Source organism: Kribbella sp. NPDC048837 (genome assembly GCF_055586945.1).
The window spans coordinates 1,480,735-1,588,129 of sequence record NZ_JBVJHF010000002.1 but is presented as its reverse complement, the minus strand read 5'-3'; the positions used below and the strand labels follow the sequence as shown (position 1 = coordinate 1,588,129).

Sequence of the window (107,395 nt, the reverse complement as noted above, 5' to 3'; positions counted from 1 at the left end):
TCGTCGTGATCGCGGAAGGGGCCGGCCGCACCCATCACGCCCTCCTTGCGCAGCCGGTCGAGGAAGTCCAGGTGCGCCGCCTGGACCCGGTCCTGCTCGTCGTCCGGCAGGACCGGCGGCTCGGCGGGGCGGCGGAGCAGGACGATCGTCAGACTCTCCATCCCCGGCCGCGGTGGCGTACTCACGACTCCCGGGCCGTCGGCCGGGCCTGCTCGACGAGCCGCTGCGCGAGCATGAACGTGTTGCCGTCCGGGTCGTAGAACGTCGCGAGGCGCACCTCGTCCGCGATCTGCCGGGTCGGCCCGTCGAAGCGTGTCCCGAGCGACTCGAGGTGCGTGCGGGCCTTGTCGATGTCCTGCACCCCGAAGGTGACCACCACCCCGCCGTCGGTCTTCGGCTTCTCGACCTGGCCGATCCCGACCGAGATCCCGGGCAGCGGCGTACTCAGCTCGGCCCAGCCCCAGGACTCCAGCCGGTGCACGACCTCGAATCCGAGCGCCTGCTCGTACCACCGGAGCGACTGCTCCAGATCGGCGACCTCGAGCGCGCAGACCGCGCGCCCGTCGTACTCGATGCTACTCATGGTCCTGTTTTTATACTAAGCTTACTTTCGTGTCAACGCTGGCGACCCTGGTCCACCTCCGCTGGGCCGTGCCGGTGCTCGCCGAACTGCATCGCGGCTACGGCGGCCGCTTCGTGAACCTCACCCACACCCTCGGCGTCGGCCGCGAGTCCCTCAGCCGGACGCTCACCTTCCTGACCGAGGCCGGCCTGATCCGGCGCAACCCGGGACACGGCCACCCGCTGCGACCGGAGTACCTGCTGACCGACGCCGGCGCGCGCCTCGCCGAGCCGGCCGCCGCGCTGACGGACCTGCTGCGCGAGCTCGACGCCACCGACGTCGGCCTGAAGAAGTGGTCCCTGCCGATCCTCGCGCTGCTCGCGGACGGCGAACGCCGCTTCTCCGAGCTTCGCAGTGCCCTGCCCGATACCTCGAACCGCGCGCTGACGCTGGCCCTGAAGGACCTCGAAGCCGCCGAGCTGATCACTCGGACCGTGACCACGGGCTACCCGCCGACGACGTCGTACGGCGTGACGCCGCCCGGACTGCGGTTGGCCCGCGCGGCCGAGCGGCTCCAGCTCAGAACGCCGGAATGATGTCCTTGCCGTAGGCGGCCAGCGTCTCTTCCTTGGCGTCGTGCTGGAGGTACACCGCGAACTGGTCGACGCCGAGCGCCTTCAGCTCCTCCAGCCGCGCCAGGTGATTCTCGACCGGGCCGAGGATGCAGAACCGGTCGACGACCTCGTCCGGCACGAAGTCCGTGTGGATGTTGCCCGCCCGGCCGTGCTGGGAGTAGTCGTAGCCCTTGCGCCCCTCGATGTAGTCCGTGAGCGCCTTCGGCACCGCGCCGGACGTCCCGTAACGCTCGACGATGTCGGCCACGTGGTTGCCGACCATCCCGCCGAACCACCGGGTCTGCTCACGCTGGTGGGCCAGGTCGTCCCCGACGTACGCCGGTGCCGCGACGCAGAACTTGATCGCGGCCGGATCCCGGCCCGCCTGCTCGGCGGAACGGCGAACCGCGGTGATCATCCACTCGGCGATGTCGGGGTCGGCCAGCTGCAGGATGTACCCGTCGCCGACCTCACCGGTCGCCGCCAGCGCCTTCGGTCCGTACGCCGCGACCCAGACGTCCAGCGCACCATGGTCGACCCAGGCGAACTTGAGCTGCTGACCGCGGTACTCGACCGTTTCGCCGCGGGCCATCGAGCGGACGATCTCGACACACTGCTTCATCTCGTCGATCGTGCCGGGCTTGGCGCCGAGCGTCCGTAGCGCGGAGTCGCCGCGGCCGATGCCGCAGATCGTCCGATTGCCGAACATCTCGTTCAAGGTGGCGAACTGGGACGCGATCACGGTCCAGTCCCGGGTGCCCGGGTTCGTCACCATCGGGCCGACGATCACCCGCCGGGTCGCGGCCAGGATCTGGCTGTAGATGACGAACGGCTCCTGCCAGAGCAGGTGCGAGTCGAACGTCCAGACGTAGCCGAACCCGGCCTCCTCGGCCTTCCGCGCCAGGTCCACGACCGTGGACGCGGGCGGATCGCACTGGAACACCACACCGAAGTCCACGGTCGCTCTCCCCCTTACATCAGATACGACGACAGGCCGCGCTTCAGGAACTTCCCCCGGCCCTTCCGGCCATGGTAGTTGCCATCAGCCACAATCACCTCGCCGCGCGAGATCACGGTGCCCACCCGGCCCTGGATCTCGACCCCTTCGTACGCCGAGTAGTCCATGTTCATGTGATGCGTCTCGACACCGATCCGCGTCGTACCGGCCGGGTCGTAGACGACCAGGTCGGCGTCCGAGCCGGGCTGGACGATCCCCTTCTGCGGGTACAGCCCGAACATCCGGGCCGGCGTGGTCGAGATCGTCTCGACCCAGCGCTCCAGCGAGAGCTTGCCGTCCACCACGCCCTGGTAGATCAGGTCGACGCGGTGCTCGACGCCGCCGATGCCGTTCGGGATCTTGGAGAAGTCACCGACGCCGAGCTCCTTCTGGTCCTTCATGCAGAACGGGCAGTGGTCGGTCGAGACGATCGCGAGATCGTTGCTCCTGAGGCCCTTCCACAGGTCGCGCGCGTGCGACTCGTGCTTGCTCCGCAGCGGGGTCGAGCAGACCCACTTCGCGCCTTCGAAGCCCGGCGCGCCGAGCTGGTCCTCCAGCGTCAGGTAGAGGTACTGCGGGCAGGTCTCGGCGAACACGTTCCGGCCGGCGTCGCGGGCGTGCGCGACGGCCTCCAGCGCGCCGCTCGCGGACAGGTGGACGATGTAGAGCGGGCAGTCCCGGGCGACCTCGGCCAGCGCGATCGCCCGGCTGGTCGCCTCGGTCTCCAGCGCCGCGGGCCGGGTGATGCCGTGGTAGATCGGGTCGGTCTCGCCACGGGCCAGCGCCTGCTGCACGAGGACGTCGATCGCGATGCCGTTCTCCGCGTGCATCATGATCATCGCGCCGTTCTCCCGCGCGGTCTGCATCGCCCGCAGGATCTGGCCGTCGTCGGAGTAGAAGACCCCCGGATAGGCCATGAACAGCTTGAAACTGGTGATGCCCTCGTCGGCGACCAACTGGTCCATCGCCTTCAGGGCGTCGGTGTCGACGCCGCCGAGGATCATGTGGAACGCGTAGTCGATGTGACAGTTGCCGTCGGCCTTGGCGTGCCAGGCGGCGAGGCCGTCCTGCACGACTTCGCCGGTCCGCTGGACGGCGAAGTCGATGATGGTCGTCGTACCGCCCCAGGCCGCGGCCCGGGTCCCGGTGTCGAAGGTGTCACTGGCCGCGGTGCCGCCGAACGGCAGCTCCATGTGCGTGTGCGCGTCGATCCCGCCCGGGATCACATACTTGCCGGCGGCATCGATCACCTCGTCGGCGGTGACCGCCGGGGTGTACGACGGATCGAGGACCGCGACGATCCTCTCGCCCTCCACGAGGACGTCCGCGACGCGGGTCCCGGTCGGTCCTACGACAGTTCCACCTTTGACCAGCAAAGACATCTGAAGCCACTCCCCTTTGAGCGCTTGTGTTCTAAGGCTTCGTCAGGTCCCCGTAGGCGTCCGGTCGGCGGTCGCGGTAGAACTGCCAGCGGTCCCGGACCGTGTCCAGGAGACTGAGGTCCAGGTCGCGGACGATCAGTTCCGGATCGTGGTCGGGGCCGACGTCCCCGACGAACTTCCCCTCCGGGTCGACGAAGTACGACGTACCGTAGAAGTCGTTCTCACCGAAGTCGGACTCGATGCCGACCCGGTTGATCGCCCCGATGAAGTACTCATTGGCCACCGCACTGGCCGGCTGCTCCAGCTTCCACAGGTACGCCGAGAGCCCGCGGCTGGTCGCCGACGGGTTGAACACGATCTTCGCGCCGGCCAGGCCGAGCGCGCGCCATCCCTCCGGGAAGTGCCGGTCGTAGCAGATGTACACGCCGATCCGGCCGACCGCGGTGTCGAACACCGGGTAGCCGAGGTTCCCCGGGCGGAAGTAGAACTTCTCCCAGAACCCCTTCACCTGCGGGATGTGGTTCTTCCGGTACTTGCCCAGGTACTTGCCGTCGGCATCGATGACGGCGGCCGTGTTGTAGAGCACGCCCGGCTGCTCCTGCTCGTACACCGGGAGCACCATCACCATCCCGAGCTCCTTGGCCAGCGCGGCGAACCGCTCGACGGTCGGCCCCGGCACGGCTTCGGCGTACTCGTAGAACTTCGGATCCTGCAACTGGCAGAAGTACGGCCCGTAGAACAGCTCCTGGAAGCACAACACCCGCACCCCGGCCGAAGCCGCCTGCCGCGCATACTCCTCATGCGCCTTGATCATGGACTCCTTGTCCCCGGTCCACGATGTCTGCACCAACCCAGCCCTGACAACCTCCGCCACCAGAACCTCCCCTATAGCCGAGCCCCCATGCTCCATCCGCTCCCCACCACCCGTCAACGGACACCGAAATCCGGGCGGGTCAGAACGTGAGGGTGCGCGGGGCCGCCGGGTGGACGTGGCCGCCGACTGTGGCGTGGGTGGGTGGGTTCCAGGTGGTGTGGAGCTGGGAGCCGAGGCCTTGGGTTATGTGGAGGGGGCGGGCCAGGCGGGCGGTTAGCTGGGTGGCGGCTGAGCCGGTGGCTTCGTCTTCGGGGACGCTCATGGCGGGGGCGAAGGCCCGGGCTCGGATGGTTCCGAGGGGCTCGTCGATCCAGGACCAGAGGTAGGTGTGGCCGGCCGTGTACGTCGTGGGGTCGGCGGCGAGGACGGCCTCCGGGGAGTCGAGCTGGTGCCATTCCCAGGTGCTGCCCCAGGTGGTGTCGGCCTCGACGGAGAAGAGGTCTGCCTGGCGGGTGACCGGGATGGGGCCGGCGGGGACGTGGAGGGTGTCGACGGGGTGGCCGTGGTGGTGGAGCCACCAGGCGGCGCCGACGGTGGGGTGGCCGGCGAAGGCCATCTCACCCGTGGCTGTGTAGATACGGAGCGTGCCGGTGGCCGGGTCGTCGACGTACACGGTCTCGCTGTAGCCGAGCTCGGCGGCCAGGCGCCGGCGGTCGGCGGGTGGGACGAGGTGGCCGGCGACGATGCCGAGGGGGTTGCCGAACCGGCCGTCGGGGTCGGTGAAGACCCTGACGACCTCGACGTGCAGGGTGGTCAACCGGTCAGAAGACGGCGATCGCGGCGATGACGGCGATCAGGACCACCGCGGCGCCGACGACGGCCAGGACACGGCCGTTCAGCTTCGGATCGGTGGTGGCCTCGGTCTGGCCCTCGTTCACGAAGGCGCGGAACATCTGCGTGTTCGCGCCCGGGTCCTGCTCGTTCTCCACGTTCTGCGGGACGTTCTGCTCAGCCATGGCCACAGACCCTACCTGGCACTCCCGCGGGCCCGGCGGACGCCCGCCGAACCCTGACACAGTGCTGACCTTTCTCTTGACCTGATGTACCATATGGTACATGCGCTTCGATCATTCCAGCACGATTCAGGCCCCGCCCGAGCGGGTGTGGCAGGTGTTCAGCGACGTCGAGCGGTGGCCCGAGTGGACGCCGACCGTCGAATCCGTCGAGCGGCTCGACGCGGGCCGCATCCACATCGGCGCCAAGACCCGGATCCGCCAGCCGAAGCTGCCGGTCGCGATCTGGGAGGTGACAGAGCTCAAGGAGGGCGAGTACTTCGAGTGGGTCTCCCGAGGTCCCGGGATCAAGACCACCGGCGGTCACCGCGTCGTCAGTACGCCGGAAGGCACGGTGGCGACCGCGACGATCATCCAGGAGGGTCCGCTCGGCTGGCTGTTCGGCAAGCTGTACGCCGGTCTCACCAAGCGCTACATCGCGACCGAGACGGAGAAGCTGAAGCAGATCAGTGAGTCGTGAGTCCCTGCTCTCCGATGCCGTCGAGCATTTCGCGAAGAACGGCATCGGGGACGCCAGCCTGCGCAGCATCGCCGCCTCCATCGGCACCAGCCACCGGATGCTGATCTACCACTTCGGCTCCCGCGAGGGACTGCTCGCCGAAGTGGTACGCACGGTCGAGCAGCAGCAGCGCGACCTGCTGGCCGAAGTGATGTCGACCGACCTCCCCCTGGCCGAGCAGAACGAACTGTTCTGGCGGCGCGTCACCGAGGCCACGCTGATCTACGGGCCGCTGTTCTTCGAGCTGAGCGCCCACGCGATGCAGGATCTCCCGCACACGGAGGCCCTCAAGGCGGATCTGATCAACGTGTGGCTGCCGCCGGTGATCGAGCTGTGCATCCGGGCGGGCATCCCGCCGGAGGAAGCACCGGCGTACGCGCGGCTCGGTCTGGCGGCGTCCCGTGGGTTGTTGTTCGACCTGCTGCTCACCGGTGACCAGGCCGGCGTCGACGAGGCGTCCGCGCTGCTGAACCGCCTGTTCAGTCTCCCGGCTCAGTAGGCGTCGCGACCCAGCCGGCGACGATCGGCAGCCGCGACTCCCGCAGTACGGCCGCGAACGCGAACGGCCGGTCCAGCGCGACGTCGAGCCGGCGGGCCTGGCGGGTCGGCATCGAGGCACGCATCAGAGCCATCGACGTGACGGCCGCGGCCTCGAACCCGGTCGCGAAGAACCGCGCGAGGACCTTCTGCTTGGCCTGCCCGACGGCGAGCGGCGTCGGGCTGATCGCGCTGAAGTGACCGCGCTCGCCCGGATCCGTGGTGACCGCGCTCAGCCCGAAGAGCTCCCGCAACGCCAGCAGATCGTGCTCCGCCTCCACGTTGAACGACGGCAACGTCAGCTTCAGGTCCGGTCGCGGCGCCGTGGTCTGCCCGACCTTCACCCCCGGCGCGATCTCCTCACCAGGCTGTCCCTGGTCGACCAGCCGGTTTCCGGGTACGCCGTCGCCCGGCCGGGCCGCGGCGTCGAGCAGCCCCACGAGTACGTCGGCCTGCCCGCCCGGCCCCACTCCGAGCAGTACGTCGACATCCGCGTCACCGCGCACCGTGATCACGGTCAGCTCGTCGTACCGGCGTACCGCATCGAGGTCGTCGTCGACACGGTCGAGCCAGTGCCAGGAGCCCGCCCACGGCCCGTCGTGGATCCGCCGGATCTGCTCGGTGAACGGCCGCACCCAGGTCGTCCGCAACGACAGCGCCGAGGCAAGCACGAGCATCACGTCCGGCGTGATCTCGAGCGGCATCTCCCGGATCAGGTCGTTGGTGTGCTGAGCCGCCCACGCGTCGAGCTTCGGCTTGTCGACGGCCGCCTGCCCGGTGAGCATGCCGACGAGCGGGGCCGGCATCACACTGTCGAAGGACTCCGCGAGCTTCAGGTGCTCGCTCACCCAGACCCCCAGCGCCGCGTGCAGATCGGCCGATCCGTCGATCGCCTGGATCAGCGCCAGCGCATCCCGCGAGCCCGTCGCCGCGTCGACCCCGGCGGCCGCGGCCAGCTCGGCGCGCCCGGGTTCGTCGGCGGCTGTCGCCAGGATCGCGAGCAGCGGCCAGAGGCCGAGCCCGGACACGACGGTGTTCCCCGCCGGGAGTTCACGGGCCCAGCGGGTGGTGAGGTCGTTGACTGCGCGCACCACGTCGGCATCCATACCACCACCCTGCCACACCGGCCCCGACCGGGATGACGCTGATTTTCATTTGCAAATGCTTTGTGTCAGGATGCCGCCCATGACGACGCCGACCGGCACCGTGAAGGAGTCCTCCGGGTCCTCGATCGTCTTCACCGCGACGTTGATCCTGCTGGTCGGGTCGGCGCTGTTCGGGCGCCGGATCTTCAGCGGGCTGTTCACCGACGACGGGGTCCGGACCTGGGCGACGATGTTCGTCGGTGTGACGGTGCAGGCGCTGCCGTTCCTGGTGCTCGGGGTCCTGCTGTCGGCGGCGCTGACCGCGTTCGTCCCGGCGTCGTTCTTCGCGAAGGCGCTGCCCAAGCACCCGGCCCTCGCCGTACCGGTCGCGAGCGCGTCCGGCGTCGTCCTGCCCGGCTGCGAATGCGCGTCGGTCCCGGTGTCGGCGGCGTTGATGAACCGTGGCGTGACCCCGGCCGCGGCGATCGCGTTCCTGCTGTCGGCGCCGGCGATCAACCCCGTCGTCCTCGCGTCGACCGCGGTCGCGTTCCCCGGTCAACCGAAGGTGGTGGTCGCCCGCGCGGTGACCTCTCTCGCGGTCTCGATGATCCTGGGCTGGCTGTGGCTGCTCAGCGGCAAGGGCGGGTCCTGGCTGAAGCTGCCGAAGAACCGGCACGCGGACGGCACCGGCAAGTTCGATGTGTTCCGGTCGGCGATGCTGCACGACTTCTTGCACGCCGGTGGGTTCCTGGTCGTCGGCGCCGCGGCGGCGGCCACGCTCAATGTGGTGGTCCCCCGCGCTTGGCTCGACCACGTTGCCGGGAACCTCTTGCTGTCCGTGCTGATCCTCGGGCTGCTCGCCGTACTGCTGGCGATCTGCTCCGAGGCGGACGCGTTCGTGGCGGCGAGCCTGACGCAGTTCTCACTGACCGCGCGGCTCGCGTTCATGGTGGTGGGGCCGATCGTGGACGTGAAGCTGATCGCGTTGCAGACCGGCACGTTCGGCCCGAAGTTCGCCGTACGGTTCGCGCCGGCCACCTTCGTGGTCGCGGTCCTCGCCAGTCTCGTCGTCGGGTGGTGGTTGCTGTGAAGCGCAACGTCGCAGGATTGGTGATCGTGTTCGTCGGGGCCGCGGTGGTGCAGCTCGCGACGTCGGGGACCTATCTGCGGTACGTGAAACCCGGGATGCGGTGGATGCTGCTGGCGGCCGGTCTGACCCTCATCGTGCTTGCGGTGGCCGACGTACTCGCGGAAACACGCACGCAGGACGACGGGCATGGGCATCACGGTCTGCCCAGAGCGGCCTGGTTGCTGCTGATCCCGATCTTCGCGCTGCTTGTCGTCGACCCGCCGGCCCTCGGGGCGGACGCGGCCCAGCGCCAGTCACCGGTCGCCTCGAAACCCGTGGCTCCCAAGGACAATGCCTGGCTCGCGAGCCGGGGCAACGCTCCCGTGGCACTCGCCGTACGGGACTACTCCGTCTGGGCGGTCTGGGAGAAGGACAGCATGCAGGGCCGCGCTTTCCAGCTGACCGGCTTCGTGACCCCGGCCAAGAACGGCACCTGGTACGTGACCCGCATCGGCCTGACCTGCTGCGTCGCCGACGGTACGGCGTTCATGGTCGAGGCTCGCGGCCAGGCGGCGCCACCGAAGAACCAGTGGGTCACCGTGACCGGTCAATGGGCCGAGCCGACCAAACGTGTCGACGGCGACGTCGCCGCCCTCACAGTCGAGACGGTCACCCCGGTCGCTGCACCAGTCAACCCCTACGAGTAGTTCACCCAGCCCGCCACCACGGGTACGCCGGTCGCCCGGTGGACGGCGATGAACCCGAACGGATGCTCCAGCGACACCAGCAGCGCCTTCCCGCCCGGCATCGGCGCGGACCCGGCGGCCATCGGCATCGCGGTGACAGCGGCCGCCTCGAACCCGGTGGCCGAGAAGCGGGCCATCACCGCCTGCTTGGCCTGGTCGATCGCGAGCGGCTGCGGACTCAGCCCCGGGAAGTGCCCGCGGCTGTGGTCCATCGCCGTCCGCAGCCCGAACACGTCGGGACGCTCGAGCAGATCGTGTTCCGCGTCGACCTCGAAGTACGGCATCGACAGGATCACGCTCGGCGTCGGCGACATCGACTCGATCACCTGGAGCGCCGGCGCCGACGCCTCCCGGGCCAGCAGTTCCGAACCACTCACCCCGTCCCCGTCCACCTCGAGCGCAGCCACGAGTACGGCGCCTCGCCCGGCCTCACCCGCCACCAGACGTACGTCGAACTCGCCGGTGCCGACGACCGTCACCACGGTCAGCGGACCCGCCTCCGACTCGTGGACGCGCACGCTGGAGAGGTCGTAGTCCGTCCGCCCCAGCCAGCGACGATCTCCGCGCGGGTACTCGGTGAACGGCAAGGCCCACTTGGTCTGCAACGCCAGCGCGGATGCGAGCACCAGCAGCACGGCCGGGGTCAGCTGGATCGGCATCCGCCGCAACAGCCCGTCGGTCCGCTCGACCACCCACGCATCCAGCGCGGCCTGATCGGTCAACGTGCCCTGGACCTCCGGCGGCAGGAACCGATCGACCCCCGGCTGCAGCTCGATCTCCGGCCGGGTCCACAGTCCCAAGGCCATCCGGAGCTCGGTTGTCTGCAGGAGACCGTCGTACCGCCCGCCGGCGGCTTCGGCGAGCTCACTGCGCGCCGGGTCGTTGGCGAGCTCGGCGAGGATCGCGAGCAGCGGCTGGACGCCGAGGCCGGAGACGACGGTGCTCTCCTCGCCGGGGAGGCTCTCGATCCAGCGAGCGGTCAGCCGGCCGACGTTGTCGCCAGCCATGCGCTCAGACGTCCGTGAAGTGCTCGACGTGCGGCGGGTTGGCGAAGTGCGGGCCGATCAGGCCGCGCCAGACGCCGAACGCGTCACTCGCGCGGAACGCCTCGTGCGCCGCGACCGACTCCCACTCGACCTGCAGAACGAAGCGGGTGGAGGTCTCGATCCCGCGGACCATCCGGATCTCTCCGCTGCCCTCCGCGTTCTCGAGCTGCTTGCGGGCTTCCAGATAGGCGGCCGCGAACGCGTCCTCCTGGCCGGCGATCACATCGAACAACGCGACTTCGAGCACCATGCCGCCAACCCTATCGGGGCTAGGCGGCAGTCTCGGTCAGAATCTGTTCCCCGGACCGCGTCGGGCGCGGCGGCCGCCGCCGGATCACGGTGCAGGCCATGCCGCCGATCACCAGGACCGCCGCGATCGCCTGCTGGAGTCCGACCGCCTCGCCACGGACGAGCCAGGCGGTGGCCATCGCGACGATCGGCACCAAGAGGGAGAACGGCGCTACCGTGCTGGCGTCGTACTGGCGCAGCAGATAGCCCCAGGTGCCGAAGCCGAACAGGGTGGCGACGAAGGCGAGGTAGCCGATCGCGCCGACGCCGGTGAGCTGGATCCCGCGCAGTGCGTCCAGATCCGCCCGCGGTCCCTCGGTGACCAGGGAAAGAAGCGTCAGCGGTACGACGGCCACCGCGCTGACCCAGATCATGAAGCGCAGCGTGTCCTGCGGCTTGGCGTGCCGGGTGATCGTGTTGGAGACACCCCAGCACGCGCCGGCCGCGATCACCAGGACGAGCCCGCCGAGCGGCGCGGAGAGCCCGTGGTCGAGCATGATCAGCACCATCCCGGCGCACGCGATCACGATGCCGGCCACCTGCGCCCGCCGCGGACGCTCGCGCAGTACGACGATCGCGAACACGACCGTGAAGATCACCTGGCTCTGCAGCACCAGCGACGCCAGGCCGGCCGGGACACCGCCCTTCATCGCGATGAACAGCAGGCCGAACTTCGCCACCCCGAGCGCGAGACCGACGCCGATCACGTACCGCCAGGCAACCCGCGGCTTGCCGAGCAGGAAGATCGCGGGCACCGCGGCGAAGAAGAACCGCAACGCCGAGAACAGCAGCGGCGGGAAGTCCTCGAGCCCGACCTCGATGACGACGAAGTTCACTCCCCAGACGAGGACGACGGCCAGGGCGAGCAGCAGGTCACGGGGTTTCATGCCGTCCAGTGTCGGCGGGACTACACTTAAGGACCAGCACCGATTGCTACCTCCTTCGATGTAGGAGTGCTACATGATGGATCTTGGCCGGCTCCGCGCCCTGCAAGCCGTCGCGCAGTACGGCTCGGTCAACCGCGCCGCCGAGGTGCTCGGATACACGCCGTCGGCGGTGTCGCAGCAGCTGGCCAAGCTGGAGCGGGAGACGCGGACCACGCTGGTCGAGCGGCAGGGGCGCGGGATCGTGCTGACCGACGCGGCCCGGCAGCTGGCGGCGACCGCGTCGCGGATTCTCGAGCTGGTCGAGGACGCCGAGCTGACGCTGGAAGAGCAACGCGGACAGGCGATCGGGACGCTGAGCATCGCCGCGTTCCCGACCGCCGCCCGGGGATTGTTGCCGCACGCGCTGGGTCGTCTGATGGACGAGAATCCGGGCCTCGATATCCGTCTCACCGAGACCGATCCGTTCGAGGCGGTTGCCGCGGTCAACCGTGGCGAGGTCCACGTCGCGGTCGTGCACGACTGGCACAACGCCCCACTGAGCCTGCCGGAGGGCCTGTCCCGCGTGAAGCTCGGGTCGGATCCGGCGGATGTGCTGGTCCCGGCGACGCATCGCCTGGCCGGCAAGGAGTTCGTCCGCGCCGAGGACCTGGTCGGCGAGCGCTGGATCTGCCAGCCGGCCGGATCGGTCTGCTACGAGTGGCTGATCCGGACGATGCGCCGCGCGGGAGTCGAGCCGAATGTCGTCTACTCAGTCGCGGAGTACCAGACCCAGCTGGCCATGCTTGCCCGCGGCATCGGTATCGGCCTGCTCCCGCGGCTCGGCCGCGGCACGCTCCCCGACGGCGTGGTGGTGATCCCGCTGCAGCCCGCCCCGAGCCGCCGCCTGTACGCCGTCTGGCGTACGACGACCTCCCGCCGCCCGGCGATCTCGGTCACCCTGCAGACGCTGAAAGCCGCCTGGCCCGACCGCGACACCGCCTGATCGAATCTGATCACCTTGCGCGACCGGTTGACAGCGTTCCGCAGTGACCGTTAGGTTCACGTGAACTATTAGGAAACCTTCCTAACCACCCTTTCATCCCGGCCCCGACGCAGTAGGAGGCCGGCTGACCGCCCCTCAGCCGGCCCGTCAGCGGCCAGCCAACCCGCCCCCAAGTTGGGCTCGTCACCCCGGCCTTTCAGCTGGAGGGGACGAGGATTCGGAGTTTGGCTTCGGTGGCTTCGTCTGCGGCGGTGTAGATGTTGGCGCGGAGTTGGCCGGCGCGGGTCAGCCACATGATCGCCGGCTCGATCCGCAGGAGGCCGACCTTCGCGTTCTCCAGCACCTTGATCCGGGTGCTCGGCGCGGCGACGTCGTACCGCTCCCACAACTCCGCGAACACCGGGGAACTGGCCAGCAGCCGCTGGGTCAGGTCCTGCCACAACGGCTCGCCCAGATGATCGGCCAGCGCGGCGCGGTAGGCGGCGACCATGTGGTGCTGCATCGACTCCGACTCCGTGAAGCTGCAGCGCCATTCCTTCGACACGAAGGTCAGCCAGAGGATGTTGCGCTCCTCGACCGGGATCGCGCGCAGGTCGAGGATGACGTCGCAGTACGCGTCGTTGAACGCGAGGATGTCGTAGCGGGCGTTCAGTACGAGCGCCGGGTACGGCGAGACCGTGTCGAGCATCTTCTGGATCGACGCGGGCAGCACCGTGCACTCGCCGTGGACAGGGCCGAGTGGGAGACCGGCCAGGGTGTAGAGGTGGTCGCGCTCCAGCCGGTCGAGCCGCAGTGTGTTCGCCACCGACTCCAGGACCTGCGCCGACACGTTGATGTTGCGCCCCTGCTCGAGCCAGGTGTACCAAGTGACGCCCACCCCCGCGAGCAACGCCACCTCTTCCCGCCGCAGCCCCGGCGTCCGCCGCCGCCCACCCGGCGCGAACCCAACCTCCTCCGGCTGAATCCGCTCCCGCCGACTCCGCAAAAACACCCCCAACTCCCGCCGCCGCTCCCCCTTCCCGCGCCACCGCCCGGGACCGCCGCGGCAGGGGCAGTGGGTGGAGCAGCTGCGGTGATGGTGATGCGCTCCTCCTCGGCACCCGCGCGGCGCGAAGCGTCGTGGGCTGGAGTGTCGGTGGGGGCTGGGAGGGTGGTCATGGGTCCATCATGGGGGGTGGTGGAGCCTGGTTCCAGGTGGTGGGAATACCTGGATAAGTAGGCTCTCACCACCAGGCTGGGAGTGCGCGCAGGGTGGAGGTATGACTGACCAGCTCCAAGCTGCCACCGCCCGTGATACTCCTGCTGCCACCGCCCGTGACACCCCCGCCGCGCACCCGCGGGGCGCCGGCTCGCCGTTGGGGACGGTGGCTTTGACTACCTTGTTGTTCGGTGCGTTCCTGCCGATGCTTTCCTTCTTCATCATCAACGTCGCGCTGCCCGCGATCGGATCCGACCTGCAGGCGAGCTCCGGTGAGCTTCAGCTCGTCGTCGGCAGCTACGGGATCGCCAACGCGACCCTGCTCGTGGTCGGCGGCCGGCTCGGCGACGGCTTCGGGCGCAAGCGCCTGTTCCTGATCGGCCTCACCGGCTTCACCGTGATGTCGCTGATCTGCGCCATCGCACCGACCATCGGCGTACTCCTGGCCGCCCGCGTCGTCCAGGGCGCCGCGGCCGCCGCGATGACCCCGCAGGTCCTCGCGTCGATCTCCAGCCTGCTCACCGGCGAACACCGCGCCCGCGCGATGGCGATGTTCGGTGTGGCCGGCGGTGCCGCGGCCGCGCTCGGCCAGATCCTGGGCGGCGTACTGGTCGAGGCCAACGTCTTCGACCTCGGCTGGCGGGCCGTGTTCCTGGTCAACGTCCCAGTCGGCGTCCTGGCCGTAGCGGCCGCCATCCGGCTGCTCCCGGAGACCAAGGCCGACAAGGCCCAGCGCGTGGACCTCATCGGCGCCGCCCTGCTCGCACTGACCCTGGTGCTCCTGCTTCTGCCGCTCACCGAGGGACGCCCACTCGGCTGGCCGCTGTGGACCTGGCTCTGCCTCGCCGCCACCATCCCGGCCGTAGCGGTGCTCGGCGTGCATCAGCACCGCTCCGAGCGGTCCGGCCAGGCCCCGCTGATCCCACCGACCGTCCTGCGGCTCAAAGCGATGCGGATCGGCCTCCTGCTCGCGGTGGCGTTCTTCACCACATTCGGCGGCTTCATGTTCGTCTTCGCGCTCGCCACGCAGGGCGAGGCGCACATGTCCCCACTGGAAGGCGGTCTGAGCCTGCTGCCGATGGCGGTCGGGTTCCTCATCACCTCGATCTACGGCCCCCGCCTGCAGGTGCGGTACGGCGCCGGCCTGATCCTGCGCGGCTGGATCATCCAGGCCGTCGGCTACGCCCTGCTCGCGGTCGTCGCCCTCACCCTGTGGCCGGACGTGGACCCGTGGAAGCTCGCCGTACCGATGCTGGTCGCGGGCTTCGGCTCCGGTCTCGTCATGGTGCCGCTGATCGGAGTGGTGCTCAGTCAGGTCCCGCCCACCCAGGCCGGCCTGGGCAGTGGCATCCTGCTCACCAGCCAGCAGACCTGTCTCGCACTCGGCGCGGCCACGGTCGGTACGGCGTACCTCGCGCTGGCGGGCACGTCGTGGGGCCAGGGCAAGGCACTCGCCGCGGTAGCGCTGGCCATCACCGCAGTGTCACTGCTGATGACTCCGGTCACGCATCAACTGCGCTCGCGCTCCAGTGTGATGGGCGGCTAACAGCGTCCGGCAGCTTGGTGAACCGGTCACCACGCGCGGCGTTGACCTGGGACTGGGTGAGGAACAACGCGCCCGTCAGGTCGGCGCCGCGCAGATCCGCGTCGCGGAGGTCCGCGCCGATCAGATCCGCCTGGCGGAGGTCGGCGTCGCGAAGGTCGGCCGCGATCAGGTAAGCGCCACGCAGGTTGGCCTTCGCGAGGTCCGCGCCGCGGAGGCGGGCGCCGATCAGGTCCGCGCCGCGGCGCTCCTTCTTCTTACTCTGCTTGCCGCGGACGAGCCCACTGATCTTCAGCAGCAACTCGTTCACCGCGGCCCGCTCCGCGATCACGTCGACGGTCGTGAGATCCGCCGTACGGCTCACGCTCTCGACCCGGTCGATCGCCGCACGCAGCTCGGGCTCGAACGCCTGGTAATCAAGGGCTTCCGTGAGATACCAGAGCAGCTCGTGCAGCTGACGCAGGATCGGCAGGGCCGCGAACATCTGCTGTCCCGGCTGCTCCCGCCAGCTCGTGCCGGCCCGCCGGGAGATCTCCTGGCCGGCGCCGAAGCAGTCGTAGACCGTGCACCCGGGGAAGCCCGCCATACGCAGCTTGCTGTGAATCGTGCAGCGGAAGTCCTGGCTGAGATTCGGGCAGGCCTCACCCGCGGGCTTGTCCAGAGCGAAGTCCGCCGACTTCGCGAACGTCAGCGCGACACAGCAGAGGCCGAAGCAGCTACCGCAGTCGGCGCGGAGGTCAGTTCTGTTCGGCAACCGTCTGGCCGGTGCGGCGCCAGCGGATGCCGGCCTCGATGAAGTCGTCGATCTCGCCGTCGAAGACACCGGACGTGTTCCCGGACTCGTACTGCGTCCGCAGGTCCTTCACCATCTGGTACGGGTGCAGGACGTACGACCGCATCTGGTCGCCCCACGAGCCCTGCACGTCCCCGCGCAGCGCGTCGATCTGGGCCCGTTCCTCGGCCTTCTTCAGCGCCAGCAGCTTCGCCTTCAGGATGACCATCGCGCTGGCCTTGTTCTGCAGCTGGGACTTCTCGTTCTGGCAGGAGACCACGGTGCCGGTCGGGATGTGCGTGATCCGGACGGCGGAGTCGGTGGTGTTGACGCTCTGACCACCCGGGCCGGACGAGCGGTACACGTCGATCCGCAGCTCTTCCTCCGGTACGTCGATCTCGTCGGTCTGCTCGAGCACCGGGACCACCTCGACCGCGGCGAACGAGGTCTGCCGGCGGCCCTGGTTGTCGAACGGCGAGATCCGGACCAGCCGGTGCGTGCCCGACTCCACACTCAACGTGCCGTACGCGTACGGCGCCTTGACCCCGAAGGTGGTCGACTTGATCCCGGCCTCTTCGGCGTACGACGTGTCGTAGACCTCGGTCGGATAGCCGTGCCGCTCGGCCCAGCGCAGGTACATCCGCTGCAGCATCTCGGCGAAGTCGGCCGCGTCCACGCCGCCCGCGCCGGAACGGATCGTGACGAGGGCCTCGCGCTCGTCGTACTCACCCGAGAGCAGCGTGCGGACCTCGAGGGACTGGATCGCCTTGGCCAGCGAGCCGAGCTCCTTCTCCGCCTCGGCCATGCTGTCCGCGTCGTTCTCCTCGCGGCCGAGCTCGACCAGGACGCCGAGGTCGTCGACCCGGCTGCGCAGCGCGGTCACCCGCTCGACGTCGGCCTGCAGGCTGGACAGCCGCGATGTCACCTTCTGCGCGTTCGCCTGGTCGTCCCACAGGTCCGGCGCCGCCACCTGCTCCCCGAGGTCGGCGATCTCACGGCGCAGAGCATCGAGATCGAGCACCTTCTCGATCGAGGTCAGCGTCGCGTCGAGCTGCTTGAGCTCCGCGTCAAAATCCAGTCCAGCCACAACCAAGCAGCGTACCCGCTACGCGGTCGTTGCCGGTAAACCGAGACCTTTGCGCAGTACGCCGAAGACGTAGGTGGCGGCTTTCCCGAGCTCGGTGTGCACGTGTTCGAGCTCGGCCGCGGTCGGTTCGCCGGGCAGCAGGCGCAGCAGTTCTTCCTCCAGCACCTTCAACGCGGCCGCGAACTGGGCGGCGATCAACCGGTTCCGCAGGTGCTCGGGGTGGCGTTCGTCGAGCGCGGCGGTGAGCAGCGTCTCCATCTCCGCCACGTTCAGCCGGCGACGGGCCCGCAGCGCGGCGCTGTCCTCGATCGTCCGGGTGAACTGCTTCCAGGTCGCCAGATGGCCGGCTTCGAGCCGCTCCCGGATCCCGGCCAGGTAGCTCGCCGCCAGCACTTCCACCGGATCCGCCCCGGCCGGCGCCTCCCGGATCGCCCGCGCCGGGCCCCGCCACCACCCCTGCTCGTCGAAGAACAGGTCTTCCTTGGCCGGGAAGTGGTTGAACACCGTCTGGACGGCGACATCGGCGGCGCGCGCGACCTCCGCCACGGTCACCGCGTCGAAGCCGCGCTCGAGGAACAGCGTCGTCGCGACATCCGAGATCGCCTGCCGGGTCTGCCGCTTCTTCCGCTCCCGCCGCCCGCTCTCCATTGGACAGAGCGTAGGGCATCTGCTGTACTTCATCCAATCTTGTAGTCACTACATCTTTGGAGTCTATCCAATGACGATCCTCGTCACCGGCGGCCGCGGCACGATCGCCCGCGCCGTCACCACCGGCCTGACCGTCGCCGGCCACGACGTCCGCGTCGCCTCCCGCGAACCCTCCGCCGTCCCCGCCGCCCCCGGCATCACCGTCGTCGGGTACGACGCAGCCGACCCGGCACCCGCCCTGGACGGCGTCAGCCAGGTCTTCCTCTACTCCGACCCGGCGTCGGCACCCGTGTTCGTCGCGGCCGCCGAAGCCGCCGGGGTGAAGCAGGTCGTGCTGCTCTCCTCGCTGTCCTCGCTCGGCGGTCTCGACGACCCGCACGCGAAGACCGAGCACGTCATCGCCAGCGGCTCCTATGCGACCACCCGGCTGCAGCCCGGCGCCTTCATGAGTAACGCGACGTTCTGGGCCTACCAGGTCCGCGCGACCGGCCAGATCCGGCTGCCGTACCTCGACGCCGAAGAAGCTCCCATCCACGAGCAGGACATCGCCGACGCCGCGCTCCGGGTGCTCCTCGACGGTCCGGGCAACGGCCACGACGGTCGCGGCTATCCACTGACCGGCCCGGAGTCCATGACCCGGCGCCACCAGATCGAGCTCGTCACCCGGGTGACCGGCGTACCGATCGAGGCCGTCGATCTCACCGCCGACCAGGCCCGGGCCGAGCTACAGATGCGCGACGCCGGCCAGCGCGAGACGCTGCTCGCCTACTGGGCCTCTCGCGTCGGCCTCCCGCAGCCCGTCGAGCCCGGTGTCGAGCTCCTCACCGGCCACTCGGCCCGCACCTTCACCACCTGGCTGACCGACAACCCGGGCCTCTTCAGCTGATCTCACCGGATCGGCACGACGGCCGCGGCCTCCGAGGCGATGTCCGCCGAGCCCTGCCAACCGGGCGGCTCGAACGGAAGGTCGACGGTCGACGTGAGGCGCACGGTCACCGTCGTACCGGCGACGTCCGCGGACCAGTCCAGCCCGTCGAATCTGTTGCTCGCGGCAACTTGGTCCAGGTACTCCGCGGTCAGCCGGCGCGCCTCGTCCGGGTCGAGCGCCGCGTTCCCGTCCGCGGCCGGTTGCGCGTAGATCGCCGCCAGCCCGTTCGCCGCGGCCAGGACGGCGCCATCCGCGGTCGCATCCAGATCCCGGCGGACCAGGAACACCTTCGAGATATCGGTGACCACCACGATCATCAGCAGGATGATCGCGGTGAACCCGATGATCAGGACGGTCATCTGACCCTGCTCGTCCCGGCGCCTCATCCGTTGCCCTTGGCTTCGCGATAGTCGCCGTACGGCTCGGTGTGGGAGGCGCTGACGTGGATCGCGGGCGGCTCGCCACCGAGGGCGTCCGGGATCAACGGCAGGCGTACTTCGGTGTCGAGGGTGACCGTCACGGTCGAGCCGGGCTCGAGGCACGCGGGGCTGCAGGTGATCGTGAGCTGGTCAGGGCTCAGCTCCAATCCCTGGTCCTTCATCGCCAGCCGCGCGGCTTCGAACGCCCGCGCCCGCGCCTCGTCCTCCGACAACCCGGCCGGCACGATCACGAACGCGCGTCCCGCCGCCCGGGTCGCCGCGGTCGCGCCGTACGAGGCCGCCTGGACGTCGAACACCGCGAGCATCACGTACACCAGCGGGACCATCAGCAGGATCGCCAGCCAGGAGAACTCCACCACCGCACTCCCGCGCTCATCACGCCGGCGGCTCATTCCCCCGTCTCCTTCACCGCGTGGCCTTCGACGCTGAAGGAGATTCCAGGACCCCACAAGCCGAGTGGCGGCATGTGGGCCTTGACGACGACCTCCACCCCCGGCTGCCCGTCGACGTCGGTCTCCGCGGCCGACACCGAGTCGATCAACCGGTCCTTCACCACGCCGTCCACCAGTTCCCGCGTGCGCGCTTCCCCGTCGGCCGGCTCCCGGTTCAGCACGGCCGCGTAGTGCGCGCCCTCCGATGCCGCGGCCGTCACCGTGTTGCGCACGTACAGATACAGGCCCACCTGCAGGATCCCCAGAAACAACGGCACGACGAGCGTCGACACCAGGACGAAGTCGACGACCGCCGAACCACGCTCCCCCCGCAGCCGGGGTGCCAGGAGCTTCACTTGTTGCCGACGGAGTCCAGGGCGTCTTGGAGCATCTGCTTGAGCTGGGTGCCGGCCAGTTGCCAGATCGCGACGACCAAGCCGGCGGTCATCACGGTGATCAGCACCCAGCCGGGCACGTCGCCGCGTTCCCGCCGCGCCGGGCGCGGCTTCAGCAGCACCGCCAGGAACACTCTCGTCAGTAGCAGGGACATGACCTCTCCTAGGTTCATCCGGCGATCAGCCGGATTCCAACAGCGCCCGGATAGAAGGCGAAGGCGATGGTCACCGGCAACACCAGAAAGATCACCGGGATCATCATGGCGACCTCGCGGCGCGCGCCGGACTCGATCAGCTCGCGCCGCCCCGCCTCACGGATGTCACCGGCCTGCGCCCGCAGCACGTCGGCCAGCGGGGTGCCGCGTTCCAGCGCCACCGCTAGCCCGTCCGCGAACCGCGACAGCGCCAGCAACCCCGTGCGGTCCGCGAGCGCGTCCAGCGCGCGGACCAGTGTCTCCCCCGCCCTGGTCTCACCCAGGACACGTTTCAGCTCCTCGGCCAGCTCACCCCGGCACGACCGCGCCACCCGGTCGAGGGCCGCGGCCGGGCCCTCACCGGCCGCCACCGACAACGCCAGCAACTCGGCCACGGTCGGCAGCTCGATCAGCAGCCGGCGCTCGCGACTGCGCACCTGCGAGCTCAGATAGGTGTCCCGGGCAAGCACTCCGAGGACCCCGAGCAGACTGCAGAACACCAGCATCCCGAACGGGTTGCCCTTGCCGAGCGAGAGCGCCACCGCCGAGGCGAACAGACCGGCGCCGAAGGCAACGGTCCCCCACAGCAACTGCTCGATCCGGAACTCCTCCATCGTCCGCTCCAGCCCCGCCCGCGCCAGCCGCCGCCGGATCGAGGCCGACCCGCCGAGCAGCCGCTCCAACCGTCGGGCCCCCGCCCGCAGCGACGGCCCGAACATCCGCAGGATCGCGTAGAACGGCGAACTCGAGTCCACCACGCCGACGAACACCTCGGGCCCACCGAGATCGCGCAGGTACGGCGAGATCCGCTCGTCGGCCGTCGGCTTCCGCAGGAACGGCAAGCGCCGTACGACGATCAGCAGGCCGGCGCCGAACACCGCGCCGACCAGACCGCCCATCAGCAGCGGGCTCATCGCAACACCCGCTCGGGCTCGGGCAACCGTCCGATCCGCAGCATCAACCGGTACGCGATCACGCAGACGACCGCACCCGCACCGATGATGAGCGCGCCCAGCGCTGGATCACATCGCCCTGGAAGGACAGCAACGCCAGCACCAGCCAGGGCGCGGCCACGGCGACGCGGGCACCGTTGACCGACCACGACTGCCGCGACTCGAGCTCGGACCTGGTCCGGGCGTCGTCGCGCAGGAACGTCGACAACGAGCGCAGCAGCCGGCCGAGGTCGCCACCACCGACCTCGCGGGCGATCCGCAACGCCTCGACCACCCGATCGCCGACCGGATCCGCGAGCCGCGCCTTCAACCGGTCCAGCGACTCCGCGAACCGTCCCGTCGACGCGTAGTCCGAGCCGAACCGGCGGAACGGCTCCCGCAACGGCAGCGGTCCGCGCTCACCCACCTGCGCCAGCGCCTCGGACAGCGACAGCCCGGCCCGGACCGCCGACGCGATGTTGTCGACCACGTCCGGCCACAACTCCCGGAACTCCGCCAGCCGCTTCCGCGCCCGGCTGCGCAGCACCGCGATCGGCAACCCACCGGCCATCAGGCCGAACACCACACCCACCGGCCACGCCCCGGACACCAGAAACATCGCCACGAACCCGACGAGACCGGTCAGCACGCAGGCCCCGATGAACCCGCCCGGTGTCACACCTTCGATCCCCGCGCTCGCGAGCAGCTCGCGGCTTCGGGTGATCAGCCGGCCCTCCGTGACCGCCTCGTCGTCGGGCGCCACGAACGTCGCAATGATCAGCAGCAACCCGATCCCGAAGAACAGCCCGAGCAGGAGTCCCATCAGCCCACCCCGCGCGGCAGCTCGGTGAGCAGCCCGGCCACGTTGTACCCGGCCTGGAGGAACCGCTCGGGATGTGGCAGGTGGCCCTCGGCCCGGCGCAGCGTCCCGTCGATCGTGGTGAACAGCGTCTCGGTCTCGATCGTCTGCTCCTCGATCCGCCCGCTGACCCCGACGATCTCGCGCACCCGCCGCTGCCCGTCCGGCCCGATCCCGAGGTGGACGACGACGTCCACGCAACCGGCCACCGTCGGCAGCACGAACCGGGAGCCGATGTTCTCCCCGGCGAGCAGTGGCAGGGTGCACATCTTCGTCAGCGCCTCACGCGCCGAGTTCGCATGGATGGTGCACATGCCCGGGAGTCCACTGTTCAGCGCCAGCAGGAGATCCAGGCACTCCTCACCACGCACCTCGCCGACGATCAGCCGTGACGGACGCATCCGCAGCGACTCCTTGACCAGGTCGCGCAGCCGCACCTCGCCGGTGCCCTCGAGACCCGCCTGCCGCGTCTGCATCGACACCCAGTCGGGGATCGGCAGCTTGATCTCGAAGACCTCCTCGCAGCTGATCACCCGCTCGCTGCCCGGGATCGAGCCGGCCAGCGCGTTCAGCATCGTGGTCTTGCCCGCCTGGGTGCCGCCGGAGACCAGGATGTTCAGCCCGACCGCGACCGCTGCCTCCAGCACCGCGCCCGCGTGCGGCGTCAGCGAGCCGAGCGCGACCAGGTCGGTCAGCCGGGTCGCGCGCACGGTGAACTTGCGGATGTTGATCGCCGCGTACCGCTGGGTGATGCCGCCGAGCACGATGTGCACCCGGCTCCCGTCCGGCAGCCGCGCGTCGGTGAAGGGCTGGGACACGTCGATCCGCCGGCCGGTCGTCTTCAGCATCCGCTCGACCAGGTCGCTGACCTCTTCCTCGGTCAGCACCGTCGTGGTCAGCTCGTGCCGGCCCTCGCGGGCGATGAACACCCGGCTCGGCTCGTTGATCCAGATCTCCTCGACCGCCGGGTCGTCCAGATACCGCTGGAGGGGGCCGAAGCCGGCGACCCGGTCGTGGACCTCCCGGCTGACCGCCTCCAGGTCACCGATCGGCGGGACGACGCCCGTCAGGCTGCGCTCGTCGTACTCCCGGACCACGGTGGCGACGATCGCGTTCACCGCGCCCGGGTCACGGAGCGGATCGATGCCCTCCCGGCGGACCACATCGCGCACCTGCGCGTCGATCAGCTCGACCGCGCCGTCCCAGCCCGACCGGCGCGCGGCAAGTCTGTCGGCTGTCATCGGTCTCCCCGTGTGTGTCCCGTCTGGCGACCACGCGGTCACCATGCGCGACCATCCTTTCAACCGTGGGGCACCCGGCGCCACTCGCATCCGGCGCCCTGTGGACAACGGTGGCATGCGAAAGGCTCACCGAGCGTATCCGCCGGCTCACGGCGAGGTCCACGAAATTGCAGCTTGTTGCAAGATCAGCGATGGACGAGTGTGTGCTCGAACGAGTAGCGGCTCGCGCGGTAGAGGTGGGAGCCGTACTCGACCGGCTGGCCGTGGTCGTCGTACGTGATCCGGGTGGTCGCCAGGAGAGGTGAGCCCGGCTCCTCCGACAGCAGGCGAGCCTGCTCGAGTGAGGCGGGGATGGCGGAGATCGTCTGGTGCGCCACCTTCAGCCGCACGCCCTCGGCCCGCAGCAGCTGGTAGAGCCCGCGCTCGGCCAGCGTGGCCGGGTCGGTCTCCAGAAGGTCCGGCGGGAGCCAGTTCCGCATCAGGGCCAGCGGCTCGCCGTCCGCCCGGCGCAGGCGCTCCAGCCGGAGCACTCGGTCGCCCAGCTCACACTGCAACGCGGTCGCGACCTCCGCGGTCGCCGGAGCGATGCCGAAGCGCAGTACTTCGGTCTCCGGCTTGCGATGCGCCGCGGCCAGGTCGTCGTACAGGCTGGTGAGCTCGAGAGAGCGCCGCACCTGTCCGGAGTTCCCGACGACCTGGGTGCCGACGCCGCGCTTGCGCACCAGCAGGCCCTGGTCGACCAGGCGTGCGATCGCCTGCCGCACCGTCGGCCGGCTCAGCCCGTACGCCTCGGCGAGGTCGACCTCGTTGCTGAGCCGGGACCCGACCGGCAGCTCACCGCCCTGGATCGCCGCTTCGAGCTGCTGCGCCAACTGCACGTGCAACGGCGTACGGCTGTTCCGGTCGACCCGGACCTGGACGGTGCTCATGCGCACATCCTGCGGCCTCGGCCCGATTCCGTCGAGCCACCACCCGGATTTGATCAGATCCCTCCGTTTGTGAACGCCTCGCGGAAACGGCGCAGCGCGAGCTCACTGTCGGTGGCGGCGAACGCTTCCAGCCCAACCGTGCCGTCATACCCCAACTCACGCAGGGCCGCCGCGATCGCGGGGTAGTTGATCTCGCCGGTCCCCGGCTCACACCGGCCCGGTACGTCGGCCACCTGGATCTCACCGAGCTGCGGGAACGCCTTGCGGAGCAGCTCGATCAGATTCCCTTCGCCGATCTGCGCGTGGTACAGGTCCAGCATCAACTTCAGGTTCGGGTGATCGACGGCCTCGACCAGCGCGAGCGTGTCGGCGGCCTTCCCGAACGGCACACCGGGATGGTCGACCTCGGCGTTGAGGTTCTCCAGCACGAACATCACGCCGTACCGCTCGCCGAGCTTCGCCAACCGCTCCAGCGTCCGCGCTGCCGTCAGCCACATCTCGCCGGTCACCTGGTACGCCGGTACGACGGGCAGCCCTCGATCGTTGAGCTCCGTCCCGTGCAGGTTGAGCCGTGGACACCCGAGCTCCAGGGCGACGTGGACGGACTGCTCCGCGGTCTCCAGCAGCCGGTCCTGCTCGTGGGTCAGCGAGCCACCGACGTACCCGGTCATCGACGAGAAGACCGCACCGGTCTTCTTCAGCTCGGCCAGGTCCTTGGTGGTCCAGTTCCACAGCTCGACGTCGAAGCCGGCCGCGTGGATCCGCTCCACACGCTCGGCGAAGGGCAGCTCGGTGAACACCATCTCGGCACAGACGGCCAGCCTCATCCGAGCTCCTCGATCCGCACCGGACGGTTCTCCTCGTACGACCGCATCGCCGCCAGCGCGACCTGCAACGCGTTCCGCGCATCGTGTCCGGTGACCGGAGGTACGCCGTTCCCGCGCACGACGTCGGCGAAGTCGGAGAGCTCCTGCACGTACGCGTCGTGGAACATCTCCTCGTCACTGCGCAACGTCTGCTGATGCAAGCCAGTCGCGTCGTAATGCACCATCGGGCTGCTCGGCAGCCCGCCGGCGACGACCATGCCCTTGCTGCCGAACACCTCGCCCCGGACGTCGTAGCCGTAGAGCGCGGAGAAGTTCGCCTCCGCGGTCGCGATCGCGCCGTTGTCGAACGTGATCAGCACGACCGCGGTGTCGAGCAGCCCGTCGGCCTTGTACTGCGGGGCCACCAGCGCATCCGCCTTCGTGAACACCTCGACCGGCCGGGCGCCGGGATTGAGCCAGAGCAGGGTGTCGAAGTCGTGGATGAGCGTCTCGCGGAAGATCGTCCACAACGGGACGCCGGCCCGCAGAGCAGCCGGCCCGGGGTCGCGGGTGATCGACCGCATCAGCTGCGGCGTACCGATCCCGCCACCTTCGATGGTCCGGCGCGCCGCGGCGAAGTCCTTGGCGAACCGCCGGTTGAAGCCGACCTGGAAGGCGACGCCGGCGGCCTCGGTCGCGCCGATCGCCTGGTCGATCTCCTCGAGCGTCAACGAGGCGGGCTTCTCGCACCAGACCGGCTTGCCGGCAGCGGCAGCACGCTGGATGAGGTCCACGTGGGCGGCGGCGATCGAGGTGATCACCACGCCGTCGACGTCCTTCAGCAGGCTCTCCACGTCCTGGACCGCGGTGCCGTACCGCGCCGCGAGCTTCTCCGCCGCCTCGGGCCGGGCGTCGGCGATCGCGGCCAACTCGGCACCGGGCACGTGCCGGGCGATGTTGCCCGCATGCATGGTGCCGATCCGCCCGGCCCCGATCAGCCCGAGCCGCACCAGCGGCAGTCCGTGGTCAGTGCGCATCCTCAACCCCTTCGCCGGCAAGGACTAGAGCGCTCTAGTCATCGCTAGCGAACACTGCTTTGATGGTCCTGGTCAAGACCCTGGGAGAATCGCCGAGATGAACCACCGACCGACGATGGAGGACGTGGCCGCGCGTGCCGGTGTGTCCCGGGCGCTCGTCTCGATCGTCTATCGCGACGTGCCGGGGGCGAGCGACGAGACGCGGGCCCGCGTGTTCGCGGCCGGCGACGAGCTCGGGTACCGCCCGGACCACCGGGCCCGGCTGCTCGGGCGTCAGCACACGCGGCTGATCGGCGTGGCGTTCGACGTTCGTCATCCCTTCCACGGCGACCTGGTCGAGGCGCTCTACCCGGCGGCCGAGACGCTCGGCTACGACCTGACGTTGAGCGCGGTCACCGGTTCTCGGGGTGAGGCGGTCGCGGTCCAGTCCCTGCTGGATTACCGCTGCGAGTCGCTCGTACTTCTCGGTCCGACCTCATCGCCGTCCGCGTTGGCCGCTCTCGCCGAGGCGCAGCCGACGGTCGTCGTCGCTCGCAAAGTCCGGTCCGCCGGCGTTCACGTCGTACGCACGGACGACGCGGCCGGCTCGCGTCTGGCCGTGGAGCATTTGTTGTCGCTGGGCCACACCCGGATCGCTCATGTCGACGGAGCCCGGGCGCCCGGCGCGGCCGAACGTCGTACCTCCTACGTCCGGACGATGCGCCGCGCCGGCCTCGAGCCACTCGTCGTCCCCGGCGGCCTGACCGAGTCGGCCGGGGCAACAGCCGCTCGCGAGCTACCACTCGACGTCACGGCCGTTGCCGCCTTCAACGATGCGTGTGGAATCGGCCTCCTGCATGCGCGCCGCTCTCCGGAGCTCTCGATCATCGGGTACGACGACTCCACGCCGTCGCGCCTGGATCACATCCGGCTGACGACCATCGCCCAGAACGCCGACCGGCTCGCGTCGGCCGCACTCGGCCTCGCGATCTGCGAGGACCGCGATCCGCCGCAGGAGATCATCACCGACCCGGACCTGGTGGTGCGCGCAACCACCAGGCCCGTCTAGACGCGGCTGGACCGGCGGTACGCCGAGGGCGATTGGCCGGTGTGGTTGGTGAAGACGCGGCTGAGGTAGAAGGCGCTCCGGTATCCGCTGCGTTCGGCGATGGCCTGCAACGTCTCGTCGGTCGCGGTCAGTAGCTCGCGGGCCTTCTGCAGCCGGACGCCTCTGAGGTAGGCGATCGGTGTGACGCCGTGGACGGCCTGGAAGCGGCGGGTGAGCTGTGACGGGCTGATGCCGAGGGCCGCCGCCAGTTCGCCGAGCGAGAAGTCCGGCGAGATGAAGTGGTCGAGGATGAACGTCGTCGCACTCCGCACCACCTTGTCCCCGGGGACAGTCTGGCGCTGCATCATCAGGATGAGGTCCGTGACGACGTGCGCGACCACCAGGTCGCTATGACTGTCGAGCATCGAGAGATTGGTGCGGAGGCGCGCGAGATCCTGCACCCGGCTGCATCCGGCCGGCGGTTCGAGGTCGGTGCTGAAGCGCGCATGGAAGAACGAGGTCGGGGACTTCATCCGGCGGTGCAGCGTTCCGCCCGGCGGGCAGACGACGATGTCGCCGAACCTCGCGACTCCGCGCTCGCCGCGGATCTCGAAGCTGAAGGAGCCGCTCCGCGGCAGCAACAGGCACCAGGTGTCGTAGGTGTCGAAGCTCAGACTGAACCGCGGCCGGCGCGAGGCGAGCAGATAGCCGTCCAGCGTGAGCATGGCAAGAAAGTATATGCCCATGCTGGGAATCTCCATGTCTACAGAGCTATGTCTCGGGATTAAGTACATGAGTGATCGACATCTGTGTCTACGGAGGAACGCCCGCGGGCTGCGTCGCCGCCCTGACCGCGCATCAGGAAGGCGCGTCGGTGGTTCTGATCGAGCCCAGCCGGTGGCTCGGTGGGATGCTCGGCGCGGGGATCAAACCGGCGCAGGACTGCCCTGACCCCACGGCCGTCGGCGGTCTGACCCGCGACGTCGTCTTCGGCTTCGGCGACCACCCGCACGGAGTTATGCGCGCCTTTCACGAGTGGATCGCCAGTGCCGGTATCGAGGTGATCTTCGAGCGCCGCGTGCGTACGGTGACGCGAGAGGGCAACCGCATCACCGCGATCCATCTCGAGACCTCTCCGCCGGACCGGTGGGGCGTCCCACTGCCGGCCGCGGAGTCGGTGGCCGACGGTGAGGTACGGGCGAAGGTCTTCATCGACGCGTCCTACGAGGGCGACCTGATGGAGCGTGCCGCTGTCCCCTACCGCACCGGACGCGAGTCACGCGACGCCTTCGGCGAGGAGGTCGCCGGGGTCTGCCCGGTGACCAACTGGACGCCGATCGACCCGTACGTCGTCCCCGGTGACAGCACCAGCGGACTGCTTCCACTGGTCGAGCGAGACCACGGTCTGCCCGTCGGTGCGGCCGACGACTACACGCAGGCCTACAACTACCGCTTCTACGTGACCACCGACCCGGAGCGCCGCGCTGAGCTGACGCCTCCCGACCGCTACTCACCGGCCGACTACGAACTGGTCCGGCGGTACGTCGAGCATCTGGACCTCGACGGTCTCCGAGGGATCTTCCCCGGCTGGCTCAACTCCGGTGAGTACAACTACCAGCGCGCGTCCCTGGTCACCAACGCTCCGCTCGGTGTGAGCCGTGAGTACCAGGACGGCGATTGGGACGATCGCTCGCGGATCTGGCGGCACCACCTCGACTACCTCCGCGGTCTCCACCACTTCCTCTCGACGGATCCCGCCGTACCGGCGGAGTTCCGGGCCGAGACGGCGGCGTACGGACTGGACGCGAGTGTCTTCCCGGAGACCGATGGCTGGCCGCCGCAGTTGTACGTGCGGGTGGCGCGACGGCTCGACGGGCGCTACACCGTCACGCACGCGGACGTGATCAACCAGACCGACCCCGCCGACAGCATCGGCCTCGCACTCTTCGGTGTGGACATCTATCCGGTACGCCGGATCACGCATCGCAACGCGGATACGGGTCAGCTGGGCGTGGCGACCGAAGGCGACATGTTCATCGGCGGGCACCTGGGCACCGGCGAGCCGTATCCCGTTCCCTACCGGGCGATCACTCCGCACCAGGCCGACTGCGGCAACCTTCTCGTGCCTGTGTGTCTGTCCGCGACGCACGTCGGCTACGCGGCCACCCGGATGGAGCCCGTGTTCTGCGTGCTCGCCGAATCGGCCACTGTCGCCGCAGTGCAGTCGCTGCGCTCGCAGACCGACGTACAAGACGTGGATGTGGATGAGCTGCAGCGTCGCATCGTGGAGCGCGGTCAGATCATCCGGGCAGGTTGTACGGCGTGATCGGGTGCAGGTTGCTGGGCGTGGTCCGGACTGTCGGGAGCAACCGGTGAGCGTGCAGGAGGTGCTGGCAGGCGTGGTGCACGTCGGTCGGAAGGTCGTGGTGCAGGACCACGGACAGGGCGCCGGACCGCAGTAGCGCGAGGTTGTCGGCGTCGAGGTCGTGGGCGACGAAGCAGCGGTGCGGGCGATGCAAATCGGCGAACGCTTGGACGATGGCGCTGTTGCCGCCGCCGATGGAGTAGACCGCATTGATGGCTGGGTCCGTGGTCAGTGCGGCCAGGGCTTGCCCGTGCATGGTGGTGTCGAGGCCGTCCGTCTCGGCCAGTTCGACGACCGACCGGTCCGGTGCCAGTCGGCGCAGGGTGGAGCGGAAGCCCATCTCGCGTTCCTCCTCACCACGGAACGAACCACGGCTCAACGTGACGAGCACGTTGCCGGGCTCGGTACCCAGCCACTGCGTGAGGAAGTACGCCGCGGTCGCGCCGGCGGACCGGTTGTCGATGCCGACGTACGCGAGCCGCCGGCTGGTCGGGAGATCGGTGACCAGAGTGACGACGGGGATGCCGGCGGCGACGAGCCAGTCGACGGCCTCGACCACTTCGGGTTCGTCCGGCGCTTTCAGGATGACGCCCTGCGACCCGCGCTTGCGCAGCTTCTCCAGGGTCGCGGTGACGTCGGCGGCCGAGGCGGTCTCGCTCAGGTCGAAGCGAGCTCGGATCACTGCCGGACGCAGACCGGGCAGGGCCGCCTCAAGGGCACTGCGGACCGCCTGGGAGAAGCGGCTGGGGGCCTGCATGACCAGGTCGATCACCAGCGTGCGCCCTCCGAGGCGGATCTGGGTGGTCTGCCGGTCGAGGTCCTGCATCGCCTGCTCGACCTGACGGCGGGCGCGGGCGCTCACCCCGGCCCGGGCGTTCAGCACCCGGTCCACGGTCGTCTCGCTCAGCCCGGCCTGGACCGCGATGTCGCGGACCCGATGCTCGCGTGCCATCGCTCTCCCTCCCCGAAATGACGGGTTTTTGGTGGATTCAGGGGATTCCGAACCCATCAGGAAACCACCACGCTAGAACAACCAGGCAGAGAGGAGCCACCCCATGTGGTTGACACCGTCCGACGCTCGGCTCGAGGACCTGCTGACCGTGCTGAAGCAGCAGACCGACCCCGCGGACTATCCCCACGCCGAGCGGATCGAGCAACAGGTCCCCGTGTACGACGCTGTCCGCCTCCGGAGCGCGGATCCCCGGACCGTGCAGGTCGAGTTCGTCACCGCGTTCACCGACGGACCCGGGATCGTCGTCCTGAAAGGGGCCTTCGGCAACGACGTGGTCGATGCGACGACGACCGAGTTCAACCGGCTGATCGACGAGCAGCACCGGTCCGGGACCGCGGCCGGTGACCACTTCGCCAAGCCGGGGGCCAACGACCGGGTCTGGAACGCGCTCGAGAAGCTGGCGGTCGGTGCGCCCGAGGTGTTCGCGGCGTACTACGGCAACGACCTGCTCGCTCTGGTCGCGTCCGCTTGGCTGGGTCCGGCGTACCAGGTGACGTCGCAGGTGAACGTGGTGAACCCGGGCGGCGAGGGCCAGACGGTGCACCGTGACTATCACCTCGGATTCCAGTCCGACGAGGTGGCGGCGCAGTACCCGGCGCACGTGCACCGACTGTCGTCCGTACTGACGTTGCAGGGGGCGGTCGCGCACTGTGACATGCCGGTCGCGTCGGGGCCGACGCTGTACCTGCCGCACTCGCAGAAGTACGAGCTCGGGTACCTGGCGTACCGGCGGCCCGAGTTCGCGACGTACTTCGTGGAGAACCACGTGCAACTGCCGTTGGAGAAGGGCGATGCGGTGTTCTTCAACCCGGCCCTGTTCCATGCGGCCGGGAGCAACCACTCGGCCGGGATCAAGCGGATGGCCAACCTGCTGCAGATCTCGTCGGCCTTCGGGCGTGCGATGGAGAGTGTCGACCGGGCCCGGATGATCGACGCCGTCTATCCCGTTCTGCTCCGGCTGCCGGATCCCGCGGCCGTGGAGAACGTCATCGCCGCGACGGCGGAGGGCTACGCCTTCCCGACCAACCTCGACCGCGACCAGCCGATCGGCGGTCTCGCACCCCGGTCCCAGGCCGACCTCCTGCGTACGGCGGTCGCCGAAACCTGGCCCGCCGACCGGTTGCGGGAGGCACTCACCGCGCACACCGTCCGTCGCGAGACCCACTGAAGGCCGACGGCAAGAACGTGAACGCCGGGTGAACCCGGTCCGGATCCCGGGCAGGTGCTGTCGGGCCGGGGTGCTCGTCAGGCAGGATGGCGCGTTCGTCGTCCGTCCCTAGGGCTACCCTTACCTGCGCGCCACCCGGACGACCCGCTGTACGCGACCCGTGCGGCCGATCATCGAAGGAGAAGGCATGGAACCGCTGCGTATCGGGATTCTCGGGGCTGCCCGGATCGCCGACCGGGCGATCGTCGCGCCGGCCCGGTCGACCGGCGCCCGGCTGGTCGCGGTGGCGGCCCGGGACTCCGGCCGGGCCGAGGCCTTCGCGGCGGAACACCAGGTCGACCGCGTGCACGCGTCGTACCAGGACGTGCTGGACGATCCCGAGGTCGAGGCGGTCTACAACCCGCTGGCCAACGGCCTGCACGGGCCGTGGAACCTGCGGGCGATTGCCGCGGGCAAGCATGTGCTGACCGAGAAGCCGTCGGCCAGCAACTCCGCCGAGGCACTGCAGGTCCGCGACGCCGCCCGCGAGCGCGGCGTGGTGTTCATGGAGGCCTTCCACTACGCGTACCACCCGGTGATGCGCCGCCTGCAGGAGCTGCTCGCCAAGGGCGAGCTCGGCGACCTGCAGCACGTCGAGGCCACCATGGTGATGCCGCCGCCCCCGGACCAGGACCCGCGCTGGTCGCTGCCGCTGGCCGGCGGAGCCGTCATGGACGTCGGCTGTTACGCCATCCACGCCCAGCGGATGCTCGCGCCGTACGCCGGTGGCGCACCGAAGCTCACCAGCGCCCGCGCCGGCGAACGCAAGCGGCTGCCCGGCGTCGACGAGTGGCTCAACGCCGACTTCGAGTTCCCGTCCGGCGCGACCGGCGCCGTCCGCACCAGCATGGCCGCGGAGAGCGTCGAGTTCAGCCTCAAGGTGGTCGGCACCCGCGGCGAGGCCTTCGCCCCCTTCTACGTCCTCCCGCACAACGACGACCGCGTCATCGTCACCACCAAGGAGGACACCTGGGTCGAGCACCTGGGCACCCGGACCTCCTACACCTACCAACTGGAAGCGTTCACGGCCGCGGTCCGCAACGGTGCGCCCGTACTCACCGACGCCGACGACGCGCTCGCGACCATGGAGCTCATCGACGCCTGCTACCAGGCCGCCGGGCTCCAGCCCCGACCAGTCTCCGAGATCTAGGCGGGCCACGCCGGGCAGCGCCAGGTGTGGCCGTCCCACTCGACCAGGAAGGGCTCGGCGTGCGGCAGCGGTGATCCCCAGACGGCCGCACCGAGATCGCAGAGCTGGTCGAGCGCGAGGGTGAGGCTGGCGACATGGCCGACGACCACCACCGTCTCGTCCGGGTGCCGCTCGGTGAGCTGCTGAAAGGCGGCCGCCATGCGCTTCAGGACCTCGTGCCCGCTTTCGCCGTCCGCGACCCGCTGATCGAGGTCGCGGTCGACGATCCAGGCGCGGAGCACCTCGGCGGCGCGCTGCCGGACAGCGGGATCGCTGCTTCCTTCATGCCTGCCGACGCCGCCCTCGACCAATTCGGGCACGGCCTGGACCTCGACCCCGCGCGCGGCGGCGAACGGCTGCGCGGTCTGTCGCGCGCGGACGGCGGTGCTCGCGTAGACCCGGCTGATCGGCTCGCCGGCCAGGCTCCGGGCTGCCGCCAGGGCTTGCTGGTGGCCGCGTTCGGTCAAGGGCTCGCTCGGCACTGCCCCGGCCATGGCTTTGATGACGTTCTCCGACTCGCCGTGCCGCAGGCACCACACTCGAACACTCACGCGCCCAAGCATCGCTTAGGAAGCATTGCCCGCGGCCAACGCCCCTGCCGACCGGCTGCGCGGGCGAAGGCTTGGATCAAGGGGTGAGGGCGGGTGCCGTCGCCGGCGAGTTCCGGCTGGAAGAGAGTGGCCAGGTAGAACGGGTGGTCGGGGAGTTCGGCGATGCGGGGGTCGCCGGCGTCGTCGTACCCGCTGAAGACCATGCCGTGGTCGCGCAGCAGGTCCATCCGGTTGCTGTCCAGCCCGTAGGAGCAGTGGTACCGCTCCAGTGACCGCTCGACGCCCAGCAACTCGGCGGCGCGGGTCCCGGGGGCCACCTGGATCGCGGCCTCGTGATCGACCAGCGAGCACGCCAGCGGGACGATCAGCAGGTCGTCCGCGTCCGGATGTCTCTCGCCGTGCTGCACGTCGGCCGCGCCACACACCGTGCGGGCGAACTCGAGCATCGCGTGCTGGAAGCCGGCGCAGGTGCCGAGGAACGGGATCCCGTTCTCCCGCGCGATCCGGACCGCGGTGAGCGCGCCGTCCTCGTCCTGGTACGGGCTGCCCGGCAGCAGCCAGATCCCGTCGAACTCCTTGAGCGCCTGGTCCACCTCACTGGTCGGCACCCAGTACACGTCGAGGTCGAGGTGGTCGCGCTCCCGTAGCCGGTCGAGCAGACCGGGCACCCGGGTGTGCGAGCGAACGTGCGGCGAGCGGTCACCGACCAGGGCGATGCGTCCGGAGTATGCGTTCATGGCACTCATCCTGGGTGCCGGACCGGCATCAGCGCCAACGATGATCTCTGCACAGTCGATAAGCGATACTGATCGGCGTGGATCCTCACCTGCTGCGGACCTTCGTCGCGGTCGCCGAGTGCGGCTCGTTCTCGGCCGCCGCGGCCCGCCTCGGCTACACCCAGTCCGCCGTCTCCCAGCACATCGCCGCACTCGAGCACGACCTGGGTACGCCGCTCCTCCACCGTCGTCCGGTCGCCCCGACCCCGTCCGGCGAGCGCCTCCTCGAACACGCCGGCCCGATCCTCCTCCGGCTGGACGCCGCCCGGGCCGACGTCCGCCGTACCGTCGCCGACCCGCCCGGCGCCCTCACCATCGCCGCCTCTCCCCTGGCTGCCGGGCACCTCGCCATCGCCTTGCGCGAGGTACGCCGATCCCGTCCGGGCACCGAGGTCGCGCTGACTGTCTGCGGCCGTGGGGCGGTCACCGAAGGCGTGGCGGCCGGCGAGTTCGACCTCGGCCTGATCGACGGCATCGCGGCCCCGAGCGATCCGCTCCGGTTGGCCGACGCCGGATCGCTCCGCACCACCGCGGTGGCCCACGAGCAACTCGTACTGGCGCTGCCCGCAGACCACCCGCTGGCCGGCCGACGCGGCCTCGCCCTCCACGACCTGGCCGACGCCCGCTGGATCGACGCCCCCGACCTCGCCGCGCCGCTGTCCACCCTGCGCGCCGCCACCGGGTCCGACGCCTTCCGGCCGGCCCTCACCTACAAAGGCACCGACCTCCACAGCCTCCTCACCTTGGTTGCCGCCGGCCACGGCCTGGCCGTGCTCCCCCAGTCAGCCGACGCGTGCCGGTCGGCACGCCCGAGCCGCGCCGCGGAGCTCTCCGCCGTACCGGTGACCACGCCGCGGCTCGTCCATCGGATCGAGCTTCTGCACGGCCACCTCACCGAACCGGCCGCCGCCGCGCTGGCCGCCGTACTCTCGAGCGACTCAGGCCCCGAGTAGTTGCTCGAGGCCACCACGGGTCAACGGGCGATCAAGAAGTCCGACCGCCTCGCGCTCGGCGAACTCGGCACGCTCCGGACTCTCCGGATCGATCGCCTCGCAGATCGCGTTGTGGGTCCAGTTGAGCCAAGCGGTCACGGCCACGCCGAACGAGCTCAGATCGAGCTTCGGCCACTCCGCGACGTCGAGATAGCCCTCGCGGAACGCCGCAACCACCTTCGGGTTGATCGACGGGCGCAGAGTCCAATGCGTCAGCGCGATCCCGACTTCCAGCTCGGCGGTCAGCGACCCGGCGAAATCCCACTCCATCACGACGAGCTCGCCGTTCCGGCCCAGCCGGACGTGCGACGGGATGCAGTTCTGGTTGCAGAGGATGAGCTTGGCACTGGCGACGTCCGCCTCGATCCCATACAGATCGAGCAGAACCGGAAGCAAGGCATCGAACTGCTCGGCCCACGGTTTGCCGGCCGCGCGAGCTCTGTCGCGCAGCTGGTACCAATCGGCTTCGGGACGGCGCCAGATCACGTACGGACTGATCGGCGTCTCGCTCGGGATGGCCAACGCGTGCAGAGTCCCGTACGTCGCACCGATCCGTCGCGCCAACGCGGTCGAGACCGGCAACGTCGGCGACGGTCCCACCTCGATCCACTCGTGCACGCGCCAGCTCTCGTCACGCACCCGCTCGATCAGCCGCCCTTGCGGACTCCGGACCGCGACCGGCGCCGTCACGCCGGCCGCCACCGCGGCCTCCCGGAGCCGCGCACCGATGGCGGCCTGCTCCTCGGTGATCCAGTCGTAGACCGTGACCGCGAGCCAGTCACGCTCCCCGTACTCGGCCGCCAGCGCCCGCTGCGCATCGGCCAGTGACGCTCCGGGCTCGGATTCGCGCAGTACGCCCAACAGATCCTTGGCCTCTTTGCGCAGGTACTCGATACTCGGTCGATCCGGCAGCAGTCTCACAACGCGTCCTCTCGCACCCGGACTCGCACGGGCCACAAGAGAGCGTCGTCATCCGCGCTCGACCGATGAACCGTGAGGTGGCTTCCAGCCTTCCGGCGAGTCTCGGCGCGTCCTCACAACGCCTTCCAGAAGCTACCCCACGGCGCGGTCAGACGGAAGCGGCCGCCGTGAGCAGCGTCTTGGCGGCGTACTCGATGCCTTCCAGCTGGCCGAGCTCCTGGTCCTCGTGCTCGATGTTGACCGCCATGTCCGGGTCGATCCGCTTGATCGCGGCGAGGAAGTCCGTCCAGAACGCCACGTCGTGACCGCGGCCGACGGCGACGAAGTCCCACGACGAGTTCTCCGGCCAGCGGCTGAGCGTGTCCGTGCCACCCAGGCCGATCGCACCGGGATCGGTCGGCAGCACCCGCCCGAACCGATCGTCGAGTACGCCGTTGATCTTGGCGGCCTCGTTGATCCGGGTGTCCTTCGCGGCCGCGTTGTAGACCAGTCCACCGAGGCTGTCCAGGGCCGCGACCGGGTCGATGCCCTGCCAGAACAGGTGACTCGGGTCCATCTCCGCACCGACGTGGGTGGCGTTGATCTCCTCGGCCAGCCGCACCATCGTGGCCGGGTTGTAGACCAGGTTGTGCGGGTGCATCTCGATCGCGATCTTCACGTCGGCGTCGGCGGCGCGGGCCTGGATGTCCTTCCAGTACGGGATCGCCACCTCGTTCCACTGGTAGTCGCGGGCGTCCAGGTAGACGCTGACCCAGGGCAGGACCGTCCACGACGGCGCCGTACCACCGGCGTGGGCCTCTGGTAGGCCGGACATCGTGACGACTCGGTTGACGCCGAGCAGGGCGGCCAGCTCGATGGCGTCGATGACGTCCTGGCTGTGCTTGCGCCGTACTTCGGGGTCGGGGTGCAGCGGGTTGCCGTTGCAGTTCAGTGCGGTGAGCGCGATGCCGGCGGCGTCGAACTGGGCCAGATACTCGTCGCGCGCATCCTGGCTGGCGCGGATGTCGTCGATCGGCAGGTGCGGCGCGGGCAGGAAGCCGCCCGAGTTGATCTCCGCGCTGTCCAGGCCGAGGCCGCCCAGCGTCTTCAGCGCGTCGGCAAGGGGTACGTCGTGCAGGCAGGCGGTGTAGGCACCGAGCTTCATGGTGATGGTCCTTCCGGATCAGTCGATGGTGACGGCGGCGCCGCCGGATTGGGACGAGGAGACGACTGCGCCGAGCAGCCGCAGGTTGCGCAGACCGTCCTCGAAGGTCGGGCACGGCGGCAGTCCGCCGACGCCGGCCACCTGGCCGAGGAAAGCCCTGGCCTGGAAGGCGAACAGGTCGTTCTGCCCGTGGCCGACACCGGGGAAGTCCATCGGCAGACCGCCGGTGATGTACGGGTGCTCCGGACCCACCAGCACCTGGCGGTACCCGCTGGTGGCCTGCGGCGCCTTGCCGTCGACGAAGCCGAACTCCGACGCCCGGGCGAGGTCGAACGTGGCCGCGCCCTGCTCGGCGAAGATCTCGAACCCGAGCCCGTTCGGATGTCCGTACGACGTCCGCGAGGCCGACAACGTCGCGGTCGCACCGGACGCGAACCGCGCGGTGAAGCTGACCAGGTCCTCGTTCTCGACCGGCTCGGTCTCCTCGCTGACCTCCGCCAGCGCGTGCCCGACCACTGCCCCCACGGGCAGGTGCCGCTCGGTGATGTACGTCGCCAGCACGGCACCGCTCACCGACTCGATCGGCCCACACAGGAACTCGGCCAGATCGACGAGGTGCGCACCGATGTCGGCGAGCGCGCCCGATCCCGGACCGCCCTTGTACCGCCAGCTCATCGGCCCCTGCGGGTCACAGCCGTAGTCGCACCAGTAGTGCCCGTCGAGATGCACCGGCCGGCCGATCGTCCCGGACTCGAGTTGTGCGCGGATCGCGTTGATCGCCGGCGACCGGCGGAAGGTGAACCCGGTCGCCGTCTGCCGGCCCGAGGCCCCGGCCGCGGCCACCATCGCGGCCGCGTCCTCGACACTCGGCGCCAGCGGCTTCTCACACAGCACGTGTTTGCCCGCGGCGAGCAGCCCTTCGACGATCTCGCGGTGCAGCGTGTTGGCGACCACCACGCTGACCACGTCGATGTCGGGGGCGTCGGCGATCGCCTGCCAGCTGGTCTCGGCCCGCTGGTACCCGAACCGGTCGGCGGACTCCTTGGCGACCGCGGCGTTCACGTCACCGACGGCGACGAACCGCACCTCGGGCAGCCCGGCCCCGTGGATCGCGGTCGCGGACCGGTACCCGGCCAGGTGGGCACGACCGGCCATCCCCGCACCGATCACCGCCACCCCGATGCTCGAAGACGACATGGCTACTCCTCGATTTCCCTGCAATAGTTGGACTTCAAGCGCTTTAAGACTCTTGTACTATGATTGTCCTGACAAACCGCTGTCAAGGGCTCGAAACCGGGAGATTCCGTGCGTGATCGAGGGACGACGAGCAGACGGCCGCGGCTCGAGGACGTGGCGGCGGCGATCGGGATGTCGCCGTCGTCGGTCTCGCTGGCACTGTCCGACCGGCCCGGACCGAGTGAGGAGACCCGGCGCCGGGTGCGTGAGGCCGCGGACCGGCTCGGCTACCGCCCGGACCGGACCGCGAGTCTCCTCGCACGTCGCCGTACCCGGTTGCTCGGCGTCCTGCTCGACATCCGGAACCCGTTCCACGCCGAGCTGGTCGAGGATCTGCACCACGCGAGTGCGGGCCGCGGCTACGAGTTGGTGCTCAGCACCGTCACCGCGGACCGGGACGAGCGACGCGCGGTCGAGACGCTGCTCGACTTCCGCTGCGAGGCCCTGGTCCTGCTCGGCCCGACCGGACCGATCCCCGAGCACAACCTGCCGGTCGTGGCGATCGGTAAGCACACCGGCCCCGACATCGACGTGGTCCGGGCCGCGGACGATCTGGGCGTCGCACAGGCGGTCGAGCACCTGGTGGAGCTCGGCCACCGCGACATCACCTTCATCGATGGTGGCAAGGGACCGATCGCGACCCTCCGGCGGCGCGGCTACCGGACGGCGATGCGCGACCAGGACCTGGTCGGCTCGCTGCGGATCGTGCCCGGCGGACATGACGAGCTCGCCGGCGCGCAGGCCGGTCGTGCGCTGCTCGACTCCGCGCGGCTACCGACCGCCGTGGTCGCGTCCAACGACATGTGCGCTGTCGGCCTGCAGGACGCGTTCACGCGCGCCGGCGTCCGCGTGCCGGACGACGTCTCGCTCGCCGGGTACGACAACAGCACGCTCGCGCGGCTGGCGCACATCGACCTGACCTCGGTCGATCAGGACGCCACCCAGCTGGCCAAGCACGCGGTCGAGGCAGCGGCCGACCGTCTGGAGAACGGCCGGACCACCGCCGAGGAGTTCGTCCTCACGCCACACCTCGTCATCCGAGGCAGCACAGCGCCGGTCAACTGACGGGTACGCCGCGGAGTTCGCGGCGTACCCGGTTACTTCCGCGCCTGCTTGGTCGGCGGGATGATCCCGCTGTCGGCAGGGTTGGCCTTCGGCTGTTTGGGTTGCTTGGGTTTGCGGACTTCGCGTCCGCCTTTGTTCTTCGCCATCACGCACTCCCGGGCTGATGTTCGCTGGGTTCGGACGGGCCGACCGGCCCTTCGTACGCCGCGGTACTCCTGATGCCCCGGGGGTTGCCTTCGACGCTACACCCAAGCAGCCCCTTTCAGTCGTGGGTCGGGAAGCCGAGGTTGATCCCGCCGTGGGACGGGTCCAGCCAGCGTGACGTGACGACCTTGCCGCGGGTGAAGAAGTGCACGCCCTCGGTGCCGTGCGCGTGGGTGTCACCGAACAGCGAGTTCTTCCAGCCGCCGAACGAGTAGTACGCCATCGGGACCGGGATCGGCACGTTGATCCCGACCATCCCGACCTCGACCTCGTTCTGGAACCGCCGGGCCGCGCCGCCGTCGTTGGTGAAGATCGCCGTCCCGTTGCCGTACGGGTTGGAGTTCACCAGGTCGAGGGCAGCGTCGTACGACGGCTCCCGCAGGACCGACAGCACCGGGCCGAAGATCTCGTCGGTGTAGATCGACATCTCCGGCGTCACCTTGTCGAACAGGGTCGGACCGAGCCAGAACCCGTCGGCCCCGCCGTCGAAGTCGCCCGCGCGACCGTCGACGACGAGCTCGGCGCCCTCCTCGATGCCGGCGGCGACGTACCCGGCGACCTTGTCGCGGTGCGGGCCGGTGACCAGGGGACCCATGTCGCACCCCCGGGTCCCGTCGCCGGTCTTGAGCTTCGCCATCCGGTCCTTGATCTTGCTGATCAGCTCGTCGGCGATCGGCTCGACCGCGACCAGCGCGGAGATCGCCATGCAGCGCTCACCGGCCGAGCCGAAGCCGGCGTTCACCGCGGCGTCCGCGGCCAGATCCAGATCCGCGTCGGGCAGCACGATCATGTGGTTCTTCGCGCCGCCGAGCGCCTGGACCCGCTTGCCGTTCCTGGTCCCGGTCTCGTAGACGTAGCGAGCGATCGGCGTCGAGCCGACGAACGAGACCGACTTGATGTCCGGGTGCTCGAGCAGCCGGTCGACGGCCTCCTTGTCGCCGTGCACGACGTTCACCACGCCGTCCGGCAGGCCGGCCTCCTTCCAGAGCTCGGCCATCGCGTTCGCCGCCGACGGGTCCTTCTCCGACGGCTTGATCACCACACTGTTGCCACAGGCAACGGCGATCGGGACGAACCACATCGGCACCATGGCCGGGAAGTTGAACGGCGAGATCACCGCGCAGACGCCGAGCGGCTGGCGGATCGAGTACACGTCGACCTTCGTCGACACACCCTCGCTGAACCCGCCCTTGAGCAGGTGCGGGATGCCGCAGGCGAACTCGATCACCTCCAGGCCGCGGGTCACCTCACCGAGCGCGTCGGACAGCACCTTGCCGTGCTCGGCGGTGATGATCGCGGCGATCCGTTCCTTGTCCCGGTTCACCAGCTCCCGGTAGGCGAACAGGACCTGCGCGCGCTTGGTCAGCGACGTCTGCGCCCAGCTCCGCGACGCCTCGTGGGCGACCTTGACCACCTCGTCGACGGTGGCCGCCGAGGCGAGGTCGAGCTCGCCGGTGACCGCGCCCGTGGCCGGGTTGTAGACCTTGCTGGTCCGCTCCGACACCCCGGTCCACGGGGTGCCGGCGACCAGATGGGTGATTCGCTCGGTACTCACAGCTGCATCCCTTGTTTCGTCATCAGTTCGGTGATCTTGTCCCGCATGAACGTGCTCGACTCGCGGGCTCGTTCCTCCCACGCGAAGACACAGGTCGTCACGGTGCCATTGAAACCCGCCGTGGCCAGGCAGGCGAACAGTTCGTCGAAGTCGACCTCGCCCTGGCCGATGTCCAGGTGCTGGTGCACCCGGACGGTCGAGCCGGGCGGGTTGACGATGTAGCGCAGCCCCGACGACCCGGTGTGGTCGAACGAGTCGGCCACGTGGATGTTGGTCAACAGGTCCCCGGCGTAGCCGATGATGCCGGCCGCGTCGTTGCCCATGTGGAAGGTGTGCGGCGCGCAGTACAGGAAGGTCACCAGCGGGCTGTTGATGCCGCGGATGAGGTCGATCGCGGCCTTCCCGTCCTCCTCGAAATCGTCCGGGTGCGGCTCCAGCGCGAGCTTGATGCCCTCGCGCTCGAACACCGGCAGCAGCTCCTCCAGCGAGCGCCAGAACTGCGCCTCGCTACGCGCTGCGAGCTCCGGCCGGCCGTTGAACTCCGAGTTCATCGTGTCGACCCCGAGGGCCGCGGTGATCTCGATGGCACGCTTCCAGTACCGCACCGCGGCCTGCCGGTCGTCCTCGTCCGGACCGGACCACTTGAACAGCGGCAGGACGGACGCGACGCCGACACCGGCCGCGGCCAGTTCCTTCTTGAAGGCGGCCACGGTCGCGTCGTTCACCCTGGGGTGGTTGAAGAACGGGATGAAGTCGTCCCGCGGCGACAGCTCGATCCACTCGTAGCCGAGCTCGGCGACCAGGCGCGGCAGCTCGAGCAGCGGCGTACTACGGAACATGTAGGGGTCGAGGGCGAGTTTCATGGGTCAGCCCTTCGTGTAGAAGTCGGGGCGCTCGTGCGAGGCGACTTCGACTCGCTGACCGGTCCGCAAGGCCTCCAGGCAGGTGTCCGACACCACCGCCGCCAGGTGACCGTCCCACGCGCTCGGACCGGTGAACCCACCGGACGCGACCGCGTCGATCCAGTCCTGCAGTTCGATGTCGTACGCGCGGATGAACCGCTCCCGCCAGTCCGCCGGCACGCGTCCGGCGTACCGGCCGTCGTTCTTGACGACCGCGCCGGAGGTCTCCGCGAGGGCGGCCGTACCGAGTTCGCCGACGACCTCGCCGCGGATGTCGTACCCGAAGCGGATGTTCAGCGACAGCTCGACGTCCACGAGGATCCCGCTGGCCATCTCCAGCAGCAGGAGCAGCGGGTCGTGCAGGTCGTCGGCCGCGTTGCTGTTCCGCCGCGGCTTCAGCACCCTGGCGGCCACGATGTCCTCGTCGAACATCCACCGGACCAGGTCGATCTCGTGGATCGCCGAGTCGGTGATGATCATCTCGGTGGTGAAGCCGTACGGCGGGACCGACGGGTTCCGGTGCGCACAGTGCATCAGCAGCGGCGCACCGATCGAGCCGTCGTCGACGGCCGCCTTCACCGCCTGGTACGCCGTGTCGTACCGGCGCATGAACCCCACCATCACCAGCCGCCGGCCGCTCGCCACCTCGGCGTCGACGATCCGCCGGCAGGCCTCCTGCGTGGTGGCGAGCGGCTTCTCGCAGAACACCGGCTTCCCGGCCTCGATCGACGCCAGCACGTACTCCTCGTGCGTCGGTCCCCAGGACGTCACCATCACGGCGTCGACCGTCTCGTCCTTGATCAGCTCCTGCCCGGTCGCGTGCACCGCGCAGCCGGGCAGCCCGTCCGCGATCTGCCGCGCCCGGGCCGGGTCCACATCGGTCACCGCGACCACCTGCGCACCGGACAGCACGTGGGTGAGCCGCCGGATGTGGTCCTGCCCGATCATGCCCACGCCGATCACTCCGACCCGGACCGTCATCACTGGTCACCTCCGATTCCCACGCTGCGCAGATAGTCGTACGTCCGCCGTGCGATCGGCTCGGGTACGTCGAAGTCGCACGGGTACAGATCCTGCTCGACGATCACGAAGACCTCGTCCCGGTCGAGCCCCCGGAGTGCCTCGGCGATCGGCTCGACCTTCGGCTCCGCGTTCGGCGGCTCGGCCATCACCCCGCGCTTGACCGCCTCGCCGAACGACAGGTCCTCGGCGTCGACCACCTTCAGCACCTCGGGGTCGACGCCCTTGATGTGCACGAACCCCAGCCGCTCCGGGTACTTCTCGATGATCCCGACGTTGTCACCGTGCCGGTAGGCGAAGTGCCCGGTGTCGAGGCAGAGCGAGACGTACCGCGGGTCGGTGTCGTGCAGGAGACGCTCCACCTGGGCCTGCGTCTCCACGTGACTGTCCGCGTGCGGGTGGAACGCCACGGTGAGGCCGTACTCCTCACCGATGATCCGGCCGAGCTCGTCGTTGTTCCGGATCAGCGTGTTCCAGCCCTCGGCGTCGAGCTCCCGGACGGCCTTCGACGCGCCGGTCTTCTCGTCTCGGTACGCGCCCGGCAGGATCACCATGAACTTCCCGCCGACCGCGGTGACCAGCTCCGCGACCCGCCGGGCCTCGGCCAGCGTCGGCTCCCACTGACTGCTGTCGTGCAGCGGTGCGCCGACGGCCTGGCCGGAGACCCGGAGACCACGCCGGCCGAGCTCGTCGGTGAGCCGCGCGGGATCGGTCGGCAGGTACCCGTACGGGCCGAGCTCGATCCACTGGTAGCCGACACCGGACAGCTCGTCCAGGAACCGGCCCCACGGTGTCTGCCGCGGGTCGTCCGCGAACCAGACCCCCCAGGAGTCCGGGCAGCTGCCCAGGTGCAGACGAGGGCCGCCGGCGGGGTCGATCGTCGTCATGAATCAGTGGTCCTTTCCGGAGACGGGCGTTTCGGCGATGCCGAGCTCCTGCACCTCGGCCTGCAGTTCCTGTGCCACCTCGGCGGCCGCTGCCCCACCGCGCTGGAGCTCGTGGTGCAGCTCCTCGAGCTCCGAGCCGCCGGCCATCAGCGCGGTCAGCTCCTCGCGGGTGATCTCGTCCTTCGCGTAGTACCCGAGGACCCGGCCGCGCTTCAGCAGCAGGAAGCGGTCGCCGACCGGGTAGGCGTGGTGAGGGTTGTGGGTGATGAAGATGACGCCCAGGCCGCGTTCGCGGGCCTGGATGATGTACTTCAGCACGACACCGGACTGCTTGACGCCGAGCGCCGCGGTCGGCTCGTCCAGGATCAGCACCTTCGCACCGAAGTACACCGCCCGGGAGATCGCGACACACTGCCGCTCACCACCGGACAGCTGGCCGATCGGCTGGTCGACGTCGCGCAGGTCGATGCCCATGTCGAGCAGTTCCTTCTTGGTGGTCTTGCGCATGAAGTCGATGTCCAGCCGGCTGATCGGCCCGAACTTGCGCCGTACCTCGTTGCCGAGGAAGAAGTTCCGCCAGACCGGCATCAGCGGGACCACGGCCAGGTCCTGGTACACGGTGGCGATCCCGCGCTCCAGGGCTTCCCGCGGCGAGCCGAACGTGACCGCCTCGCCCTCGACCTCGTAGGTGCCGTGGGTGGGCTTGTGCAGGCCGGCGATGATCTTGATCAGCGTCGACTTGCCCGCCCCGTTGTCGCCGAGGACGCAGGTCACCTCACCCGCGTCCACCTCCAGCGAGACGCCGCCGAGCGCGATGATGTTGCCGTAGTTCTTGTCGCAGCCGGTCAGCCGGACAAGGGGCGCCTTGGCCGGCGCGTCCACCGTTGCAGTCATCGTGAAGCCTCCGCACGTCGACGGATGTAGGTGTTGAGCAGGATCGCGCCGAGCAGCAGGACGCCGACGAAGAAGTAGAACCAGTCCGGGTTCCAGCCGGCCAGCGTGATGCCCTGGTTGGACATGCCGAAGATCAGCGCACCGATCGCCGCACCGACCGCGGAGCCGTAGCCACCGGTCAGCAGGCAGCCGCCGACGACCGCCGCGATGATGTAGTAGAACTCGTTGCCGACGCCGTTGCCGGACTGCACGGTGTTGAACGCGAACAGGTTGTGCATGCCCATGAACCAGGCCGTGAACCCGACCGCCATGAACAGCCCGATCTTCACCTTCTTGACCGGTACGCCGACCGCGCGCGAGCTGTCCGCCGAACCGCCGACCGCGAAGATCCAGTTCCCGACCCGGGTCCGCAGCAGGATCCAGGTCGCCACCAGGACGAAGACGAGCCACCACAGCAGCGTGACCTTCAGCTCCGCGCCGCCGACCGTCACCGTGGAGGCGAAGACCTTCCGGGCCGAGGCGAAGCCGTCCATGTTCGACACGTCGTCGGTCGCGACGTTGCCGGTGATCACCTTGGTCATACCGAGGTTCAGGCCGCGCAGCATGAAGAACGTCCCGAGCGTGACCAGGAAGCTCGGGATGCCGGTCCGCACCACCAGCCAGCCGTTGGCGAAGCCGACCGCCAGCGAGAAGACCAGGGCCAGCACGACGGCCACCCAGACGTTCGTGCTGAGCTGGAACGCGAACATCGCCGCGAACAACGCCGAGCTGATCACCGCGACACCCGCGGACAGGTCGAACTCGCCGCCGATCATCAGCAGCGCCACCGCGACCGCGGGGATGCCCCAGGTCGAGCTGACGTAGAGCACGGTCGCCAGTGCGCCGGCGCCGCGGAACGGCGGGGCCACGATGTAGAAGAAGACGAAGATGAGGATCGCACCCGCGAGCGCGCCGACCTCCGGACGTCCCATCAGACGCTGCATCAGCGACTTCTGCTTGACCCGCTCGTCCGGCGCTGTCGGCGCCGGTGCCGGAGCGGCCACTGTCTTACTCATCCGATACCTCCGATTCCCGGGGTTCCGGGCCCGCCCGCACGTGGCGGGCAAGGCCCGGAGCCGCACCTAGCGGGTGCCGCCCGACGCGAACTTGGCGAACGCATCGACGTTGGACTTGTCGACGAAGTACGGACCCGTGGGAACCGGCAGACCGCCACCGATGACGTTGCCATTGGCCTTGTACAACCAGAGTGAATCGACCCCGAGGTAACCCTGCAGGTACGGCTGCTGGTCGATGACGAACTGCACCTGACCGTTCTTCACCGGGTCGATGATCTGCGGGTTGCTGTCGAACGTCCCCAGCTTGGCCGAGCTGCCGGCCGCCTTGATCGACTGGATCGCGGTGAGTGCGATCGGCGCGCCCAGGGTGATCACGTAGTCGATCGTCTTGTCCTGGGTCAGCTTCGCCGTGATGGTCGACTGCACGGACGGCATGTCGAGCTGGTTCACGTACAGCTTGGTGTACTTGCCGCCTGCCCCGGTGAAGCCCTTCTCGACACCGTTGCAGCGGGTCTCCAGCGCGAGCGAGCCCTGGGCCTGCGGCACACAGAGGATGTGCTTGGCGCCGGCCTCCGCCGCCCGCTTGCCGGCCTGTTCACCGGCTTCCTGCTCGTTCGATCCGAAGTACGACAGCGCACCGCTTTCCTGCCAGGCCTGGAAGCCCTGGTTGAAGACGACGACCGGGATCCCCGCGTCGGTTGCCTTCTTCACCATCGGGCTGATCGCGGCCGGGTCGGACAGCGTCAGCGCGATCCCGTCCACCTTGCTGTCGATCGCGCTCTGGATCAGACTCGCCTGCTTGGTCGAGTCCGGGTCGGACGAGTACTTCAGGTCGACGTTGTCCTTCGCCGACGCCGCGTTCGCACCCTTGCGGATGATGTCCCAGAACGTGTCGCCCTGGGCCGCGTGGGTGATCATCGCAATCGTGATCTTCGGGGTGTCCGCCTTGCCGGCCGCCGCGTTGTTCGCGGCGTCCTCCTCGGCCTGCTTCCCCCCGCTGCTGCTGCAGCCTGCCGCTGTGACCACCAGACTCACAGCGAGGGCGGCAGTCAGCCACCGCCTCCTTGATCCGAACATCTTCCTCTTCCCCTTCGTGGAGGAGCCTTCTGCATGAGGAGCCGGACGATTCCCGGCCCGTGATTCGCGTGCCCCCGTGGAGTGCGTGCCACCGTCAGTCGTCCACCTCCCGCGTGTACGTGACCGGCGCCACGTAGGGGCGCTGTCCCGCCTTGGATTCTTCGTACGCCGTCCGCGCCGTCGAGGTCGACGCGAGCGTCGACACCTCGCTGACCGGGACGTCCCACCAGGACTCGCTGTCCGGCGCACCGACCAGTGGGTCGGTCCGGACGTGGATCACGATCGGTCCGGTCGCGGCCTTCGCGAGGCCGATCGCCTTCTCCAGTTCGGCGCGGCTGTCCACCTCGACCACCTCGACGCCGAGACTGCGGGCGTTCGCGGCCAGGTCGACCGGCAGGTAGTCGCCGTCCAGCCGGCCGTCCCCGGAGCGGTAGCGGTACGACGTACCGAAGCGCTGGGAACCCAGCGACTCCGACAGTGCGCCGATCGAGGCGAAGCCGTGGTTCTGGACCAGGACCACGATCACCTTGACGTTCTCCTGGACGGCGGTGACCAGCTCGGTCGACATCATCAGGTACGATCCGTCGCCGACCATCACGAACACGTCCCGGTCCGGGGCGCCGAGGCGGACGCCGATCCCGCCGGCGATCTCGTAGCCCATGCAGGAGTAGCCGTACTCGACGTGGTAGCCCTTGCCGTCGCGGGTCCGCCACAGCTTGTGCAGGTCACCCGGCATCGAGCCGGCCGCGCAGACGACGACGTCGCGCGGGTCGGACAGCTCGTTCACACAGCCGAGCACCTCGCCCTGGGTCAGCAGGCCCGCGGCCAGCTTCCCGGTCACCTCGGCCGGCGGGTTGTACGCCCGCTCGACGATCGCGTCCCACTCACTCGCGAGCTGCCGGGTCTCGGCCCGGTACTCGTCGTCGACCGACCAGCCGTCCAGCGTGGTGCCCAGCGCGGCGAGCGCCTCGCGGGCGTCGGCCACCACCGGAAGGCCGGCGTGCTTGCCGCCGTCGAAGCCGGCCACGTTGATGTTCACGAACCGTACGTCGGGATTCTGGAAGGCGGTGCGCGACGCCGTGGTGAAGTCGGCGTACCGGGTGCCGACACCGATCACCAGGTCGGCGGACTCGGCCAGCGCGTTCGCGGCCGTGGTCCCGGTCGAGCCGATCGCGCCGACGGACTGTGGGTGGTCGTAGGCCAGCGATCCCTTACCTGCTTGGGATTCCCCGACCGGGATGCCGGTCGACTCCGCGAACGTCCGGAGTACGTCGTTCGCCCCGGAGTACGCGACTCCGCCACCGGCCACGATCAGCGGGCGCCGGGAGCTGCGGATCAGCTCGGCCGCGCGGTCCAGGATGCTTGTCTCGGGCAACGGCCGGGCGACGTGCCACTCGCGCTCGGCGAACAGCTCCTCCGGCCAGTCGAAGGCCTCGGCCTGCACGTCCTGCGGCAGGGCCAGGGTGACCGCGCCGGTCTCGGCCGGATCGGTGAGGACCCGCATCGCGTTCAGCAGGGCGGACGGCAGTTGCTCCGGGCGGCTGACGCGGTCGAAGTACCGCGAGACCGGACGGAACGCGTCGTTCACGCTGATGTCGCCGGCACCGAAGTTCTCCAGCTCCTGGAGCACCGGTGCCGCGACCCGGGTGGCGAAGGTGTCCGACGGCAGCAGCAGGACGGGCAGGCGGTTGACCGTGGCGAGCGCGGCGCCGGTGATCATGTTGGTCGAGCCGGGGCCGATACTCGCCGTACACGCGTAGGTCTGCAGGCGGTTGGTGGTGCGGGCGAACGCCGCCGCGGTGTGCACCATGGCCTGCTCGTTGCGGGCCAGGATGTACGGCAGCGCGTCCGGATCGGCGAGCTCGGACTGCAGCAGCGCCTGGCCGACGCCGGCCACGTTGCCGTGACCGAAGATGCCGAGGCAGCCGGCGAAGAGCTTCTGCCGGCGGCCGTCGCGCTCGGAGTACTGCACGCTCAGGAAGCGCACCAGCGCCTGGGCGACCGTGAGGCGCACCTTCATGACTCTTCTCCTCCTGCTCCGAAGGGCAGCCGGGGATCGACGGGCTGTGTGTTCCACAGCTCCCGGACCCAGGCGTGCTGTGGGTCGTCGGTGATCAGCCATTGCCGCTCGGTGCCCGGCCCGGCCATCACGTTCAGGTAGTACATGTCGTAGCCGGGCGGCGCCATCGCCGGCCCGTGCCAGCCGTGCGGCACGAGCACCAGGTCGCCGCTGCGGACCTCGGCCAGGACGTCGATCGGCCGGTCCTCGGTGCCGTAGACGCGCTGGTAGCCGATCGGATCGTTGCCCTTGACACCTTCCGGCACGTCGTCGGACAGCTGCAGCTCGAAGTAGTAGATCTCCTCGAGCTCGCTCTCCTTGCCCGGCTTGTGCTCGTCGTGCTTGTGCGGCGGGTACGACGACCAGTTGCCGGCCGGCGTGATCACCTCACAGGCGATGATCGAGTCCGCATCGAGGACACCCGGCGTACCGAAGTTCCGGACCTGCCGGGAGGCGACGCCGGCACCGCGCAGCTCGGTCTCCACCTGCTCGGCACCGATCCGCCGGAACGGGTAGGCGTTGGCCGCCTTCGCGTGCGGGAAGGCGATGCGTGCACCCCCTGCGCTGACCACGGCGAACGTCGTACCGCGGGGAATGTAGGCGAGGTCGGTCGGGCCGGCGAAGACATCTGCCCGGCCGCCGAGTGGGACGGCCTCCCCCTCGACGATCACCTCGGCCGAGCCGCTCAACGGCAGCACGAGGTACTCGCAGTCGCCGGTGTCGAGCTCGACCGACTGCCCCGGGAGCAAGGTGCGAATCGAGAGACCGGTGTGATGCCAGTCGGCCTCGCCCGGGCGCACCGTCAGTTCGAAGCCGTCGCGCGCGGTGGAGCCCGCGGGCCGGAACCACTCGGTCATGCGGCACCTCCGTGGACGAGAGTCGCGGCGTGGTCGACCGCGGCCGCCACGTCGCCGTCGGGTGGGAAGAGCAGCGCCCGGCCGACGACGAGGCCGCGGACCGAGGGAAGGCTGAGCGCCTTGCCCCAGGCGGCGTACGTCTCCTCGGGCGCACCGGTCGGGTCGCCGCCGAGCAGCAGCGTCGGCAGTGTCGTCGCCTCCATCACCCGGGCGAGGTCGTCGACGACCGGCAGCTTGAGCCAGGTGTACGCGCTCGTCGCGCCGAGCCCCGCGGCGATGTGGATCGACTTGATCACCGAGTCCGGGTCGAGCAGGTTCGTCACCCGCCCGTCCGTGCGCGTCGACCAGAACGGCTCGACCATCGCCATCAGCTTGTGCTCGGCCAGCCCGGTCACCGCGGCGGCACTGCTCTCCAGCGTCGCCACCGTGCCCGGGTCACCCAGGTCGATCCGGGTCAGCATCTTGCCGCCGTCGAGCCGGCGGGCGGCGATCTCGTCCGCCGAGCGGTACGCGGTGAAGCGGTCGTCCAGCTCGAACGCCGCGCCCTGCAGGCCACCGCGGTTCATCGAGCCGATGACCACCTTGCCCTCGAGCGCACCGAGCAGCAGCAGGTCTTCCAGTACGTCGGGAGTCGCGAGCACACCGTCGACCCCGGGCCGCTCGAGGGCCGTCGCCAGCCGGGCGATCAGCCCGGGCCGACTGGCCATCGCCTGCCGGTTGTCGCGAACACCGAGCGCACCACGCGCCGGGTGATCGGCAGCCACGATCAGCAGCCGTCCGTCGTCGCCGACGAGCGGCCGGGTCCGCCGCTGCTGCCAGGCCTCGGCGATCCGCTCCGGATGCCGCACCCGAATCTCGGTCAGCTCCGCCAGCCGGGCGTCGTACCCCTGCCCGTTCAGCCCCGACTGCACGGCCATCGTCGGCTCGTCGTACCCGGCAGGTGCCGGGTAGGCGCTCACGGTCGTGTCGTCGGCATAAGCCGGCGCCGCGGGACGCCGCGCAACGACGGTGGGGTCGTTGGGGGTTCCCGGGCGGGCTATGACGGTGGGTTCGTCGTCGGGGCTCTGGGCGGGGTGGTGGATGGGGATCGGGCGGCGGGCGTCGGGGTTCGGGTCGCGGGTGGTCATGCTTCCTCCCCCATGGCAGTCAGGACTTCCCGGGTAGTCGGCATGGCCGTGGAGCACTCGAGACGGGAGGCGACGATCGCGCCTGCGGTGTTCGCGAAGCGGATGATCTTCTCCAGCGGCCAGCCGGACAGCAGTCCGTGGCACAGCGCGCCGCCGAAGCCGTCACCGGCGCCGAGCCCGTTGACGACCTCGACCGGGAACGGTGGCACCTCGACGCGCTCGTCCCGGGTGCGGGCGAGCGTACCCTTCGGCCCCTGCTTCACGACGGCGAGATCGAGGCCGCGGTCCAGCAGCGCCTGCGCCGCCTTGTCCGGGTCCGTCTCGCCGACCGCGACCTCGCACTCCTCACGGTTGCCGACGGCAACGGTGCAGTGGTCGAGCGCGCGGCTGACCTGCTCGTGCGCCTCGCTCGGATCGGCCCAGAACATCGGCCGGTAGTCGAGGTCGAGCACGGTGATCGCCTTGCGGCCACGGGCCTCCCAGGCGGCGAAATGCGCCGACCGCGACGGCTCGGCCGACAGCCCGGTCACCGTGGACCAGTAGATCCGGGCGTCCCGGATCGCCCGCAGATCCAGCTCGTCGGGGTTGATGACGAGATCCGGCGCCTTCGGGAACCGGTAGAAATACAAGGGGAAGTTGTCCGGCGGGAAGATCTCGCAGAACGTGATCGGCGTCGGCAGGCCGTCGACCGGAGCCACGAACCGGTCGTCGACCCCGAGCTCGCCGAGCGTCCGGTGGATGAACGTGCCGAACGGATCGTTCCCGGTCCGGCTGATCACGGCCGACTTCCGTCCGTGCCGGGCCGCGGCCACCGCCACGTTCGTCGCGCTGCCACCGAGGAACTTCCCGAACGACTCGACATCCTCCAGGTGCGTGCCGACCTGCAACGGATACAGGTCCACCCCGATCCGTCCGATCGTCAGTACGTCGTCCGTCATCACAGACTCCCCGCGATCTCGTGCAGATGGGCGATGCTCGCCCGGACGTCGACCACCGGGCCCTCGTCGGCCGGACGGTCCGGGAGGATCGTGTCCTGCTCGAGGACGTACCAGCCGTTGTAGCCGGCCTTCTCCAGCGTGCGCACGATCGTGGCGAGGTCGATGTCTCCGGCACCGAGCGGCCGGTACATCCCCTGCCGGACGGCGTCGGTGTAGGTGACCTCGCCGGACTGGACCTTCGCGGCCCACTGCGCGTCGACGTCCTTGAGGTGGATGTGCTTGATCCGGGGCGTGCTCCGAACCGTCAGCGCGACCGGGTCGACGCCGCCGATCAGCAGGTGGCCGGTGTCCAGCGTCAGACCGATCGAGGAGCCGGCCAGGACGCGGTCGACGTCGTCGGCGTTCTCGACCATGGTGCCGACGTGCGGGTGGATCGTGGCCAGCACTCCGCGGTCGGCGGCCAGTGCGGACAGCTTGTCCAGGTTGCCGAACAGCGTGCTCCAGCCGGTCTCGTCCAGCACCGGGCGGCCGTCGTACCCGTCGTGGCCGGTCGCGGCGGCGAGGACCAGCGTGGTCGCACCGGCAGCGACGAACCCCTCGAGCGCCGTGGCCACCTCCGGTGCCGGGTCGTGCGACGGGTCGTGCAGGACGACCGGGACGAAGCCGCCGACGGCGCGCAGGCCCAGGTCGGACAGCGTCTTCGCCTTCTCGGCCGGGTCGTCGGGCAGGAAACCGTCCGGGCCGAACTCGGTCGCCGCGATGCCGACGTCGCGCATCTCGGTGAGCACCGTCCGCGGGTCGTACTGCCAGCCCCACCCCGGGACCTCGCACACGCCCCACGAGATGGGGGCGCCGGCGATCCGGAGAGCAAGGTCAGTCATCGAGCGATCTCCTCTGGTGTCATTGCTGGGTGGGAACCTTGGTGGGTCATGCGATCTCGTCGAGAGCGACGACGCGCTGCTCCCGGCGGGAGAGCTCGCAGGCGTCGGCGGTGCGGAAGGCCTGGTAGGCGTCGCGAACCGTGCACGGCACGCCGCGGGTGCCGGCGACGACCTCTGTGAACGCGGTCAGCTCGGCGACGTACGCGGGGCGGAAGCGGTCCATGAACGTCGCGTGCGGCTCCCCACCGGGGAAACTGACGCCGGCTTCGGCCGAGCGCAGCGCGGTGTGCTCGTCCAGCCCGACCGCGACCGAGCCGAGGCTGCCGAGAACCTCCATCCGGACGTCGTGACCGGCGGCGTTGTACCGGGTGCCACTGACCGAGACGAAGGTGTTGTCGTCGAGCGTGAGCAGGGCGGCGGCCGCGTCGACGTCGCCGTACTCGCCGAAGAAGGACTCACCGCGGTTCGCGCCGGTGGCGAAGACGCTGACGACCTCGCGGCCGGTGACGTACCGGATGATGTCGAAGTCGTGCACGGTGCAGTCGCGGAAGAATCCGCCACTGGTCGGGATGTACTCCCGCGGCGGCGGGAACGCGTCGTTCGTGTTCGCCCGGATGTGGTGGATGAACCCGAGCTCGCCCGACCGCACCTGCGCGGCGACCGCCTGGTACCCGGCGTCGAAGCGGCGCTGGAACCCGATGTGCACCGGTACGTCGGAACCCTCGACCAGCTCGACCACCCGCAGGGTCTCGGCGAGGTCGATCGCGACCGGCTTCTCGCAGAACGTCGGGATGCCCGCGGCGACACCGGCGGCGATCAGGTCCGCGTGCGCCGACGTCGCGGCCGCGATCACGAACCCGTCCAGCCCGCTCGCCAGCAAGGCCGGCATGTCCGGGGCGAACTCCACCCCCTGCTCCTTCGCGACCAGCTCGGCGCGGCTCGGATCGGCGTCCGCGACCACCACCTGGTCCACCGCCGGCAGCCCCTTCAGCGTCGCGGTGTGGAACGCCCCGATCCGCCCGACCCCGACCAACCCGATCCGCATACGTCGACCTCTCTGCTCGTCCCCGCGCACGACGGCCCGGTGCTCACTGCCCGCCAGCTTCCCGGCCCCCGGAAGAGGTGTCAATAGTTTGTTAACACATTTTCACGTAGAGACATACATACTGCACTGTTGTAACATCCCGCTCATGACCGTGCTGTTGGCCTCGCTACCGCTCGGCGGGTCATGGGGCTTGTACTCCCGCCCTTCCCTCGTCGCTCCGGTCGCTTCGCTCCCTGCGCTCCTCAGTCCAGGGCGGGAGGCCCCATGACCGCCGCGTTGCCGATTCAGCTGGATCGGACGAGTCCGGTGCCGCTGTACCACCAGCTCGCCGAGCAGCTGACCGCTGCCATCACCGACGGCCGGCTGCGCCCCGGCGACCCGTTCGAGAACGAGATCGGCATGTCCGACCGGCTCAGCCTGTCCCGCCCGACGGTCCGCCGGGCCATCTCCGAGCTGGTCAACCAGGGCCTGCTGGTCCGCCGCCGCGGCATCGGCACCACGGTCGCGAACCAGATGGTGCACCGCAAGGCCGAGCTGACCAGCCTCTACGAGGACCTGCAGCGCGAGGGCCGGACCCCTCGCACCGAGGTCCTGTCGCTGGACTGCGAGGCCCAGGACGACCAGGCCGCCGCGGTGCTGGAGCTGCCGCCCGGCACCCCGCTGGTCTCGATCGTCCGGCTCCGGTACGCCGACGACCTCCCGCTCGCGATCATGCGCAACTGGCTGCCCCCGGCACTCAACGACCTGACGATGGAGCAACTCACCACCTCCGGCCTGTACGCCGTGCTCCGCGCCCGCGGGATCCGGCCTACGGTCGCCCGCCAGCGGATCGGCGCCCGCAACGCCACCGCCGAAGAACGCCGGACCCTGCACATGTCCAAGGCCGAGCCGCTCGTCACCATGACCCGCTCCGCCTACGCCGCCGACGGCTCCCCGGTCGAATACGGCAACCACTGCTACCGAGCCGACCAGTACTCGGTCGACGTCATCGTCTCCGAACGCTGATCGATCAGCGGAGCAGGGCGGCCGCGAACGACGGAGCGTCGAGCGGCACCACGAAGAGAGCGACCCGCAACTCCGCACCGAGCCGGTCCCAGACCAGATCCGCCACGGACGTCCAGGAGGTGTCGGCGGAGACGATCTCCGGGATGCCGGAGGTGACCACGTCAGCGGCGGTCCCGGCGTACGTGCTGATGGTGACGGCCGTGGCCGGCGGCAGGTCGGCGACGTACAACGACGGGTGCTGCACCAACTCCTCGGCGCCGGGCAAGGAGCGCGCCGAGCCGATGGTGATGCCGGTGCCGTCGGTCGACGCGGTCGCGAAGATCCGCGGGGTCCGGATCGGCGGATCCGGCTCGTAGGCGTGCTCGCGCAACGCCACCTGCAGATCCCGCCCGGCCCGGCGCGCCTCCGCCAGCTCGGCGACCTGCGTCCCGTTGCCGACGACGATCCAGCCGTCGGCACGCACCGCGGCGGTGTAGTGCCGCAGGTCGTCGGTGGACCCGCCCGAGACGTCCTGGACGACGATCTCGTCGTCGGACACGACCAGCTGGCGCTGCTTCGACGCCGGACTACGCCCGGTCAGCCAGTAGGCGGCGAACCCGGCGCCGTCCCGGTCCCGACCCAGGGCCAGCCCGCGCCCTGGGTACTCGACCCCACCAACAACGTCCTCGAGTGCTCGCACACCCCGCAGTCTTCCAGGTCAGGCCTGGTTGGCGATCAGCGTCCGCACGAGTCGCAGGCCGACGGACAGGTGCGCGAGCTCCGGTCCTTCGGTGTCGACGATCTCCTCGAGCATCGACGCGGCCCTCGACAGGGCGGCCGCGTTCTGGTCCTGCCAGGCGATGACCCGCTCCTCCGGCTCGGCCGAGACGTCGGTGGTCGCCAGCACCTGACGGGTCAGCCGGGCGTGCACCGCGTGCAGGTCGTCGCGCAGCGCGGCGCGCGCCATCGTCTGCCACCGGTCGGTGCGCGGCAGGCCGATGATGCGCTCGAGGAAGCGGCCGAGCTGCAGCCGCTCGCCGAGGGCGAAGTGCACCTTGGCGACCTCGAAGATGTCGATGTCGTCACGCGACGCGGTCTCGAGCACGCCCAGACCCGCGTACGCCGGCGGCAGGACGGCGATCCTGGTCGCGAAGTCGGCCGGAACTCCCTTCTCCACCAGGGATTGACGCCGCTGCTCGAACAACGCCAGCTCACGGCCGCGCAGCAGCTCGGGCAGCGCCTCGGTGAGCTTCGCGATCCCGGGACCGAAGAACTCGATCAGCTCCGCGATGTCCAGCGGTGGCCGCCGGTTGCTGACCAGCCACCGGGTGGCGCGCTCGACCAGCGTGCGGGTCTCCAGCCGCATGTGCGTCTGCGTCGCCGCGTCGACGACGTTGTCCAGCTCGGCGTTGCGGGACAGCAGCTCCGGCTGGGCGAAGATCCGCGACGCCGCGAGGTTCCCGCGGACCACGTCCTCCACCGTCCCGCCGGTCTCCAGCGAGAGCCGGTGGTACGCCGTGATGCCAGAGGTGTTCACGAACTCGTTCACCACCTGGGTGGTGATGATCTCGCGCCGCAACTGGTGACGCTGCACCTGCTCGGGGAACCGCTCGTGGATCGCCTTCGGGAAGTAGCTGGCCAGCTTGTGCGCCAGGTACGGGTCGTCCGGCAGCGACGTCTGCAGCAGCTCGGCCTCCATCACGATCTTGGTGTAGGCGATCAGCACCGACAGCTCCGGCGAGGTCAGGCCCTTGCCCTCGGCCTTGCGCCGCTTGAACTCGCTGACACTGGGCAGGAACTCCAGCTCGCGGTCTAGCAGTCCTAGCTTCTCGAGCCGCCGGACCCAGTCCTGGTGGACGTGCATCAGGGCCGGCGCCTGCGCGGTCGCGTTGGCCAGCGCGATGTTCTGCCGGTAGTTGCTCTTCAGCACCAGCGCGCCGACCTCGTCGGTCATCGACGCGATGATGTCGTTGCGCTGCTTCTCGGTCAGGTCCCCGTCGGCGACCACCTTGTCCAGCAGGATCTTGATGTTCACCTCGTGGTCGGAAGTGTCCACGCCGGCCACGTTGTCGATGAAGTCGGTGTTGATCCGGCCGCCGCCGGCGGCGTACTCGATCCGGCCGAGCTGGGTGAAGCCCAGGTTGCCGCCCTCGCCGACCGCGCGGGCGCGCAGGTCGGAGCCGTTGACCCGGATCGGGTCGTTGGCCTTGTCGCCGACGTCGGCGTTGGTCTCACCGGACGACTTCACGTAGGTGCCGATGCCGCCGTTCCAGAACAGGTCGACCGGCGCCTTCAGGATCGCGTTCATCAGCTCGGCCGGCGTCAGCGTCGCCGGGCTGCCCTCGAGCCCGAGCACCTCGCGCACCTCGGCCGAGATCGGGATCGCCTTGTCGGTGCGCGGGTAGATCCCGCCGCCGGCGGAGACCAGCGACGCGTCGTAGTCCGCCCACGACGACCGCGGCAGGTCGAACAACCGCCGGCGCTCGGCGAACGAGGCCGCCGCGTCCGGCGACGGGTCGAGGAAGATGTGCCGGTGGTCGAACGCCGCGACCAGCCGGATGTGCTCCGACAGCAGCATCCCGTTGCCGAACACGTCACCGGACATGTCGCCGACGCCGACGACGGTGAAGTCCTCGTTCTGGCAGTCGTGGCCCAGCTCGCGGAAGTGCCGCTTGACCGACTCCCACGCGCCGCGGGCGGTGATGCCCATCGCCTTGTGGTCGTAGCCGACCGAGCCGCCGGACGCGAAGGCGTCACCCAGCCAGAAGCCGTACTCCTTCGCGACCCCGTTGGCGATGTCGGAGAACGTCGCCGTGCCCTTGTCCGCGGCAACGACCAGGTAGGCGTCGTCGCCGTCGTAGCGGACCACGTCGCGCGGCGGAACGATGCCCCCGGCAACGATGTTGTCGGTGATGTCGAGCAGCCCGGAGATGAACGTCTTGTACGACGAGATGCCTTCGGCCAGCCAGGCGTCCCGATCGACCGCCGGGTCCGGCAGCTGCTTGGCGTAGAACCCGCCCTTCGCGCCGACCGGCACGATCACCGAGTTCTTCACCATCTGCGCCTTCACCAGGCCGAGCACCTCGGTCCGGAAGTCCTCCCGCCGGTCCGACCAGCGCAGGCCACCGCGGGCGACCGCGCCGAAGCGCAGGTGCACACCCTCGACCTGCGGTGAGTACACGAAGATCTCGTACGCCGGCCGCGGCTGCGGCAGGTCCGGGATCGCCTTCGGCTCCAGCTTCAGCGAGATGTACGAGCGCGGCCGGCCGTCCGGGCCGGGCTGGAAGAAGTTCGTCCGCAGCGTCGCCTTCATCACGGTCAGGTAGGACCGCAGGATCCTGTCCTCGTCCAGGCTCTTCACCGTGTCCAGCGCGGCCAGGATCTCCTTCTCCAGCTGGGCCATCCGGCTGGTCCGGTCCGGGTCGTCCGCGGCACCGCGCGCCGGGTCGAAGCTGACCTCGAACAGCTGGACCAGCAGGCTCGCGATGTCCACGTGGGTCAGGAACGCATTCTCGATGTAGCTCTGGCTGAACGGCGTACCGCCCTGCCGGATGTACTTCCGGTACGCGCGCAGGATCGACACCTGGCGCCAGCTCAGGCTGCCGCGCAGCACCAGAGCGTTCAGCGCGTCCGACTCGGCCTGGCCCTCCCAGACCGCCTGGAACGTGTCGGAGAACAGCCTCCGCAGATCCTCGCGCTCCTCGGTGTCCTCCGGCGCCTTGAGCCCGAAGTCGTAGATGTACGCCGTGCTGCTGTCGTCGCAGCGGATCTCGTACGGGCGCTCGTCGATCACCTCGACACCCATGTGGGTCAGGTGTGGCAGCACCTGGGACAGGGACAGCGCCGTACCGGTCCGGAAGACCTTGAAGCGGCGTTCGCCCTCCCACTCCTCGTCGATCGGGCTGTACAGCGACATGGCCAGGCCGTCGTCGGCCGGGAGGCTCTCCAGCACGCCGACGTCGTTCACGGCGACGCGGGCATCGAAGTCCTCCTTGTACGCCTCGGGGAAGGCGTTCGCATACCGCCGGGCCAGCTTGGCGACGGCACCGTCACCGCCCTGCAGGTGCAGCGCCGCGGTGAAGTCGTCCGCCCATGCCCGGGTCGCGTCGATCACCTTCTGCTCGAGCAGCTCGGAGTCGTACTCCCCGACCGTCTCGCCCTGCTTCATCCGGACCACGAAGTGGACCCGGGCGAGCACGGACTCGGTCACGTAGGCGGCGTAGGTCACGCTCTCGGCGCCGATCGCGTCCTTGAGGATCTGCTGCATCTTCAGCCGGACCGCGGTGGTGTAGCGGTCACGCGGCAGGTAGACCAGGCAGGACAGGTACCTGTTGTAGACGTCACGCCGGACGAACAGCTTGACCGCGCGCCGCTCCTGCAGGTGCAGCACGGACTGCACGATCGGCAGCAGGTCCTCCACCGGCGCCTGCAGCAGCTCGTCGCGCGGGTAGGTCTCGAGCACGTCGAGCAGGCCCTTGCCGCTGTGGCTGTTCGGATCGAAGCCGGTCATCCGGAACAGCTCCAGCGCCTTGCGCCGCAGCACCGGCACCTGCATGACGCTCTCGGTGTACGCCGTCGACGACAGCAGACCGATGAAGCGGCACTCCCGGACCGGCTCGCCCGTCTCGTCGAACTGCTTGATCCCGACGTAGTCCAGGAACGTCGACCGGTGCACGGTGGACCGGGAGTTCGCCTTGGTCAGGATCAGCAGCTTGCGCTCCTGCGCCTTCGCGCTCACCTCGGGCGGCAGCTTGCCCGAGCCCGGCTTCGGGTCCGGCCGGAGGATGCCGAGCCCGGTCCCGGGACGGCCGCGGAGGATGCCCTGCTCGCCCTCCATGGTGAAGTCGTACTCGCGGTAGCCGAGGAAGGTGAAGTGCTCGTCGGCGAGCCACTCCAGCAGCTCGCGCGCCTCCGCCACCTCGTGCTCGCCGACCGGGAGGTCGGCCGCGTTCAGCCCGGCGGCGATGGAGACCGCTTTCTCGTGCATCTTCGGCCAGTCCTCGACCGCCTCGCGCACGTCGTGCAGCACCTTCTGCAGGGCCTGCTCCAGCGCCCGGTGCTCGGCGACGTCCGCGATCCGGTCGATCTCCAGGTGCATCCAGCTCTCGCGGACCAGGTCGTGCCCGTCGGCGGACTCGGTGTCGTCCAGGACCTCCTGCAGGGTGCCGGCGATGTCACGGCGGACCACGAACTGCGGGTGGATCAGCAGCTGCAGCTCGAGGCTGTGCTCGGTGATGGCCATCGAGGCGCTGTCGACCAGGAACGGCATGTCGTCGATGACGATCTCGACCACGGTCCGGCCGTTCGCGGACCAGCCGTGCTCCTCCAGGGTGGGCGTGAAGACGTGCACCTTCGCCGTCCCCTGCGGGCGGGACATGGCGGTCTTGTAGTGGTGCCGGGCCGCCCCGAGGCAGTCGTTCGGCTCGCGCTCGGCCACGTCCTCCGCGGCGACGTGACGGTAGTACCGCTCGAGGAAGGTTTTCAGCTTCGCCGGATCCACCGACTTGTCGTGCCCATGTGTTCCCGCGGCCACCGCCTTGGCGAGCACATCCGCCTTCTGGACGTCCAGCTTGCTCTGCATTCCCCACCGTCTCCACACGTGATCTCGGCGCCGTCACGCCGTACCGCACGACATTGTGCGATCACTCAGAGACTAGTCCACCTTTGTCACTGGTGTGATGTCGGGACGAGGCTGTCATCGATTGTTGAGACGTAGTGCGAGAGCGGGACAGGCAAGGACTGCGCGACGTGCATCCGGGAGCTCACCGGCGGTGATTTCACGACCTCTCAAGACCGGGAAACCCCACTCGTCGAGGACGACGTCATCCGGCAGCAGGGTGGCGCAGAGGCCGTGCCCGTCGCAGCGGGTCCAGTCGATCTCCACCTTGTTCACCACGCACCTCCGGGAACGGGCAGGACACCCTGGACCGGCCTTCCGCAGCCACCGCCGGCGAGGTGCCGACGTACGTCCTCGCCGAAGACCTCGAGCGCCGACGCGAGGAAGCGCGCCGAGCCGTCCGGGTGCGCACAGGCTCCGCGGCCGGGGACGAGACCCAGGTGCCGCTGGGCGTCATGCCAGCCGGCCGGGTCGCCCTTGACCAGCCTGGCGAAGTCATCGACGAGTGCGGCCAGGCCGAACACACACGGACCGCACTGGCCGGCCGACTGGCCTGCGAGCCACTGCGCGACCCGATGCACCTCGCCGAGCGCGCAGGTGTCGGAGCCGAGCGCCAGGATGATGCCCGCGGACGCCTCAGGTCGCTGCAGCGTCAGGCCCTCGGTCCGCGGCAGCCAACGGCCGTGGTACCCGCCGAGCAGCACCGGCCCGGGCTCCGCGCCGGCGAACTGCAGGACCGTGTCGAGCGGCACACCGGTCGGTGTCTCGATCACACCGGGCCACCGCACAGCCCCATCGATGGTCAGCAACTGCGTCCCCGGCTCACTGATCAGTCCGGTACTGCCGAACCCCTTGGACCCGAGCCGCGCGAGTACGGCGAGCTGGGCGAACGTCTCCACGTTCGACAGGAAGGTGGGCCGCCGGTGATAGCCCTTGCGCGTCGGCAGCACCCTCCGACCGGGCGGTACGGCGGCACCACCTTCCAGCGCACTCAGCACCGCACGGGCCTCGCCTGCGACGAACCGACCTGGAGTGTCGCTCACCTCGATCGCCAGTCCGTCCTGGCGCTCCATGAGTGCCTCACGGACGGAGGTGGCGGCAGCACCATCGTGTACGGCGATCAGCACATGAGGTGCACCGAGTGCGCGGGCCAGACCGACGGCACCGTCCAGAACGAGGTGCGGTGACAGAGTGAGGAGCAGACGGTCCTTCCGGCTGACCGGCTCGCTCTCGGAACCGTTCACGACGACGGCCTCGATGCCTTTCGCAGGGAGGTCGGCGAGTTTGAGTGCGACCGGGAAGGCGGCACCACCGCGACCCCTGAGGCCGACCGCTTCGGAGAGCCGGAGGTAGTCCGCTCGGGTGAGCTCCGGCTGCGGACCGTGGGTCCAGAGGTGCCGCTGCCGGTCCAGCCGGCCCTGGTCGAGTCCGGCCAGCAGTCGGGCGTCACCGATCACTCTGGTGTGCTGCATGGTCGTCGTCATCGGATCCTCCCGGCCCGTGCGAGGTTGAGGGGTGTCGTGGCGCGGGAGCGGTAGGCACCTGCCGCGCCGACCGCGGCCAGGCAGCCGAGGGCGAGGGCGAGCATCCACGGCGTACCGCGGTCGGTGCCGGCCAGGAGTGCGTGCCCGATGGACAGCAGCCAGCCGACCGATGCGGCGATGTGGATCTTGCGCCAGTGCTTCGTGAAGGACTCGGAAGCGGCCAGCCGGCCGCGGGCGGCCCCGACGACGGACGCGAGCACCAATCCGTAGAGAGCGAGCACGCCGACGACCATCGCGAACGGCCGGTAGCCGGAACCGAACGGCCAGACCAGCACGGTCGGACTGATGTCGACGTAGCCGTCCGCGATCACCGCGATCACGTGAGCGGTCAGCACGACCAGTCCGGTCGCAGCGGCCGAGCGGTGCACGTACTGCAGCCAGAACCGGCGCTCCGGCCGGCGATTGCCGGACATCACGATGCCGAGCGTGGCCGACAGCGTGAACATGATCATCGCGACCACTCCGGCCGCGCGGGCCAGGTACCACAGCGTCATCACGCGGCCCTGCTCGCGGCCGGCCAGCCCAGCAACTCGGTGACCTCACCATCGTCGGCCACCAGCCGGGCCGGGTGACCCGCAAGCTTCAGTCGGCCGAGGGCACCTTCCCCTGTCGCCACCAACGCCGTGCTGAAGGTGTTCGCGCGTACGGCGGTCGGAGCCCAGACGGATGCGGTTCGGTAAGGGCCATCGGCCGGGCGTCCGGTGCGCGGGTCGATGACGTGGTGGCCGTAGCCGGTCGGCGTCTGCCAGCGCCGTACCGTCCGCGTCGACGTCGTCAGGCCGCCGTGCGAGAGGGTGACCAGGACTCCGGTGTCGCCGGCGCGTTCGGCGACCGTGATGACCCACGGCTCGGCCGGCTGTCCGGCGGCGCGCAGGTCCCCACCGATCTCGACGAGTACGGCGCAGCCGTAGCGCTTGCTGATGACGTTCGCGGCGCGGTCGGCGGTCCAGGCCTTCGCGGTGGCGCCGAGATCGAGGGCCGAATCCTTCGGTATGCCGAGCAGCGCGAGCTTGCGGTTCAGCTTGACCTCCTGCCAGCCGGCGACCGGCTGCGGGTCGTGCGCCGGCTGCGGGAAGCGCCGTCGTACCGCCTCGATGTCGTCGTCGTACCCGGCGGCGATCACCGCGGAGCCGACGGTCGGGTCCACCGCGCCGCCGCTCATCGAGGCCGCGACCAGGCTGACGTCGACCAGGTCGACCAGCAGCCGCGACACCGGCACGAGGGCGCCGGCCCGATTGTTGACGATCGACAACTCGGAGTCCGGGCGGAACCGGCTGGCCGCCTTGTCGACGCGATCCATCAGGGCCTTCAGCTCACCGCAGGCCGCCCCGAGTACGGCGGGGTCGTCGACGGTCAGGCGGACCGTGCAGCTCCACGCGGTCCAGGTCCGGGACGCGCTCATGATCCGTTGCTCCCGCCCTGCGACGTCGAACCCGAGCTCGACGACCCGAGCCCACTGCTCGAACTGCTCGAGTCGTCGGAGCTGGATCCGGAGCTGCTGGAGCTGGATCCGCTGGACTCGCTGCTCGAGGTGGACCCGGAGCTGCTCGAGCCCGAGTCGTCGGAGCTCGTCGAGCTGGCCGTCGTACCGGTGCTGCCCGCGTCGGACTGCTTCGCGGACAGGACGGCGACCGACAGGCCGGTGCCGCCGATCCCGAGGACGGCGGTCGCGATCGCGGCGGCCGAGGCCCGGCGCAACCAGCGCCGCCTGGAGGAATGGGGTGCGTCGAAGGCATCTGTGGTGACCATGCCGTCAGCCTCGCCGGAGGCTCCTCAGCCGCACTCCAAGAGAAGGTCAAGCGACCGTCAAGTTCTCCTGAAAGCTCTCTGAGAGCGGTCCTCAGGGAGCGGCCGGGTCACGGCTCCAGGCCGCTGACCGCCGGGGGGCAATCGGTGTGGCAGTGCTTGCCGATCGTCTCTACGATGTCGTCCGACACCTCGCCGAGCACGGCCAGCCGGTCCGGGCCGAAGACGTCGACGAAGAACTGCCGGACCCGGGCCGCATGCGCCGGCGCACACGCCTCGATCGCGGCCCGCCCTTCCTCGGTGATGGCGATCTCCGGGTAGCGGGAGTCGCAGGACTCCTTGCGGATCAGCCCGCGCTTCTCCATCCGGGTCAGGTGGTGCGACATCCGGCTCTTCTCCCACTGGGTCGCCCTGCCCAGCTCGAAGGCCCGCATCCGGCCGGACTCGGACTCGGACAGGTTGACCAGGATCTCGAAGTCGGACTTGGACAGGCCGAACTCCCGCTGGAGGTGACGCTCCAGGTGCGTCTCCAGCGTCCGGTTCATCAGCAGGTAGCTGCGCCAGGCCTGCTGCTCGTCGTCGTCCAACCACGGTCCCTTGCCCACGACCCCATCCTACCGGGTCGGGTTGACACATCAACCAAACGAGCTACGATCGGTTGAGTTGACACATCAACCCAACGTTTTCACAGCCGAGGAGCTGCTGGATATGACCGAGAAGAAGCTGATCGCCGTCGTCGGTGCCACCGGATCGCAGGGTGGCGGACTGGTCCGGGCGATCCTCGAGGACCCGGCCGCGGAGTTCGCCGTACGGGCGTTGACGCGGAACCCGGAGTCGGCCAAGGCGAAGGCACTCGCGGACGCCGGTGCCGAGGTGGTCGCCGCCGACCTGGACGACGAGGCGAGCGTGCGCGCCGCGTTCGAGGGCGCGCACGGCGCGTTCGTGGTGACGAACTACTGGGCCGAGCGGACCCCGGAGCAGGACGCGGCCCAGACCCGCGCCGAGATGGAGCTGGCCCAGGCCGAGACCGCCGCCCGGGCCGCCAAGGAGGCCGGCATCGCGCACCTGATCTGGTCCACCCTCGAGGACACCCGGCCGTTCTTCGCCGGCCGCGACGACGTACCGAGCCTGGACGACGGGCGCTACAAGGTGCCGCACTTCGACGCCAAGGGCGAGGCAGACGCGCTGTTCCCGAAGTACGGCGTACCGACGACCTTCCTGCGGACCACGTTCTACTTCGACTCGCTGATCGCCGGGATGGAGCCGGCCCGGAACGCCGAGGGCAAGCTCGTCCTCAACATGCCGATGGCCGACCAGCCGCTGTCCGGCATCGCGTCGGAGGACATCGGCCGGACCGCACTCGGCATCTTCAAGCGCGGCGCCGACCTGCTCGGCAAAACCGTGAGCATCGCCGGCGACCACCTCACCGGTGATCAGTACGCCGCGGCCCTGACCGCCGCCCTGCGCGACACGCTCGGCGAGGACATCACCTACCAGCCCCTGACCTGGGACGAGTTCCGCGCCCTCCAGTTCCCGCTGGCCGTCGAGATCGCCAACATGTTCCAGTTCTACGCCGAAGACTCCACCCGCTTCACCGGCGACCGCGACCTGGCCACGGTCCGCGAACTCAACCCCGCCCTCCAGTCCCTCGAGGAGTGGCTCGCCAAGCGCAAGACCGACTTCAAACTCGAGCCGACGCTGTAGGACGTAGATCTGAGGGCAGCTCGGGGAGCTGCCCTCAGGTCGTTCGGCCGTGCGGCCCCTGTGTGTTCAGCGTCGCGCGGAGGTGTTCCGGCCGGTCATTGAGGATGCGATGACGACCAGGATGGCCGAGATCGCGATCGCGACGAGCCAGCGCACCCAGTCGATGCCCGGGCTGCCGTTGCCGCCGAACGCGGTGTAGACGAACCATCCGATGATCACTCCGCCGATTCCGCACAGGATCGTGAGCCAGATCGGGATGTTGTCCTTGTCGCCCGGCGCGACGAACTTTCCGAGCACGCCGATGATGATGCCGGCGACGATGACTCCGATGATCTCCATGGTTCCGTTCCTCTGGTCTCTCCGAATCGCCGAGGTCAGGTGACCGCGGCGATCGACCAGTGCCCACGCAACAAACCCGGACTGCGTATCCCTGCCGCGGCTCGGGCACCGGGAAGCCATGAATCAGCGCCTCGCCCTCGTCACCGGAGTCACGGGCTACATCGGTGGCCGCCTCGTGCCGGAGCTGCTCGAGGCCGGCTTCCGGGTCCGTGCGATGGCACGGAACCCCCGCCGGCTCCGCGATCGGACCTGGTACGACGACGTCGAGGTCGTCGAGGCGGATGCCGGGGACCCGCGGCAACTGCGGGCGGCGATGGACGGCGTGGACATCGCCTACTACCTGATCCACTCCCTCGGCACCGGCCCGCGGTTCGAAGCGCGCGACCGGAACAACGCCTTGACTTTCGGGACGGCCGCCCGGGCGGCCGGCGTACCCCGCATCGTCTACCTCGGCGGCCTCTACCCCGAGGGTGAGGAACTCTCGCCGCATCTGGATTCCCGGCGCGAGGTCGGCGAGATCCTGCTGGCATCCGGTGTACCGGTCACCGTGCTGCGCGCGGCGGTGATTCTCGGCTCCGGCTCGGCGTCGTTCGAGATGCTGCGGCACCTGACCGACCGCCTGCCGGTGATGGTCACCCCGCGCTGGCTGAGCACCCGGATCCAGCCGATCGCGGTGCGCGACGTCCTGCACTACCTGGTCGGCAGCGCATCGATGCCGGCCGACGTGAGCCGCGGGTTCGACATCGGCGGACCCGACGTCCTCACCTACCGCGACATGATGCAGCGCTACGCGAAAGTTGCCCACCTCAACCAACGGCGCATCCTCCTGCTCCCCCTGCTCACGCCGTCGCTGTCCAGTCACTGGGTCGGTCTGGTCACACCCGTACCGAGCAGCATCGCCAGACCGCTGGTCGACAGCCTGATCCACGAGGTCGTCTGCAAGGAGCACGACATCGCCCAGTACGTCCCCGATCCGGAGCCGGGGCTGACCGGGTTCGACCGGGCGGTCGAGCTCGCGCTCAAGCGGGTCCGCGACCTGGACGTGACGACCACCTGGGCCTCCGCGTCGACACCCGGCGCGCCGAGCGATCCGCTGCCGGGCGACCCGGACTGGTCCGGCGGCTCCTTGTACGTCGACGAGCGCGAAAGCGTCGTACCTGCGAGCCCCGAACGGCTGTGGACGGTGATCGAGGGCATCGGCGGCGGCAACGGCTGGTACTCCTGGCGCCTCGGTTGGTGGGCGCGAGGCCTGCTGGACCGGCTGTTCGGCGGCCCGGGTCTGCGCCGCGGCCGCCGCAATCCACGCGACCTGTCCGTGGGCGACCCGCTCGACTGGTGGCGCGTCGAAGAGATCGAGGACCGCAAGCTCCTCCGGCTCCGCGCCGAGATGCGGCTCCCCGGCCTCGCCTGGCTCGAACTCGTGATCGACCACGACGACGCGGGCAACACCGTCTTCCGACAACGCGCGCTGTTCCACCCCCACGGCCTGCCCGGCCACCTGTACTGGTGGGCGATCAAGCCCTTCCACGGCCTCGTCTTCGGCGGTATGCAACGCAACATCGCCTCCGCCGCCGAGGGCGCAACACCCCCGCGCATAACTTTTGCCTAAGTTTTATGCCGGTGACCGCGTCCGCGGAGGCACCTCGGACAGAAGACAGGAGAGAAAGCCCAATCCGTAGGAGGGTCTCCATGTCTGTCCGTCGAGTCACTGCCCTGGTCGCCACCGGCCTGCTGGCGGCCGGCCTGCCCGCGGCGACCGCGCACGCACAGCCGACTGCCACCGCGACTGTCTCGGTGCTACACGCGGTCCCGGGTCCGACCGTGGACGTCTACGCCAACGGCAAGGCGTTGCTGACCAACTTCAAGCCCGGCACGCTCACCGACCCGGTCGAGCTGCCCGAGGGCTCGTACGATCTCAAGGTCACCGCGGCCGGCGCCGGCGCGAACGGCGCTGCGGTGATGCAGGCGAACGACCTCAAGGTGCCCGGTGGCGCCAATGTCACGGTCGTCGCCCACCTGAGCGCTGCCGGCAAGCCGGAACTGACGCCGTACGTCAACGACACTTCCAAGCTCAGCGCCGGCCAGGCCCGGCTCACGGTCCGGCATGACGCCGCGGCACCCGCGGTCGACGTCCGGGCCGGAGGCAAGCCCGTCTTCAAGTCGCTGACCAACCCCAAGGAGGCCAAGGCCGACCTGCCGGCGGGCACGGTCACGGCGGACGTCGTACTCGCCGGGACCTCCACCGTCGCGATCGGTCCCGCCGAGGTGAACCTGAAAGAAGGCACGAACACGATCGTCTACGCGTGGGGCAGCGCGACCGACAAGAACCTCAAGCTGGCGGTGCAGACGATCTCAGGGCTGCACGGCAATCCCTCCGGAGTTCCTGGCGGTACCGGTGGTCAGGCCGCAGGATCAGACACTCCGCTGTGGTTGATCGCCGTACTCGGCTTCACGGCCTTGGGCGTGGTGGCGTTCGGAACGGTGGCTGTCCGGGCGCGTGCTCGGGCGTGATCCGGCGTCGCGGTGCGGCCATCCGCGTGATGGCCGCACTCACCGTCTTCGGCCTGCTGGCTGGTTGCGGACGACAGTCCGCAACCTCGGACGGGCGGACGGAGGCGCCCGGACGAACGGCCGGCCCCACCCCCACTGCGGCCAAGTCGGGCGCCCCGTCCGCTCCCGGTCCGGGGATCCGCACGCGGGCGGCTGATCCGCCGGTCGAGGTGCAAGGTCCCCGTCCCGACAGGCTGCGGGTCGATGCCGCGAATCTCGACGTTCCGGTAGTTGCCGTCGGTGTCGCCGCGGACGGGCAGATGGCATTGCCGCCCGATCCAGCCACCATCGGCTGGTATCAGTTCGGGCCCGGCCCCGCGGACGACCGAGGCTCCGTCGTCCTTGGAGGTCACCTGGACAGCAAGGAGTTCGGCACCGGTCCGCTGGTGCGATTGCGAAAGCTTCGTCCCGGAGCCCAGATCGTCCTGCGTTCGACCGACGGCTCGGTCGCGACGTACCGGGTGCGGAGCGTCGAGGATGTGCGCAAGTCGGGCTTGGCGATCGACAAGGTGTTCGATCGTGACGGTGCTCGGCTGTTGCGGATCATCACGTGCGGCGGGCCCTACGACCGCAACGGTGGTGGTTATCGTGACAATCTCGTCGTCACCGCGACGCCGGCGTGATGGCCCATCGGCGCCCGCGGGAAGAGCCGCAGGTCAAGGCCCCGAGTTCGCTAGAGTGCGAATCGTGACCAGCACCGAGGCCGGTCTCCCATCGCCGGCCGATATCGCGAAAGGCTTCGCGGAGGGCCGCGAGGACAGTCTCGCGGACGCCTATCGGCACTGGTCCGGTCTCGTGTTCACCTTGGCGCTGCGATCACTGGGCGATCGGGCCGACGCCGAGGATGTCACCCAGCAGGTCTTCGTGTCCGCCTGGCGTGGACGTACCACGTTCGACCCTGCCAGCGGCCAGCTGGGATCATGGCTGACCGGCATCACCCGGCATCGGATCGCCGACCGGCTCACCGCACGCAGCCGCGAGCATCGCAACGCCGAGGCGGTCGCAGGACTCGCGCAGACGACCACCGCGCCGGAACGGCTGGACGAAAACACGGTCGATCGGGTCCTGCTGGCCAGTGAACTGGCGAAACTCGACGACCCGAGGCGAACGATCCTCCGGCTGGCCTTCTACGAAGACCAGACCTATCCGGAGATCGCGGAACAATTGGCATTGCCGCTCGGCACGGTGAAGAGCCACGTACGGCGAGGCCTGATGTATCTGCGCGATCAACTCAAGGAGGTGACAGGTGACGACGCATCTCGATGAGGAGCTGCTGGCCCAGTGGGCTCTCGACGGCGACGGTCCCGACGCGGCTGCCGCCGATCACCTCCAGCGTTGTACGCGGTGCCGCGACAGCCTGACCGAACTGCGGGCGATCGCCGGAGTCAGAGGCCAGCTGCCCCGACTGGAGCGTCCACCAGCGGACCTCTGGCAACGGATCGGTGCCGAGCTCGACCTCGAAGCCGAGCCGCCTGGCGCCGCCGTCACTCCACTGCGACCGAAGCCGGCGAGGTGGCGGCACCGGGGACTTGCTGTCGCCGCGAGCGTCGCGGCGGTCGTCGGAGTCGGCGCAGGGATCATCGGCACCTTGCTGGTCACCTCGGACGACAACAAGCCACCGCCGGCCGAGGCCGTCATCCAGCTCCAGCCGCTCGCCGGCAAGTCCGGTGACGGCAGCGCCGACCTGATTCGCGGCGACGCGGGCAGCGAACTCAAGGTCGCAGCCGCCGGCTTGGACAACAACGAGGGCTTCTACGAAGTGTGGCTGATCAATGTCGACGGCAAGCGCATGGTCTCGCTCGGCGTCCTCAACCCCCGGACGGGCGGGACGTTCCAGATCCCGGCCGACATCACGGCGCAGGGCTACCGGATCGTCGACGTGTCCCTGGAGCCCGACGACGGAAATCCCGAGCACTCGCACGACAGCATCATCCGCGGAACCCTGCCCAGCTGAGGCTCAGCCGCCCGGGTCGGCGCTCTCTGCATCCGGTGACGCCCGTACATCGGAAGTAAGGGTGACAGCGGCCGCGACAGCGCGGCCGATCCCGCCCGAAAGGAAGTTCCGATGCGCAAGATCTCAGCACGGCTGACCCGTCGCTTGGCCTCGGCAACGATCGCACTGGGCATCCTCGTCACCAGTGCGGTCGCGACATCAACCCAGGCCAGCGCGCACGCACACCTCGGAACCCGCAGCCTGGCCAGCGTGCTCGCCGCCGACGGTGACACCTTCGACCGCAACTGGAACGACTACGACCTACTGACGCAGGCCGTCGGAGCTGTGCTCGCAGCCAAGCCGAACAGCCCGGTGAAGGTCCTTGCCGACGGCAACGTCCCCTTGACGGCCTTCCTTCCGAGCGATCGCGCTTTCCGGGTCCTGGCGAAGGACCTGACCGGCAAGTGGTACCGCTCGGAGAGCGCCTTGTTCAGCGGTCTCGCCGGACTGCTCGGCGTGAACACGATCGAGGCAGTCTTGCTCTACCACGTGATCCCGGGCGTCACCATCAACAGCCGGACCGCGCTCAAGTCCGACGGAGCGAAGCTCGCCACCGCTCTGCCGGGCGGAACGATCACGGTGGACGTGCTCAGCAAGCGGTGCCGCCTGATCCGCCTGATCGATGCCGACCGCAACGACGCGAACCCGATGCTCAACCCGCGGGCGCTCGACATCAACAAGGGCAACCAGCAGATCGCCCACGGCATCCGGCTCGTCCTGCGCCCGCTGGACATCTGAAAGGCTCGAAGTCCGCGATCGACGTCGGATCGTGCCAGTCTTGGATCCATGGCGTCGAAGAAGGCTCAGCGGGAGGATGTCCCGCGGGTCGCAACCGTGCTGCCGGTGGGGCAGGTGTCGGCACTGCTCGGGATTCCGGCTGTCACTCTTCGCACCTGGGATGCCAGGTACGGCGTGAGCCCATCAGGCCGTACGGCCGGACTGCATCGCCGCTACACCGAAGCCGACGTCCAACGGATCCGCCGTATGCAGCGCCTGATCGCACGTGGGGTCGCGGCCCAGGACGCGGCCCGGCTGAGCGTCCGAGGTGGCCGCACGGCGTCGGCGCGACTCGCCGACACCGCGGCCGCCGCGGACGGACTGATCGCCGCGACCGAGGCGCTGCGGACCGCCGAGATCGGCGACCTGCTGGACAGTTGCTTGGACCAACGAGGAGCCGGGCCTACCTGGACCGAGATCGTGGCACCTGCGTTTCGGGAACTCGGACTGCGCTTCACCACCGCCGGCGACTGCACCGACATCGAACTCTTGCTCGCGAACGCGTTCACCGCTGCACTTGATCGCCATCTCTACCGACGGCAACTCCGGCCGGACACCATGCACCCGACCTTGCTGGTGCAATGCCCTGAAGATCGACACACGCTACCGCTCAGGGTGCTGCACGCGGTGCTACTCGAACGAAGCCAGCCCGTTGTGCTGCTCGGCCCGGAGACGAGCCCCACGGCCGTGATGAACTCCATCGCACGCGCGAATCCCTCAGCGGTGGTGCTCTGGGCAAGCATGCGCCGACCAGGCCAGGCGCGCCTCCGGCAGAGAGTCGGGAGAACCGGGCATCAGACCTTCACGGCGGGCCCAGGCTGGCCGCGTCAGCACCAGCCGCTCACCAGCCTCTCCGACGCCACCGCTGCCTTGACAGTCCGGCGCACGATCCGAACGCCAGCACCAGAACGGTGAATGTGTAGGGGTACTGGGGGTAGGAACCACAGGCACGAGGGGGCCGACGATGGACACTCGAGATGTCGAGACATACTGCCAGAACGGTGTGTGGAAGAACCGCCGACCCGGCTGTGAGCCGTTCTCCAGCGGCGGTCCCCGGCTGCGGCAGGTCGCGATCGGAGCCGAGGTCGCCCGCTGGGCCCGGTCGCAGCACATCATCCGGGACGCCTCCGGCGAGATCGTCGAGACCCACGTCTACGGTCCCGGGGTCTTCCCGCCCCGCTCACCGATCAAGACGATCCGACCAACCAGCAACGCCAGACCGCCAACCACAAGGTGACCTGCGACGTCTCCGAAGGCGATCGGCCAGGCGATCGCCGACCTTCACGGCGCGCGCGGCGTGGCGAGGAATCTCTCGCTGGGATCTGGGCACCGGAACCACATGCGGTGACGAGGCTCTACGAGACAGTCACCGCCAGGCCGGGTGGGTTGAAACCTCAGCCCACCCGGCCGCCCACCCCAAGCCCCTCGCCGTCAACCCCCGTGCGGCGACGGCGAACGGCTGGTCCGGCCCGTCCGCGGCTCAGGGGGCCGAGGAGGTTCGGCGTTCCAGGGCTTCGATGATGGTCGGGCAGACGTCGATCTCGTAGAGCCTTTCGACGCTCTGCATGCCGCCCGGGCTCTCCGCGTTGATCTCCAGGACCTTGTCGCCGATCACGTCGATGCCGACGAAGTACATGCCGTCGGCCACGAGCTTCTCGCTCATCGCGTCGATGATGCCGCGTTCGGCGGCACCGATCTCGAGCGGGGCCGAGCGTGCGCCCGCGCTGATGTTGGCCCGCGGGTCGTTGCCCGTGGGCAGCCGCCGGAAGGCGGCCGGCTGTCCGTCGCGCTCGAGGAGCCGTCCCTCGAGCAGGAAGATCCGGGCATCGCCGTCCTCGCCGCCCTCGACGAACTCCTGAACGACCGCGTAGCCGTCCTGCAGCACCGCCTCCGTCATCTGGGCGAGGTTCGCTTCGCCCTCGTCCCGGATCATGAACACATTCCGGCCCTTGGCTCCGTACAGAGGCTTGACGACGCAGTGGCCGACCTTGCCGGCGAACCGTTCGATCGCCTCCGGGTCCCGCGTCACCAGCGATCGGGGGCGGATCTTCTCGGGGAACTCCCCCAGGTAGAGCTTGCTCGTTGCGCGGGTCAGGGATCTCGGGTCGTTCACCACCGTGACGCCCCGCGCCTGAAGCATCTGGCCGAAAACCACACCCAGCGGGCTCGCCCACGGCCGCTCCTGCAGATCGTCGATCGATTCGTTGCGCAGGAACAACGCGTCGAGGTCCTCCATGACGATCCGTTCGGCATCGCGCTCCTTGATGCGCTCCATGAAGGTCTCGAGCGTGTCGTCCTTCCCGAACTCTGCGGCATGCGCCCGGGCCACCAGCTGCCCGTCACTCTCGCCGAGCTCGACGTCTCCGACTCCGACGTACCAGACCTCATGCCCGCCCTGGGCCGCGGCCCTCGCCAGCCGGGTGGTCGTGTACTCGTCGATCTCGGTGCCGACGTCGTTCACGAAGAAGGCAAGCCTCATTCCGACACATCTCCTTCGTACAGGTCGGTGACCGACGCGCCCGCGCGCAGTTTGTCGAGACGCTCCCGGGCGCCGGGCACGTCCAGCCAGCGTGGACGGACCCACGGTGCTTCGAGCACCTCGCGGTCGAGCAACTCCTGGATCAACGGGATGTGGTCCACCGCGAGCTTGCCGACGAAGAGGACCTCGAGGCTGCCACCCTCCGCAAGGGTTTCGAGGATGCGGGTGATCCCCCGCAGGTAGATCGCGTCCTTCACCGAACCGCCGCCGACGACGACCCGGATGGCGATGGACCAGGCGGTCCTCGTCGGTAGCTGATGGTCTTCCCGCAACGATTCGAAGATCTCCAGGAATCCGGCGCCGTCAAGCATGTTGCCGATGGCAACAACCCGCGCGGCGAGCACGCGGAGACGTCGCGGGTCCAGTCCGCCGGTCAGGTACTCGGCGAGCACGGCAAGACCTTCTTGGGTCTCGTCGTAGCCGGGCAGACCGATCGTCAGCAGCGTCAGGGGTTGCCTGGCGCCGTTCTGGTAGGTCACGACATGGGTGCCGACCTCGTGATGCAGCAAGGGCTCGACGCGGTCCGCCCTGATCGTGGCGGTTTCGGGAATGAGCAGCCGGCCGAACGACACCATCAGTTCGGAGATGTCGTCACGCACCTCGAGGTCGAGTGGGAAGTCCGGATACACCGCACGATAGCGATCGAACTCCGCACGAGCCGCCGCCGCGAACGCGCCGGCCGTCACACTGCGGGTGCTGGGAGCTTGGGCCGGGATGGTCTCGAGCAGCTGCTCCGCGGCGGACGCGAGAGGCTGGGCGATCCCGCCGTACAGTTGCAGCGATCCGTACACGAACCGTGACGTGTCGCGGTCCTCCAGGGCTGTGATCTGTCGTGCTATCTCGTCTCGCTTCACCCGGAAGAGTGTGTGCAGCGCAGGGTCGGTGACGTTCTCGATGTCGAGGTTGTAGAGGTCTCGCCGCACCATGTCCGGCTCGAAGTCCAGCGGTCTGAGCCGGAGAGTGGGGGCGGTCCCGAAGTCACCCCGTTCGAAGTCCGCCCATGCCTCTGCCGCATTGACCGGCGTGATGTTGAGCAGCAGGTCCAAGCTGCGCTCGATCTCGGTGAGGCGAGAATCGATAGTGAGAGCAGGCGCGAGCTGCTGGGTCGGGGACGTCATCTGACACGGGTACCCACCAATCACTACTACCCATGCGTAGATCGGTTTTGTCCATGTACGGCGCCCAGATCAGCCGCCGCTGCCGTACGGCCGGGTGATGATCTCCAGCCAGTGCCCGTCAGGGCCCTCCCAGTACAGCCCGCGGCCACCGTCCCCGTGGTTGATCTCTTGCGGTTGGCGCTTGAAGGGGTCGGCCCACCACTGGCGGCCGTCGTCCCGCAGGCGACCGTGGATCAGGTCGAACTCCTGCTCACTGACCAGGAACGCGTAGTGCTGGCCGTGGATCTCGCCCTCGGTGTCCATGAAGTCCAGGCTCACCCCGTTGTCCAACTTCAGCTCGGCGAACGGGCCGTACGCTTTCGCCTCCGGCAGACCGAGCACCTCGGCGACATCGCGCGCCGCGGCCCACCGGTCCTTCACGTGCACGATCGTGTGGTTCAGCTCGACACTCATCGGGCTCTCCTGGCTGGCCGGTCCTCAACTGGCGTGTACTCACCCCCACTCTGCACCCCGAACCCCACTGAAAGCAGCAGCCCGCGCGCCGCATCAACCGGTTCGTCAACGGATGGGTGACAACAGCCTTGTCAACGGACCGATGACATTGTAGGCTCATGCTGCGTGATGACAGCCCGTCGACTTGACGCGCCGTCGACCCCGGACACAGGAGTGCGGATGCCAACGGACCCGGCGGACGCACTGCAGTATCTGACCGACGTGCTTCAGAAGCTGGCCTCCGCCCCGAGCGTCCCCGGGACGGAGGCCGCACCCTCGGCCGGCGAACGCATCGAGGCCCTGAACCGCTTGCGCGCTCTGCGGGATCGGCTGAACGAATGGGAACCGCAGCTGATCGAGGCTGCCCGCGCCGCCGGAGTCAGCTGGGCACAACTGGCACCGGCGCTGGGAGTGACCAGCCGGCAGGCTGCCGAGCGGCGCTACCTTCGGCTAAACCCGCGCCCGTCCGAGCCGGGGTTGAATCGGGAGCAGCGAGTCCAGGCCGCCCGGGACCAGCGGGCGGGCGACCGTGCCGTCGCGGTGTGGGCACGCGACAACGCCGCGGACCTCCGCCGGGTGGCCGGGCAGGTCGCCGGACTCGACGGACTGGATGCGCGCACCCAGGCGAGTGTCGACGCTGTCCACGACGCGCTCGCCGACAACGACTCCGCCACATTGCTGGCCCCCCTCGCGGCGGCCCACCCTCACCTGTCCGAGGCCCATCCAGCGCTGGCAGACCGCATCTCGGAGATCGGCACGCGTACGGACGAAGCCCGGCAGGCCAGTCAGAACCGCAACGCCGAGCGAACCGAGGTCGACAGCGGAGATGGCACGACGGCTCACAAGAAGAAGGCCGGGCGCAAGGGCCTCGGTTGACACAACGCGCAGAGGACTTAGGCACCTCAGGTCAGATGGAGTGCATAGTCGAGGGTGCCGAGGCGTGCGTGGGTCGGCTCGGTTGTCCAGGCGTTAGTCCGATGACAGCGGCTCGTTGCCCTGGGCGTCTGGTGACGGGGATGTCGTTGCCGGCGCGGTCGTTTCGGGAGTGCCGGTTGGCGGGGCGCTCGAGGACGACGGGCTGGACGAGGGCGTTCCCTGAGTAGGGACGCTCGGCGTGGCGCTGCTTCCGGTGGACGGGCTGGGGGACGTCGTGGCCGGCGACGGAGTACCGGTCGAGGAGGTGGCGGGCGGAGGGGTGCTTGGCGTTGCTTGCTGAGAGGGGCTTCGCGACGGTTGAGCTGACGTGGTCGGGTTCGTCGCACCAGGCCGGGTCCGACCGGTCGTCGGGCCAGACTTTGTCGCGGCGGGTTTCGGGCCCGGCGTGCTTTCACTCGTTCGGGGGCCGACTTCGGTTGTCGGAGGCAACCTGTTCTCGTTGCCGTTGAGCAGGACTCCGGCTCCCACAGCGGCCGCCGCCGCGATGACGGCGATCGTTCCCGCCAGCAAGGCCTTGGTCCGGATCCGGCTGGGCTCCGGGGCCTCGACATCGCTGATCTCTTGCTCGGTGGTCGGAACCGCAGCAACAACTGCAGGTCGCTGGGTGCGCAAGGCGCCGGCCACGATCTCGGCGGCGATCGGACGGTCGGCGGCCTCCTTGGCGAGCATCCGGAGCAGTACGTTCTCGAACGGTCCTCCGAGTTCGGGGCGGATGAGGCTCGGAGGTGCCGGTGCGGTGTCGACGTGCTGGTAGAGAATCGCGGTCGGATGTTCCGCCGTGAACGGCGGCTGACCGGTGACCAGTTGGTAGAGCACGCAACCCAGCGCGTACACATCCGCCGGCGTGCCGGCCTGCGCGCCTCTCGCTCGCTCGGGAGCGAGGTAGTGCATGCTGCCGATGATCTGACCGGCCGCCGTCAGCGTCGTCGTTCCTTCTCCTGGAAGGTGCGCGATACCGAAGTCCGCGACCTTGACGGTCCCGTCGGTGGCGATCAGCAGGTTGCCCGGCTTCACGTCTCGGTGTACGACGTCCTGCGCATGCGCCGCGGCCAGGCCGGCTGCGGCCTGTTCGACGATGTCGATCGCACGGTCCTTCGGCACTGGTCCGTGCTCGGCGAGCTCCTCCGCGACCGTCCGGCCCTCGACCAGCTCCATCACCAGGAAGAATCCATCGGCGTGATCGCCGAAGTCGTAGACGGAGACGACGTGCGCGTCGCTCACCCTCGCCGCGGCGCGAGCCTCGCGATGGAACCGCTCGGCCGCTCTCGCGCCCTGATGGGACGGCAGCAACAACTTGACCGCGACCTCACGGCCCAACTGTTCGTCGGTAGCGCGAAAGACCTCCCCCATACCGCCCCGCCCGAGCGAGGGCCCCAACCTGTATCGCTTCGCAACCAGCATCCCGACCCCGTACCCAGCACCACCACAAGCCAACCAAGGACCACGGCCACGCACCGGAAGGCGTTGGCTGCTCGGTAGGCAGCCGACGGTCACCGGCAGAGCTGTCGATGCAGCGGGGTCCCCACTCGAGCGAGTGGGGACCCAGGCCTTCTGGGGCGCGGAGCTAGTCCTTGAACGCGTCCTTCACCTTCTCGCCGGCCTGCTTCAGGTCGGCTTCGGTCTGATCCGCCCGGCCCTCGGCCTGCAGGTCGCGATCGTCGGTCGCGTCTCCGGTCTTCTCCTTGAGCTTGCCCTTGGCCGCCTCCGCGGCGTTCTTCATCTTGTCTCCGACACCCATCGACCTGTCCCTTCAAGAGTTCCGGTGATCGCTACCTGGTGCCCGCGACACGGTGTTCCATGCGCGCGTACTGAAGCTCAGGCCCGGGCTGAGGCGGTGACGGCTGGGCGAGCGTGACGGGACCAGGTGATGAGGGAGGCGAAGAACAGCAGGGTGAAGCCGATCAGCAGCGGCCAGGCGAGTGGCTTCGACGGGTCGAACTCGTCGCGGGCGCGGAATGCGGCGAGCAGCATGGCGGCGATCATGATCAGCTCGACCTCGAGCATCCGCTGCAGCGTCGACCAGCGGGCGTCGTACCAGACGCAGATGCCGGCGGCGCCCAGACAGGACACGGCACCCAGGGTTCGGCAGGACAGTGGGGTGAGCGTCCACGGCCACAGGTCCAGGAACGTCGACGGTGAGAGGAACATGGCGGCGCCTTGCACCAGCGCGAGTACGCCGACGGCCGCGACGACACCACGGACGGACGGTGGGAGCAGGTCGTCCACGGTCCTCGTATGGTCGGCGTACCGCCGGTTCGCCAGCCAGGCAGCGAGGACGAGGATCGGCGCGGCGAAGTACAGGGCCGACCAGATCCAGAAGGCGGCGCTGTCATGGGTGAACTTGTCCCAGTGCAGCACCGTCGCCACCCCGAGAAGCGATGCGAACAACGCGACCGACAGCATCCCCGGCGCGAGAACATGCCACCGCCGTTCGAACGCAGCCCGCACGAAGAAGTAGGCGCCACCGAGGTACGCCGACGCGAGCACCATCGCAGTCATGGTCGGGCGGAGCGGCCACGCCCACAATCGCGCGGTGTGGTGAGGGAACAGGTACAGGATCACGAACCCCGCGACGAGGAACGGCACGATGCACAACGACAGGACCCGTGTGTAGCGCAGCACACGGTCGTCACCAGTCGGTCCAGCACGCGTCGTCATCAGCAGCCTCGTTTTCGACGATCGACCGCGCGGTCTGGCCAGGTCAAGAGGCGCCAGCGGGACGTGAGCGACAGGTAACGCCGGAAGACTCGGCCGAGCACTAGCCTTGAGGGGCAAGCGACGGGGTAGGAGGTGTGCCGTGGCAGCGCCGCGTGGGGGCCGCGTGATTGTTGTCGGCGGCAGCATGGCCGGGCTGCTCGCCGCACGCGCCGTAGCGCAGCAGGCCGCGTCGGTCGTCGTACTCGAGCGCGAGAAGCTCACCGACGCCGTGGAACCGCGCGGCCACGTGCCCCAGGGTCGGCACCTGCACCTGCTGCTGTCGGCCGGGCTGGACCTGCTGAGTGACTGGTTCCCCGGCATCGAGGACGAGTTGGAGTCCCGCGGCGCCGTCCGCGTCGACGGCCATCGGGCGTGGGTGCACCAGGGCGGCGCCTACCGGGCCCGCGGGGACTGGGGCCGGCCGGTGCTGTGCCTGACACGACCACTGCTGGAGTACGTCGTACGCTCCCGGGTGGCCGCCGTACCCGGTGTGACGATCGAGGACGGCGTACTGGTCCAGCGAGCCGCTGTCGAGGATCACCGGGTGACCGGCGTGGTGGCGGACGGTGCCGAACGGACGGCCGACCTCGTCGTCGACTGCTCCGGGCGCAACTCACGCATCGCCCACGACCTCTCGACCTCGGGGCTGCTCGACCCGCCGGTCAGTCGGGTCGGCATCGACATCGGCTACGCGTCCTTCCTGATGCGCCGCTCACCGGGCGACTTCGAGGGCACCTTCGTCGTCTGCATCGACAACCCGGGCTCGTTCCGGGGCGGATCTGTGCTGCCGGTCGAGGGCGATCGTTGGCAGGTGACGCTCGGCGGTGTGCACGGCGATGCACCACCCACGGACGACGAGGGTGTCCGTGCCTTCACCGCGTCACTGCCAAGCCCGGCCATCGCGCAGCTCGTCGATCGCTGCGAGCGCTTGTCGGAGGTCGCGGCTTACCGGTTTGCGTCGAGTCAGCGACGGCACTACGAGAAGGCGGATTTGCTGGAGGGCCTTGTCACGCTCGGGGATGCGGCGTGCAGCTTCGACCCGATCTACGGCCAGGGCATGTCGTCGGCGGCGTTGCAGGCCGCTGTGCTGGGCGACGTGGCCCAGGCTGTCGGAGTGCTCTCGCCGGGACTCCCCCGACGATTCCACCGCAGGGCGGCTCGCGTCATCGACGCACCGTGGCGCATCGCCGTGGGCGGCGACTTCGGCCATCCGGCGACGGTCGGGCCGAAGCCCGCGGGGACCGACCAGCTCAACGGCTACATCCGATTGGTCGTACGCGCGGCGCACGTGTCGGTGCCCGTGGCACGCGCCGTCAACCGGGTCCTCCAGTTGGCAGACCCACCCACCGCGCTGCTGCGTCCCCGGACGATCGCCCGGGTCTTGCGCGAGTCGCGCCGTTCGCCGGCCGCCACCGGCACCGAGGTCCGGCACCCGCGCGTCGGAGCGGAAGGTTCACCCAGCGTCAATCTGTAGACACGTAACGTATATGCCGTAGAGCAGTCCGGGTGTCATCGTCGTGATCGTTCGTTCCCGCCCCCGTGAAAGAGCGAATCATGAATGATCACGACTCCGCCCCGTCCCCCAGACCCCGACGTGGACGCCGCTGGCTCGGCGTACTACTCGGCACCGCGCTGCTGACGGTCACCTCCGCGGCAGCGGCGTACGCGGCTCCTCCTCCGGCCCTGCCCCAGAACGCCGGTGGCTACGAGCAGTCGTTCTCGCCGGCCTACGACTACGACGGCGACGGGTGCTACGCCACCCCGGCCATCGGTGCTGACGGCACCCTCAACCCCGGGCTCAACCCGACCGGTGCCGTCAACGGCAACTGCCGGGACCAGTCCGACCTCGACAACAGCCAGACCTACGCCCGCTCGAAGTGCAACAACGGTTGGTGCGCGGTCGTCTACGCGAGCTACTTCGAGAAGGACCAGGCCCTGCCCGGCAGCAGCCTCGGCGGGCACCGCCACGACTTCGAGCACGTCATCTCCTGGATCAACCAGGCGTCCAACCAGGTCGACTACGTGACGACCACGCAGCACAGCAGCCAGGTGACCTATGCCCGGTCGCAGGTGCGGTTCGACGGGTCGCATCCGAAGGTCGTGTACCACAAGGACGGCGCCAGTACGCACTTCTTCCGGCTGGCCAACAGCAACGACGAACCGCCGGAGAACCACTACCACACCTGGCGCTACCCGCCGCTCGTCGACTGGAACGGCTGGCCCAGCACGGGACTCCGGACCATCCTGATGAACGCCGACTTCGGCTCCGCCACGATCAAGATCACCGACAAGGACGACCGTTTCCGCAACCTCCTCAACGCCTCCAAGCCCAGCGGCATCCCGTTCGACCCCTGGGCCTGATCCCCGGCCCGGCCGTCGACCCATCCGGACCGGCGGCCGGTCCGAAGTTCTGCAGTGGTGCCCGGGCGTGCTGACAGCCCGCCGGCACCAGCCCGGCGGCGGCGTCCTTGGTCAGGGGACGCCGCCGCCGCGCCTGTTGCTGACAGCAATTAATTCTCTCCCCGATCCGACCCATCCGCCGGTGTGACGGCCCCGAATCCCTGGATGTCAGCCGTGAGCGACACCGCTCACGCCCTCACCAGGAAAGAGATCGTCATGTCACGAAAGATCGTCCGCGCCGGCCTCGCCGCGTCTGCTCTGGCCCTCGTCCTCGCGTCGGCGGCGTGTGGCAGCAGCGACGACAACAGCTCCGCGAGCTCGGGTTCGTCCTCGACGACCACCAGCAGTACGCCGTCCGCGTCCAGCTCCATGGACAACGCGGCCGCCGGCCTGGTCGGACCCGGCTGCGCCGACTACGCGAAGGCCAACCCCAACGGCGCCGGCTCCATCGACGGCATGGCCGCCGCTCCCGTGGCGACCGCCGCCTCCGGCAACCCGCTGCTGACCACCCTCGTCGCCGCGGTCTCCGGCAAGCTGAACCCGAAGGTCGACCTCGTCTCGACCCTCAACGGCGGCGAGTTCACCGTCTTCGCCCCGGTCGACACGGCCTTCGCGAAGATCCCGGCCGCCACCATCGACACGCTGAAGACGAACGACGCCCTGCTCTCGAAGATCCTGACCTACCACGTGGTCGCCGGTCAGCTCGACCCGATGGCCGTGGTCGGCACGCACCCGACCGTGGAGAAGCAGAGCGTCACCGTCACCGGATCCGGCGACAGCCTCAAGGTGAACGGCGCCAACGTCATCTGCGGCGGCGTCAAGACCGCCAACGCGACCGTCTACCTGATCGACTCCGTCCTGATGCCGCCGGCCGCCTGACCGGTAGCACCGGACGACCGCAGTCCCGGGTCGGTGTCATCGACCGACAGTTGCCGATGGCACCGACCCGTCTCCACGTCCTCGACGATGCAGGAGCAAGGTCATGTCACTGATGTCGCACCGGCGGATCCGCGCCTCGGTCGGGCACCGCCGGATCCGCGCCGCGCTGGGTGGGCTTGCCGCCGCCGTCGCCGGGCTGGGCCTGGGCGAGCTGACCGCGGCGCTGGCCGGTGGCACGTCGCCGGTGGTCGGGGTCGGGACGCAACTGATCGACCTCGCGCCGGGTCCGGCCAAGGACTGGGCGGTGAAGAATCTCGGCACCGCCGACAAGCCGATTCTCGTCGGCGGGGTGTTGGCGGCCGTGGTGGTGTTCGCGTTGGCGGCCGGTGCTGTCGGAGCATCTCGGCCACGGGTGGCGGTCGGCCTCACGGTCGGCTTCGGCGTACTGGCGATTCTCGCTGCCGCTACGGGACGCACGCTGGCGGCTGATCCGTTCACACGGTTGCTGCCTGGTGTGGTGACGCTGATCGTCGCCACCGGCGGGATGATCCTGATCCTCAGAGCCCTGGGGTCTTCGGCAGATGGTGTCGAGGATCCGGAGCCGGCTTCCGGCGTACCAGGGTTTGATCGGCGGCGGTTCCTGACGACGGCGATGGCATTCGGCGTGGTGGGCGCGGCCGGGCTGGGGGGATCCCGGCTGGTGCCGGGTGGCGTCGACGAGGCGACCCGCAGGGCGGTGAGGATTCCGGCGCCGGGCAGTCCTGCTGGTGTGCTACCGAGCGGGGTGTCCGCGGAGGTGGCCGGGGTGAGCCGGTTCATGACCCCGAACAAGTCGTTCTACCGGGTCGACACACTGCTGACGGTCCCGAAGGTCGACCCGCGGACCTGGGAGTTGCGGGTCCACGGCATGGTCGACCGCGAGCTGCGGCTGAACCTGGCGGACCTGCTCGACCGGCGCCTGATCGAGCGGGACATCACGCTGACCTGTGTCTCCAACGAGGTCGGCGGTCCGTACGTCGGGAACGCCCGCTGGATCGGCGTACCCATCGCGGAGATCCTCCGTGAAGCCGGGGTGCGCGCGGGTGCGGACGCGGTGAAGTCGACGAGTGTCGACGGCCTCACCATCGGTACCCCGATCGCGGCCCTGACCGACGGACGGGACGCGATGTTCGCGGTCTCGATGAACGGCGAGCCGTTGCCGTTCGAGCACGGCTTCCCGGTGCGGATGGTGGTGCCGGGGCTGTACGGGTACGTCTCGGCGACCAAATGGATCGTCGACTTCGAGGTCACCCGGTTCGCGGACTTCAGCGCGTACTGGACCGACCGTGGGTGGGACGTCGAGGCGCCGATCAAGACCGCGTCGCGGATCGACGTACCCAAGGGCTTCGCCACGATCAAGGCCGGGCCCGCGGTCGCGGCCGGGGTGGCCTGGGCCCAGCACCGCGGGATCACCAAGGTCGAGGTCCAGGTCGACAACGGGCCGTGGCAGCCCGCGACGCTCGCGGCCGAGGACTCCATCGACACCTGGCGGCAGTGGACGTTCCGGTGGAACGCGACGCCGGGCAATCACAAGCTCACCGTCCGGGCCACCGACGGCCAAGGACGCCTGCAGACCGCGGACCGTGCCGCACCGCGACCGAACGGATCCAGCGGTCTGCACAACACCGTCGTGATGGTCGAGTAGGCCGATGGCACGGTTCGGTCAGATGGTGGGGGTCAGGCCGCCGTCGATGACGATGTCGGCGCCGACGAGGTTGCCGACCCGGTCGCTGGCCAGGAACACCACCAGGTCGGCGACCTCCTCGGGACGGGTGAAGCGGCCCGACGGGGAAGCCGCGGCGGCCTGAGCCGCGACGTCGCCCGGGTGGGCGCCGACCGCCCCGCCGACCGTTTCGGCGACACCGCCGGCACCCAGCCACAGATCGGTCGCAACCGGTCCGGGGCTGACCGTGTTCACCCGGACGCCGCGCGGCGCCAGTTCCTTGGACAACGACTTGAAGAAGCTGAGGCACGCGGCCTTGGCGGCGCTGTAGTCCACCACCAGCGGATCCGGCAGCGTCGCGTTCACCGAGCACACCGTGACGATGGCACCTGACCGCTCGAGCAGGACGGGCAGCGCGGCGCGGGTCGTCCGCACCGCCGACAGCAGGTCGAGAGTCAGCGTCTCGAGCCAGTCCTCGTCCGTGACCGAGGCGAATCCGTCCGGCCGCGGGCGCACGGCGCCGACGTTGTTCACCAGGATGTCGAAACCACCGGCCCGCGAGATCGCCTCGTCCACGAGCAGCCCCGGACCCTCCGCAGTACCGAGGTCGATCGCCACCGCCTCGACGGGCAACGCGCCGAGTTCGCCGCCGACCGTCCGGGACCCGGTGACGACCTTGACGCCCTCGTCCAGCAGCGCCCGTGTCGTCGCCAGCCCGATGCCCTTGCTGGCACCGGTGACGAGTGCCGTCTTACCGCTCAGGTGAAGATCCATGACCCAACCATGCGCCTTTGAGCTGCTGCTCTTCTCAGAGGGGGTCGGGAAGGCCGAGGACGGCGCCGAGCCGGGCCAGCTGGTGGTCCAGGTGGCCCGGGAACTGGGTGACGGTGTTGGTGAACTGGCCGAAGAGTTCGAGGCTCACCAGGCCGCACAGCGAGGAGTACGCCAGTAGGCCGCGGGCGAGGACCTCCGGTGCCAGCTCGCCGGGTAGTCCGGGGCGCAGGCGGTCCAGCTCGCGGTGGAGAGCTGTCGTCATCGGCGGATCGTCGGGGGTCGGCCTGAGGTCTGCGTCGGCGAGCAGGGCGAGCAGGAGGAAGGGCACGCGGCTTCCGGCGGCCGTTGTGCGCTCCGGTGGCGCGTGATAGCCGGGGACCGGGCTGCCGTAGAGCAGGGCCCATTCGGCCGGGTTCGCGACGGCCCAGCGGCGTACGGCGCGTCCGATGGCCAGCCAGCGACGGCCCGGATCATCGCGGCGGCAGCGGGACTCTGCTGCCTCCACGGCGTCGCCGAAGGCGTTGTACGACTCCTCGATCAGCAGAGTGAGGAGCTCGTCGCGGCTCGGCACGTACCGGTACATCGCCGACGAGACCAGGCCGAGCTCGCGCGCGATCGCCCGCAGGGACAGGCCGGCGGCGCCCTCGCTGGCGAGCTGCTCGTGCGCGATCCGGAGGATGCCCGCCATCGTCTCCTGGTGCCGGCGCTGCCGCGGGGTCTCCGTCATCGGTTCATTGTCGCGGCGGCACCCGGTGCCGGCAACTTCCGAGAGCGGTGCCATGTTCAGAGAGCAGTGCTCTTGCATTTGCCGATCGGATCGTCCACACTGGAAGCAAGAGAGAGCACCGCTCTCGGAAATGTGAGGGAGTGGGACGATGAACGAGATCTGGCGCTGGGGGAATCTCGCACTGGCCTTCGGCGTGGAGCTCGCCGGGCTCGGCATCTTCGCCTGGTGGGGCTGGCGCGCGGGTGAGAGCGTCGTACCGCGGGTGCTGCTGATGATCGGCCTGCCGGTGATCGCCGCTGTCGTCTGGGGCCTGTTCGCCGCACCGACCGCGAACTACGGCAGCCCGGTGGTGACCGCGATCGTCAAGGTCGCGTTCTTCGGCCTGGCCGGCCTGGCCCTGTGGAGCCTCGATCACCGAGTCGTGGCCGCCGCCTTCGTCCTGACCGTCGCCGTGAACCTCATCATCATCCAAGCCGGCAACCTGAACCCCGACCCCCCAGCCGCAACCACCACCACCACGATCACCCGCTGACCGCGCGCTCGGCCACCGTCAGAGGGGCGGCGGTGGCCCGGACGACGTCGTCGACCGTGACTCCCGGGGCGAGCTCGACCAGGTGGAAGGAGTCGCCCACCACGTCGAGTACGGCGAGATCGGTGATCACCCGGTCGACGACGCGGCGGCCGGTCAGCGGGAGGGTGCAGGTGTCGACGAGCTTGGGTTCGCCGGCCCGGGTGCGATGCTCCATCAGCACGATCACCCGGCGCGCACCGCTGACCAGGTCCATCGCGCCGCCCATGCCCTTGACCATGGCGCCGGGAACCATCCAGTTCGCGAGGTCGCCGTACCGCGAGACCTGCATGCCGCCGAGGATCGCGACGTCGACATGACCGCCGCGGATCATCGCGAAACTGGTCGCGGAGTCGAAGTACGACGCTCCCGGCACGACCGTGACGGTCTGCTTGCCGGCGTCGATCAGGTCCGGGTCGACCTCGTCCTCGTACGGGAAGGGCCCGACGCCGAGGATGCCGTTCTCGGCCTGCAGGGTGACGGCCGATCCGGCGGGCAGGTGGCCGGGGACGAGGGTCGGCAGGCCGATGCCGAGATTCACGTACTCGCCGTCGGAGAGCTCGGCGGCCGCGCGGGCCGCCATCTCGTCGCGGGACCACGGCATGTCAGGCCTCCGACCGTGGTCGCGTGGTGCGCTTCTCGATGCTCTTCCGCGCGGCCTGCTCAGGGGTGAGCGGTACGACGCGCTGCACGAAGACGCCGGGCAGGTGGATCTCGTCGGGTTTCAGCACGCCGACATCGACGACCGCTTCGGCCTCGACGATCGTCAGCCGGCCGGCCATCGCCGCCACGGGGTTGAAGTTGCGCGCGGCCGCGTGGAAGACACAGTTGCCGGCCCGGTCGGCGACCGCGGCCCGGACCAGCGCGACGTCGGTGACGATGGCCTCCTCGAGGACCATCTCGCGGCCCTGGATCGTCCGGACCTCCTTGGCCGGCGAGGCCACCGCCACTGTTCCGTCGGGCCCGTAGCGCCACGGCAGGCCGCCCTCGGCGACCAATGTCCCGACCCCGGTCGGGGTGAAGAACGCGCCGATGCCCGAACCGCCGGCGCGCAGCCGCTCGGCCAGCGTGCCCTGCGGTGTCAGCTCGACATGCAGTTCGCCGGCCAGGTACTGCCGGGCGAACTCCTTGTTCTCCCCGACGTACGACGCGATCACGCGGCTGATCCGGCCTTGCTCGAGCAGCAACCCGAGACCGGCACCGTCGACCCCGCAGTTGTTCGACACCACGGTCAGATCCCGGGCGCCTTGCTCGAGCAGCGCCTCGATCAGGAACCACGGGATGCCGGCGAGCCCGAAGCCCCCGACCGCCAGGCTGGTTCCGTCGGGGAGGTCGGCGACCGCGTCGGCGGGCGTCGCGACGACCTTGTCCACACTCATGCCGCATCCTCCTGAAGGTGGGCGACGACGGCCGGCGTCACCAGATCGGGTCGTTGGGCCGCGGCCAGGTGGGCGGCGTCCGGTACGACGAGAAGCTTGCCGTTGGCAACTGAGTTGGCGATGCGCTCGAGCTGCCACGGCGGCGTGGCCGGGTCGTCGGCCCCGGCGATCGCGAGCGTCGGCGCGGTGATCGCCGGCAGGTCGTCGATCAGGTCCATCGTCGCGATCACCTCGCAGCAGGCGGCGTACCCCTCGGCCGGGATCGACGCGACCATCCGCTCGGACTCCGCGCGGACCTGCGGATGCTCGGCCAGCCAGGCCGGCGTGAACCAGCGTTGTACGGCGGCTTCCGCGACGGCCGCCGTACCCTTCGCGCGGACGAGCTCGGCGCGGTCGGTCCAGAGTGAGGGCGGATCGAGCCGGGCGCCGGTGCACAGCACCACGAGCCGATCGACGCGATCGGGATTGCGAGCCGCCAGGCGCAGGCCGGTCATGCCGCCGAGCGAGAGCCCGACGAGGTGCGCCCGCGCGACACCGAGGTCATCGAGAAGTACGACGACGTCGTCGGCGAGGTCGTCGATGGTGTACGGCCCGGGCGGTACCGGGGACCGGCCGTGGCCGCGGGTGTCGAACCTGATGACGCGGAACCGCTCCTCCCACTCGGCGAGGTTGACATCCCACATCTCCCAGGTCGAGCCGAGCGAGTTGGCCAGGAGCACAGCCGGCCCATCGGGCCGACCGCTGACAGTGTGGGCGACCGTCGTCATCGGACCGCCTCGAAGACGGCCGCGATGCCCTGGCCGCCGCCGATGCAGATGGTCTCCAAGGCGTAGCGGCCTTCGCGGCGGTGGAGCTCGTGGGCCAGCGTGGCCAGGATTCGCGCGCCGGTCGCACCGAGCGGATGCCCGAGGGAGATGCCGGAGCCGTTGGGGTTCAGGCGCTGGTCGACAGGGTCGATCTTCCACTCGCGCAGGCAGGCCAGGACCTGGGCGGCGAAGGCCTCGTTGAGCTCGATCAGGTCGAGGTCGTCGAGGGTGAGTCCGGCCCGGGCGAGGGCCGCGGCGGTGGCGGGGACGGGACCGATGCCCATCACCTCGGGTCCCACGCCGGCGACCGCCCAGGAGCGCAGGGCGACGATTGGGCGGAGACCGCGGCGTTCAGCCTCGTCCCGGGTGGTGACGACGCAGACGGCGGCGCCGTCGTTCTGGCCGCTCGCGTTGCCGGCGGTCACGGTGGCATCGGGGTCGGTCTTGAGCATGACGGGCCGCAGCCCGGCCAGGCTTTCGAGGGTGGTGTCCGGTCGAGGATGCTCGTCGGCGGTCACCAGCGTGCTGCCGCGCCGGCCCGGCACCTCGAGCGGGACGAGTTCGTCGGCGAAACGGCCCTCGGCCTGGGCGGCCACGGCGCGTTGATGGGACCGGAGTGCGAACTCGTCCTGCTCCGCGCGCGAGATCCCGTACTCGCGGCGTACGTTCTCGGCCGTCTCGACCATGCCGCCCGGGACCGGATGGTACTTGCCGCCCGCGGTCTCGCGGGCGCGGATGAGCCGGTCGTGCAGCTCGACACCACCGCGCACGCCGGTGCGCAGGCCGAGGGCGTAGTGCTCGACCTGCGACATGGATTCGGTGCCTCCGGCAACAACCAGTCCGGCCGCGCCGGTGGCGACCATGCCGGCCGCGGAGAGCACGGCTTGCAGGCCCGAGCCGCAGCGGCGGTCGATCTGCAGGCCGGGCACCGCCGTACCGAGTCCGGCGTCGAGTGCGGCGACCCGGCCGATCGCCGGGGCTTCGCCGTTCGGGTAGCACTGGCCGAGGACGACGTCGTCGACATCACCTTCGCGCAGGCCGGTCCGGCGGACCAGTTCGGTGAGCGCGGCGGTGGCCAGGTCGGCCGCGGACAGCGCCGCCAGCGCGCCGCCGAAGCGTCCCACCGGAGTACGGATCGGCTCACAGATCACCACGTCGCTCATGCCCTCGACGGTAGGCCGGGAAGACCCATATGGAGAAATACTCATTTACGCTCGATCGAGACTCTGCGAGTATGAATCGTGGAACTGCGCCATCTGCGGTACTTCGTCGCCGTCGCCGAGGAGCGGCACTTCGGGCGCGCCGCGGCACGGCTGCACATGGCCCAGCCGCCGCTGTCCCAGCAGATCCGCCGGCTGGAGACCGAGCTCGGCGTGCAGTTGCTCCGGCGTACGACGCGACGCGTCGAGCTCACCGCCGCCGGTGAGGCCTACCTGGTGCGGGCCCGCCAGATCATCGCCGCCGTCGCATCGGCCGCGGGCGAGGCGCAGCGGGTCGCGGCCGGGCTGCAGGGACGACTCGTGATCGGGTGCGTCGGCTCGGCGACGTACAGCCTGCTGCCGCAGCTCGTGCGGACGTTGCGCGACGAGCTTCCGGACGTCGAGGTCTCGGTCCAGGGCGAGATGCTCGCCCCCGACCAGGTCGGCGCACTGCTGGCCGGGCGGATCGACCTCGGTCTGCTCCGCCCGCCGGTCGACGAGGAGGCGCTGCGGCTCCAGGTGCTGCGGGCCGATCGGCTCATCGTCGCGCTCCCCGACGGACATCACCTCGCCGCGCGGGAACGCCTGCGGCTGAAGGATCTGGCCGGCGAGGACTTCGTCATCCACGCCGGCGGTGGGCGGTCGGTCATGCACGACACCGTGCTCGCGCGCTGCCGGGAGGCGGGCTTCGAGCCGCGGATCAGGCACGAGGTCGCCGAGACGTCGACGCTGGTGACCTTCGTCGCGGCCGGGCTGGGGATCGCCGTGGTGCCCGCGCCGGTGGCCGAGCTGTTGGTGCCTGGCGTGACGTACCGCGCGCTGGCCGGGAAGGCGTCCGTCGAGCTGGCTGCGGCGACCCGGGCCGACGACCAGGCTCCGCACCTGATGCGGGCCTTGGCCGTCCTGACGGCTTCGGTCTAGAAGAACCCGTCGCGCGGTGCCGCGCCGAGCCGGCGGACCCCGCCGAGCAGGCGGAGGTCCTCCGCGATCGCGGCCGCGGTGTCCTGCATGAGCGGGACGATCTTCTCGACGATCTGCTCCGCCGTCATCCGCCCCACGGTCGAGGAGTAGGCGAGCGCCGCGAGTACGCCGCCATCCGGTGAGCGGACCGGGACCGCCGCGGACAGCAGCCCGTCCTCGAGCTCCGACTCGACCACGGCGTACCCGTCCTTCCGGACCTGGTGCAGCGCATCGCGGTACTTCGTCGGATCCGTGATGGTGCGTTGCGCGAGGCGCCGCAGTCCGGCCCCGATGACCGCGTCGACGACCGACGCGTCCGCCCACGCGGTCAGCACCCGGCCCATCGACGTCGCGTGCGCCGGGACCCGGCTGCCCACGTCGACGGAGACACTCATGATCCGGCGCACCTGGACGCGGGCGACGTACACGACCTCGGTGCCGTCGAGCTGCGCCAGCGACGCGGACTCCTGGGTCGCCTCCGCGAGCCGGAGCAGATGCGGCTGGGCGGTCTCCACGAAGCCGTGCGTCGCCGCGTAGTGCTGGCCGATCGTCAGGACCCGTGGCGTCAGCGTCCACCGGCTGCCCGTCGCCGCGACGTACCCGAGCCGTTGCAGCGTCAGCAGGATCCGGCGGACGGCAGGCCGCGACAGGCCGGTCGCCGACGCCAGCTCGGCCAGCGTCGGGTTCGGCCGATCGGCGTCGAACGCGAGCAGTACGGCGAATCCGCGCTCGATGCTCTGCACGTAGTCGCGCTCGCTCCCCTCCCCAGTCATGCGGGTCATTCTCCTCCACGAAAAGTTGTTGAGCTCTTGACAGTCGCCCGGCCGGACTCCATGGTCTTGTCGTACGCCAAGCGTACGAGCTGTACGCAGAGCGTACACCCCAGGAGGTTACCGCAGATGGACCCGCGAGAGCTCCGCAACGCGTTCGGCCAGTTCGCCACCGGCGTCACCGTGGTGACGTGCACGAGCGACGAAGGCCGTCCGCACGGCGCCACCGTCAACGCCTTCACCGCCGTCTCGCTGGAGCCGGCGCTCGCCCAGGTCACGCTGAACCGCACCGCGAAGGCGTGCCAGTACCTGGACGGCAAGCCGTTCGCGATCAACGTGCTCGCCCATGACCAGCTCGACGTCGCCTGGCACTTCGCCGGGCGTCCCGCGGACCGCGCGCCCGGCTGGGTCGACGGTCCCCTCGCTCCGCTGCTCGAGGGTGCGGCCACGACGATCTCGTGCCGGCCGTGGCGGACGTACGACGGCGGCGACCACCTCATCGTGATCGGCGAGGTGGACGCGGTCGGGATCACCGCCCGGGACCCGCTGCTCTTCCACGGCGGCCGGTTCCGCTACCTCGGTCCGGTCGAGACCCATTGGTCGGGATCACTGGACTGCCCCGAGCGCGGCTGGTTCGACGCCGCCGCGGTCTTCACCCCGCTTGCCCTGGCCTGAAAGGACTTTCGATGACCACCACAGTCGAGCCCCGGACCACGACGAAGCGCCCGATGACGGGTGCGGAGTACCTCGACTCGATCCGCGACGACCGCGAGATCTGGATCTACGGCGAACGCGTCAAGGACGTCACCGAGCACCCGGCGTTCCGCAACCCGGCCCGGATGACGGCACGCTTGTACGACGCGCTGCACGACCCTGCGACCAAGGACAAGATCACCGTCCCGACCGACACCGGCAACGGCGGGTACACGCACCCGTTCTTCCGCACCCCGCACAGCTCCGCGGATCTGCAGAAGGACCGGATCGCGATCGAGCACTGGGCCCGCCAGACCTGGGGCTGGATGGGCCGCAGCCCCGACTACAAGGCCAGCTTCCTCGGCACGCTCGGCGGCAACACCGACTTCTACGCGCCGTACGAGGAGAACGCGAAGCGCTGGTACAAGGAGTCGCAGGAGAAGGTCCTGTACTGGAACCACGCGATCATCAACCCGCCGGTCGACCGCAACCTGCCGCCCGACGAGGCCGGCGACATCTTCATGCGAGTCGAGAAGGAGACCGACGCCGGCGTGATCGTGTCCGGCGCGAAGGTGGTCGCCACCGGCTCGGCGATCACCAACTACAACTTCATCGCGCACTACGGGCTGCCGATCAAGAAGAAGGAGTACGCGCTGATCTGCACGGTCCCGATGAGCTCCCCTGGTGTGAAGCTCATCTGCCGGCCGTCGTACACCATGCAGGCCGACGTGATGGGCAGCCCGTTCGACTACCCGCTGTCCAGCCGGCTCGACGAGAACGACACCATCTTCGTCTTCGACAAGGTGCTGGTGCCGTGGGAGAACATCTTCCTGTACGGCGACGTCGACAAGATCAACGGGTTCTTCCCGCAGTCCGGGTTCATCCCGCGGTTCACCTTCCACGGCTGCATCCGGCTCTCGGTGAAGCTCGACTTCATCGCCGGATTGTTGCTCAAGGCCCTCGAATGCACGGGCAGCAAGGACTTCCGCGGCGTCCAGACCCGGGTCGGTGAAGTGATCGGCTGGCGGAACCTGTTCCGCTGCATGGCCGACGCGATGGCGCTGAACCCGGACCCGGGCCCGAACGGGACCGTGCTGCCGAAGCTCGACTACGGCCTGATCTACCGGCAGTTCATGATCACCGGCTACCCGCGGGTGAAGGAGATCATCCAGCAGGACGTGGCCTCCGGGCTGATCTACCTCAACTCCAACGCGATCGACTTCAAGACCCCCGAAGTACGCCCGTACCTGGACCGCTTCGTGCGTGGGTCCAACGGGTACGACGCGGTCGAGCGGACCAAGCTGATGAAGGCGCTCTGGGATTCGGTCGGCACCGAGTTCGGCGGCCGGCACGAGCTGTACGAACGCAACTACTCGGGCAACCACGAGAACGTGAAGGCCGAGATCCTGTTCGCCGCCGAGGCGCAGGGCGAGACCGCGGCGATGAAGGGCTTCGCCGAGACCATGCTCGCCGAGTACGACCTGGACGGCTGGACCGTCCCCGACCTGATCAACCCGACCGACGTCAGCCGGATCCTGAACCGCTGATCCCGCAAGACCTGGAGAGCATCATGACTACTGTGCAGGATTCCCCGACCGCCGCGGGCTCGGGCGCGAACGCGAGCCAGAACTTCAAGACCAAGCGGCTGGCCGACGCCGGTGCCTCGCCGGAGCGGGTCAGTGCGGTCGTGACCGCCGTGCTGCAAGGTGTGCATGCGGCGATCCGGGACAACCAGGTCACTTACCCGGAGTTCCAGGCCGCCAAGGCGTGGCTGATGGCGGTCGGTGAGGGTGGCGAGTGGCCGTTGTTCATGGACGTGTTCGTGGAACACGTCGTCGAGGAGGTCGCGGCCTCGTCGCAACGCGGCACGAAGGGAACGATCGAAGGGCCGTACTACCTCCCGGACCAGGTGCGGCTGGCGTCGTCGTGCGAGTTGCCGCACCGGGAGGACGAGAAGGGCACGCCGTTGGTGTTCTCCGGTCAGGTCCGCGATCTCGACGGGACGCCGCTGGCCGGTGCCGAGGTGGACATCTGGCATGCCGATGCCGACGGCTACTACTCGGGCTTCGCCCCGCAGCTGCCGGACGGCAATCTGCGCGGGGTGGTGGAGACCGACGGTGAGGGCCGCTTCGAGATCCGGACCGTGCAGCCGGCGCCGTACCAGATCCCGACCGACGGGCCGACCGGCAAGCTGATCGAGGCGGCCGGGTGGCACCCGTGGCGGCCGGCCCACCTGCACCTGATGGTGCGGGCCGACGGGCATCGCACCATCACCACCCAGCTGTACTTCGCCGGTGGCGAGTGGCTCGAGTCCGATGTCGCCGAGGCCACCAAGCCCGAGCTGATCCTCGACCCGGTCGACGACGGTTCCGGCGTACGGCGGGCGTCGTACGACTTCGAGCTCGAGCCGAACTGATGGATCTCACCATCGACCGGCTGGAGACGGTCATCATCGACGTACCCCTTCGGCGGCCACATCGGTTCGCCCGCGTCACGATGGCCGCCCAGCCGGTGCTGCTGGCCTTCGTCCACACTCGCGACGGCGTCGTGGGGGTGGGTGAGGGCGTGGTTCCGGGCGGCCCGTGGTGGGGCGGCGAGTCGGTCGAGTCGATGAAGGTCACCCTCGACACGTACGTCGCCCCGCTGCTGCCGGGGCGCCGGGTGGATCGCATTGCCGAGGTCTGGCAGGACATCTCGGATCACGTCAACGCCAACCTGTACGCGAAGACGGCGGTCGAGGTCGCCTTGCACGACGCGTGGGCGCGGTCCTTGGGCGTGCCGGTGCACGTGCTCCTCGGCGGTCTCGCTCGTACGTCGATCGACGTGACGTGGGCGCTCGGGGCGGATCCCGAGGAGGTCGTCGTCGAGGAGGCGCTGACCAAACTCCGGTCCAGTGAGCACAAGACCTTCAAATTGAAGATGGGTGCGCTCGATCCGGAGGAGGACACCCGCCGGATCTGTGCGATCGCCGAGAAGCTGGTCGGGTCGGCCGGGGTGCGCGTGGATCTCAACGCCCGTTGGGATTTCCTCACGGCCAGGACCTATCTGCCCCGGCTGGCCGCCGCCGGGGTCGAGCTCGTCGAGCAACCGGTGCCGGGTGAGCAGGTCGAGGCGCTGGCCGAACTCAACCGGCTGCTGCCGATCGCGGTGATGGCGGACGAGAGTCTGCGCACGCCGGTCGACGCACTGCGCTTGGTGTCGTTGCGCGCGGCCGATGTGTGGTCGATGAAGACGACGAAGGTCGGTGGACTCCGTCGTTCCCGGGACATCGTGGCGATCGCTGCCGCGGCCGGCATCCCGTGCCACGGCGGCACCTCGATCGAAACCGGAATCGGCACTGCTGCCTCGTTGCAGCTGGCCTGTGCGGCGCCTGGTGTCACGTGGGGCAGCGAGCTCTTCGGCCCGCTGCTGTTCGCCGAAGAGATCCTCCGCACACCGCTGCACTACGTCGATGGTGAGTTGCAACTGCCGGACGGCCCGGGGCTGGGGGTCGAGCTCGACCTGGACGCCGTCGCGGCGCTCCGCCGGCCACACCTGACCCGGGAGTCCTGATGCTCTTCCACGTTCGCATGGACGTCCACCTCCCACCCGACCTGGACCCCGGGGTCAGGGATGCCTTGGTGAGTCGGGAGAAGGCCCGCGCGATCGAGCTGCAGGAGCTGGGTGTCTGGCCGCAGCTGTGGCGGATCGCCGGTGAGTACGCGAACTTCAGCGTCTTCGACGTGACGTCGAACGACGAGCTGCACGACGTGTTGTCGAGTCTGCCGCTCTTTCCCTACATGACGATCCACGTGACGCCGCTGGCTACACACCCGTCGAAGATCTGAGCGTCAGCACGACCTCGTTGCGGTGGATGGTCAGCTCGCCGCCGGCCGCCTCGGCGCAGCGGCGGGCGATGTCGAGCCCGAGTCCGGTCGAGCCGCGGTCGCTACGGCCGCGCTCGCCGGCCCCGAGCGGGATGCCCGGGCCCTTGTCGGCGACGACGATGCGTACGCCGTTCTGCTCGCGGGTCAGCGTGATCCGGGCCGAGGTGCCGTCGGGCGTGTGGGCGACGACGTTCTCGACGAGGGCGTCCACTGCGGCGGCGAGATCCTCCGCGGACGAGCGGACCATCGCGGGCGGGGTCGGCAGGTCGAGCGTGAGTTCACGGCCCTGGTCCTCGAAGAGCGGTTCCCAGAACGCGGCCCGGTTGCGGGTCACCTCGACCGCGTCGCAGTGCGGGACCCGGCCCTCGCGCTGCGGCCGGCGGGCGGCGCTGATCACCGCGGTCAGGGTTCGTTCCAGGCTGGTGACCTGGGTGTTGAGCTCTTCGGCGCGTTCCCGGTCGGGCAGTGCCTCGACCTGGAGCCGGAGCGCCGTCAACGGCGTACGGAGTCGATGGGACAGGTCGGCGACCGCCTCGCGTTCGACCGCGATCACCTCGTCGATGCGGTCGGCGAGACCGTTCAGCGCGGCACCGACCTTGGCCACCTCGGCCGGGCCGGTGGTCGGGGCTCGCGCCTCCATATCCCCTTGCGCCAGGCGTTCCGCCGTACCGGCCGTCTCTTCCAGCGGGCGGGCGAGGCGGCGGGAGACGAGTTCGGCGCCGAGGATGCTGAGCAGAAGGACGAGGAGGCTGCCCCCGATCAGGATGAGTACGCGCGGGACGAGGCCGGCGTACAGCTCGTCGGCGGTCAGGTACAGGCAGACCGAGGCCGGGCCGGTTGGAGTGTCGACGCTGACGTCGACCGCCATCCCGCCGCCGACCGGGCGGTAGTCGGCGTCGCCGACCTTCGGCGGGCCCTTCTGGTTGTCGTCGTCGCTGTCGTCGTACTCCGCGGGCACCGGCTTCGGCGCCGGGACGCCACCGGGCGGCGGGTTGCCGAGCGTCGAGCCGTCGGGCATCCGGACCGAGATCGTCCCCGACCAGTCCTTGCCGACGTCCTGGATGTACGCCGTGATGTCGTCCGCCGTGTGATCCCTGTCGCCGACGTAGTACGCGACCGTCTCGGCCCGGTACCGCGCCTGGTCCTTCGCGTCGTTGGCCGTCGTACTGCGCAACAGGATGATCAGCGGTACGGCGAACGCCAGCACGACCAGCGCGGTCATGCCGACCGAGAGCAACAGGATCCGGCGCCGCATCGTCAGCCGCCTTCTGGTGCTGCGAGTTTGATCCCGACACCGCGGACACTGTGCAGGAACCGCGGCTCGGCCGCCGTCTCACCGAGCTTGCGCCGCAACCAGGACAAGTGGACGTCGACGGTCCGGTCGCCACCACCCCACGGCAGCCCCCAGACCTCGGCCAGCAACTCACGCTTGCTGACCACGGCACCCGGCCGGCGTGACAGGGCGAGCAGGAGATCGAACTCCTTACGAGTCAGGTCGACCGGGCTGCCATCGACGGTCACCTCACGACTCCGCGGGTCGATCCGGAGCGCACCGAGGTCGACCATCGACTCGCCTTGCTGGTCCTGCCCGAGGCGGCGCAGCACCGCGCGAATCCGGGCGTCGATCTGGGCCGAGCTGAACGGTTTGATCACATAGTCGTCAGCGCCGGCGTCCAGCAGCTTCACCACACTCGCGTCATCATCACGAGCCGTCGCCACGATCACCGGGACATCACTGACCGCCCGGACCATGGCCAGCACGTCCCGCCCGTCCAGATCCGGCAGGCCAAGATCCAGCAGCAGCACCTCCGGCCGCTCCCGCGCCACCATCGCCACTCCGTCGGCGCCGGCCGCAACCGCCGTGACAACATGCCCGGCCGCCGTCAGAGACTTCCCCAACGACCCCCGAATCACGTCATCGTCCTCAACCAGCAAAACCCGCGCCATGTGGTTGAGAGTAGCTTCAGCCTGGTCGGGACGCCCTCACACCAGGAGGCTCACGGGGTGTCAGGAGAGGGTTGCTGAGCGGTGAGGGTCCGGGGCGCCCTCAGTCCGGTGGTGCGCAACTCCAGGTCGGCCAGTTCGGCGATCACCGCGCTGTCACCCTCACGCCAGGCCGCGACCGGGTCGTCGGAGATCTTCGCGAGTTTGTGCATCGGCTGGTTGGCCATCGCACGCAACGCGAACAGATCCAGGTCAGCCGCGTTGTCGATGAACTTCTGCGCAGCAGTCGCCCGCCGGGAGAACCTGATCCGCCGCGGCAACCAGATCAGCACCGCGAACAGCACAGGCAACCCGATCGTCACCCCCGCGAGCACATACGCCAGTTGCTCCACCGCATGCGCCTGATCCCGCCCCGCCTGCGCCAGCTTCCCCGCCGCTCCAGCAGCCCCATCAACCGGCGACTGCAGTTGGTCCCCCACCACAGGAACCTTTCCGATCGGCTCTGACAACCTCCGCAGATCCCCCGCCAGCCCGTCCCCTGCCTCGGCCGCCTTCCGGCCCGGCGTCCCCAGCGCATTCGTGATCCGGTACACCAGCAGGCCGAGCTCGACACACACCCAGACCCAGCCCACCAGCAGCAGGTCCCCCACAACCTGCCCGAACCGCTGCGTCCCAACATTGGAGTAGAGCTTCACACCACGTCCCTTCGCCGGACCGTCCAGTGCCCGCGACCGTGCGTCGTGACACTAGCGCCCAGCGTGGCGGGCCGCTCGGCGGGCTAGAGGGTCGTACGGAGATCCCAGAGCAACGGGTAGTACCGGAGGTCGAGGCGGCTGCGGAGGTAGCCGGCGCCGGAGGAGCCGCCGGTGCCTGGTTTGGTGCCGATCATGCGTTCGACCATGACGACGTGGCGGGCGCGCCAGGCAGCGGCGAGTTCGTCGTGCTGGAGGAGGGCTTCGGCGAGTTCCCAGATGGCGGCGTAGTGGCCGCGGTCGCCGGCGACCTTGCGGAGGGCGTCGCGGATGGAGTCCTCGGTGTCGGTGTCGAAGCCGGCTTTCTGCAGGACGACGAGGAAGGCGTCCCAGAGGGTCGGTTCCTCGAGGCGGCGGCCGAGGCGATCCTTCTCGGCGTCGGTCAGCCCGCGGAAGCGCCGTACGAAGGACGGGTCCTTGGCGCCGGACAGGAACTCGATCTCGCGGAACTGCACCGACTGGAACCCGCTCGCCGGTGACAACCGGTGCCGGAACTCCCCGAAGTCCTGCGGGGTCATCGTCTCGAGGATGTCGACCTGCTGGGTCAGCGTGCGCTCGATGGTGTGCACGCGGCCGAGCAGATGCTGGGCCAGCCAGAGCTCACCGGCCAGCATCGCGTCGCGGGACGCGCTCATCTCGTGCAGGACCTGCTTGAACCACAGCTCGTACACCTGGTGGATCGTGATGAACAGCAGCTCGTCGTGCGCCGGCGGATCCGACTCCAGCCGCTGCTGGTCGAGGAGCTCCCCCAGCCGCAGGTAACTCCCGTACGTGAGCCGCCCGCCCTCCTCCCCGAAGTGGACGTCAACCCCGTCCCACCGCCCCACAACCCCGTCCTCAGTGCCCATGAGGCCGAGGGTAGTGCCTCTTCGAGGCACGGTGGTGCGGCCAGCGGTGGTCCAGTCGTTCGCTGGCAAGGCGGAGGAGGAGCGCGATGCGGAGCATCTCGCGACGACGACAACGCCGCCAGCGGGCGTCTGGGGCGCCGCTGGACGTGCCAACGTGCCTCGAGGAGGCACTTGACCGACGCGTCCGTGACCGGTCAGGGATTCGGTCGTTGGACCTTGGGTACGCCGAAACGAGGAGTTGCATGTCCGCCACGGTCGAGACGCCGCTTGTCCCGGGACCGATTCAGGGGCCCACGCGGGAGGAACCGCAGGTCGAGGCGCTGCTGCTCGACGACTATGCCGCGCTGGTCCACCTCGCCTACCTGATCCTCCCGCCTTCGATCAGCCGGGCGCGGCGGGTCGCCGCGGCGCACGCCGTGGTGCAACGCGCACTCCCGCCGGCCGTGAGCCTGCCCGCCGATCCGCGACTACCCGCTGATCCGCGCGAGTTCATGCGGCGCCGCGTCGTCCAGGAAGCGACCACGCAGGCATCGCGGCAGACCAAGCTCGCCCGCCTGGGCGGAGTGCTCGCCCCCGCCGACGCGCTGGGCTTCGACCCGTGCGCCACCACCGTCGACCGCACCGCCATCCGGCGCCGCAACAACCGCGGCCGACGGGTGGCGATCGCCTCCACCGTGCTGTTCACCTTCGGGATCCTGCTGGCCCTGCTGACGTCTTGACGTCACAGCGCCCCGGCCCCCACGTCCACCCAGGCAACGATCTGCAACAAGCACTGCGACGCCCGCGACCCCGCCCTCGCCCCGGCCGACCGCACCCGGGTGTCCGCGGCCCGGTAACAGTTCGCTCTCGGCCTGCTCAACGCAGCACCTTGAGCCCGGCCGTCTGGTCGTGGATCAACTCGGACGGAGGCTCAGCTGGAAGGAGTTGGCCTCGGGCGTGATCACCAGGCGATGGACGGTCGGTCCCCAGACACCTTCCAGGAGCTTGTCGTCGACGGCTCGCGCCTCCAGAGCTCCGGTCCCGGCGTTCCAGGCGAGGTCGACGTGTCCGCCGGCCAGCGTCTTGACCCGGAGCAGGCCGGGCTCGTGGGCGACCGGCGTACCCGCGATGACGAAGTGCAGTTCAGCGGTGCCGTCCCACTCATCCGCGATCGTGATCGCGCCGGACTCCAACCTCGCCGTGCGCCGGTAGCGCGACGCATCGGGATAGGCGTGGGCCAGGTCGAGGGTCAGCGAGTTCTCCGTCGCCGCGACGTCGGTCGCGCGGTACTGCGCACCGGGCGACTGGTCCCGCCCGTTGAGCACCGGGACGTTGTGCCAGTCGCTCCGGACCACCCAGTGCTCGTAACGACGGTCGGAGAAGGTGAGGGCGGTGTACGTCGGTTGGCCGAGGTCGATGAGCACCGGCGTACCGTCGAGGGCGGCGATGAACGACCCGACGTCGTTGTGGTTGTGGTTCTCGTTGTTGTGGCCGCCCTTGATCGCCAACGTCAGTCCACCTGAGCTGCCGGCCGTTTCGCGGACGACGAGCGCGTGCAGGTCGGCGAGATAGGTCGATCGCGGGAGCGGCAAATCGGCCTTCGGTGCGGCCCACCAGGCATCGTCGGTGAAGCCGAGCAGCGCCCGGCCGAGACCGGCGACCGGAGCGATGGGGAGGTCGCGATGTGCGGCGGCCTGGGCCATCACCTCGGTGTCGCCGTGGTGGCGACCCCAGCGGTGCAGGATGTGCCAGGGCTGGTTCGGATCCGGCCGCGCGGATCCGTCGGCCACGTTCACGTACCAGCCGTCGCCCAGGGCCATCCGTTGCGGATAACGAGCCAGCTCGGCGAGCGGCGTACAGGTCCATGGGGCGAAGGCGCCGTTGGTGATGCGGTCGAGCAGGTCGAGGGCCTGGGCCAGCCGGGCCGGACCGTTCCACCAGTACGCGTAGCCCTCGTCACACCCGCCGTCGGCCGGGAGCGAACCCAGATAGCGGTCGAGCCCGTCGATGACGAGATCGGTGACGTCGAGCTGGACCTCGGGATCGTCCTCGAGGAAGAGCGCGGCGGCCAGAACATGGCCGTGGATCCACGGATTCCAGTTGCTCAGGTGACCGGTCAGGCCGAGCCAGTGCCACCGCCGGTCGATCCGGAACGGCTCGATGATGCGCCGGCGGACCTCACGCCGAAGGCGCCGCCGCAGACCCGGCACGCGGTCGTCCAACGCGGGACCGAGTACGACGTCCGCCCAGGCCAGGATCTCCGCGGTCTCGGCCGCACCGAGGTCCAGGTAGGGCTGATCGGGATCGCCCAGCACCTCACGTCGCTCGGTCGCGAAGGACTCGTGCGCGGCCCAGCACCAGGTGGTCTGCTCACACAGCAACAGCAGTCCGTCGGCGGCCTGGTCGACGTACGCCTGATCGGCGGTCAACGCGGCGGCGACGACGGCGGTCGACGTACGGCGTCGCAGCTCGCCGGCCGGGGTTTCGTACGGCGTGCGCGCGCCGTCACGCCAGAAGCGGGCGTAGTCCGAGAGCACCGTGTGCGGCCAGGGCTCGGCGCGATCCGCGTCCGCCTCGGCCAGGATCGCCTTCACCGCGGCGGGATCCCGGCTCCCCCACACCTCCCGGTCGGTCAGATCCGGTACGCCGGCTCGCTGCCGGGCCGACGCCACTGCCTCGGCGCGATCGACCGCGCCGGCCGACATCCACCGCTCCGCGAGCCCCATCCGTCCTCACTCCGTCTGGCAATCGCTTGCCCAGGCACGGTAGCAGGCGGTCCGGCGCGGCGCGGAGGCGTTGGGTGACCGAGCGGTAATGCCATGATGTGCGGCATGGAGCTGAAGCTGTCGGCGTCGTACGACGCCACCCCTGAGGAAGTGTTCGCGATCGTCACCGACGCCACCTTCCGCGAGCAGGCCTGCGAGAAGACGAAGGCGCTGTCGTACGACGTGCAGGTGAGCGAGTCCGGCGGTGACACGATCGTCCGGGTCAGCCGGGAGATGCCGTCCGACGACGTACCCGACATCGCCCGGAAGTTCGTCGGCCAGACCCTGACCGTGGTCCAGACCGAGACCTGGCACCCGGCCGCGGCGGACGGCTCCCGGCGGGCCGACGTGGCCGGCGAGATCGCCAACACCCCGGTCACCCTCAAGGGCACCGCCAGCATCTCCGCCGGCGGCGGCCAGACCGTCCAGGCGATCGACCTGGACGTCAAAGTCGCCGTCCCCCTGATCGGCCGGAAGATCGAGCCGTTCGTCGTCGACGCGATCCGCTCCGGCCTGCAGAAGGAACACGAGCTCGGCCGCGACTGGACCAACTGAGTGTCGCTGCGCTGATGGGCTCACCTGCGGTGGCAACCTGAACGGAAGAGTTGCTTCGGAGGTGAGCTCGTCATGCGGAAGAAGCGTTCCGAGCCGATCGGCGAGGATGCGCAGTACTGCGTGTTCTGTGCCACGGTGATGCTGTTCGAGCGGATCGAGGCGGCGGACCACCTGGTCGACGAGCCCGATGAGTGGATCTGCGTGAAGTGTGGATCCGCGCTGCTCGTCGACCCTCCCCTGCAAGAACTCAACCGCACCGCCTGATCTACAGGGGCGGTCCGAAGGCGCACACGACGCGCTTCGCGTGCGCTGGGTCGAGCGCGTTCGCGACCAGCTGGGCGACCGTCGGGTCGAACGCGAGACCCACATGACCGACCGGGTCGAGCGGGCAGGTGTCCTGGACGTACTGGTTCGTCACGCCGGGCTCGCGGATGAACGACGTCTCGTGCGGGGTGACGAGCGCGTCGAAGCGGGACGCGATCACCGTGTACTTCACGCCGGGCTGGGCGATCGGGCCGGCGGTCACCTGCTGTACGGCGGATCCACCCACGATCAGCTCGTCGCAGGCCGGGCAGCCGAACTGCTGGAGAACCTGGTCGACGAGCGGGCCGAGACCGAGGTAGTCACCCACGCTGACGAGACCGCCGAACGTCGTACCGTGCGTCGGCGGCGCGAGGGCGATCACCTTGCCCACTTGGCCGGAGTACCCGCGGACCTTGGGGCCGTAGATGCTCTGGAAGCCGCCTTCGGAGTGGCCGACGATATCGACCTTGGCGCAGGCGGATTTTCATGACGGCTCCCCGTGGTTGTACCGTTCAGTGACGCAGATATTACGCACAGTTGAGCATGATCCCTGGTTACAAACAAGAGATCGTGTTCAAAACCAGTTCCCTCGGTTACGAATCCTGCACGCGGGGTAACGTCCGGCGCATGGGCAGAACCATACGGGGACTCGACGCCGGCCAACGCCGGGCCGAGCGACGCGAGCAACTACTGGACGCGGCGCTCAGACTCTTCGCCGCGAACGGCTATCTCGGCACGTCGATCGAGCAGATCTGCAGTACGGCGTACATCGGGACGAAGAGCTTCTACGAACTCTTCGGCAGCCGCGAGGAGTGCTACCTCGCGCTGCTGCAGCGGACGTCGGAACGCCTGGAGGAACGGGTCGCCGGCGCCGCCGCGCAGGCCACCGGCAACGAACGGCAGGAGGCCCCGCGGCTGCTCGCGACCTTCGTGCACGCGCTGGTCGACGACCCGCGGATCACCAGGGTCACGTTCGGCATGGCGTCCGGCATCTCGGAGGCGGTCGAGCGGCAGCGCCGGACCAACCGCCGGTGGGCGGCCGGCTTCCTCGTCCAGCTCTGGGACCGGTACGACGGTCCACAGGCCGACGAGCAGCGAGCGGTCCGGCACAGCGTCGCCATCGGCCTGGTCGGCGGCATGTTCGACCTGATCTCGGACTGGCTCCTGGACGCGGACCTCACCAACCACAAGCAGGTCGAGGCCCTGATCGACGACCTGACCACCTTCTACATCACCGTCCGCCGCGGCCTGGCCGTCTAGAAGGCGAGTCCGGCAGGTCCGGCCTAGTCGAAGACGAGGGTGCGGAGGGCGACGTGACCTTCCTCGTCGATGACGTAGTGGGCGTGGCCCTCGTGGTCGACGGCGACGCCTTCGACCCGGCGGATGTCGCCGAAGTGGTGGACGACCTTGCTGCCGACGACACCGCCGGCGTCCGACGGCAGCGCGAAGCGGACGTGCTCCGACGCCGCCAAGGCCCCTTCCGGATGGTCCGCGAGGACTGTGGCCGACTTGCCGGACGCGTCGAGATCACCGATGACGGCATCGAACCGATCGCCGCCGTGGGTGTCGAGACCGCGGAATCCGGCCGGCGCCTCGACACTGCCGACGTCGCCGAGGATCCACACGTTGCCACAGCGCGGTACGGCGTTCGGGTCGTCGAACAACTCGTCGACGTTCTCGAGCTCGACCAGCACCGGGTGCCCGTCGGCGGTCACCGGGTAGCGCAGACCCAGGAGGAGGTTGCCGTTCGCGCGGAACTCGGCCGCCTCGATGTTGATCGGGTGGTCGGTCGGACGGATGGTCCCGTTCCAGCTCTTCGCCTTGAGCTCACCCCGGGCGATGGTCGTCTCGACGTACGCCTGCTGCCCGAGCGGGCCGACCGGGATCAGCTCGACGCCGGCCAGGGCATCGTTGATCGCCCGGTGCAGCCCGAACCGGAACCGGACGATCTCCAGCTCCGCGCGGCCGCCGGTGAGGCTCGCCTCGAGCGACCCCTCGCTGACCCGCGCGATCCACGAGCGCTTGACGGACAGCGGTCCGGCCTTCTTTCCGAACTGCGAGCCGACCAGGTACACGTACCCGCCCCGCGAGGCGCACGCTTCGGCGTCCTCGGTCTTCCCCGCGTTCAGGCCCGCGTCCGTGAGGATCCGCTGCGCCGACCAGCCCTCGTCGAGCGGCGCCCCGGCGGCGTGCACGAGCAGCGCCGGCGCGTCCTCGGCGGTCGCCTCGTCCAGGACGGTGACGAACGCCCGGTCCCAGCCGTGCCGCTGCAGCACGTCCGCGCCGAACACGCGGCACAGGTCGGAGGCTTCGTTGGGCTCGAGGTGCAGATCGGTCTCATGCATACCCGGGAAACGACGCGGCAGGCTCTGACTACTCCCACCGAACACCGATTCCCGGGACATCCCCGACCCCTCCCAGGGTCAGCCCTGGTGCGAGACCTGACCCCTCATCTTCCAGTCCTGGTGCGAGCCGCCCGACCCTCTTCCTTCTTTTCCTTTTCTCAGCCCTGGTGCGGGTAGCGGTAGTCCGTCGGCGGCGCGAAGGTCTCCTTCATCGACCGCGGCGAGGCCCACCGGATCAGGTTCCACATCGACCCGGCCTTGTCGTTCGTCCCCGATGCCCGAGCACCACCGAACGGCTGCTGCCCGACAACCGCACCGGTCGGCTTGTCGTTCACATAGAAGTTCCCCGCCGCGAACCGCAGGTAGTCGGCCGCCTCGGCCACCGCGTGCCGGTCCTGCGCGATCACCGCGCCGGTCAGCCCGTAGGGCGCCGAGTGCTCCATCTGCCGCATCACGGTGTCGTAGTCGGCGTCGTCGTACACGTGCACGCCGAGGATCGGGCCGAAGTACTCGGTGGTGAAGATCTCGTCGGTCGGGTCGTCGGACACCAGCAGCGTCGGGCGGACGAAGTACCCCTCGCTGTCGTCATAGGTGCCACCGGCAACGACCTCGACCGCGTCGGTCTGCCGGGCCCGATCCAGCGCCGCCTTGTGCTTGGCGAACGCGCGGTCGTCGATCACCGCACCGATGAAGTTCGACAAGTCGGTGACGTCACCCATCGTCAGCGACTCGGTCTCCGCGACCAGATCGTCACGGATCCGGTCCCACACCGAGCGCGCGACGTACGCCCGGGACGCGGCCGAGCACTTCTGGCCCTGGTACTCGAACGCGCCGCGCACCATCGCGGTCTTCAGCACCGCCGGGTCCGCCGACGGGTGCGCCAGGATGAAGTCCTTGCCGCCGGTCTCGCCGACCAGCCGCGGGTAGGTCCTGTACGCCGCGATGTTCGTGCCGACCGTGCCCCACAGCGACTGGAACGTCTTCGTGGAGCCGGTGAAATGGATGCCGGCCAGGTCCGGGTGGGTCAGCGCGGCCTTGCTCACCTCGAGGCCGTCACCGGTGACCAGGTTGATCACGCCGGCCGGCAGACCCGCGGCCTCGAACAACCGCATCGTCCAATGCGCCGCGAACTGCTGCGTCGGCGACGGCTTCCACACCACCGTGTTGCCCATCAACGCCGGCGCGGTCGGCAGGTTCCCGGCGATCGCGGTGAAGTTGAACGGCGTGATCGCGTAGACGAACCCTTCCAGCGGCCGGTAGTCGACCCGGTTCCACACCCCCGGCGACGAGATCGGCTGGTCGCTGACGATCTGCCGCGCGAACGCCACGTTGAACCGCAGGAAGTCGATCAGCTCACACGCCGCGTCGATCTCGGCCTGCTGGATCGTCTTGGACTGACCCAGCATGGTGGCCGCGTTCAGCGTGTCGCGCCACGGACCCGCGAGCAGGTCGGCCGCCTTCAGGAAGATCGCCGCGCGGTCGTCGAACGACAGCGACCGCCACGCCGGCGCCGCCGCCAGCGCCGCCACCACCGCCTCACGCCCGTCGGACTCGGTCGCGTTCCCGAGCGTGCCCAGCACATGCGAGTGCTTGTGCGGCTGCACCACCTGGATCGGCGCGCCACCACCCAGCTTCTGCTCACCACCGATCGTGCAGGTCAGGTCGATCGGACCCGCCGCGGTGAACTCCTTGAGCTTCGCCTCCAGGCTCGCGCGCTCGGCCGAACCCGGCGCATACCCCTTCACGGTCTCGTTGGCGGGCGTCGGAACGACGGTGACGGCATCCATGCTGCGGGGCTCCTCGATCGTGGGGTGGACCGGACTGGGACACGCCGGGTGGGGGTGGCCAGGCGCGCGCCTTCATGGTGCCACGACAGGCCCGTCGACCACGAACGCGACTGGTCTACCCCTTCGTAGCATATGCTACAAGAGGATGCAGATCTTGTCGGAAATCCTACTGCCGCCAGGGCATGTGCTGGAGGGCCCAGGTGTTGCCGTCGGGATCCTGGAACCAGGCGTAGAAGACGCCGCCGAGATCCTCGGTCGCGCTGACCTCGACGCCGCGCTGGATCAGCTCGTCGCGGGCCGCCTCGATGTCCTTCACCACGAGGTGGAGTCCGCGCAGGGTGCCGGGCGGCA

At 69.5% G+C, this 107,395-nt stretch carries 116 protein-coding genes (1 of these 116 cut by a window edge); 41 read left to right on the top strand and 75 right to left on the bottom strand.

The window, feature by feature from the left end; translation table 11 throughout:
• Positions 1–185, bottom strand: partial view of a YciI family protein gene (locus tag ACZ6O0_RS15620; protein ID WP_465765558.1) — the 5' portion only. It extends 148 nt beyond the left edge of the window; only the first 185 of its 333 coding nucleotides appear in the window; it begins with the start codon at positions 183–185; its stop codon lies off the left edge, out of view.
• Positions 182–583: a VOC family protein gene (locus ACZ6O0_RS15615; protein ID WP_465765557.1), complete on the bottom strand. Its 402-nt coding sequence runs from the start codon at positions 581–583 to the stop codon at positions 182–184. The genes ACZ6O0_RS15620 and ACZ6O0_RS15615 overlap by 4 nt, the downstream gene beginning before the upstream one ends.
• Before the next feature lie 29 nt (positions 584–612).
• On the opposite strand from ACZ6O0_RS15615, the gene ACZ6O0_RS15610 reads away from it, so the two are divergent.
• The gene (locus tag ACZ6O0_RS15610) at positions 613–1,158 is read left to right on the top strand and encodes a winged helix-turn-helix transcriptional regulator (protein ID WP_465765556.1); all 546 of its coding nucleotides are present in this window, start codon (positions 613–615) and stop codon (positions 1,156–1,158) included.
• Here ACZ6O0_RS15610 and ACZ6O0_RS15605 read toward each other — a convergent pair.
• Genes ACZ6O0_RS15605 through ACZ6O0_RS15585 form a run of 5 tightly spaced genes read right to left on the bottom strand, consistent with a single transcriptional unit; the run spans position 1,142 to position 5,385 of the window.
• On the bottom strand, positions 1,142–2,134 hold the full coding sequence (locus tag ACZ6O0_RS15605; protein WP_465765555.1) for a TIGR03842 family LLM class F420-dependent oxidoreductase: 993 nt from the start codon (positions 2,132–2,134) through the stop codon (positions 1,142–1,144). The genes ACZ6O0_RS15610 and ACZ6O0_RS15605 overlap by 17 nt on opposite strands.
• 14 nt (positions 2,135–2,148) lie before the next feature.
• Positions 2,149–3,555 carry a dihydropyrimidinase gene (gene hydA, locus ACZ6O0_RS15600; RefSeq protein WP_465765554.1) on the bottom strand — a complete coding sequence of 469 codons (1,407 nt, stop codon included), beginning with the start codon at positions 3,553–3,555 and terminating at the stop codon, positions 2,149–2,151.
• Between the two features lie 31 nt (positions 3,556–3,586).
• A complete protein-coding gene (locus ACZ6O0_RS15595; RefSeq protein ID WP_465765553.1) occupies positions 3,587–4,465 on the bottom strand; it encodes a nitrilase-related carbon-nitrogen hydrolase in 879 nt (292 codons plus the stop codon).
• Between the two features lie 43 nt (positions 4,466–4,508).
• Positions 4,509–5,186: a PhzF family phenazine biosynthesis protein gene (locus ACZ6O0_RS15590; RefSeq protein WP_465765552.1), complete on the bottom strand. Its 678-nt coding sequence runs from the start codon at positions 5,184–5,186 to the stop codon at positions 4,509–4,511.
• A 4-nt stretch (positions 5,187–5,190) separates the two neighbouring features.
• Positions 5,191–5,385: a hypothetical protein gene (locus ACZ6O0_RS15585; protein WP_465765551.1), complete on the bottom strand. Its 195-nt coding sequence runs from the start codon at positions 5,383–5,385 to the stop codon at positions 5,191–5,193.
• Between the two features lie 100 nt (positions 5,386–5,485).
• Here ACZ6O0_RS15585 and ACZ6O0_RS15580 point away from each other — a divergent pair, with 100 nt between their 5' ends.
• Positions 5,486–5,902, top strand: a complete 417-nt coding sequence (locus ACZ6O0_RS15580; protein ID WP_465765550.1) for an SRPBCC family protein — start codon at positions 5,486–5,488, stop codon at positions 5,900–5,902.
• A complete protein-coding gene (locus tag ACZ6O0_RS15575; RefSeq protein WP_465765549.1) occupies positions 5,892–6,440 on the top strand; it encodes a TetR/AcrR family transcriptional regulator in 549 nt (182 codons plus the stop codon). Before ACZ6O0_RS15580 ends, ACZ6O0_RS15575 begins: the two co-directional genes overlap by 11 nt.
• Here the strand turns inward: ACZ6O0_RS15575 and ACZ6O0_RS15570 are convergent.
• Entirely contained in the window at positions 6,421–7,584 is a 1,164-nt protein-coding gene (locus tag ACZ6O0_RS15570) for a serpin family protein (RefSeq protein WP_465765548.1), read from the bottom strand. The genes ACZ6O0_RS15575 and ACZ6O0_RS15570 overlap by 20 nt on opposite strands.
• Before the next feature lie 79 nt (positions 7,585–7,663).
• On the opposite strand from ACZ6O0_RS15570, the gene ACZ6O0_RS15565 reads away from it, so the two are divergent.
• Both ACZ6O0_RS15565 and ACZ6O0_RS15560 read left to right on the top strand, forming a co-directional pair.
• Complete coding sequence (locus ACZ6O0_RS15565) at positions 7,664–8,653, top strand: permease (RefSeq protein ID WP_465765547.1); 990 nt, start codon at positions 7,664–7,666, stop codon at positions 8,651–8,653.
• The gene (locus tag ACZ6O0_RS15560) at positions 8,650–9,339 is read left to right on the top strand and encodes a TIGR03943 family putative permease subunit (protein WP_465765546.1); all 690 of its coding nucleotides are present in this window, start codon (positions 8,650–8,652) and stop codon (positions 9,337–9,339) included. Before ACZ6O0_RS15565 ends, ACZ6O0_RS15560 begins: the two co-directional genes overlap by 4 nt.
• Here the strand turns inward: ACZ6O0_RS15560 and ACZ6O0_RS15555 are convergent.
• The 3 genes from ACZ6O0_RS15555 to ACZ6O0_RS15545 are packed head-to-tail and all read right to left on the bottom strand — an operon-like array spanning position 9,330 to position 11,599.
• On the bottom strand, positions 9,330–10,385 hold the full coding sequence (locus ACZ6O0_RS15555; protein ID WP_465765545.1) for a serpin family protein: 1,056 nt from the start codon (positions 10,383–10,385) through the stop codon (positions 9,330–9,332). The two genes, ACZ6O0_RS15560 and ACZ6O0_RS15555, sit on opposite strands and share 10 nt — an antisense overlap.
• A 4-nt stretch (positions 10,386–10,389) precedes the next feature.
• On the bottom strand, positions 10,390–10,674 hold the full coding sequence (locus tag ACZ6O0_RS15550; RefSeq protein WP_465765544.1) for an antibiotic biosynthesis monooxygenase family protein: 285 nt from the start codon (positions 10,672–10,674) through the stop codon (positions 10,390–10,392).
• A gap of 19 nt (positions 10,675–10,693) precedes the next feature.
• Positions 10,694–11,599, bottom strand: coding sequence for an EamA family transporter (locus ACZ6O0_RS15545; RefSeq protein ID WP_465765543.1), 906 nt, complete (start codon positions 11,597–11,599; stop codon positions 10,694–10,696).
• Between the two features lie 73 nt (positions 11,600–11,672).
• On the opposite strand from ACZ6O0_RS15545, the gene ACZ6O0_RS15540 reads away from it, so the two are divergent.
• The gene (locus tag ACZ6O0_RS15540) at positions 11,673–12,581 is read left to right on the top strand and encodes a LysR family transcriptional regulator (protein ID WP_465765542.1); all 909 of its coding nucleotides are present in this window, start codon (positions 11,673–11,675) and stop codon (positions 12,579–12,581) included.
• A gap of 196 nt (positions 12,582–12,777) precedes the next feature.
• Here ACZ6O0_RS15540 and ACZ6O0_RS15535 read toward each other — a convergent pair whose 3' ends face one another.
• Positions 12,778–13,572: a helix-turn-helix transcriptional regulator gene (locus ACZ6O0_RS15535; protein WP_465765541.1), complete on the bottom strand. Its 795-nt coding sequence runs from the start codon at positions 13,570–13,572 to the stop codon at positions 12,778–12,780.
• 268 nt (positions 13,573–13,840) lie between these two features.
• Here ACZ6O0_RS15535 and ACZ6O0_RS15530 point away from each other — a divergent pair, with 268 nt between their 5' ends.
• Positions 13,841–15,325 carry an MFS transporter gene (locus ACZ6O0_RS15530; RefSeq protein WP_465765540.1) on the top strand — a complete coding sequence of 495 codons (1,485 nt, stop codon included), beginning with the start codon at positions 13,841–13,843 and terminating at the stop codon, positions 15,323–15,325.
• Here the strand turns inward: ACZ6O0_RS15530 and ACZ6O0_RS15525 are convergent.
• The 3 genes from ACZ6O0_RS15525 to ACZ6O0_RS15515 are packed head-to-tail and all read right to left on the bottom strand — an operon-like array spanning position 15,282 to position 17,829.
• Positions 15,282–16,076, bottom strand: coding sequence for a pentapeptide repeat-containing protein (locus ACZ6O0_RS15525; protein WP_465765539.1), 795 nt, complete (start codon positions 16,074–16,076; stop codon positions 15,282–15,284). The genes ACZ6O0_RS15530 and ACZ6O0_RS15525 overlap by 44 nt on opposite strands.
• Positions 16,060–17,181, bottom strand: a complete 1,122-nt coding sequence (gene prfB, locus ACZ6O0_RS15520) for a peptide chain release factor 2 (RefSeq protein ID WP_465765538.1) — start codon at positions 17,179–17,181, stop codon at positions 16,060–16,062. Before prfB ends, ACZ6O0_RS15525 begins: the two co-directional genes overlap by 17 nt.
• An 18-nt stretch (positions 17,182–17,199) precedes the next feature.
• Positions 17,200–17,829 carry a TetR/AcrR family transcriptional regulator gene (locus tag ACZ6O0_RS15515; protein ID WP_465765537.1) on the bottom strand — a complete coding sequence of 210 codons (630 nt, stop codon included), beginning with the start codon at positions 17,827–17,829 and terminating at the stop codon, positions 17,200–17,202.
• A 70-nt stretch (positions 17,830–17,899) separates the two neighbouring features.
• Here ACZ6O0_RS15515 and ACZ6O0_RS15510 point away from each other — a divergent pair, with 70 nt between their 5' ends.
• On the top strand, positions 17,900–18,715 hold the full coding sequence (locus tag ACZ6O0_RS15510) for an NAD(P)H-binding protein (RefSeq protein WP_465765536.1): 816 nt from the start codon (positions 17,900–17,902) through the stop codon (positions 18,713–18,715).
• A gap of 2 nt (positions 18,716–18,717) precedes the next feature.
• Here the strand turns inward: ACZ6O0_RS15510 and ACZ6O0_RS15505 are convergent, their stop codons facing one another.
• The 10 genes from ACZ6O0_RS15505 to ACZ6O0_RS15460 form a co-directional block, all read right to left on the bottom strand.
• A complete protein-coding gene (locus ACZ6O0_RS15505; RefSeq protein WP_465765535.1) occupies positions 18,718–19,116 on the bottom strand; it encodes a pilus assembly protein TadG-related protein in 399 nt (132 codons plus the stop codon).
• 23 nt (positions 19,117–19,139) lie between these two features.
• Entirely contained in the window at positions 19,140–19,589 is a 450-nt protein-coding gene (locus ACZ6O0_RS15500; RefSeq protein WP_465765534.1) for a hypothetical protein, read from the bottom strand.
• Positions 19,586–19,984, bottom strand: a complete 399-nt coding sequence (locus tag ACZ6O0_RS15495) for a TadE/TadG family type IV pilus assembly protein (RefSeq protein WP_465765533.1) — start codon at positions 19,982–19,984, stop codon at positions 19,586–19,588. The genes ACZ6O0_RS15500 and ACZ6O0_RS15495 overlap by 4 nt, the downstream gene beginning before the upstream one ends.
• Positions 19,981–20,178, bottom strand: a complete 198-nt coding sequence (locus ACZ6O0_RS15490; protein ID WP_465765532.1) for a hypothetical protein — start codon at positions 20,176–20,178, stop codon at positions 19,981–19,983. Before ACZ6O0_RS15490 ends, ACZ6O0_RS15495 begins: the two co-directional genes overlap by 4 nt.
• A 14-nt stretch (positions 20,179–20,192) precedes the next feature.
• Positions 20,193–21,131 carry a type II secretion system F family protein gene (locus tag ACZ6O0_RS15485; protein ID WP_465765531.1) on the bottom strand — a complete coding sequence of 313 codons (939 nt, stop codon included), beginning with the start codon at positions 21,129–21,131 and terminating at the stop codon, positions 20,193–20,195.
• A gap of 58 nt (positions 21,132–21,189) precedes the next feature.
• Positions 21,190–21,972 (bottom strand): type II secretion system F family protein, encoded by a 783-nt coding sequence (locus ACZ6O0_RS15480; protein ID WP_465765530.1) that lies wholly within the window; start codon positions 21,970–21,972, stop codon positions 21,190–21,192.
• Entirely contained in the window at positions 21,972–23,249 is a 1,278-nt protein-coding gene (locus ACZ6O0_RS15475; protein ID WP_465765529.1) for a CpaF family protein, read from the bottom strand. The genes ACZ6O0_RS15480 and ACZ6O0_RS15475 overlap by 1 nt, the downstream gene beginning before the upstream one ends.
• A gap of 185 nt (positions 23,250–23,434) precedes the next feature.
• Positions 23,435–24,178, bottom strand: coding sequence for a GntR family transcriptional regulator (locus tag ACZ6O0_RS15470; RefSeq protein WP_465765528.1), 744 nt, complete (start codon positions 24,176–24,178; stop codon positions 23,435–23,437).
• Between the two features lie 53 nt (positions 24,179–24,231).
• Positions 24,232–25,005 (bottom strand): TIM barrel protein, encoded by a 774-nt coding sequence (locus ACZ6O0_RS15465; RefSeq protein ID WP_465765527.1) that lies wholly within the window; start codon positions 25,003–25,005, stop codon positions 24,232–24,234.
• Positions 25,002–26,021: a Gfo/Idh/MocA family oxidoreductase gene (locus ACZ6O0_RS15460; protein ID WP_465765526.1), complete on the bottom strand. Its 1,020-nt coding sequence runs from the start codon at positions 26,019–26,021 to the stop codon at positions 25,002–25,004. The genes ACZ6O0_RS15465 and ACZ6O0_RS15460 overlap by 4 nt, the downstream gene beginning before the upstream one ends.
• Before the next feature lie 97 nt (positions 26,022–26,118).
• Between ACZ6O0_RS15460 and ACZ6O0_RS15455 the strand changes: the two genes are divergently transcribed.
• Positions 26,119–27,069 (top strand): LacI family DNA-binding transcriptional regulator, encoded by a 951-nt coding sequence (locus ACZ6O0_RS15455; RefSeq protein WP_465765525.1) that lies wholly within the window; start codon positions 26,119–26,121, stop codon positions 27,067–27,069.
• Here the strand turns inward: ACZ6O0_RS15455 and ACZ6O0_RS15450 are convergent.
• A complete protein-coding gene (locus ACZ6O0_RS15450; protein ID WP_465765524.1) occupies positions 27,066–27,773 on the bottom strand; it encodes a helix-turn-helix domain-containing protein in 708 nt (235 codons plus the stop codon). The two genes, ACZ6O0_RS15455 and ACZ6O0_RS15450, sit on opposite strands and share 4 nt — an antisense overlap.
• A gap of 71 nt (positions 27,774–27,844) precedes the next feature.
• On the opposite strand from ACZ6O0_RS15450, the gene ACZ6O0_RS15445 reads away from it, so the two are divergent.
• The gene (locus ACZ6O0_RS15445; RefSeq protein WP_465765523.1) at positions 27,845–29,374 is read left to right on the top strand and encodes an FAD-dependent oxidoreductase; all 1,530 of its coding nucleotides are present in this window, start codon (positions 27,845–27,847) and stop codon (positions 29,372–29,374) included.
• Here ACZ6O0_RS15445 and ACZ6O0_RS15440 read toward each other — a convergent pair.
• Positions 29,349–30,365 (bottom strand): LacI family DNA-binding transcriptional regulator, encoded by a 1,017-nt coding sequence (locus ACZ6O0_RS15440; protein ID WP_465765522.1) that lies wholly within the window; start codon positions 30,363–30,365, stop codon positions 29,349–29,351. The genes ACZ6O0_RS15445 and ACZ6O0_RS15440 overlap by 26 nt on opposite strands.
• Positions 30,366–30,468: 103 nt before the next feature.
• Between ACZ6O0_RS15440 and ACZ6O0_RS15435 the strand changes: the two genes are divergently transcribed.
• The gene (locus ACZ6O0_RS15435; protein WP_465765521.1) at positions 30,469–31,593 is read left to right on the top strand and encodes a phytanoyl-CoA dioxygenase family protein; all 1,125 of its coding nucleotides are present in this window, start codon (positions 30,469–30,471) and stop codon (positions 31,591–31,593) included.
• Between the two features lie 187 nt (positions 31,594–31,780).
• Positions 31,781–32,782, top strand: a complete 1,002-nt coding sequence (locus tag ACZ6O0_RS15430; protein WP_465765520.1) for a Gfo/Idh/MocA family protein — start codon at positions 31,781–31,783, stop codon at positions 32,780–32,782.
• Here ACZ6O0_RS15430 and ACZ6O0_RS15425 read toward each other — a convergent pair.
• Both ACZ6O0_RS15425 and ACZ6O0_RS15420 read right to left on the bottom strand, forming a co-directional pair.
• The gene (locus ACZ6O0_RS15425) at positions 32,779–33,372 is read right to left on the bottom strand and encodes a histidine phosphatase family protein (protein WP_465765519.1); all 594 of its coding nucleotides are present in this window, start codon (positions 33,370–33,372) and stop codon (positions 32,779–32,781) included. The two genes, ACZ6O0_RS15430 and ACZ6O0_RS15425, sit on opposite strands and share 4 nt — an antisense overlap.
• Entirely contained in the window at positions 33,369–34,109 is a 741-nt protein-coding gene (locus tag ACZ6O0_RS15420) for a CTP synthase C-terminal region-related (seleno)protein (RefSeq protein WP_465765518.1), read from the bottom strand. Before ACZ6O0_RS15420 ends, ACZ6O0_RS15425 begins: the two co-directional genes overlap by 4 nt.
• A 77-nt stretch (positions 34,110–34,186) precedes the next feature.
• On the opposite strand from ACZ6O0_RS15420, the gene ACZ6O0_RS15415 reads away from it, so the two are divergent.
• Positions 34,187–35,101 carry a LysR family transcriptional regulator gene (locus ACZ6O0_RS15415; RefSeq protein ID WP_465765517.1) on the top strand — a complete coding sequence of 305 codons (915 nt, stop codon included), beginning with the start codon at positions 34,187–34,189 and terminating at the stop codon, positions 35,099–35,101.
• Here the strand turns inward: ACZ6O0_RS15415 and ACZ6O0_RS15410 are convergent.
• The 3 genes from ACZ6O0_RS15410 to ACZ6O0_RS15400 all read right to left on the bottom strand — a co-directional run bounded on the left by ACZ6O0_RS15410 (position 35,087) and on the right by ACZ6O0_RS15400 (position 38,402).
• A complete protein-coding gene (locus tag ACZ6O0_RS15410; RefSeq protein ID WP_465765516.1) occupies positions 35,087–36,061 on the bottom strand; it encodes an aminoglycoside phosphotransferase/kinase family protein in 975 nt (324 codons plus the stop codon). The two genes, ACZ6O0_RS15415 and ACZ6O0_RS15410, sit on opposite strands and share 15 nt — an antisense overlap.
• A 148-nt stretch (positions 36,062–36,209) precedes the next feature.
• Positions 36,210–37,205 (bottom strand): sugar phosphate isomerase/epimerase family protein, encoded by a 996-nt coding sequence (locus ACZ6O0_RS15405; protein WP_465765515.1) that lies wholly within the window; start codon positions 37,203–37,205, stop codon positions 36,210–36,212.
• A gap of 18 nt (positions 37,206–37,223) precedes the next feature.
• Positions 37,224–38,402 carry a Gfo/Idh/MocA family protein gene (locus ACZ6O0_RS15400; protein WP_465765514.1) on the bottom strand — a complete coding sequence of 393 codons (1,179 nt, stop codon included), beginning with the start codon at positions 38,400–38,402 and terminating at the stop codon, positions 37,224–37,226.
• 108 nt (positions 38,403–38,510) lie between these two features.
• Between ACZ6O0_RS15400 and ACZ6O0_RS15395 the strand changes: the two genes are divergently transcribed.
• Positions 38,511–39,506, top strand: a complete 996-nt coding sequence (locus ACZ6O0_RS15395) for a LacI family DNA-binding transcriptional regulator (RefSeq protein ID WP_465765513.1) — start codon at positions 38,511–38,513, stop codon at positions 39,504–39,506.
• Between the two features lie 262 nt (positions 39,507–39,768).
• Here the strand turns inward: ACZ6O0_RS15395 and ACZ6O0_RS15390 are convergent, their stop codons facing one another.
• The 13 genes from ACZ6O0_RS15390 to ACZ6O0_RS15330 form a co-directional block, all read right to left on the bottom strand.
• Positions 39,769–41,265 carry a CoA-acylating methylmalonate-semialdehyde dehydrogenase gene (locus tag ACZ6O0_RS15390; protein ID WP_465765512.1) on the bottom strand — a complete coding sequence of 499 codons (1,497 nt, stop codon included), beginning with the start codon at positions 41,263–41,265 and terminating at the stop codon, positions 39,769–39,771.
• A complete protein-coding gene (locus ACZ6O0_RS15385; RefSeq protein WP_465765511.1) occupies positions 41,262–42,128 on the bottom strand; it encodes a sugar phosphate isomerase/epimerase family protein in 867 nt (288 codons plus the stop codon). The genes ACZ6O0_RS15390 and ACZ6O0_RS15385 overlap by 4 nt, the downstream gene beginning before the upstream one ends.
• Positions 42,129–42,131: 3 nt before the next feature.
• Positions 42,132–43,148 (bottom strand): Gfo/Idh/MocA family protein, encoded by a 1,017-nt coding sequence (locus ACZ6O0_RS15380; RefSeq protein WP_465765510.1) that lies wholly within the window; start codon positions 43,146–43,148, stop codon positions 42,132–42,134.
• Complete coding sequence (locus tag ACZ6O0_RS15375) at positions 43,148–44,074, bottom strand: sugar phosphate isomerase/epimerase family protein (RefSeq protein WP_465765509.1); 927 nt, start codon at positions 44,072–44,074, stop codon at positions 43,148–43,150. Before ACZ6O0_RS15375 ends, ACZ6O0_RS15380 begins: the two co-directional genes overlap by 1 nt.
• A 3-nt stretch (positions 44,075–44,077) precedes the next feature.
• Complete coding sequence (locus tag ACZ6O0_RS15370; protein WP_465765508.1) at positions 44,078–44,968, bottom strand: ATP-binding cassette domain-containing protein; 891 nt, start codon at positions 44,966–44,968, stop codon at positions 44,078–44,080.
• The gene (locus ACZ6O0_RS15365) at positions 44,965–46,023 is read right to left on the bottom strand and encodes an ABC transporter permease (RefSeq protein ID WP_465765507.1); all 1,059 of its coding nucleotides are present in this window, start codon (positions 46,021–46,023) and stop codon (positions 44,965–44,967) included. Before ACZ6O0_RS15365 ends, ACZ6O0_RS15370 begins: the two co-directional genes overlap by 4 nt.
• Positions 46,024–46,089: 66 nt before the next feature.
• Positions 46,090–47,049 (bottom strand): sugar ABC transporter substrate-binding protein, encoded by a 960-nt coding sequence (locus ACZ6O0_RS15360; RefSeq protein ID WP_465765506.1) that lies wholly within the window; start codon positions 47,047–47,049, stop codon positions 46,090–46,092.
• 145 nt (positions 47,050–47,194) lie between these two features.
• Positions 47,195–49,120, bottom strand: a complete 1,926-nt coding sequence (iolD, locus tag ACZ6O0_RS15355) for a 3D-(3,5/4)-trihydroxycyclohexane-1,2-dione acylhydrolase (decyclizing) (RefSeq protein WP_465765505.1) — start codon at positions 49,118–49,120, stop codon at positions 47,195–47,197.
• On the bottom strand, positions 49,117–50,016 hold the full coding sequence (iolB, locus tag ACZ6O0_RS15350; RefSeq protein WP_465765504.1) for a 5-deoxy-glucuronate isomerase: 900 nt from the start codon (positions 50,014–50,016) through the stop codon (positions 49,117–49,119). Before iolB ends, iolD begins: the two co-directional genes overlap by 4 nt.
• On the bottom strand, positions 50,013–50,933 hold the full coding sequence (locus ACZ6O0_RS15345) for a Cgl0159 family (beta/alpha)8-fold protein (protein WP_465765598.1): 921 nt from the start codon (positions 50,931–50,933) through the stop codon (positions 50,013–50,015). The genes iolB and ACZ6O0_RS15345 overlap by 4 nt, the downstream gene beginning before the upstream one ends.
• Positions 50,934–51,139: 206 nt before the next feature.
• Complete coding sequence (gene iolC / locus ACZ6O0_RS15340; protein WP_465765503.1) at positions 51,140–52,081, bottom strand: 5-dehydro-2-deoxygluconokinase; 942 nt, start codon at positions 52,079–52,081, stop codon at positions 51,140–51,142.
• A complete protein-coding gene (locus tag ACZ6O0_RS15335) occupies positions 52,081–52,962 on the bottom strand; it encodes a TIM barrel protein (RefSeq protein WP_465765502.1) in 882 nt (293 codons plus the stop codon). Before ACZ6O0_RS15335 ends, iolC begins: the two co-directional genes overlap by 1 nt.
• A 46-nt stretch (positions 52,963–53,008) precedes the next feature.
• A complete protein-coding gene (locus tag ACZ6O0_RS15330; protein ID WP_465765501.1) occupies positions 53,009–54,007 on the bottom strand; it encodes a Gfo/Idh/MocA family protein in 999 nt (332 codons plus the stop codon).
• A gap of 264 nt (positions 54,008–54,271) precedes the next feature.
• Between ACZ6O0_RS15330 and ACZ6O0_RS15325 the strand changes: the two genes are divergently transcribed.
• Complete coding sequence (locus ACZ6O0_RS15325) at positions 54,272–55,012, top strand: GntR family transcriptional regulator (RefSeq protein WP_465765500.1); 741 nt, start codon at positions 54,272–54,274, stop codon at positions 55,010–55,012.
• Positions 55,013–55,016: 4 nt separating this feature from the next.
• Here ACZ6O0_RS15325 and ACZ6O0_RS15320 read toward each other — a convergent pair whose 3' ends face one another.
• The 6 genes from ACZ6O0_RS15320 to ACZ6O0_RS15295 form a co-directional block, all read right to left on the bottom strand.
• A complete protein-coding gene (locus ACZ6O0_RS15320) occupies positions 55,017–55,691 on the bottom strand; it encodes an IMP cyclohydrolase (protein ID WP_465765499.1) in 675 nt (224 codons plus the stop codon).
• A gap of 18 nt (positions 55,692–55,709) precedes the next feature.
• Positions 55,710–60,572, bottom strand: coding sequence for an NAD-glutamate dehydrogenase (locus ACZ6O0_RS15315; protein WP_465765498.1), 4,863 nt, complete (start codon positions 60,570–60,572; stop codon positions 55,710–55,712).
• Positions 60,573–60,686: 114 nt separating this feature from the next.
• Positions 60,687–60,884, bottom strand: a complete 198-nt coding sequence (locus ACZ6O0_RS15310; RefSeq protein WP_465765497.1) for a ferredoxin — start codon at positions 60,882–60,884, stop codon at positions 60,687–60,689.
• Complete coding sequence (locus tag ACZ6O0_RS15305; protein ID WP_465765496.1) at positions 60,881–62,092, bottom strand: NADH-ubiquinone oxidoreductase-F iron-sulfur binding region domain-containing protein; 1,212 nt, start codon at positions 62,090–62,092, stop codon at positions 60,881–60,883. The genes ACZ6O0_RS15310 and ACZ6O0_RS15305 overlap by 4 nt, the downstream gene beginning before the upstream one ends.
• Positions 62,089–62,649 carry a hypothetical protein gene (locus ACZ6O0_RS15300; protein ID WP_465765495.1) on the bottom strand — a complete coding sequence of 187 codons (561 nt, stop codon included), beginning with the start codon at positions 62,647–62,649 and terminating at the stop codon, positions 62,089–62,091. Before ACZ6O0_RS15300 ends, ACZ6O0_RS15305 begins: the two co-directional genes overlap by 4 nt.
• Positions 62,646–63,554 (bottom strand): FAD:protein FMN transferase, encoded by a 909-nt coding sequence (locus tag ACZ6O0_RS15295; RefSeq protein WP_465765494.1) that lies wholly within the window; start codon positions 63,552–63,554, stop codon positions 62,646–62,648. Before ACZ6O0_RS15295 ends, ACZ6O0_RS15300 begins: the two co-directional genes overlap by 4 nt.
• Positions 63,555–63,560: 6 nt before the next feature.
• On the opposite strand from ACZ6O0_RS15295, the gene ACZ6O0_RS15290 reads away from it, so the two are divergent.
• The gene (locus ACZ6O0_RS15290; RefSeq protein WP_465765493.1) at positions 63,561–63,983 is read left to right on the top strand and encodes a hypothetical protein; all 423 of its coding nucleotides are present in this window, start codon (positions 63,561–63,563) and stop codon (positions 63,981–63,983) included.
• A gap of 25 nt (positions 63,984–64,008) precedes the next feature.
• On the opposite strand, the gene ACZ6O0_RS15285 is transcribed toward ACZ6O0_RS15290, so the two are convergent.
• Positions 64,009–64,503, bottom strand: coding sequence for a MarR family winged helix-turn-helix transcriptional regulator (locus ACZ6O0_RS15285; RefSeq protein WP_465765492.1), 495 nt, complete (start codon positions 64,501–64,503; stop codon positions 64,009–64,011).
• A gap of 103 nt (positions 64,504–64,606) precedes the next feature.
• On the opposite strand from ACZ6O0_RS15285, the gene ACZ6O0_RS15280 reads away from it, so the two are divergent.
• Complete coding sequence (locus ACZ6O0_RS15280) at positions 64,607–65,602, top strand: NmrA/HSCARG family protein (RefSeq protein ID WP_465765491.1); 996 nt, start codon at positions 64,607–64,609, stop codon at positions 65,600–65,602.
• A 66-nt stretch (positions 65,603–65,668) separates the two neighbouring features.
• Here ACZ6O0_RS15280 and ACZ6O0_RS15275 read toward each other — a convergent pair whose 3' ends face one another.
• The gene (locus ACZ6O0_RS15275) at positions 65,669–65,941 is read right to left on the bottom strand and encodes a GlsB/YeaQ/YmgE family stress response membrane protein (protein WP_465765490.1); all 273 of its coding nucleotides are present in this window, start codon (positions 65,939–65,941) and stop codon (positions 65,669–65,671) included.
• Positions 65,942–66,059: 118 nt separating this feature from the next.
• On the opposite strand from ACZ6O0_RS15275, the gene ACZ6O0_RS15270 reads away from it, so the two are divergent.
• From ACZ6O0_RS15270 to ACZ6O0_RS15235, 8 genes are all read left to right on the top strand, one after another.
• Positions 66,060–67,550: an SDR family oxidoreductase gene (locus ACZ6O0_RS15270; protein ID WP_465765489.1), complete on the top strand. Its 1,491-nt coding sequence runs from the start codon at positions 66,060–66,062 to the stop codon at positions 67,548–67,550.
• Positions 67,551–67,630: 80 nt separating this feature from the next.
• On the top strand, positions 67,631–68,452 hold the full coding sequence (locus ACZ6O0_RS15265; RefSeq protein WP_465765488.1) for a DUF4397 domain-containing protein: 822 nt from the start codon (positions 67,631–67,633) through the stop codon (positions 68,450–68,452).
• Positions 68,449–69,114 carry a class F sortase gene (locus tag ACZ6O0_RS15260; protein ID WP_465765487.1) on the top strand — a complete coding sequence of 222 codons (666 nt, stop codon included), beginning with the start codon at positions 68,449–68,451 and terminating at the stop codon, positions 69,112–69,114. The genes ACZ6O0_RS15265 and ACZ6O0_RS15260 overlap by 4 nt, the downstream gene beginning before the upstream one ends.
• Before the next feature lie 64 nt (positions 69,115–69,178).
• A complete protein-coding gene (locus ACZ6O0_RS15255; RefSeq protein WP_465765486.1) occupies positions 69,179–69,757 on the top strand; it encodes an RNA polymerase sigma factor in 579 nt (192 codons plus the stop codon).
• Positions 69,738–70,445 carry an anti-sigma factor gene (locus ACZ6O0_RS15250; protein ID WP_465765485.1) on the top strand — a complete coding sequence of 236 codons (708 nt, stop codon included), beginning with the start codon at positions 69,738–69,740 and terminating at the stop codon, positions 70,443–70,445. Before ACZ6O0_RS15255 ends, ACZ6O0_RS15250 begins: the two co-directional genes overlap by 20 nt.
• A gap of 111 nt (positions 70,446–70,556) precedes the next feature.
• The gene (locus ACZ6O0_RS15245; RefSeq protein ID WP_465765484.1) at positions 70,557–71,222 is read left to right on the top strand and encodes a fasciclin domain-containing protein; all 666 of its coding nucleotides are present in this window, start codon (positions 70,557–70,559) and stop codon (positions 71,220–71,222) included.
• Positions 71,223–71,270: 48 nt separating this feature from the next.
• Positions 71,271–72,176, top strand: a complete 906-nt coding sequence (locus ACZ6O0_RS15240) for a MerR family transcriptional regulator (RefSeq protein WP_465765483.1) — start codon at positions 71,271–71,273, stop codon at positions 72,174–72,176.
• A 49-nt stretch (positions 72,177–72,225) separates the two neighbouring features.
• Complete coding sequence (locus ACZ6O0_RS15235; protein WP_465765482.1) at positions 72,226–72,498, top strand: hypothetical protein; 273 nt, start codon at positions 72,226–72,228, stop codon at positions 72,496–72,498.
• A gap of 243 nt (positions 72,499–72,741) precedes the next feature.
• Here the strand turns inward: ACZ6O0_RS15235 and ACZ6O0_RS15230 are convergent, their stop codons facing one another.
• From ACZ6O0_RS15230 to ACZ6O0_RS15220, 3 genes are all read right to left on the bottom strand, one after another.
• Positions 72,742–73,740 (bottom strand): ATP-grasp domain-containing protein, encoded by a 999-nt coding sequence (locus ACZ6O0_RS15230; RefSeq protein WP_465765481.1) that lies wholly within the window; start codon positions 73,738–73,740, stop codon positions 72,742–72,744.
• Positions 73,737–74,918 carry a flavohemoglobin expression-modulating QEGLA motif protein gene (locus ACZ6O0_RS15225; RefSeq protein WP_465765480.1) on the bottom strand — a complete coding sequence of 394 codons (1,182 nt, stop codon included), beginning with the start codon at positions 74,916–74,918 and terminating at the stop codon, positions 73,737–73,739. Before ACZ6O0_RS15225 ends, ACZ6O0_RS15230 begins: the two co-directional genes overlap by 4 nt.
• A gap of 69 nt (positions 74,919–74,987) precedes the next feature.
• Positions 74,988–75,371 carry a VOC family protein gene (locus ACZ6O0_RS15220; RefSeq protein ID WP_465765479.1) on the bottom strand — a complete coding sequence of 128 codons (384 nt, stop codon included), beginning with the start codon at positions 75,369–75,371 and terminating at the stop codon, positions 74,988–74,990.
• 219 nt (positions 75,372–75,590) lie between these two features.
• On the opposite strand from ACZ6O0_RS15220, the gene ACZ6O0_RS15215 reads away from it, so the two are divergent.
• A complete protein-coding gene (locus tag ACZ6O0_RS15215; protein ID WP_465765478.1) occupies positions 75,591–76,286 on the top strand; it encodes a hypothetical protein in 696 nt (231 codons plus the stop codon).
• Between the two features lie 93 nt (positions 76,287–76,379).
• Here the strand turns inward: ACZ6O0_RS15215 and ACZ6O0_RS15210 are convergent, their stop codons facing one another.
• The 3 genes from ACZ6O0_RS15210 to ACZ6O0_RS15200 all read right to left on the bottom strand — a co-directional run bounded on the left by ACZ6O0_RS15210 (position 76,380) and on the right by ACZ6O0_RS15200 (position 79,004).
• Positions 76,380–77,747 carry a serine/threonine-protein kinase gene (locus ACZ6O0_RS15210; protein WP_465765477.1) on the bottom strand — a complete coding sequence of 456 codons (1,368 nt, stop codon included), beginning with the start codon at positions 77,745–77,747 and terminating at the stop codon, positions 76,380–76,382.
• 163 nt (positions 77,748–77,910) lie between these two features.
• The gene (locus ACZ6O0_RS15205) at positions 77,911–78,084 is read right to left on the bottom strand and encodes a CsbD family protein (protein ID WP_465765476.1); all 174 of its coding nucleotides are present in this window, start codon (positions 78,082–78,084) and stop codon (positions 77,911–77,913) included.
• Positions 78,085–78,161: 77 nt separating this feature from the next.
• A complete protein-coding gene (locus ACZ6O0_RS15200) occupies positions 78,162–79,004 on the bottom strand; it encodes a hypothetical protein (protein ID WP_465765475.1) in 843 nt (280 codons plus the stop codon).
• A gap of 139 nt (positions 79,005–79,143) precedes the next feature.
• Here ACZ6O0_RS15200 and ACZ6O0_RS15195 point away from each other — a divergent pair, with 139 nt between their 5' ends.
• The 4 genes from ACZ6O0_RS15195 to ACZ6O0_RS15180 all read left to right on the top strand — a co-directional run bounded on the left by ACZ6O0_RS15195 (position 79,144) and on the right by ACZ6O0_RS15180 (position 84,006).
• Positions 79,144–80,517: an FAD-dependent oxidoreductase gene (locus ACZ6O0_RS15195; RefSeq protein WP_465765474.1), complete on the top strand. Its 1,374-nt coding sequence runs from the start codon at positions 79,144–79,146 to the stop codon at positions 80,515–80,517.
• 80 nt (positions 80,518–80,597) lie between these two features.
• On the top strand, positions 80,598–81,404 hold the full coding sequence (locus ACZ6O0_RS15190; protein ID WP_465765473.1) for an NPP1 family protein: 807 nt from the start codon (positions 80,598–80,600) through the stop codon (positions 81,402–81,404).
• Positions 81,405–81,659: 255 nt separating this feature from the next.
• On the top strand, positions 81,660–82,322 hold the full coding sequence (locus ACZ6O0_RS15185; protein ID WP_465765472.1) for a fasciclin domain-containing protein: 663 nt from the start codon (positions 81,660–81,662) through the stop codon (positions 82,320–82,322).
• Positions 82,323–82,425: 103 nt separating this feature from the next.
• Positions 82,426–84,006 carry a molybdopterin-dependent oxidoreductase gene (locus tag ACZ6O0_RS15180; RefSeq protein ID WP_465765471.1) on the top strand — a complete coding sequence of 527 codons (1,581 nt, stop codon included), beginning with the start codon at positions 82,426–82,428 and terminating at the stop codon, positions 84,004–84,006.
• An 18-nt stretch (positions 84,007–84,024) separates the two neighbouring features.
• Here the strand turns inward: ACZ6O0_RS15180 and ACZ6O0_RS15175 are convergent, their stop codons facing one another.
• Both ACZ6O0_RS15175 and ACZ6O0_RS15170 read right to left on the bottom strand, forming a co-directional pair.
• Entirely contained in the window at positions 84,025–84,798 is a 774-nt protein-coding gene (locus ACZ6O0_RS15175) for an SDR family oxidoreductase (RefSeq protein WP_465765470.1), read from the bottom strand.
• A gap of 34 nt (positions 84,799–84,832) precedes the next feature.
• Positions 84,833–85,525, bottom strand: coding sequence for a TetR/AcrR family transcriptional regulator (locus ACZ6O0_RS15170; protein ID WP_465765469.1), 693 nt, complete (start codon positions 85,523–85,525; stop codon positions 84,833–84,835).
• Positions 85,526–85,673: 148 nt separating this feature from the next.
• Between ACZ6O0_RS15170 and ACZ6O0_RS15165 the strand changes: the two genes are divergently transcribed.
• Positions 85,674–86,057: a YrdB family protein gene (locus ACZ6O0_RS15165; RefSeq protein WP_465765468.1), complete on the top strand. Its 384-nt coding sequence runs from the start codon at positions 85,674–85,676 to the stop codon at positions 86,055–86,057.
• On the opposite strand, the gene ACZ6O0_RS15160 is transcribed toward ACZ6O0_RS15165, so the two are convergent.
• The 4 genes from ACZ6O0_RS15160 to ACZ6O0_RS15145 are packed head-to-tail and all read right to left on the bottom strand — an operon-like array spanning position 86,047 to position 89,441.
• Entirely contained in the window at positions 86,047–86,697 is a 651-nt protein-coding gene (locus ACZ6O0_RS15160; protein WP_465765467.1) for a CoA transferase subunit B, read from the bottom strand. The two genes, ACZ6O0_RS15165 and ACZ6O0_RS15160, sit on opposite strands and share 11 nt — an antisense overlap.
• Position 86,698: 1 nt before the next feature.
• Positions 86,699–87,472, bottom strand: a complete 774-nt coding sequence (locus ACZ6O0_RS15155) for a CoA transferase subunit A (protein WP_465765466.1) — start codon at positions 87,470–87,472, stop codon at positions 86,699–86,701.
• The gene (gene pcaD, locus ACZ6O0_RS15150; protein WP_465765465.1) at positions 87,469–88,239 is read right to left on the bottom strand and encodes a 3-oxoadipate enol-lactonase; all 771 of its coding nucleotides are present in this window, start codon (positions 88,237–88,239) and stop codon (positions 87,469–87,471) included. The genes ACZ6O0_RS15155 and pcaD overlap by 4 nt, the downstream gene beginning before the upstream one ends.
• Positions 88,236–89,441, bottom strand: coding sequence for an acetyl-CoA C-acetyltransferase (locus ACZ6O0_RS15145; RefSeq protein WP_465765464.1), 1,206 nt, complete (start codon positions 89,439–89,441; stop codon positions 88,236–88,238). Before ACZ6O0_RS15145 ends, pcaD begins: the two co-directional genes overlap by 4 nt.
• A 78-nt stretch (positions 89,442–89,519) precedes the next feature.
• On the opposite strand from ACZ6O0_RS15145, the gene ACZ6O0_RS15140 reads away from it, so the two are divergent.
• A complete protein-coding gene (locus tag ACZ6O0_RS15140) occupies positions 89,520–90,398 on the top strand; it encodes a LysR family transcriptional regulator (RefSeq protein ID WP_465765463.1) in 879 nt (292 codons plus the stop codon).
• Here ACZ6O0_RS15140 and ACZ6O0_RS15135 read toward each other — a convergent pair.
• A complete protein-coding gene (locus tag ACZ6O0_RS15135; protein WP_465765462.1) occupies positions 90,395–91,210 on the bottom strand; it encodes an IclR family transcriptional regulator domain-containing protein in 816 nt (271 codons plus the stop codon). The two genes, ACZ6O0_RS15140 and ACZ6O0_RS15135, sit on opposite strands and share 4 nt — an antisense overlap.
• 126 nt (positions 91,211–91,336) lie before the next feature.
• On the opposite strand from ACZ6O0_RS15135, the gene ACZ6O0_RS15130 reads away from it, so the two are divergent.
• Genes ACZ6O0_RS15130 through catC form a run of 5 tightly spaced genes read left to right on the top strand, consistent with a single transcriptional unit; the run spans position 91,337 to position 95,727 of the window.
• Positions 91,337–91,882, top strand: a complete 546-nt coding sequence (locus tag ACZ6O0_RS15130) for a flavin reductase family protein (protein WP_465765461.1) — start codon at positions 91,337–91,339, stop codon at positions 91,880–91,882.
• An 11-nt stretch (positions 91,883–91,893) separates the two neighbouring features.
• On the top strand, positions 91,894–93,447 hold the full coding sequence (locus ACZ6O0_RS15125) for a 4-hydroxyphenylacetate 3-hydroxylase family protein (RefSeq protein WP_465765460.1): 1,554 nt from the start codon (positions 91,894–91,896) through the stop codon (positions 93,445–93,447).
• Positions 93,448–93,470: 23 nt separating this feature from the next.
• Positions 93,471–94,316: a catechol 1,2-dioxygenase gene (gene catA, locus ACZ6O0_RS15120; protein WP_465765459.1), complete on the top strand. Its 846-nt coding sequence runs from the start codon at positions 93,471–93,473 to the stop codon at positions 94,314–94,316.
• Positions 94,316–95,452 (top strand): muconate/chloromuconate family cycloisomerase, encoded by a 1,137-nt coding sequence (locus ACZ6O0_RS15115; RefSeq protein ID WP_465765458.1) that lies wholly within the window; start codon positions 94,316–94,318, stop codon positions 95,450–95,452. Before catA ends, ACZ6O0_RS15115 begins: the two co-directional genes overlap by 1 nt.
• Complete coding sequence (catC, locus tag ACZ6O0_RS15110; protein WP_465765457.1) at positions 95,452–95,727, top strand: muconolactone Delta-isomerase; 276 nt, start codon at positions 95,452–95,454, stop codon at positions 95,725–95,727. The genes ACZ6O0_RS15115 and catC overlap by 1 nt, the downstream gene beginning before the upstream one ends.
• On the opposite strand, the gene ACZ6O0_RS15105 is transcribed toward catC, so the two are convergent.
• The 4 genes from ACZ6O0_RS15105 to ACZ6O0_RS15090 form a co-directional block, all read right to left on the bottom strand.
• A complete protein-coding gene (locus tag ACZ6O0_RS15105) occupies positions 95,705–97,021 on the bottom strand; it encodes a sensor histidine kinase (protein WP_465765456.1) in 1,317 nt (438 codons plus the stop codon). The two genes, catC and ACZ6O0_RS15105, sit on opposite strands and share 23 nt — an antisense overlap.
• Positions 97,022–97,023: 2 nt before the next feature.
• A complete protein-coding gene (locus ACZ6O0_RS15100; RefSeq protein WP_465765455.1) occupies positions 97,024–97,713 on the bottom strand; it encodes a response regulator transcription factor in 690 nt (229 codons plus the stop codon).
• Between the two features lie 50 nt (positions 97,714–97,763).
• The gene (locus ACZ6O0_RS15095) at positions 97,764–98,405 is read right to left on the bottom strand and encodes a hypothetical protein (RefSeq protein ID WP_465765454.1); all 642 of its coding nucleotides are present in this window, start codon (positions 98,403–98,405) and stop codon (positions 97,764–97,766) included.
• A gap of 83 nt (positions 98,406–98,488) precedes the next feature.
• The gene (locus tag ACZ6O0_RS15090; protein WP_465765453.1) at positions 98,489–99,310 is read right to left on the bottom strand and encodes a tryptophan 2,3-dioxygenase; all 822 of its coding nucleotides are present in this window, start codon (positions 99,308–99,310) and stop codon (positions 98,489–98,491) included.
• A 242-nt stretch (positions 99,311–99,552) separates the two neighbouring features.
• Here ACZ6O0_RS15090 and ACZ6O0_RS15085 point away from each other — a divergent pair, with 242 nt between their 5' ends.
• Positions 99,553–100,029: a hypothetical protein gene (locus ACZ6O0_RS15085; protein ID WP_465765452.1), complete on the top strand. Its 477-nt coding sequence runs from the start codon at positions 99,553–99,555 to the stop codon at positions 100,027–100,029.
• Between the two features lie 174 nt (positions 100,030–100,203).
• Here the strand turns inward: ACZ6O0_RS15085 and ACZ6O0_RS15080 are convergent, their stop codons facing one another.
• The gene (locus ACZ6O0_RS15080; protein WP_465765451.1) at positions 100,204–102,015 is read right to left on the bottom strand and encodes a heparinase; all 1,812 of its coding nucleotides are present in this window, start codon (positions 102,013–102,015) and stop codon (positions 100,204–100,206) included.
• A 105-nt stretch (positions 102,016–102,120) separates the two neighbouring features.
• On the opposite strand from ACZ6O0_RS15080, the gene ACZ6O0_RS15075 reads away from it, so the two are divergent.
• Both ACZ6O0_RS15075 and ACZ6O0_RS15070 read left to right on the top strand, forming a co-directional pair.
• Positions 102,121–102,609 (top strand): DUF2505 domain-containing protein, encoded by a 489-nt coding sequence (locus ACZ6O0_RS15075; protein ID WP_465765450.1) that lies wholly within the window; start codon positions 102,121–102,123, stop codon positions 102,607–102,609.
• A gap of 72 nt (positions 102,610–102,681) precedes the next feature.
• The gene (locus ACZ6O0_RS15070; RefSeq protein ID WP_465765449.1) at positions 102,682–102,873 is read left to right on the top strand and encodes a hypothetical protein; all 192 of its coding nucleotides are present in this window, start codon (positions 102,682–102,684) and stop codon (positions 102,871–102,873) included.
• Position 102,874: 1 nt separating this feature from the next.
• On the opposite strand, the gene ACZ6O0_RS15065 is transcribed toward ACZ6O0_RS15070, so the two are convergent.
• The gene (locus ACZ6O0_RS15065) at positions 102,875–103,303 is read right to left on the bottom strand and encodes a hypothetical protein (RefSeq protein ID WP_465765448.1); all 429 of its coding nucleotides are present in this window, start codon (positions 103,301–103,303) and stop codon (positions 102,875–102,877) included.
• A gap of 236 nt (positions 103,304–103,539) precedes the next feature.
• On the opposite strand from ACZ6O0_RS15065, the gene ACZ6O0_RS15060 reads away from it, so the two are divergent.
• A complete protein-coding gene (locus tag ACZ6O0_RS15060; protein ID WP_465765447.1) occupies positions 103,540–104,172 on the top strand; it encodes a TetR/AcrR family transcriptional regulator in 633 nt (210 codons plus the stop codon).
• A gap of 23 nt (positions 104,173–104,195) precedes the next feature.
• Here the strand turns inward: ACZ6O0_RS15060 and ACZ6O0_RS15055 are convergent, their stop codons facing one another.
• The 3 genes from ACZ6O0_RS15055 to ACZ6O0_RS15045 all read right to left on the bottom strand — a co-directional run.
• Positions 104,196–105,257 (bottom strand): hypothetical protein, encoded by a 1,062-nt coding sequence (locus ACZ6O0_RS15055; protein WP_465765446.1) that lies wholly within the window; start codon positions 105,255–105,257, stop codon positions 104,196–104,198.
• A 158-nt stretch (positions 105,258–105,415) separates the two neighbouring features.
• Positions 105,416–107,044 (bottom strand): L-glutamate gamma-semialdehyde dehydrogenase, encoded by a 1,629-nt coding sequence (gene pruA / locus ACZ6O0_RS15050; RefSeq protein ID WP_465765445.1) that lies wholly within the window; start codon positions 107,042–107,044, stop codon positions 105,416–105,418.
• Between the two features lie 166 nt (positions 107,045–107,210).
• Positions 107,211–107,395: VOC family protein (locus ACZ6O0_RS15045; protein WP_465765444.1), on the bottom strand; the 185-nt coding region annotated here is incomplete at its 5' end.

What these genes read in the sequence shown, in the direction of transcription:
- ACZ6O0_RS15080 (WP_465765451.1), bottom strand. Translation starts at nt 102,015, where the DNA reads ATGGGGCTCGCGGAGCGGTGGATGTCGGCCGGCGCGGTCGATCGCGCC.
- catC (WP_465765457.1), top strand. Translation starts at nt 95,452, where the DNA reads ATGCTCTTCCACGTTCGCATGGACGTCCACCTCCCACCCGACCTGGAC.
- ACZ6O0_RS15405 (WP_465765515.1), bottom strand. Translation starts at nt 37,205, where the DNA reads ATGAAGCTCGGTGCCTACACCGCCTGCCTGCACGACGTACCCCTTGCC.
- ACZ6O0_RS15465 (WP_465765527.1), bottom strand. Translation starts at nt 25,005, where the DNA reads ATGAGGCTGGCCGTCTGTGCCGAGATGGTGTTCACCGAGCTGCCCTTC.
- ACZ6O0_RS15200 (WP_465765475.1), bottom strand. Translation starts at nt 79,004, where the DNA reads ATGACGACGCGTGCTGGACCGACTGGTGACGACCGTGTGCTGCGCTAC.
- ACZ6O0_RS15105 (WP_465765456.1), bottom strand. Translation starts at nt 97,021, where the DNA reads ATGCGGCGCCGGATCCTGTTGCTCTCGGTCGGCATGACCGCGCTGGTC.
- ACZ6O0_RS15595 (WP_465765553.1), bottom strand. Translation starts at nt 4,465, where the DNA reads ATGGAGCATGGGGGCTCGGCTATAGGGGAGGTTCTGGTGGCGGAGGTT.
- ACZ6O0_RS15475 (WP_465765529.1), bottom strand. Translation starts at nt 23,249, where the DNA reads ATGACAGCCGACAGACTTGCCGCGCGCCGGTCGGGCTGGGACGGCGCG.
- ACZ6O0_RS15090 (WP_465765453.1), bottom strand. Translation starts at nt 99,310, where the DNA reads ATGGGCACTGAGGACGGGGTTGTGGGGCGGTGGGACGGGGTTGACGTC.
- ACZ6O0_RS15490 (WP_465765532.1), bottom strand. Translation starts at nt 20,178, where the DNA reads ATGTCCCTGCTACTGACGAGAGTGTTCCTGGCGGTGCTGCTGAAGCCG.
- ACZ6O0_RS15235 (WP_465765482.1), top strand. Translation starts at nt 72,226, where the DNA reads ATGGACACTCGAGATGTCGAGACATACTGCCAGAACGGTGTGTGGAAG.
- ACZ6O0_RS15155 (WP_465765466.1), bottom strand. Translation starts at nt 87,472, where the DNA reads ATGAGTGTGGACAAGGTCGTCGCGACGCCCGCCGACGCGGTCGCCGAC.
- ACZ6O0_RS15075 (WP_465765450.1), top strand. Translation starts at nt 102,121, where the DNA reads ATGGAGCTGAAGCTGTCGGCGTCGTACGACGCCACCCCTGAGGAAGTG.
- ACZ6O0_RS15330 (WP_465765501.1), bottom strand. Translation starts at nt 54,007, where the DNA reads ATGCGGATCGGGTTGGTCGGGGTCGGGCGGATCGGGGCGTTCCACACC.
- ACZ6O0_RS15175 (WP_465765470.1), bottom strand. Translation starts at nt 84,798, where the DNA reads ATGGATCTTCACCTGAGCGGTAAGACGGCACTCGTCACCGGTGCCAGC.
- ACZ6O0_RS15275 (WP_465765490.1), bottom strand. Translation starts at nt 65,941, where the DNA reads ATGGAGATCATCGGAGTCATCGTCGCCGGCATCATCATCGGCGTGCTC.
- ACZ6O0_RS15365 (WP_465765507.1), bottom strand. Translation starts at nt 46,023, where the DNA reads ATGAGTAAGACAGTGGCCGCTCCGGCACCGGCGCCGACAGCGCCGGAC.
- ACZ6O0_RS15145 (WP_465765464.1), bottom strand. Translation starts at nt 89,441, where the DNA reads ATGAGCGACGTGGTGATCTGTGAGCCGATCCGTACTCCGGTGGGACGC.
- ACZ6O0_RS15215 (WP_465765478.1), top strand. Translation starts at nt 75,591, where the DNA reads ATGCCAACGGACCCGGCGGACGCACTGCAGTATCTGACCGACGTGCTT.
- ACZ6O0_RS15060 (WP_465765447.1), top strand. Translation starts at nt 103,540, where the DNA reads ATGGGCAGAACCATACGGGGACTCGACGCCGGCCAACGCCGGGCCGAG.
- ACZ6O0_RS15375 (WP_465765509.1), bottom strand. Translation starts at nt 44,074, where the DNA reads ATGACGACGATCGACCCCGCCGGCGGCCCTCGTCTGCACCTGGGCAGC.
- ACZ6O0_RS15100 (WP_465765455.1), bottom strand. Translation starts at nt 97,713, where the DNA reads ATGGCGCGGGTTTTGCTGGTTGAGGACGATGACGTGATTCGGGGGTCG.
- ACZ6O0_RS15440 (WP_465765522.1), bottom strand. Translation starts at nt 30,365, where the DNA reads ATGGCACGCGAGCATCGGGTCCGCGACATCGCGGTCCAGGCCGGGCTG.
- ACZ6O0_RS15160 (WP_465765467.1), bottom strand. Translation starts at nt 86,697, where the DNA reads ATGCCGTGGTCCCGCGACGAGATGGCGGCCCGCGCGGCCGCCGAGCTC.
- iolB (WP_465765504.1), bottom strand. Translation starts at nt 50,016, where the DNA reads ATGACCGAGTGGTTCCGGCCCGCGGGCTCCACCGCGCGCGACGGCTTC.
- ACZ6O0_RS15345 (WP_465765598.1), bottom strand. Translation starts at nt 50,933, where the DNA reads ATGGCCGTGCAGTCGGGGCTGAACGGGCAGGGGTACGACGCCCGGCTG.
- iolC (WP_465765503.1), bottom strand. Translation starts at nt 52,081, where the DNA reads ATGACGGACGACGTACTGACGATCGGACGGATCGGGGTGGACCTGTAT.
- ACZ6O0_RS15240 (WP_465765483.1), top strand. Translation starts at nt 71,271, where the DNA reads ATGGCGTCGAAGAAGGCTCAGCGGGAGGATGTCCCGCGGGTCGCAACC.
- ACZ6O0_RS15450 (WP_465765524.1), bottom strand. Translation starts at nt 27,773, where the DNA reads ATGCTCACGCTGGACGGCTATCTGCTCGCCTCGCGCCGGCCGCGGTTC.
- ACZ6O0_RS15370 (WP_465765508.1), bottom strand. Translation starts at nt 44,968, where the DNA reads ATGACTGCAACGGTGGACGCGCCGGCCAAGGCGCCCCTTGTCCGGCTG.
- ACZ6O0_RS15265 (WP_465765488.1), top strand. Translation starts at nt 67,631, where the DNA reads ATGTCTGTCCGTCGAGTCACTGCCCTGGTCGCCACCGGCCTGCTGGCG.
- ACZ6O0_RS15400 (WP_465765514.1), bottom strand. Translation starts at nt 38,402, where the DNA reads ATGTCGTCTTCGAGCATCGGGGTGGCGGTGATCGGTGCGGGGATGGCC.
- ACZ6O0_RS15125 (WP_465765460.1), top strand. Translation starts at nt 91,894, where the DNA reads ATGACCACCACAGTCGAGCCCCGGACCACGACGAAGCGCCCGATGACG.
- ACZ6O0_RS15130 (WP_465765461.1), top strand. Translation starts at nt 91,337, where the DNA reads ATGGACCCGCGAGAGCTCCGCAACGCGTTCGGCCAGTTCGCCACCGGC.
- ACZ6O0_RS15485 (WP_465765531.1), bottom strand. Translation starts at nt 21,131, where the DNA reads ATGAGCCCGCTGCTGATGGGCGGTCTGGTCGGCGCGGTGTTCGGCGCC.
- ACZ6O0_RS15170 (WP_465765469.1), bottom strand. Translation starts at nt 85,525, where the DNA reads ATGACGGAGACCCCGCGGCAGCGCCGGCACCAGGAGACGATGGCGGGC.
- ACZ6O0_RS15225 (WP_465765480.1), bottom strand. Translation starts at nt 74,918, where the DNA reads ATGACGTCCCCGACCCAGCAGCTCGCGCCTGCTCTCACTATCGATTCT.
- ACZ6O0_RS15455 (WP_465765525.1), top strand. Translation starts at nt 26,119, where the DNA reads ATGAACCACCGACCGACGATGGAGGACGTGGCCGCGCGTGCCGGTGTG.
- ACZ6O0_RS15550 (WP_465765544.1), bottom strand. Translation starts at nt 10,674, where the DNA reads ATGGTGCTCGAAGTCGCGTTGTTCGATGTGATCGCCGGCCAGGAGGAC.
- ACZ6O0_RS15530 (WP_465765540.1), top strand. Translation starts at nt 13,841, where the DNA reads ATGACTGACCAGCTCCAAGCTGCCACCGCCCGTGATACTCCTGCTGCC.
- ACZ6O0_RS15565 (WP_465765547.1), top strand. Translation starts at nt 7,664, where the DNA reads ATGACGACGCCGACCGGCACCGTGAAGGAGTCCTCCGGGTCCTCGATC.
- ACZ6O0_RS15615 (WP_465765557.1), bottom strand. Translation starts at nt 583, where the DNA reads ATGAGTAGCATCGAGTACGACGGGCGCGCGGTCTGCGCGCTCGAGGTC.
- ACZ6O0_RS15315 (WP_465765498.1), bottom strand. Translation starts at nt 60,572, where the DNA reads ATGCAGAGCAAGCTGGACGTCCAGAAGGCGGATGTGCTCGCCAAGGCG.
- ACZ6O0_RS15245 (WP_465765484.1), top strand. Translation starts at nt 70,557, where the DNA reads ATGCGCAAGATCTCAGCACGGCTGACCCGTCGCTTGGCCTCGGCAACG.
- ACZ6O0_RS15510 (WP_465765536.1), top strand. Translation starts at nt 17,900, where the DNA reads ATGACGATCCTCGTCACCGGCGGCCGCGGCACGATCGCCCGCGCCGTC.
- ACZ6O0_RS15070 (WP_465765449.1), top strand. Translation starts at nt 102,682, where the DNA reads ATGCGGAAGAAGCGTTCCGAGCCGATCGGCGAGGATGCGCAGTACTGC.
- ACZ6O0_RS15570 (WP_465765548.1), bottom strand. Translation starts at nt 7,584, where the DNA reads ATGGATGCCGACGTGGTGCGCGCAGTCAACGACCTCACCACCCGCTGG.
- ACZ6O0_RS15185 (WP_465765472.1), top strand. Translation starts at nt 81,660, where the DNA reads ATGTCACGAAAGATCGTCCGCGCCGGCCTCGCCGCGTCTGCTCTGGCC.
- ACZ6O0_RS15135 (WP_465765462.1), bottom strand. Translation starts at nt 91,210, where the DNA reads ATGACTGGGGAGGGGAGCGAGCGCGACTACGTGCAGAGCATCGAGCGC.
- ACZ6O0_RS15220 (WP_465765479.1), bottom strand. Translation starts at nt 75,371, where the DNA reads ATGAGTGTCGAGCTGAACCACACGATCGTGCACGTGAAGGACCGGTGG.
- ACZ6O0_RS15505 (WP_465765535.1), bottom strand. Translation starts at nt 19,116, where the DNA reads ATGACCGTCCTGATCATCGGGTTCACCGCGATCATCCTGCTGATGATC.
- pruA (WP_465765445.1), bottom strand. Translation starts at nt 107,044, where the DNA reads ATGGATGCCGTCACCGTCGTTCCGACGCCCGCCAACGAGACCGTGAAG.
- ACZ6O0_RS15500 (WP_465765534.1), bottom strand. Translation starts at nt 19,589, where the DNA reads ATGAGCCGCCGGCGTGATGAGCGCGGGAGTGCGGTGGTGGAGTTCTCC.
- ACZ6O0_RS15420 (WP_465765518.1), bottom strand. Translation starts at nt 34,109, where the DNA reads ATGAACGCATACTCCGGACGCATCGCCCTGGTCGGTGACCGCTCGCCG.
- ACZ6O0_RS15580 (WP_465765550.1), top strand. Translation starts at nt 5,486, where the DNA reads ATGCGCTTCGATCATTCCAGCACGATTCAGGCCCCGCCCGAGCGGGTG.
- iolD (WP_465765505.1), bottom strand. Translation starts at nt 49,120, where the DNA reads ATGAAGGTGCGCCTCACGGTCGCCCAGGCGCTGGTGCGCTTCCTGAGC.
- ACZ6O0_RS15325 (WP_465765500.1), top strand. Translation starts at nt 54,272, where the DNA reads ATGACCGCCGCGTTGCCGATTCAGCTGGATCGGACGAGTCCGGTGCCG.
- ACZ6O0_RS15055 (WP_465765446.1), bottom strand. Translation starts at nt 105,257, where the DNA reads ATGCATGAGACCGATCTGCACCTCGAGCCCAACGAAGCCTCCGACCTG.
- ACZ6O0_RS15545 (WP_465765543.1), bottom strand. Translation starts at nt 11,599, where the DNA reads ATGAAACCCCGTGACCTGCTGCTCGCCCTGGCCGTCGTCCTCGTCTGG.
- ACZ6O0_RS15210 (WP_465765477.1), bottom strand. Translation starts at nt 77,747, where the DNA reads ATGCTGGTTGCGAAGCGATACAGGTTGGGGCCCTCGCTCGGGCGGGGC.
- ACZ6O0_RS15280 (WP_465765491.1), top strand. Translation starts at nt 64,607, where the DNA reads ATGACCGAGAAGAAGCTGATCGCCGTCGTCGGTGCCACCGGATCGCAG.
- ACZ6O0_RS15335 (WP_465765502.1), bottom strand. Translation starts at nt 52,962, where the DNA reads ATGACTGACCTTGCTCTCCGGATCGCCGGCGCCCCCATCTCGTGGGGC.
- ACZ6O0_RS15085 (WP_465765452.1), top strand. Translation starts at nt 99,553, where the DNA reads ATGTCCGCCACGGTCGAGACGCCGCTTGTCCCGGGACCGATTCAGGGG.
- ACZ6O0_RS15515 (WP_465765537.1), bottom strand. Translation starts at nt 17,829, where the DNA reads ATGGAGAGCGGGCGGCGGGAGCGGAAGAAGCGGCAGACCCGGCAGGCG.
- ACZ6O0_RS15305 (WP_465765496.1), bottom strand. Translation starts at nt 62,092, where the DNA reads ATGACGACGACCATGCAGCACACCAGAGTGATCGGTGACGCCCGACTG.
- ACZ6O0_RS15205 (WP_465765476.1), bottom strand. Translation starts at nt 78,084, where the DNA reads ATGGGTGTCGGAGACAAGATGAAGAACGCCGCGGAGGCGGCCAAGGGC.
- catA (WP_465765459.1), top strand. Translation starts at nt 93,471, where the DNA reads ATGACTACTGTGCAGGATTCCCCGACCGCCGCGGGCTCGGGCGCGAAC.
- ACZ6O0_RS15230 (WP_465765481.1), bottom strand. Translation starts at nt 73,740, where the DNA reads ATGAGGCTTGCCTTCTTCGTGAACGACGTCGGCACCGAGATCGACGAG.
- ACZ6O0_RS15540 (WP_465765542.1), top strand. Translation starts at nt 11,673, where the DNA reads ATGATGGATCTTGGCCGGCTCCGCGCCCTGCAAGCCGTCGCGCAGTAC.
- ACZ6O0_RS15430 (WP_465765520.1), top strand. Translation starts at nt 31,781, where the DNA reads ATGGAACCGCTGCGTATCGGGATTCTCGGGGCTGCCCGGATCGCCGAC.
- ACZ6O0_RS15270 (WP_465765489.1), top strand. Translation starts at nt 66,060, where the DNA reads ATGAATCAGCGCCTCGCCCTCGTCACCGGAGTCACGGGCTACATCGGT.
- ACZ6O0_RS15380 (WP_465765510.1), bottom strand. Translation starts at nt 43,148, where the DNA reads ATGACGGTCCGGGTCGGAGTGATCGGCGTGGGCATGATCGGGCAGGAC.
- ACZ6O0_RS15480 (WP_465765530.1), bottom strand. Translation starts at nt 21,972, where the DNA reads ATGGGACTCCTGCTCGGGCTGTTCTTCGGGATCGGGTTGCTGCTGATC.
- pcaD (WP_465765465.1), bottom strand. Translation starts at nt 88,239, where the DNA reads ATGACGACGGTCGCCCACACTGTCAGCGGTCGGCCCGATGGGCCGGCT.
- ACZ6O0_RS15385 (WP_465765511.1), bottom strand. Translation starts at nt 42,128, where the DNA reads ATGAAACTCGCCCTCGACCCCTACATGTTCCGTAGTACGCCGCTGCTC.
- ACZ6O0_RS15585 (WP_465765551.1), bottom strand. Translation starts at nt 5,385, where the DNA reads ATGGCTGAGCAGAACGTCCCGCAGAACGTGGAGAACGAGCAGGACCCG.
- ACZ6O0_RS15435 (WP_465765521.1), top strand. Translation starts at nt 30,469, where the DNA reads ATGTGGTTGACACCGTCCGACGCTCGGCTCGAGGACCTGCTGACCGTG.
- ACZ6O0_RS15190 (WP_465765473.1), top strand. Translation starts at nt 80,598, where the DNA reads ATGAATGATCACGACTCCGCCCCGTCCCCCAGACCCCGACGTGGACGC.
- ACZ6O0_RS15180 (WP_465765471.1), top strand. Translation starts at nt 82,426, where the DNA reads ATGTCACTGATGTCGCACCGGCGGATCCGCGCCTCGGTCGGGCACCGC.
- ACZ6O0_RS15165 (WP_465765468.1), top strand. Translation starts at nt 85,674, where the DNA reads ATGAACGAGATCTGGCGCTGGGGGAATCTCGCACTGGCCTTCGGCGTG.
- hydA (WP_465765554.1), bottom strand. Translation starts at nt 3,555, where the DNA reads ATGTCTTTGCTGGTCAAAGGTGGAACTGTCGTAGGACCGACCGGGACC.
- ACZ6O0_RS15470 (WP_465765528.1), bottom strand. Translation starts at nt 24,178, where the DNA reads ATGAGCACCGTCCAGGTCCGGGTCGACCGGAACAGCCGTACGCCGTTG.
- ACZ6O0_RS15460 (WP_465765526.1), bottom strand. Translation starts at nt 26,021, where the DNA reads ATGCGCACTGACCACGGACTGCCGCTGGTGCGGCTCGGGCTGATCGGG.
- ACZ6O0_RS15115 (WP_465765458.1), top strand. Translation starts at nt 94,316, where the DNA reads ATGGATCTCACCATCGACCGGCTGGAGACGGTCATCATCGACGTACCC.
- ACZ6O0_RS15555 (WP_465765545.1), bottom strand. Translation starts at nt 10,385, where the DNA reads ATGGCTGGCGACAACGTCGGCCGGCTGACCGCTCGCTGGATCGAGAGC.
- ACZ6O0_RS15295 (WP_465765494.1), bottom strand. Translation starts at nt 63,554, where the DNA reads ATGAGCGCGTCCCGGACCTGGACCGCGTGGAGCTGCACGGTCCGCCTG.